This window comes from Bifidobacterium boum (assembly GCF_000741535.1).
Taxonomy (GTDB): Bacteria; Actinomycetota; Actinomycetes; order Actinomycetales; family Bifidobacteriaceae; genus Bifidobacterium; species Bifidobacterium boum.
Genome location: NZ_JGYQ01000016.1, coordinates 115,344 through 230,686, shown reverse-complemented (window position 1 = coordinate 230,686; position 115,343 = coordinate 115,344). Strand labels below are relative to the sequence as shown.

The window sequence follows — 115,343 nt, the reverse complement described above, 5'->3', positions numbered from 1 at the left end:
GTCATATACCGTTCGCCGCGTTCGTTGAGCAAGGTTGCGCCTTCGCCGCGTACCGCTTCGGAAATCAGGAAGTGCTCACCCACACCGAGCGCGGTGGGGTGGAACTGGTAGAACTCGAGGTCGGCGACTTGGGCTCCGGCACGCCATGCGGCGGCCAGCCCGTCACCGGTGGCGACCTGCGGATTCGTGGTGAACGGGTACAGTCGTCCGGCGCCACCGGTCGCGAGAATCACACGATTGCATGCCAGCGTACGCTGCTCGCCAGTGGCCGTGTCAAACAAGCGAACACCACGAACGGCACTGGTAACGCCAGCCGTTCGCGCCTCGCCAGCCGCGGGGGAGTGCGTATCAATCGGTTCAGTGACCAAATCCACGACGAACGCGTGCTCGATGATATGGATGTTCGGCGTGTCGCGTGCGATGGCACTGACATCAAGCTCGACAATCTTGCCGGTCGCGTCCCCGCCCGCGTGCACGACGCGGCTGCGGCTGTGCGCGGCTTCCAATCCGCGCAGCAACGTGCCGTCCGGGTGCTTGTCGAAGCGCACGCCGGCGCCGATGAGCCTGCGCACCTGTTCGGCGCCTTCGCGGGTGAGAATATCCACGGCCTTCGGTTCGCATAGGCCAGCACCTGCCGCGAGGGTGTCCTTCGCATGCAGTTTCGGGTCGTCGTCGGGGAAGATTGCGGCCGCGATACCGCCTTGGGCGTGGTATGTGTTCGATTCGACCAGATCGGTTTTCGTGATGAGTGTCACGTGTTGACCGGGCAGGCCGGCATCCGGGTAGCCGTTCGCGACGGCGAGCGCGGCGCTCAGTCCGGCGATGCCTGCGCCGATGACGGCGATGGTTGGTTCGCCAGGTGTGCCGGTCGTGCTGGATGTCTCCTTGGCAGGCGTGGTTGTGGTGTTGTCTTGGGTCAGTGAGGTCATGATTGCCTACGATTCGTGTATTCCCGTATCAGTTTCGGGCATCGACGGCCCGGCCGGCAGGCAATGGGACGCATATGCGATCCCGCCGCTCCTGTCGGCCAAGCCGGAAAGAGGTGAGTCAGCCGTGCCGCCGCAAGGTCACGGGTGGACGCGCAGCATGCGGTCGAGCGCGATTTTCGCTTCACTTGCGGTCTGCGGGTCCACGACGATCTTGTTGACGACCTTGCCGTCCACGAGATTCTCCAGCGCCCATGCAAGATACGCGGGGTGGATGCGGTACATCGTGGAGCACGGGCAGACGACCGGGTCGAGGCAGAACACGGTTTTGTCCGGGTGCTGGGCGGCGAGCCGGTTGACGAGGTTGATTTCGGTGCCCACGGCGATGGCGCTGCCGGCGGGCGCGTTCTCGATTTCCTTGACGATGTAGGCGGTTGAGCCGGTGCCGTCGGCGGCGTTGACCACGTCCATTGAGCATTCGGGGTGGACGATGACCTTGACACCGGGGTAGGCTTTGCGTGCGCGCTCGATCTGCTCGACGGTGAAACGCTGGTGGACGGAGCAGAAGCCCTTCCACAGAATCATCTTCGCATTCGCATACTGCTCGGGCGTGGCCCCGCCGTTCGCCTTGAACGGGTCCCACAGCGGCATCTGGTCGAGGCTCATACCCATGGCGAGCGCCGTGTTGCGGCCCAGGTGCTGGTCGGGGAAGAACAGGACGCGCTTGCCGCGTTCGAACGCCCATTCAAGCACCGCGCGCGCGTTCGAGCTGGTGCACACGATGCCGCCGTTTCGACCGCAGAACGCTTTGAGTGCGGCCGAGGAGTTCATATACGTGACGGGGATGATCTGCTGCTTGCCGTCGGTGTCCGGGGTGTTTCCGCAGATGTCGGTCAGCTGTTCCCAGCAGTCGGTCACCTGGTCGATGTTGGCCATGTCGGCCATCGAGCAGCCTGCGGACATATTCGGCAGGATCACGTTCTGACGTGGGGTGGAGAGGATATCAGCGGTTTCGGCCATGAAGTGGACGCCGCAGAAGACGATGTTGTCGGCTTCCGGTCGGGTTGCGGCGTTCTTGGACAGCTGGAACGAGTCGCCCACATAGTCGGCGTGCACGATGATCTCGTCACGCTGGTAGAAGTGGCCGAGGATCAGCAGCTTGCTGCCCAGTTTGTGTTTCGCATCGATGATGCGTTCCTGGAGCTCCTCGTCGCTTGCTTCCGTGTACTCTTTGCCGAGCGGCTGCTGGCGCGGAGCGTTGCGGGGAATCAGGTCGAGCGCGCTGGCTCCTGGGCCGTAGGACGGTTTGGTGGTGTCGAAGGCCCACGGGTCTTTGGTCAGGCCGGCGTCACAGGTGCGGGTTGCTCCGAGTCGTTCGATGATCGCGTCTACGGATGTCATGGTGTTCCTTTCGGTTGTCGCGGGTGGAGTATCGCGTGTCATCCGCGAGTGAAACGGGTTGGTTGAAATGTTGTGCTGGATTGGGGTTACTGGCGGGCTGTTGCGTTTTGGGGTTTACTCGTCCCCGGATGCGCGGCGTATCGGTACAGGGATGCGGGCCGATGCGCGCCACGGGCGAGTTTCTCACCGGTCGGTTCGACCATGCCGGTCGAGAGCATCCGGCGACGGAAATTCGGCGGGTCAAGCTTCCTGCCATAGATCGCCTCGTACACGTTGCGTAGCTGGCTGAGCGTGAATTCGCTGCCGACCAATCGGGTTGCAATATCCGAATACTCGATTTTGTTGCGCACGCGGGTCAGTGCGTAATCGATGATGTCCTTGTGGTCGAACGCGAGCGGCGGCAACTGATTCACAGGGAACCAGCGAACGTTCTGTGCTTCGTGGAAATCTTTCGCCTCGGTTTCGCCGATGAGCGCCCAATACACGATGGACACCATCGGCAGGCCACCATGCGAGCGGCTCGGGTCGCCGAAAGTATACAGCTGTTCGAGATATTGCGGGTGCAGGCTGGTGGTGGAGTGCAACGCTTGTTCGGCGGCGAATTCGAGGGACCGGCCGCCTTGCAGATCGCCGCCCGGCAGGGCCCAATCGCCAAGGAAGGGTTGGCGGATGCGACACACAAGGGGGATACGCAAGGTCGGAATCGTATCGTTACCGGAAGCATCGGCGCCGGCTGGCGCGGAAAGCGATCCGTGGGCGTCCATGTCGGAAGGGCCGAGCGCGAGAATCACGACGGACACGCCGATATTCGGCGGTTCTTTGGCGCGCTCGCTGACATTGGCTGAGATGCGCATCGCCTGCTCCTTTCGCCGTATGTTCGTCGGTAGCCACTACGCTACGACTTATAGTCAACATGACTATAAGGGGGTGTGGCGTTTGCGTGCTGCCGCCGTTCCAAGGAAAGCGGCATGACAATAAGTCACTTTGACCATAAGTACTTCGGAAGAGGGAATGCACGATATGCGCAACACCCGTAATGCGACACTCTCATGCCCGTTCCGTGGTGCGCAATCGTGATACGCACTCCATACGGTGGATTTCCGATGTCGATATTGCTGGTGTGGAGCGCTTCCAAGCGCCGCGCGTGTCGCCCTTGGCGGCAGACGGTGGCGGGATTGGCGGAATGTCAACGTTTCGGGATTGACATCTCGCCCCTAGATGCCGCCAAACTTTCGGTATCCTTTCCGCACCATCGGAATCGATGCTCGACATCGTTCTTGCGACATCGTGCTGAATTATGTCCTGCCCGCCGATCGAACACAGGCCAGGGCATAATGGGCGATGCGACATCAACCACAGAGGCAGGCGAAACGACATGAGCAATCAGCCACACGCTCCTAGCGGCACCAAACACACCACCCGACACCGCCGCCCCACCCATCCGGACCGCTATGAGCGTGGCACCAGAAGCTACACGATGTCACACATCCGCGGCAAAGACACGACAATCGAGGTGCTTGTCCGCAAATACCTCTTCGCGCGGGGTCTGCGATTTCGCAAAAACGACAAACGCTACCCGGGACACCCCGACGTGGTCTTGCCCAAATGGCGCACCATCGTGTTCATCAACGGCTGCTTCTGGCATGCCCACCAACACTGTGAGGCCTTTTCCCGTCCCAAATCCAATGTCGAATTCTGGACGGCGAAACTGCTGCGCAACCGCGAACGCGACGAACGGCAGCATGCCCAGCTGGTCGCCGACGGATGGCGGGTGATCGTCGTGTGGGAATGCGAGTTGGCCAAACCGGTACGCGAGGAGCGCCTGGCCAAGTTGTATCGCCAGATTACGGCGACGCCGGCCAGACAGCCCGGCGTCATCGACGACACGATTCCCACTGAGTAACAAGGGTGATTCGGTCGAGGCGGCGGCGGTGGGACGTCGCCGTGTGAGGATTCGCTTACATACTGGCAGGTTGGGTGGCTGGATTCGGCAGTTTGGACGGGTGGGATGCCAGTTGTGTGAGGATTCGCTCACATACTCACCCGGCTGACGATTCTTGACAAGCTCACGGATTGCGAGCCGACTGCCCGCAGAAGCGTCGCCGCCCATCCGCGGCGTCCCCCGCATTTGTCGCATTGCGCCGATAGAACCGAACCATGCAGGAAAACTCAGCACAGCACACCGCTACAACCCAGCCGGCACACGCCCTGCCGCCACTGTCCAAGCGAGCGCAGGAATCCAACCCGTTCAGGGCTATGGCCATCGGCGAAGAAGCCGACCGGATGATCGCCAAAGGCATCGATGTCGTCAAACTCAGCCTCGGCGAACCGGATTTCGGCGCCCCGCAAGCCGTCCGCGATGCCATGCGCGAGCAGTGCGACGGACGTCCGCTCCCATACACTGCGGCGCTCGGCATCCCCGAGCTGCGTGAGGCGATCGCACGGTTCTACGAGCAGCGCCATCACGTCCAGCTCGACCCCAAGCGTGTGGCCATCACCGAAGGCGGTTCCGCGGCCCTCCTGCTCGCCCTCGCCCTGACCGTCAACGAAGGCGACGATGTGATCTGCGCCGACCCGTCCTACCCGTGCAACCGCGAGTTGGTGCGCACCTTCGGCGGCAACATCATCGACGTACCCACAACTGCCGCCACCCGCTTCCATCTCAACGCCGACCTGCTCAACGCGTATTGGACTCCACGCACCCGTGCTGTCATGGTCACTTCGCCGTCAAACCCCGCCGGCACGAGCATCGCCTTCGAAGCGCTTCAAGGCGTGTGTGACACGGCCCGCGCGCGCAACGCCTGGCGAATCGTGGACGAAACCTATCTTGATCTGGCCGACGCGGAACCCGACGGCAGTGATGTGCGCAGCGTCCTGTCCGCCGACTCGGACGCCATTGTGGTCAGCAGTTTCTCGAAATACTGGGGTATGACCGGCTGGCGTCTCGGTTGGGCTGTACTGCCGGAAGCAATCCTGCACGAGGCGGACAATCTCGCCACGAACTACTTCCTGTGTGCGCACACCCCGACCCAGCATGCCGCGCTGGCCTGTTTCACGCCGCAGACGCTGGAAGAGTGCGAACGCCGTCGCCAAGAATTGCTGGTGCGCCGCGGCTTGGCGCTCGACGGGCTCGCCGGTATCGGCCTGCCGGTCGAAGTTGAACCGAATGGTGCGTTCTACGCGTATTTCAACGTGTCGTCCACAGGACTTGACGCGTGGGACTTCTGTGAGCGGGCGTTGCGTGAGGCGCATGTCGCGTTGACTCCTGGCGCTGATTTCGGTCCGGCGACGGCGCACACCCATGTGCGCTTGTCGTATGCGGCCTCCCGCGAGGCGATCAGCGAGGGCATCGCACGCGTCGGCCAGTTCCTCAAGACGCTGTGATGAGAGGGGTGCACGATGCGAGCGACGGAAGGCACGCTGATTCACTGACAGTCTGATTAGCGGGACTGGCGGGACTTGCTGAGGCGTCGCCGATTCACGGTCGATGTGCAGGTCTGCGACAAACGAGCGTTCGCTCCCCGTCATATCCCCGTGTGTCCTCGCCACCAGGGGTATGCGAGGACACGACTGTTGAATGGGGCCCGTCTGGGGCTCCCATTGGCCGTTCGTCGATGCGCCGACGCCGGCGCAACTTACTTGGCGGGTTCGTTGATGACCTGCGCGTAGCGTCGTGCGGTGGCGGCAAGCGTGTCGTCGTCAATGCCCGCGCCGACTCCGTACACCACGAACGGCGGCAGATAGCGCGCACCCACGTAGTCAGTCATGGTTGCGAACGGTTTGAGCAGCTCCTCCATAGTCGCATGGTGCGAGCCATCATGCTGATAGTCCGCTTCGCCACTGCCGGCGGAAACGGCGAGCATGATTTCCTTGCCTTCGAACGCGTGCCCGGTCGAGCCGTACGCCCAGCCGTATTCGAGCACCTTGTCCTCCCATAGCTTGAGCAGCGAGGGGGAGCTGTACCAGTAGAAGGGGAACTGCAGGACGATCCGGTCCGAGTCCTCGACGAGACGCTGTTCGGCGGCGACGTCGATGCGACCGTCGGGATACGTGGCGTATTCGTCGCGCACGGTCACGTCATGATTGGGGTCGTTGAGCACGGCTTGCGCGAGTTCCTTGTTGACCCGTGAGGTCTCAAGATTCGGGTGGAACACCAATACTGTGGTTTTCATACCAACTTCCTTACCGCTATTGCTGTGTTTCCTGCATGCGACACTTTGGCCGGCCGCGTGCATGGGTTCGCGCACGCAATGTGTGCCATGCCCGTAGCCGGTCGTGTAGTTGCGTATCTTACGCCGTGCTCTGCCAAGACGCCGCAGTGTAGCGGACGCGATTTGAACGCTGCGATGCGCTGACGGTCCGTTACGCCTGCCTGTCGGTTTGTGGATGCGACCAATCGACAACCGCCTCAATATTGTTGCCGTCCGGGTCGAGCACAAACGCCGCGTAATACCCCGGATGGTACGCGCGCGGTCCCGGGGCTCCGTTGTCGCGTCCACCGGCTGCCAGCGCCGCATCATAAAACGCCTTGACGGTCTGCTCGCTATCCGCGCGGAACGCGATATGGGTCGGTGCTGGAGTCGTCCCGGGCTGTGTGGGGGAGATGTAGAAATCGCTGCGCGGCGTGCCATCATCCACCCCGAAACCGATAGTCGGCTCGTGATGGGCTTTGGGAAGGTACCCGAGTGGTGCCAGCGCTTTCGTGTAAAACTCAATGGAACGGTTGGCATCGTTGACATGCAAGGTCATATGGTCAATCATGACTCCCACTATAGGAGGGGCTTCGGCGCGCTCTGCGCAGGCGCTCTCTGTAAGCGTTCGCAGGTGCATTGATCCGGGTCTCGCAAACACGGTGACAACGGGTGCGCACAGCTGGTGGGCGGTTGTGTGTACAATATCATCTGTTGCCCGGGTAGCTCAGTGGATAGAGCACCGCTCTCCTAAAGCGGGTGTCGCGCGTTCGAATCGCGTTCCGGGCACGATTCCTTGTCGGCAAGTAGTGTCTTCCGTTCGCCATGGTGCGGCGAGTTTGCCGCATCTGCCCGCAGTGTGCGTCGCGTCGGCATTTCACATCTTGACCATTCATGCCCGGCCGCCCCTGAACCGCCTATGATGCCCAGTACGCCTGATGTGTAGGCGAAAAAGGGGTAAACGAACATATGGAAAAAGTGAAGCAAGCTGCCTCCTGGCTCACGAAATGGTTCACATTGATTGTCATTGTGTGGGCTGCGATCAATTACTTTGTGCCTGCGATTAGCGTGTGGGCGAAAGGATACACGGGTTACCTGCTGGGGATCGTTCTGTTCGGCATGGGTTTGACCTTGTCGGTCGATGATTTCGCACGGATCATCAAGCAACCGTTGATGGTGATCGTCGGTACGGTCGCCCACTACGTGATCATGCCGTTGATTGCCGTCTTGCTGTGCTGGATTTTCCATCTTGATGGCGCTATCGCCGTGGGTGTGATTCTGGTGGGTTGCTGCCCGTCGGGTACGTCGTCGAATGTGATGAGCTTCCTGTCGCGCGGCGATGTCGCGCTTGATGTGTCGATCGGTCTGCTGTCCACGCTGCTTGCGCCGTTCATGATTCCGCTGTTGATGCAGCTGCTCGCTTCCCGCTACGTGGCGATTCCGTGGCAGTCGCTGTTCCTCAGCGCGTTGACCATTGTGCTGGTGCCGGTTGCGCTTGGTGTCACGTGCCATATGATTTTCAAGGAGAAGATTGAAAAGGTCACGCCTGTGCTGCCGATTGTCTCGCAGGTCGCGATTCTGTTGATCATCGGCGTGGTCGTGTCTGCGAACGCGTCCAAGCTGTTCAGCTCCGAAACGCTGCTGGCGATTCCTGTTGTGATTCTGCATAACCTGTGCGGCTATGCGCTTGGTTTTGGCTTCTCGAAGCTCATGTACAAGATGTATCCGAAGGGCTTCCGCTATGCGCAGCAGAAGGCCATCACCTTCGAAGTCGGTATGCAGGATTCCGGCCTTGGCGCCACGCTCGCGTTGACATCGTTTGCATCGACGCCGATCACCGCGATCCCGTCCACGTTCTTCAGCGTGTGGCACAACATCTCCGGTTCGGTGCTCTCCGCCTGGTGGCGCCGCCATGATGACAAGTACGGCATTCCGCGTGATTCCGTCGATGGCAAGCCGACCAAGCAGCCTGCTGCCGCAACCGCCGCTCCCGTTGCTGCAGCGACTGATTGAACCGCTGCCTTTTGTTTTGGCCCCGCCTGTGCACAAAGCAGGCGGGGCTTCATTGTTGATGTGACGAGTTGCGTATGTTTGGGCATGTTCAACATGACGGAAGTTCATCGGCTGTCGTGATTTCGGATTCGGCGTATTACGTATGTCTGAGGATGCGTGTCCTTGGGCAAATCCGTCGGCGGCTGGGTTGCTTGGTGGGATGTGGCACGTTGCGTATGTCGTGGCATGCGTGGCGAGAGGGAATATTTCGGATGGCGGTTATATCTGGTGGCATCTGCCGGGTTGTGTATATCCGAGAATGCGTAGCCCAGCTTTGTGCCAGAAACACTATTAACAGATGGATGTGTTTCGGCTTGCCGACCCGCCGGATTGAGGCCAATGACCGTACCGATTGATTACCCCACGAGACACTTAAGCCTGAGCAGCAACTAGCTGGATAATAAGCACCGCGTTATTCTCATACACAGAAATTTCTATGCGTGGATCGCCCATTCCGGGGCTTCCCGCGGGGGTTATTGCGGGGGTATCTCGGGGCGGTTTTCGGCGTGTTTCAGCCAGAGTTTGGATTGTGCGGCTGATATTATGTGACCAATCGTCGTCACACGTTCCGTATGCAGGGTATGAGTGGAACGCTGAGAGAAGGAGACTTCCGATGGTGGATTTTGATTTTTCTGGTGTCCAACGGGCTTTCGAATCCGGTCTGTCTGCCGCCGCGGGGGCGGGGAAGCAAGTGTCGCGTGGCATCGGTGACGGTGCCGCCGCGGTCGCCCGAGCGGGGCAGGAAGTCGCGCACAATGTCGGCAATGGGGCGGCCAGTGTAGTTGATGCTGGAAAGAAAGCAATCGGAAAGACCCAAGAAGCGTTGTCTTCCGACCAGATAGTGGAGATTCTCGACACGTGCTATGGAAAAGCGATGGATGGTATTCCCCATGTGAGCGAATCAGTGGAAGACATGGTAAAGGATTACACATCCCGTTACTCAACTCCGCGTAAGGCCGCGGAGGCCCTGATTAATACGCAGATTCTTAAGTGCACCACCTCTGGGTTTCTGACGAGCCTGGGTGGTTTGATTACACTTCCTGTGGCTGTGCCAGCAAACTTGGGTACAGTCTGGTACTGTCAACTTCGCATGATTGCTGCTGTCGCGCAGATTGGTGGCTTTGATCCGCGAACAGATCAAGTGCAGACCATGACATACGTCTGCATGACGGGACAAGCCATGAGCGACGTGCTGAAAGATGTTGGCATTCAGTTCGGCGGCAAGCTTGCTACAAGCGCCGTGAAGAAAGTTCCGGGCAAGGCGTTGACGAAAATCAATCAGGCAGTTGGCTTCCGCCTGGTCACCAAATTCGGACAAAAGGGTGTTATCAACATAGGAGAACTCATCCCGGTCGTCGGCGGAGTAATCGGAGGTGGCGTCGATCTGGTCACCACCAAGGTCATCGCGGATAACGCGATGAAGATGTTCATCAACGAGCAGCAGTAACCGGGCTTCCCGGGAGAAATCGAGAACATGCCGAGGACATCTCGGGAACTGCCGAGAACGCGCCGGGAACACGCCGCATCGGGTTCCCGTTTGTGTGCATGCCCGCTACCATGGCATGTGGCGTTCCCGCCCGAGTCGCACAGGTCAAGGAACGCCCGAGTTCCGAGACAATACTGTGTGCGGCCATGAGGGACAGGAGAATCCCATGGGCAACTCTGCTCGCAATCAGGCCGATCTGGCCAAATCCACATATCCATCTTCCCAAGGCAACGGCACTGTGATTGCTGCGCATCCGGTTACGTTGCGCTGGACCACTGCCGATATCGCCGTCGGCGCCGCGCTCGGCGTCGCATGCGGGCTTGTGTTCTGGGGATTCAACTTCGCGTATCAGGCGATTTCGCCGGTGCTGGGCGCACTGCTGCCGGGCATCGCGAGTGTGCTGCATGCATTCTGGTATTTTTCCGGTCCTCTTGCATTGCTGATTATCCGCAAGCCTGGCGCTGCCGTGTATGTGAATCTGGTGGGTGCGGTCGCCGAGATGGTGTTCGGCAATAGTTTCGCGTTCAGTTTCGTGTTTATTTCCGCCGCACTGCAAGGCGTGTTCGCGGAGATTCCGTTCGCGCTGGCACGGTACCGCAAGTACAATCTGCCGCTGAGTATCGCTTCTGGATTGTGCGTGGCGCTTGAATACGGCTTCTATCTGCTGTTCTTCCGGTATCAGGGTGTCGCGTTGTTGAGCCCGCGCGGCATTGTCCATCTGATCAGTGAAGTGGTTGGCGGCGTGGTGTTCGCCGGCGTTATGAGCTGGTTCCTGTATTTGGCTATCGCGCGTACCGGCGCGCTTGACCGGTTCGCTTCGGGGCGTGCTATTCGCGGTCTGGCGGACTGATCCGCCTGTTGTTGGGGCGACCGGCTGATCGCACGATATCAAATCCTGTGATTTGGGGATCCCAAGCAATCCGCGCGATATCCGCATCTGTTTCTCGGAGCTCCGGATGCGGCGCGTGCGGTCAGGGGATTTGCTATATTGGATAAGTTGGTTTGCTCCAACGTGGGGCCTTAGCTCAGTCGGTTAGAGCATCGGACTCATAATCCGCTGGTCCACGGTTCAAGCCCGTGAGGCCCCACTTTTCTTGTGGTTTCGACGGTTAAGCTGACGGCATGTTTGGCGTGTCGTCGCCTGTGGCGCGTACAATACTCGAGGTTCCGGTTCACGCCCGCCATAGGGGCTGGCGACCCGGGTCCCCCGAATTCCATAGGAGACATACCATGAAGCAGGGCATTCATCCCGATTATCATGCCGTGCAGGTCACCTGCTCGTGCGGCAACACGTTTGTCACCCGTACCACCGCCCCTGGCGATCATATGACGGTTGACGTGTGCTCGAACTGCCACCCGTTCTACACCGGTAAGCAGAAGATTCTGGATACCGGCGGCCGCGTGGCTCGTTTCGAGAAGCGTTACGGCAAGCGCAGCAAGTAAGGCTTCTATCAACGCCAGTCTTCGGACTGGCGTTGTTGTTTTTCCGGCGTTTCGCGGCAATGGCGGCTCGCCGGTATTCGCATGCCGTGAGGTATCTCGCCGCGGTGTGACGGTTCGGTCACACGCCTGCGAGATAGCTCATGGTTTTCGTCATCTGGCCTCGGTATCGGTCTGTCGTGTGACGGTTCGGTCACACGACACCGTGATGTCGGAGGATTCTTGCTGTCCATGCGGGGTATCACCGTGCTATGCATCGATTCAGTCGCACACCTGCGAGATATCAGCGAGTTCTTCCCGGTTGTCGGCGGTATCGCCGTGCGGTGCGATGCTTCAGTCGCACGGCACCTGACTGGCATCCTGCAGTCCCGGTTACAACCACGCGAATACGTACCTTGGCTAAGCGTGACTATATGATAGTGAAGTTGAGCAAGATGAAGCGTGGTCACCGATGCGCGGCTGACCGTCGTCGTGGCGCTTATGGCACAGGGCTTGGCCGGGACGGTTGGAACCCGCGCGAACACGTATAACGGTAACGAGGAATAGTTATGGCACAGGATCCACAGGATCAGTTCCCCGCGGCGAAAACCGCAGTGGAGGAATATCACGACATCGAACGGCAGATGGCGCAGCCTGAGGTCGCGTCCGACCCCGACAAAATCCGTAAGCTTGGTCGCCGCCATGCTGAACTCGGTTCGATCGTTGCCGCGTACACCAAGTACCGTCAGATCAGTGACGATCTTGAGGCTGCCAGAGAGATGGCCTCGGAGGATGAGGATTTCGCCGCTGAGGCCAAGCGGCTTGAAGCTGAGCTGCCGAAGGCCGAGGAGGCGTTGCGCACCGCGCTGATCCCGCGCGACCCGGATGACGCCCGTGATGTGATCATGGAAATCAAGGCCGGTACCGGCGGCGAGGAGGCTGCACTGTTCGCCGGCGACCTGTTGCGCATGTACTTGAGGTATGCGGAAAAACGCGGCTGGTCCACCACCATCCAAAGCGAGAACACCACTGAGCTTGGCGGCGTCAAGGACGTCCAGCTCGCCATCCGCGCGAAAGGCACGCCCGCCCCGGAGGATGGTGTGTGGGCGAGCCTCAAATACGAGGGCGGCGTGCATCGCGTGCAGCGTATCCCTGTCACTGAATCGCAGGGGCGTATCCAGACGTCGGCCGCCGGCGTGATCGTTTTCCCCGAAGCGGATGACGATGATGATGAGATTGAAATCGACCCCAAAGATTTGAAGATTGATATTTTCATGAGTTCCGGTCCCGGCGGCCAGTCCGTGAACACCACGTATTCTGCGGTGCGCATGACCCACATTCCCACCGGCATCGTGGTGAGCATGCAGGATGAGAAGTCGCAGATCCAGAACCGTCAATCCGCGTTGCGCGTCCTGAAATCCCGCCTGCTGGCCATGAAGCATGAGCAGGAGGCGGCGGAGGCGGCGGATATGCGCCATTCCCAGGTCCGTTCGCTGGATCGTTCCGAACGCATCCGCACCTATAATTTCCCGGAAAACCGTATTGTCGACCATCGTACGAATTACAAGGCGTACAACCTTGACCAGGTGCTTGACGGCGACTTGCAGGCGGTGATTGACAGCGACATCCAGGCGGATGAGGCGGCGCGTCTCGAACAGCAGAAGCTTCATGGTGCTGACGCGTCCTGACCGGTAAGCTGCTTTCGGCAGCGGCGTCAACGGCTGCTGCCGAACTGTCAGGCATTCGCCGGCGTACAACATCGGCGGCACGGAACACATATACCGGAAGGGAGTTTTATCGCGCATGGGCATTGAATCACTCAGACACATGCTGGCCGAAGCGACCGGGAGGCTTAAGGACGCGGGTATCGAAACCGCCCGGTATGATGCCCGTCTGCTGTTCGCTGAAGCTTGTGGTATCAGCCCTCGCGATATCGATAAAGCTTTGGTCATGAGTGACAGTATCGATGTCACTGACGAGCAGCTTGCCGTGTTTCGTTCGATGATGGACCGTCGTGCTTCGCGTGAACCGTTACAGTATATTGTCGGCCATGTTCCTTTCCGTTATCTTGATGTGCAAGTCGGGCCGGGCGTGTTCATTCCCCGGCAGGAAACCGAAATCGTGGTGCAAGCTGGTATCGACTGGCTGACGCGTGAAGGCCTGTACGCCCCGAAGGTTGTGGATTTGTGTGCGGGCAGTGGCGCTATTGGCTTGTCCATTGTCACCGAAGTGCGTGGGGCTGAAGTATGGGCGGTGGAAAAATACCAGCAAACGCTTGAATGGACGAAACGCAATGCCAAACGTGTGGCGGACAAGGATCCGGCGGCAGGCTACAACTATCATCTCGAGGCGGGGGATGCCACGGATACCACAACGCTCGCGGCATTGAACGGCTCCATCGATTTGGTGGTCACGAATCCGCCGTACGTGCCGATGTCCCAGCCGCCGACCCAGCCTGAAGTGCGTGATTATGATCCGCAAGCCGCGTTGTATGGCGGTTCCGCTGACGGCACGCTGATTCCGGAGCGTATTATTCGTCGCGCTTTCGCCTTGTTGCGTGATGGCGGCGTATTGGTGCTTGAGCATGACATCACGCAGGCCGACCGTCTGCTCACGTACGCGTTGGCGAACGGTTTTTCGCAGGCGCGCACCGGGGCGGATTACACGTCACGTCCACGCTATCTGTTCGCTGTGAAGTAAACGGCATGACCGCGATGATTGCGGTCGGTCGCGTCAGACACGTCTGGACACGATGGTGCAATAGTGACGGAACAATCGGAGGTGTTATGGGCGAGGTTTGTACGGTCAACGAGGAGTCCATTGCGCGGGCGGCGCGAATTATCAAGCAGGGTGGCGTTGTCGTCATCCCCACGGATACGGTTTACGGTATTGCCTGTGACCCGTTCAACCAGCAGGCCATCGACCGTATTTACGCGTTGAAGCAGCGGCCGCGGTATAAGGCATTGCAGGTCATCATGGCTGATGTTGACGCGTTGGATGATTTGGGATTGTATCTTCCGGCGCCGTTGAACCGTTTGGCGGCCGCATTCCTGCCTGGGGCGTTCTCGCCGATCGCCATCGCCCAGGATGATTGCCGGTTGAAGACGATTCGCCGTGAATCCGATGGTCGTGCGACGCAAGGCATCCGTGTGCCTAACTCCGTGTTGACGCTGCGTATTTTGCGCGCGACAGGGCCTGTTGCGGCATCCAGCGCGAACCGTTCCGGCGATGAGAGCGCCCAGAGTATCGACGAAGCTGTCGCCGCGTTCGGCGATCAGGTGGATTTGTATCTTGACGGCGGCCCGACCCAGGGGCATGTCGCCAGTACGGTGGTTGCCGCTGATTCAACGGAGCGTGACGGCATCAGCATTCTGCGTGAGGGAGTGATCCCGCAAGCCGTTGTTCGCGAGGCATTGCATATCAACGGCGGGGGACTTGGCGCATGAGGGTATACCTGTTCATTGCCGCGGTCGCTGGTGGTGCCACGTGGCTGGTTACTCCGCTGATCCGTCATCTTGCTATCCGTATCGGAGCGGTCGGCAAGGTGCGTGCACGTGACGTGCACACCATCCCTACTCCGCGTATGGGCGGCCTCGGCATGCTGGTCGGCTTCGTGGTCGCTATGCTGTTCGCCAGCCATATTCCGTTTATTTCCGGCTTGTTTACCGCCAATCAGCAGGCTTGGGTGGTGTTGGCGGGCGCCGTGATGATTTGTCTGCTGGGTATGGCCGATGATTTGTGGGATCTTGACTGGATGCTGAAAATGGCGGGCCAGCTGCTGATTTCCGTATTCGTGGCCTGGGGCGGCTTGCAGATTATTTCGCTGCCGTTGGGGTCGTTGGTGACGGCTTCGCCGACATTGTCCATGGCGATTACCGCGTTTTTGATTGTCGCGTCGATTAACGCGGTGAATTTTGTGGACGGCTTGGACGGGCTTGCCGCCGGTATCGTCGCTATCGGCGGTATCGCGTTTGGTTTGTATTCGTATGTGCTTGCCCGTTCTTCGCCGAGTTATGCGTCTATGGCCACGCTGATTGACGTGGCGTTGGTTGGTATTTGTGTGGGTTTCCTGTTGCATAATTGGCATCCGGCGAAACTGTTCATGGGGGATTCCGGGTCGATGCTGCTCGGGTATCTTATTACGTGCGCATCTATTGTCATGACCGGTCATCTTGATCCTGCTTCGATTCACACGAGCGTGTACGTGCCGGTGTTCATGCCGATTTTGCTGCCGATTCTCGTGCTGTTCCTGCCGGTGCTCGACATGTGTTTGGCGATTGTCCGCCGCTTAAGCAAAGGACAGTCGCCGATGCACCCTGACCGTATGCACTTGCACCACCGGATGCTGAAGATCGGCCATTCCGTCCAAGGAGCGGTCTTGATTTTGTGGGGGTGGGCGGCGCTTATCTCTTTCGGGTCGATTATGATCCTGTTCTTCGATGTGCGGTATGTCGTCATTGGTTTCCTGTGTGCTGCGGCGGTGTTGACTGTGCTTACCATGCTGCCGTACCTGCGCCATCGTATCCCTGAGATTATCGAGGAGGATGCGGTGTACGACAAACATCATGCCGCGCAGCATGTCAGTCCCGCGCAGGGCGGCAGTCGGGTGGAAGGCCAAGATGACAGCGCCGTCGCCTCCGACTCTTCGCGCGTGGCGGACCATCAGGATGTCGCTGTGGAGCGTCCGATATCTGAACCTCCGGCACCCCCAGTGCAACACACCGCGAAACGCGCATAATTCCGCGGCTTTCCCGTATTGCGTGTTGCCGATGGTGGCGTGGGGGGTAATCTGGCTTGGTCTCATATGGCTGTGTTCGCGTGTCGCAAGTCAGGTCACGACCTTATAGTGTGGATATGGCTTCAAATTTTGATACGCAAGCGCAAGCATATGCTCCTGTCCCTCCTATCTTCGCCAAGCTCGGCCTCGCGTATGACGATGTGCTCCTGCTTCCGAACGCGACGGATGTGATTCCGTCCGAAGTCGATACCACCACCCATCTCACTCGTGAGATCACCATGAAGACCCCGGCGATTTCCGCGGCCATGGATACTGTCACCGAATCCGATATGGCCATCGCCATGGCGCGTAACGGTGGCATCGGCGTGCTTCACCGTAACCTGTCCATTGACGACCAGGCCGCTCAGGTCGATATCGTCAAGCGCAGCGAATCCGGCATGATCACCGACCCGTTGACCGTGAACCCGGAAGTCTCACTCGCCGATCTTGACAAGCTGTGCGGCAAGTTCCACATTTCCGGCCTGCCGGTTGTGGACAAGGACAACAAGCTCGTCGGCATCATCACCAACCGTGATATGCGGTTCATTCCCTCCGAGGATTATGACCGTCTCGAAGTCAAGGACGTGATGACCAAGGATCACCTGATCACCGGTCCGTCCAACATTTCCAAGGAAGACGCGCATCATCTGCTCGCCAAGTACAAGGTCGAGAAGCTGCCGCTCGTGGACAACGAGGGCCATCTGACCGGTCTGATCACCGTCAAGGACTTCGTGAAGACCGAGCAGTATCCGGATGCCACGAAGGACGACCAGGGCCGTCTGCGTGTGGCTGCCGGCATCGGCTTCTTCGGTGACGCCTGGCAGCGTGCCTCCGCGCTGATGGAAGCCGGTGTCGACGTGCTCGTCGTGGACACCGCCAACGGTGAAGCCCGTCTGGCGCTTGATATGATCCGTCGTCTCAAGGCCGACAAGGCGTTCAACGGCGTGCAGATCATCGGCGGCAATATCGCGACCCGTGAAGGTGCCCAGGCTATGATCGATGCCGGTGCGGACGCGGTCAAGGTCGGCGTCGGCCCGGGCTCCATCTGCACCACCCGCGTGGTCGCCGGTGTCGGTGTCCCGCAGCTGACCGCCGTCTACGAGGCCGCCCAGGCGTGCAAGGCCGCGGGCGTGCCGTGCATCGCTGACGGTGGCATCCACTATTCGGGCGATATCGCCAAGGCGCTGGTGGCCGGCGCGAGCACTGTCATGCTTGGCGGCGTGCTCGCAGGCTGCGAGGAAGCCCCGGGCGAGAAGGTTCTGCTGCACGGCAAGCAGTACAAGCTGTACCGCGGCATGGGCTCGCTGGGCGCCATGGCTCCGCGAGGCAAGAAGTCCTACTCCAAGGATCGTTACTTCCAAGCTGATGTCACCAGCAACGACAAGGTCGTGCCGGAAGGCGTCGAAGGCGAAGTCCCGTATCGTGGCCCGCTCAACGCCGTCCTCTACCAGCTGATCGGCGGCCTGCACCAGTCGATGTTCTACGTCGGTGCGCACAACATCAAGGAGCTGCAGGAGCGTGGCCGTTTCATCCGCATCACCGACGCGGGTCTGCGTGAATCCCATCCGCATGACATCGTCATGACTGCGGAAGCGCCGAACTACTCCGGCTTCCACAACAACTGATGTCCTGACAGCCCTCGGGTGTGATTCCGCGGCTGTTGCTGGATTGCAAGGCGGCCGCCCTGTTGCCATGCGCATCAGAGCGGCCGCCTTCTTGGTACTGAGACCAACGAAAGAGACCAGCGAAAGGCGTCTGTCCGCTTTGTGCTTCCTGCCCGGCAGTGGTTGACGCCGTCGTCATGATTGAGAGAAGAAGGTTATGGTCGCCAAAGACTTTTGGGTATTGTTCGCCATGGTGCTGTATTTCGCCGCCATGCTGTCCATCGGGTTTGCTTATTCGAAACGTTCGAACTCCTCGGCGAAACAGTATTTCGCGGGTGGTCGCGGGGTCGGCCCGTGGCTGACGGCGTTGAGCGCCGAGGCTTCCGATATGAGCGGTTGGCTGCTCATGGGCTTGCCGGGTCTCGCGTATTTCACGGGCGCGGCCGACGCCATGTGGACGGCGATCGGTCTGGCCATCGGTACGTATCTTAACTGGAAGCTTGTGGCGCGTCGTCTTCGCCGGTATTCCGTGGTGGCGGGCGACGCCATCACCGTGCCGGATTTCTTCTCCAAACGTTTCCACGACAAGAAGAACGTTATTTCCACGATTGCGGCCATCATCATCCTTATCTTCTTCTGCGTGTACGTGGGTAGCTGCTTCGTGACGGTCGGCAAGCTGTTTTCCACGCTGTTCGGCTGGGATTACCATCTGACCATGGTGATCGGCGCCGCCGTCGTGTTCGCCTACACGCTGATCGGCGGCTACCTGTCCGTTGTGGTCACCGACTTCATCCAAGGCATGCTCATGTTCTTCGCGCTTGCCGTCGTGTTCATCGGCTCGGTCGCCTCGGTCGGTGGCGTGGACAATACCGTCACCTTCCTGCGCGGTATTCCTGGCTTCCTCGACGGGACACATCTGGCGACGCCGGTGCTCAATGCCATGGGCGAACAAATCGTGCGTGATGGCAAGGCGGTATTCGGCGCCCCGACGGATTACGGCATCATCACCATCATCTCCATGCTCGCTTGGGGTCTGGGATACTTCGGCATGCCGCAAGTGCTGGTGCGGTTCCTGTCGATCCGCAGCTCCGAGGAGATCCGCAAATCCCGGATCATCGCCACCACGTGGTGCGTGATTTCGCTTGCGTGCGGCGTGTGCATCGGTCTTGCGGGACGCGCGATGATGCCCACCCAGTTCGGCACCCAGGCTGCCGCCGAGAACATTTTCATCGTGATCGCCCAAGCGCTGCTGCCGAGTTTCCTGTGCGGCATTGTGGTGTCCGGCATTTTCGCCGCATCCATGAGTTCCTCCTCGTCCTATCTCATCATCGGTGCAAGTGCGGTGGGTGAGAACATCTACCGTGGTGTCATCAACCGCAAGGCGACGGACAAGCAGGTGATGATGGTGGCACGCGCCACGCTGCTGGTCATGTTCCTCTTCGGTATTTTCGTGGCGTTCGATCAGAATTCCTCGATCTTCCAGGTTGTCTCCTACGCGTGGGCCGGTTTGGGCGCTTCCTTCGGCCCGTTGATGCTGCTGTCCTTGTACTGGCGTCGCACCAACAAATACGGTGCGATCGCCGGCATGCTCGGCGGTACGGCCATGGTGCTCATTTGGCATAACCTCATCAAGCCGTTGGGCGGAGTGTTCGCCATCTACGAGCTGCTGCCCGCGTTCATCGTCTCCCTGCTGCTCATCGTCATCGTCTCGCTGCTCACCCCGGCCCCCGAAGCCGCCGTACTGCACGAGTTCGACCACTATCTTGACGATCCCGCCGACCGTAAGGTCGATGACGATCTGGTCGCGGCCGAGATCCACGCCGCCGAAGAACGATCGAATATCTGATACCACCGGTATCTCCTGCCCCCGCGGTAACCTGAGAGGTCCTGTCCGCGGGGGCATCGCATACGCCCCGGCGGGGACGTGACCGCAACCACGCAAAGAAAGAGGCACGCAAATGGTAGATGCACATGATGCGGAAACCTATACCGCACAAGGCTCACGCATGATCTGGATTGACTGCGAAATGACCGGACTGGATATTTTCCATGACGAGCTGTGCGAGGTATCCGTCGTCCCCACCGATTTCGATCTCAATGTGCTCGACGAAGGTGTGGATTATGTCATCAAGCCGTCCGACGCTGCCGTCGCTCACATGAATGATTTCGTGCGCGCCATGCACACCCGTTCCGGCCTGATCAACGAATGGGAGCATGGCCTGAGCCTTGAAGAGGCCGAGCGCAAGGTGACCGAGTATGTCGCACGGTTCACCCCGGACGGAGTCAAGCCGCTGCTTGCCGGCAACTCCGTCGGCTCCGACAAGAAATTCCTCGACCGGTACATGCCCGCCCTCATGGAGCATCTGCATTACCGGGTCATTGATGTGAGCACCATCAAGGAACTCACCCGACGCTGGTACCCGGACGTCTACCGCAACCGTCCGGCGAAGAACGGCGGCCACCGTGCGCTTGCCGATATCATCGAATCCATCGACGAGCTGCGTTATTACCGCGATATGCTGTTCGTCCCGACCCCAGGCCCGGACGCCGAAGCGGCACAGGTGGGTGCTCGCCATATCGAAGCAACCAGTCTGCTGCGTACCTACGAGAAGAACGGCAACGCTCTCGAGTAACGAGCGAGCAACAGTGGCGAGGAATCCTGTCCGGCAGCCATCGGACACGTTGCCGGCATGCATCGGCCGCATTGCAATCGGCCATACCACAATGTGAAAGGACCAAGCATGAGCGCGACGCGATGGACCGCATCCACACCACTTCCTGCTGATATCGCCATGGTTGTCGCCGATATGGACGGCACACTGCTTGACGGCGACGGCCGTATCCCGGAGGGATTCTGGCCGCTACTGGAGCGCATGCAACGTGCGGGCATTGAATTCGTGCCGGCGAGTGGACGGCAGATTTTCACTTTGCGTGACATGTTCGGCGACGCCATGCCATCCGGTTCGTTCATCGCGGAAAACGGTAATCTTGTGGTGGCGAACGGGCGGACGGTCAGCGTGACCGCGCTTCCTGCGGATGCGGTGGTACGGATGATCGATCTGCTTGCCGGTGCCAGCCTGCCTCACGGCCATGACGTTGGCATGGTGATTTGCGGGGAGCGCAGCGCGTACATCAATCGCAAGGATGCACCTTTCGTGGATGAATGCCGCAAGTATTATCACCGTCTTACCTTCCTTGACGACCTGCACGGGGCGGTGAGCGGCCCTGACGCCGACCGGATCCTCAAAGTGGCGGTCTTCGATTTCGGCGATGTGCGCGTACCGTCAGACCGCCTGTTCGCCCCGCTGCGCGATCAATACCAAGTGGTTGTCTCGGGCGCGCATTGGGTGGATATCATGGATGCGCATACCGACAAACGTCGTGGAGTGGTCGCGTTGCAAGAACAGTTGGGCATCACACCCGCACAGACCATGGTGTTCGGTGATTATCTCAACGACTTGCAGATGCTTGGGGCAGGGGAGTGGTCCTTCGCCATGGCCAACGCCTACCCTGATCTGCTTCAGGAGGCACGATTCATCGCCCCCGCGAACACGGACCACGGCGTCCTGCACGTCATCGAAACGATGCTTGCTGCCCGGGAGCGACAGGAAAGGCCATCACATGCGGCAAACTGACGCGCTACGAATCCTCAACGCGGGAGCCAACGTGTTCCTCACCGGCGCCCCGGGGGCTGGCAAAACCTACGTGCTCAACCAATTCGTCAAGCAAGCAAGACAGCGTGGGGCGTCCGTCGCGGTCACCGCGTCCACTGGTATCGCGGCCACACATCTGAACGGGCAGACCATCCACTCCTGGAGCGGTGTCGGTGTCGCACAAGTCATGACCGATACGCTGCTCAAACAAATCAAAACGCGACGCGGCAAACGCATCCGTGCCACCGATATCCTCGTCATTGACGAAATCTCCATGATGCACGCCTGGCTGTTCGACATGGTCGACCAGGCGTGCCGCGCCGTACGCCGCAGCTCGGAACCTTTCGGCGGGCTCCAAGTGGTCATGTCCGGCGACCTGTTCCAACTGCCCCCAGTGTCCAACACCCGGCGTGACCGCGAGCTTGTCGCTCCGCCGCCCGAACTGGTCGCCATGCGCGAGCGTTACGCGAAAGCTGGACGCAACCCGAACGGATTCGTCACCGAATCCCTGATTTGGCCCGAACTCAATCCCGTCGTATGCTACCTGACCGAACAGCATCGCCAAGACACCGGCCAACTGCTTGACGTGCTCACCGATATTCGGCAAGGAACCGTCACCGACACCGACCGTCAGGCGCTCGACACCCGGATCGGCGTGGAACCCGCCGGGGACGATGTCGCCATCAGCCTGTACCCCAACAACCGGCAAGCCGACGCGCTGAATGACAGCAAACTCGCCCAAATCAACGAGCCGGAACACCGTTTCGAAGCCGAATCGTCAGGACAAGTGTCTCTCATCAAACGCCTCAAAAGCACCATGCTCGCGCCTGAAATGCTCAGCCTCAAAGTCGGAGCCGCGGTTATGGCCCTACGCAACGACACCAACCAGCAGTACGTCAACGGGTCGCTTGGCACCGTGGTGGATTTCGTATCCACCACAGAAGGCGAATACCCCATGGTCGACTTCGAAAACGGACACACTGTCATCATGCAACCTGCGGCATGGGAGATGATGGACGGAGAAACCGTGCTCGCATCCGTCAAACAAGTCCCATTACGTTGTGCGTGGGCGATCACCATCCACAAATCGCAAGGCATGACCCTCGACCGAGCCCGCATGGACCTGCGCCGCACCTTCGCCCCAGGCATGGGATACGTGGCGCTCTCCCGCGTCGAATCCATGGACGGGCTATACCTAGACGGCATCAACGAACGCGCGTTCCTTGTTTCGCCTGAAGCTGTCAGGCTGGACGGTATTCTGCGCGAGCGCTCGCAGATGGCTGAGCGGGAGCTTGCCGAACATGGCGACGAGGCATTCAGCCGCACAGCATTGCGGCAAGAGGAGGATGAATTCGCCCAAGGCGACCTGTTCTGACATCATGCGCACGTCGCTACCGGCATTCCGAGATGGTGTGACTACACTGGAAGGTATCGCAACGCCCGATTCACTGACGAGCCGGGCGGTATCGCAAGGAGGTTTGCCATGAAGAAGTCAACCGTGGTATCCGTCGCCGGGCTGCTGGTCATGTTCGTCGCCTTTGTCCTCTTCCAGACGAGGCCGATTGTACTGTTCGGCACGCTCAAACTCACTGATGTGCTTACCATCGCGGGCGGGCTTATGTTCATCATCCCCGTGTATCGTGATTCTGTGCAACGCAAAAGCGCTGACAACGCCCCGAATCCGACTCTCTGGTCGACTTTGCCGCCGATTGGTATGGCCGTGGTGGTTGCCGGCATCCTACTGCCGAACAGCGTGACCTTCTTTCACCTGTTCTCGCTGCCGGACCTGTTCTATCTGGTCGGGTGCCTCATGATGCTGCCGATTTTCCTGTACCCGATGAACGGGTTGGAACGTGCCGGCCTTGAGGAAACCGTCGAGGAAGAGGTCGACGAGGCGGCGAGCAGCCCTGCGACAGGCGACACGAAGCAACCCAGATAATACGCAACACCTTCTGCCGACGCTGAGAGCGATGTCAGCGTCGGCAGAAGGTAGAATGAGTTACCGGTTTGGGTCACCAGATGGTGCTGAGCGTGTTCACCTTGCACGCGGTGACATTGCCCTGGGCCTCGAGCTTCATCCGCACCTGCGGCTCACCGGCCTGGAACAGCATGGTTCCCGCTGCCTCGCCGTCATTGAGGAACACTTCGGCGACCTGATGGTCGAAGAACACCTCGATGTGGCGCACATCGTGAATCCCGCTGTCATAGGTGTTCTTGTCGAAATCACCTTGCCCACTCGTCGCCAGACGGGTCACTCCGTCACGACGCACCAAGCGCAGGCTTTCCGGCGTGCTGCCGTTGGTGTTGCGGTTCTCGGCGATCGTCAGAGTGAAGTCGGCGTCGTCATTCAGCGTGATATCCGCGTAATACGAGTCGTTCGGGCATGTCGCAGACCACTGCTTGACATTCGATGTGGTGCTGTTGGCGGTGTCGATCTGGATTGGGGTGCCGACCAGCTGATCGTACACTTCCTTGATCGGCTTGCCGACCAGACGGTCGTTGACGACGTGGAGTTCGCGCGGCAGCGACATGATGCCGTTGGCGCGGCAGGGTCCTTCCCGACGGACGCCGGCATGGTCGACGATCCATGCGATGACGATACGGCGGTCGTGGTCATCGCGGAAGCTTTGTGTCGCATAGTATCCAAGACCGAAGTCGATCCAATCGCTGGATGTTACGGTCAGACGCGGTGCCTTCCCGTCATCGTTGAGATCGCCCACATACCAACGGACCGGCTGGAAACCGCCCTCTGCGGTGCGGTAGTGCATCAGCGCTCCGCAGGCGACTGTGCGGTTGTCAAGCGCGAACATATCCGGGCACTCGTAGGTACGGGAGACCTGATGACCGAAATCAGCGAGGACCGGTCCCTCATACTGCCACACAGAGTTGCGGTGCAGCGGCAGGGCGGTGGAGAACAGCGTCATGACAGGCACGGTCGTCTGGTTTTCCTGCGCTTCACCCGGCTTGCCCATCGGGTAGGTGGCGAACCAGCCGGCGGTGGATGCGCGGCTGATGCCGGCATCGGCATTCTGGTCGAATTCGTCGACCGGCTGGTTGGTGGCGGTCACAATCCATGCGCGTCCGTTGTGCGTTGCGTTCAGCGGCAGGTTGGTTTCGATCTTCGGATCGCGGAAATCCAGCCCGGTCGTCGGCGTCGGCCGGGTGATCCATGGCGTTTCCACCTCGAAGTGAATGCCGTCATGGCTCAGGCAGGTCGTCTGGTATTCTTCGACGGAATGCTCATCGCCGCGGGTTTCAGTGTGGCGAGTGAGTACAAAGCGGATGGCATCGGCATCTTCACCCTTGCACGGGTAGCCGTCGTTGTTCACGGTGATGGCTGAGCCGGAGAACGCGCCGCCGGTCAGTGTATGGTCTGTGGCGAACTCAGGCTGCGGTTCCAGTACGATCGGCATATGCGTCCAATGCACCAGGTCCCGGCTCACCGCGTGCCCCCAGTGCATGCAGTCCCAGCCCCATCCGTACGGGTTGAACTGGAAGAACAGGTGGTAGCGGCCCTTGAATTCGCACAAGCCGTTCGGATCGTTCATCCAGCGTGCGATCGGCTCGAAATGCGATCCAGTGCGTTCCGGCTGACGGTAGATGGCCGCCGTGGTGGGCAGCGTATCCCATTGTGCGAAATCCGGATCGAGATTGACGTACTGAATGCCCTTGTCGAGATCATCGTCGCTTTCGCTCAGATAGCCGAAACGGCAGACCGCTTGATTGATACTGATGTCGAGGTCAGTGCCGGCGGGCACGTCGAACTGGAAATGGTGACGGTTTTCGTTCTTCGGCATGACCGCGTATGCAATGGTGGCTCCATCGCTGGGGCGGGACAAGCTGATTGATGCCAGCTCGTCCGTGCGTTCGACGAACAGGTCGAGATGGGTGTAGTCGCCGGTGGCGATACGCGCGCTGGCGGTGTTGGTAGGGGGAAGCATGATGCTCCTTTGCAATGGTGGTTGTTGGTTGAAAATTGGTGGGTTGCCGCGGGCATGGCCGGTTATGGGCGGATGCCACGACGTGCGGCGGTGGCCTCGACGATGGGCTTATACAGCTCGTCCGGTTTGCTTGGGCTGGTTCCGGTCAGTGCTTTTGGTCTGCCGTCACTCGTTCCCGTGAGCTGCGTGTTGGACGGAGTCCCGCTCGATGATTGAACCATGCATTGTCGTGAATGTATCGTCGGTGTCGAAGGATGAGCGAAACATCTGGTCGGGCTTGATGTCCGGCTTGTCTCGCTGTTCGATCATCGCCACGAGCTGGCAGACCGCTTCGAAGCCCATCTCATAATGCGGCAATTCGATGGTGGTCAGTCCTGGGCGTAACGCGTCGGTGATATTCGGCAGGTTGTCGACGCTGACGATCGAGATGTCTTTGCCGATCGTCATGCCCAATTCATTCGCCGCGGCGTAGATGGACGAAGCTCGGACGTCATTGAAGCAGAACACACCGTCAGGTGCGGCGACTTTCAGCAAGTCGACGGCCCGTTCATCGGCGTTCTGGTGTTCCGTCGCTCTCACAATCAGCTGCGGATCATCGTTCATACCGGCATCGTGCAGCGCCTTGCGATACCCTGCCAGGCGCTGCGGCTGGGCGATGATTCCTGATTCTGAGCCGAAATACGCAATCCTTCGGCAACCCGCCTTGATGAGCCGGTTGGTCGCGTCATAGCCGATGCCGAATTCATCAGGGTAGATCGACGGCAAATCATGGTTCGCATCCTCGGCATCGACCACAACGGTCGGCATGGAACGCAGGGCCGAAGGAACGTCCACGACGCGATGGTACATGAACGCGTATAGGAAGCCATCGGCGTGGTAACGCTTGAGTGTCGCGATTTCCTGCCGTTCCAGCGACTTGTCGTTGTTCGTGTTCATGGAGATGAGGATGTAGCCCAGTTTGCGGGCGGCTTCCTGCGCTCCGAGCATGATACGCACTGCGAAAGGCGTGGTGATGATCTCGTCGGTGACGAAGCCCAAGGTGTGCGACTTGTTGGTTTTCAGCGTCCGTGCGAGCATATTCGGCTCATAGTGGAGTGATGCCGCGGTTTCACGGATATGCTCAGCAGTGGTGTCACTCACGCGATTCTTGTACTTGCCGTTGAGGACGAGGGATACAGCGCAGACGGAGACACCTGCCTGTTTGGCGATATCTTTGAGAGATACCATACGTGCTCCTTACTTGTCTGCGGTGCCGGTCGTCTGCAAGCGCAGACGGGGCTTGTCGTCTTCGGTCGGCCTGGCCATGCCCGGTACTTTGCCGAATTTGCCGACAATCATCATGACGAAGAACACTGGCAATGCTACTCCGAATGCGGGGACGAGTCCTGGCCATGTCATCCATGCGCATACTGTGAGGATGACCAGGACGGTCAGGCACAGGCTGCACAGCGGACGCGCGATGACCATCTGGAGGGTCATGCGGACAATCCACCAACCGGATTCATTGAAGTTGGCTCTTACCGCCCATGACAGGCTGCAGAACAGGCCGTAGAACACCATGCCGATCAGCAAGACGCCTGCACTGGCGTATCCGAGTGTTCCGGCGTCATGGAAGTTCACCACCCAGTAGTCGAACATCAGCAACAGCCACAACAGCGCTTGAGGCCAGCCGAACCGGTTCGCGCCGGCGAGCTCGTCCTTCCACGCGCGGTGGAAGACGGTCCAGGTTTGGCGGATGCTCCAGCTGTGGTCTTCGTCAAGCCACCAGGTGCGGTATGTCGTATAGGTTGCCGAAATCGAGGGAAACAGACCGATGACGACCACGCCCATCAGGGTGTGGACGAGGAACGCCACGTGGGTGACCGCAATCATGAGTACGACGCGGCAGAAGCGTTCGTATCCTACGGCGAATGAACGTAACATGACTCTCCTTCAAGTCAAGTCGTGTGCGGGTGACGGCGGGACCGGTGCACCCGCGGTGCGAGAAATCGCCGGGATGCCGCAAAGGGGATAACGACATCCCGGCAAGTGCGTTGTGGGCTCAGCCCTTGACCGCTCCGAGCATGACGCCCTTGTTGAAGTACTTCTGCAGGAACGGGTAGATGACCATGAGCGGCAGCGTCGAAACGATGATGATGCCGAACTTGATCTGGTCTGCGGCCTGTTGCTGGGCTGCGGCATCGACGTTGGTCGCGGTGCCTTGCGCAACGAGCAGCAGCTGCTGAAGCACGACTTGCAATGGCTGCTTCTCGTCATCGGTGATGAAGATCAAGCCTGTCATGAAGTCGTTCCAGTGGCCGACGAAGTAGTACAGGCCGATGACGGCGAGAATCGCGGAGCTCAGCGGGATCACGATCCTGAAGAAGTAGCCGAGGTAGCTTTCACCATCCAGCTGGGCAGCTTCGAACAGCTCTTCAGGGATTGAGGTTTCGAAGAAGGAACGCGCCACGATGACGTTGTACACGCTGACCGCTCCCGGGAGAATGAAGACCCACATGGAGTTGAGCAGGCCGAGCTGCTTGTACAGCAAGTAGTTCGGAATCAGGCCGCCGGCGATGAACATCGTGACGGTGAACAGGAACAGGATGACGCGACGCGGCTTGAATTCCTTGCGGGACAGCGCGAATGCACAGGGGATGGTGACCGCGAGGTTCACCGCGGTGCCGACCACCGAGTAGATGATGGTGTTGAGGTAGCCGCGCCAGATGCGGGCGTTCGCGAACACCTTGGCGTATCCGACGAAGGTGACGCCCTTCGGCAGAAGGAACACGTCGCCGGCGGCGACCTTGTTCGGGTTGGAGAAGGACGCGATGACCACGAACCAGAGCGGGTACAGGACCGCGATCACCGCCAAGGTGATCAGGCCGTAGATGATGATCGAGGCCACCCAGTCACCTGGGGTCAGATGCTGGCGCTGATGCTTGTTCCAGGGGATTTCATCGCCCGAGGTTTTCGGGGCTGGCGTAACTGTTGTTGTTGACATGGTTGGCTCCTAGAAAATGCTGGTTTCAGAGATCTTCTTGGAGATCGCGTTCGCCGTGATCAAGAAGACGAAGTTGACGACCGTATTGAACAGGCCGATTGCGGTGGAATACGAGAACTGGCTGTTGAGAATACCGATTTTGTAGGTGTAGGTCGAGATGACCTCGGTGGCGGGCAGGTTCAGCGAGTTCTGCATCAGGAAGATCTTGTCGAAGCCGACGTTCAAGACGCTGCCCATGCTCAGGATCAGCAGGATGCCGGCGGTCGGCATGATCGCTGGGATATCGACCGTGCGGATCAGCTGCCAGCGTCCTGCGCCATCGATTTTGGCCGCTTCATACAGGGACGTGTCGACGCCGGCGAGTGCGGCGAGATAGATGATGGAGTTCCATCCGCAATGCTGCCAGACTTCAGAGATCCAGTAGACGGAAGTGATCGCCTTCGGGTTGCCCATGACGCTTTCAGGGCCGAGGAAACGGCCGATGATGCCGCTGCCGGGGGTCAGGAAGATGTTGAGCATCGAGACGATGACCACGACGGAGATGAAGTGCGGCATGTAGGTGACGGTCTGGACGAAGCCCTTGACCTTGGTGGAGTGAATCTGATTGATGAGCAGTGCGAGGATGATCGGGAAGATGAAGCTCATGACCAGGGTCCACAGGCTGATGCGGATGGTGTTGGTCATGATTTCGCCGAACAACGGGGAGTGGAAGAACTGCTTGAAGTAGTAGAATCCAACCCAATCGCCGCCGGTCAGGCCCTTATCCGGGTCGAACTTACGGAAGGCCAGCTGGATGCCCCACATCGGCACGTAGGCGAAGATCGCCACGAAGATCAGTGCGGGGGCGCTGAGCAGCCACAGTTCCCAATAGCGACGGAAATGCTGGGCGATTCGTTTGAAAATATTGGGCTTCTTTGTCGTGCCTGATGCAACGCTGGATGGCCGCCGGCTGTCCTGTGCAGGCGCGGCAGGCGTTGCGCTGAGAGATTGCGTAGCCATGTTAGCTCCAATGGTTGGTTGTTCTATGTGCTCACCGGGCCGGTGAAGTGCGTTGGCTACTGTCTGGAGCCTGGTATGCGATCATCGGCATGGGAAAAAGAGGAGGGGTGGAGGGGAGTGACCCCTCCACCGTTCAAGGATTCAAGGGCAAGTGTTGTCGTGGTCTGGGCCCGGGGTGGAACAGGCTGTGCTTGTACACCCCGGGCGCGATGCCGGTTCAGTTATGTGAGTGTGTCAGGATGTGGCGTCAGGCCTGCTTGTCGTAGTACTTCTGCCAGATCTTGATGTTGGTGTCGAGGCCGAGTGTCGGTTCCTTGACTTTCTTGAGGTAGTCGCTCCACTCGCTGTCGATGCCGCCCTTCTGCACCCACTTGGCCAGCTGGTTGTCGGTGTAGTTGAAGATTGCGGTGTTGTTGTTCGACAGGGTGTCCATGTCTTCGCTGCTCGGGTGCACCCAGATCGGGATGACGTCCTTGACCGGGTCGACGTTCTTCTTGATGGTTTCACGCACGGCCTGATCGCTGGCGGTGACCTGCTCGGCGTTGGTGTCGTTGACGATCGTCGCGTCATCGGGGATCCAGCCGGCGAAGCGATCCTGGAGTGCGACGGCACGGGTGTCCGGATACTCGGCGTAGGCCTTGGCCTTGTCGATGGTGTACTTGTGGTTGCCGTTGTCGGTCACGATATCCGGGATGGAGCCGTAGAAGCCGGAGACGGAGAGCTTTTCGCTGTACATCGCGTTGATGAGCTTGAGCGCTGCGTCCTTGTTCGCGGTCTTCGGGCTGAGGCTGAGCACGTAGGCATATTCAGCTGCAGGCTGCGAGTAATCCCACTTGACCTTGGAATCCGGGTCGGAGGCCTTCTGCTTGAGCGGAGGAAGGGTGATGTACTGATCGGCGAGCTTGTCACCGAACTCCGAGTAGTTGGACCAGCCGAAGGTGACGCCGCTGATGGCGGTCTTGCCGTCGCTGATGGTCTGCGAGTTGTACTTGGAGGCGTCGCGGGTCAGCGCGTCCTTCGGGATCAGCCCTTCGGCCATCAGTGAATGCAGGTAGCTGATGGTGTCCTTGAGCTCATTGGAGGTCAGGTAGCTGGCGACCTTGCCGTTCTTGACATAGTAGCCTTGGCTGGATGCGGAGGCGCCCATGAAGCTTGTGGTCAGGCCGGTGGAGTTCATCAGCGTCAGCGGGCTCCACAGACCGAAGCCGAGGCCGCGGATGTTCATCGGGACTTCATCGGCCTTGCCGTTGCCGTTCGGATCCTTGGTCTTGAAGGCCTCAAGCGTGGTCTTCAGCTCGCCCCAAGTGGTCGGGACCGGCAGGCCGAGCTTGTCAAGCCAGGTCTTGTTGATGAACATATGCGTGGCGGAGACGCGGTAGCCTTTGCCGCGGTCGGAGGGGAGCAGATACAGGTGGCCGTTGTCTTCTGCGAACTTCTTGGCGTCAGGCTGCGCCTTGAAGAACTTCTGGACGTTCGGCAACTTGGACAGGTCCTTGGACATGTCTTCGAACTGTGAGGAATACTTGGTGACGTCGGTGGAGTCGTACAACGCCAGGCCGATGTCGGGGAAGTCGCCGGCAGCCATCTTGGCGGACTTCTGCTGGCCCCATGCGTTATCGCTGATTTCCTGCCAGTTGATCGTGCAGTCGCAGGCGGCTTCGAGATCCTTGGAGAATTGGGTTTTCTTCATCGGGTTGTCGGTGACGTTGCGCCTGACTTGGATGGTGACGATCGGTTTGCCGTTGGCATCGGTGGTCGCCTTGCCGCTTCCGCCGCATGCGGCGAGCGGGATGAGCATGGATGCCGTTGCGATGGCCGCGATGGCCATCCGTACACTTCTTCGTGCCTTTTCTCTGTCCTTCATTCATTTTTGATGGTTATGGTGTCGTGGAATCGGCTCCTGCGTTCCGGTTTTTCGTGCGTCGCCATTGGCGGCTTGTCGGGACGTCGGTGTCGGTCTCCTTCGACAAGATGGATAGTAAAACATTAAACGTTTAACGTCAAGCGTTCATCGTTGTACGCGTGTCGTTTTCAGTGGTAACGATGCCATCGTTGACGTAGCCTCAAACGCGTCGATGCCGTGTGGCGGCACTCAAAAGAAAGCCGTGTCAGACAAGTTTCCATCGGACTCGTCTGCACCACCGCTTCAATGTCCCATAACGCGAATACCTTGGGATTCATGAGTTCCAAAGCACTTCGTATGTCTACGCTGTTCCTGCGCACGCTGCGCGAGGATCCTGCCGATGCGGATGTCGATTCCGCGAAACTGCTGCAACGCGCCGGATACATCCGCAAAGCCGCCCCCGGCATCTGGACTTGGCTGCCGCTCGGTCTGCGCGTTCTCGACAAGATCGAAGGAATCATCCGTGAGGAAATCAACGGCATCGGCGCCCAGGAAGTGCATTTCCCGGCGCTGCTGCCCCGTGAACCGTACGAGGCGACCCACCGCTGGGAAGAGTACGGCGAGAACATCTTCCGTTTGAAGGACCGTCATGGTGCGGATTACCTGCTCGCCCCGACGCATGAGGAGATGTTCACCCTTCTGGTCAAGGACATGTACTCCTCGTACAAGGACCTGCCGGTGACCCTCTACCAGATCCAGACCAAGTACCGTGACGAGTTCCGCCCACGCGCCGGCTTGATCCGCGGCCGCGAGTTCATCATGAAGGACGCCTACTCCTTCACCGTTGACGAGGAAGGCATGCGCAAGGCCTATATGGACGAGCGGGGCGCCTACGAGCGCATCTTCACCCGTCTTGACCTGAAGTATGTCCCGGTGTTCGCGATGTCCGGCCCGATGGGCGGCTCCGCGTCCGAGGAGTTCCTCGCTCCGATGCCGATCGGCGAGGACACCTTCGCCCTCGCTCCGTCCGGCAAGGCGTGGAATGTCGAGGCGCTGACCACGCCGGAACCGCCGGTCGAAGACTATTCCGACACCCCGGCCGCCGAGAAGGTGCCGACCCCCGACGCGATGAGCATCGACAACATGGTCGAGCGCGCCAACGCCGACCATCCGCGTGCGGACGGCCGTCCATGGCAGGCAAGCGACATCCTCAAGAACGTGGTGATCGCCGTCAAACATCCCGAGGATGACGAGCACGACCAGCCGTGGCGTGAACTCGTAGTTGTGGGCGTGCCCGGCGACCGCGTGGTCGACATGAAGCGTCTGGAAGCCCAGTTCACCCCCGCCGAGATCGAGGAGGCAACCGAGGATGACCTGAAAGCGCATCCTGAACTGGTTCGCGGCTACATCGGTCCGATGGCGCTTGGCCCGCAGGCGGCAGCCCGCGGTACCGAACACCCGATTCGTTACTTTGTGGATGCGCATATCGCCCACGGTTCCGCATGGTTCACGGGTGCCGATGAACCCGAGATGGATTACTACAACCTCGTGTACGGCCGTGATTTCACCGCCGACGGCACGGTTGAGGCCGTCGAGGTCCGCCATGGCGATATGAGCCCGGACGGCTCCGGTCCGCTGAGTTTCGAGCGTGGCGTGGAAATCGGCCAGGTCTTCCAGCTCGGCCTCAAGTATTCGAACGCGCTCGGCTTGAAAGTCCTCGACCAGAATGGCAAGACCGTCCCGGTATGGATGGGCTGCTACGGCATCGGCGTCAGCCGCGTGCTCGCCTGCGTTGCTGAAACCCATCATGACGACAAAGGTCTGGCCTGGCCTGCGGTCATCGCCCCGGCCCAAGTGCATGTGCTCGCCACCGGCAAGAACGCCGAGGCGTTCGACGCCGCCGAGAAGCTGGTCGCCGAGCTCGAAGACCGTGGAATCGAAGTGCTCTACGATGACCGCAAGAAGGTCTCCCCGGGCGTCAAATTCAAGGATGCCGAGCTGATCGGTGTGCCGCTGGTCGCCGTCGTCGGCCGTGACACGGTCAACAACGGCACTATCGAGGTGCGTGACCGTGACGGTTCGAACTCCGAGGCCGTCGCCGCCGATACGGCTGCGCAGACCATCGCCGACCGTCTGGCCGCCTTGTTGGGCAAGTAACGCAAACACCCGCTTCGTTCCCGGCGGGCATGGTGCAGGGAACACGCGATGGACGGGCGTCACCTCAGGTTTGGTGACGCCCGTCCATCGTATACGGAGCTGTGTGTTTGAGCTAGCGTACAACGCTGTGCTTCTGCCGACACTCACCGGTCACTCAGCGTCGGCAGAAGCAAAAAGCAAAGTTATCCACAAGGAACGATACTGCCGAAATGTCTGGAATTCCAAGCTTTTCCGTGTCTGACGCGTCTTCTGACCACAATTGCGATTCAGCTGGCATACCGTTATGCGTTTTCGGCACAATGGGAAGTACCGCAGGCGTGGTGGAAGAACCGCTGACAGCGTGACGATACATGCTCCGCCTCTTTACTCCGTTGCGTGGCAGATGTTCACCGCCTCGCCTGCAGTCCACAATCGGTATCAATGAAGGGGAACGCAATGGTGCAACAAGGACTGATCACCATCAACGGCTATGTCGGTTCTGAACCGGCGAGTTATGGCAAGGACGCGCCCGCCTGCTCATTCAGGATAGGGTGTACGCGCCGCTATTTCGACAATGCGACAAAACAGTGGAAGGACCGTCCGACCATCTGGATTACCGTCAAAGCATTCCGCGTCTTGGCACAGAACGTGCTGAAAAGCGTTCACAAAGGCGACCCGGTTGTGGTGGCGGGCTCACTGGCCAACGAGCAGTGGGAACGTGACGGCGAAACGCATTCGAGAACAGTAATCGAGGCTGCCGCAATCGGCCACGACCTGGGCTTGGGGACCTCACAATTCACGCGGCAGAAAAGCGCTACCGCTGACGCCGCCTCGCGCGACGCGCAACAAACGGTGCCTCAGGGAGCTGCGCCTGCCGGCTCCGCGCCATCAGCGCAAGCGCTCCCAGCAGATCCATACGCGGCACAGGCGGCCGCCGGTGTGCAAGGCGGCCAACAGCCACAACAGTTCGGCAATACCAACAGTGCCGAAACCTATCCTGCCCAAGAGGAGGAGTTCGCCGATGCCGAGATATGACAGTCAGGTGATTCCTCGCAACAGCATCGGCACGGTGATACTGCACTGGTGGGGTGCCGCCCGAAGCGTTCACCCCACCAGTACATACGGCGACGGGCCACCCATGGGAGCCTCATGTCGCAGTCTGCCGTGGTGTCACAGGCGGGCGGCTACCAGATGCGCACCCGCTGGTCGTGGTCGAGCCACATCGCGTCCGTAGGCTTGACATCGAACGCGGCATAGAACAAATCGACGTTGCGCACAATGCCGTTGGTGCGGAATTCCGCGGGGGAGTGCGGGTCAATTTGCAAATACTGTTCGGCCAGCTCGTCACGCTGCTTGGTGCGCCAGATTGATGCGTAACTCAGGAAGAACCGCTGCAACCCGGTGAACCCGTCAATATCAGGCGCAGCGTCAAGAGCAGCTCGAATCGCTTCAGGTGAGCCGTCCTCCGGTTTGCCTGAAGCGGCGTCGAGCGCGAAAGCGTACGCTTTGAGCGCAATATTCACGCCACCCAAGTCGCCGATATTCTCGCCGATGGTCAACGCGCCATTGACGTGGGGGGCTTTCTGGGGGTCATCAGCGTACTTTTCGGTAAGCTGGCGGGGGATAAAACCGTTGTACTGTTCGATCAGCGCTTTCGTACGTTGTTCGAAACGTGCACGATCTTCATCCGTCCACCAGTTGTTGAGCTTGCCGTCACCGTCATACTGGCTGCCCTGATCGTCGAAACCATGACCGATCTCGTGGCCGATAACCGCGCCGATACCACCATAATTGGCCGCATCGTCAGCCTCGGGATTGAAGAACGGCGGCTGCAAAATCGCCGCAGGGAAGACAATCACGTTGAGCGAGGGCTCATAGTAGGCGTTCACTGTCTGCGGGTTCATCAACCATTCGTCACGATCCACCGGCTGGCCGGCTTTGGACAGCTGATAACCGTTTTCATACAGGGATGCGGCCCGCATATTATCCACAAGCCCGGCGTCATCGCGCACGTCAAGCGCCGCGTAATCGCGCCAATGATTCGTGTATCCGACTTTTGCGGTGAACTTCGACAGCTTCTCCAGCGCCTTGGTCTTGGTCGCTTCACCCAGCCAGTCGCTGGTGCTGATTGACACACGATAGGCGTCAATCAAGTTGCCGACCAGCTGCTCCATACGCTGCTTGGAGCTTTCAGGGAAATGACGCTTGACATACTCGCGGCCCACATCCTCGCCGCATACGCCGTTGACCAGTGAAACGCCGCGTTTCCAACGGTCGCGCTGCTGTTTCGCACCGGACAGCACCTTGCCGTAGAACGCGAAGTTCGTTTCATCGAACTCGCGGCTGAGCATACCCGCCCACCCGGTGATTGTGTGGACGCGAGCCCACAGTTTCAGATCGTCAAGCTCACTCGCCGCCCAGAATGCGTCAAGACCGGCCAGGAAGCTCGGCTCATGCACGATCGTATGCTGCATGATCGCCTTGAGATCAAGCGATTGCGCTGTGCCGGCAGCAGTAGCATCATACGCGGCCTGCCATGCGCCGATCCACGCGGCAAGATCGAAATGGGCGAGTGTCTCGCTCAACGCGGTGAAATCCGTGGGATTATACGTTTTCTGCGAATCCCGGGTGGCTACATTATCCCAATGATGCGAAGCGATGCGCGTCTCCACCTCAAGGAAACGATGAGCCTGCTCCTCGGTCTGCAGCTCGTCACCGTACCCGGCTTGGCGCAGCTGCTTGGCGACCATCGCCACATACTGTTCGCGTACCGGAGCGTAATGATCTTCACGGTAATACGCTTCATCCGGCAAACCGATGCCGGCTTGTTCAATATGCACAATATTGTGCTCAGGGTCGCCAGGGTCGCCGTACACCGCCATGGCGAACAGGTCGGGGCCGCCGGTCGGGTTGAGCGAGCCGAGCACACGCGTCAGACTTGTTTTGTCCGCTGCCTGATCAATGGCGTCAAGATCAGCACGAATCGGCGTAATGCCGGCCTGATTGATGGTGTCGGTATCGCAGAACGCCTGGTAGAGCGCACGGGATTTCACCGCAGGGCAATCATCATCTTCCAGAATGTCACGGATCTGGTTTTCCGCATCCTCGGCGAGTTTGTCGAAAGAACCATACCGGGAACGGTCATCAGGAAGACGATACGTGTCAATCCACGGACCGTTCACATACCGGAACAAATCATCGACAGGCTTGATCACAGAAGAGAAAGAGGCCGGGTCAAGGCCTGAAATCAAAGCGTTACTCATAACTTCACCCTAGCCAGATTCGGTGACAATACCCGCGGATTGCGCCGACGGCGGCATCCTCTCAGCGCATAGGTGCCGGGTGTGCGTAAAACCAGACAATATCGCGCATGTTGTTCCCCCATTTCGCGATCGACCCTGCCTACAATCACCGTGTAGGCACAACTTCGGTACCTGTAAGGAAAGGAGTAGCCATGACTGATCAGAATATGAATCAGAATCCTTATGGCCCGTATGCCAACAACCCGAATCCCAACGCCGGGCAGAATCCAGACCTGCAAGGACAGAACCCTTACTCGTTCAACCCGTTCCGGCTTGTCGAAGAAATGCTGCCCCAGCGGGCGAAAAACACCATCCGCGGAGCGTACGGACTGATCGGTATCGTCGCCCTCATCCTCGGTATCGCGCTGCTGGTTTGGCCGGGCAAGACCTTGGTCGTCGCCGCCATCGCACTGGGCGTGTTCTTCGTCATCTCCGGTGTCATCCGCATCGTCAGCGCCATTGTTGAACTCGGTTTGCCCGCCGGGTGGCGAGTGTTGGATATCATCGTCGGTCTGCTGCTCACCGTAGGCGGCATCGTCATGTTCAAATACACGGCCTTGTCCGCACAAACGCTGCTCATCGTCATCACGCTGACCGTCGGCATCTGCTGGATTGTCGAAGGCATTATGGCGTTGACGGAATCCTGGATGCTGCCGAATCAGGGATGGGCGATTTTCTACGCCATCATCTCGATCATCGCCGGCATTGCGATTCTGTTCTGGCCGGGTCCGTCGGCGCTCACCTTGATGGTGTTCGGCGGTATCACGCTCATCGTGCTCGGCATTAGCGCGATTGTGCGCGCGTTCACTTTTGGTAAACCCAGTAAACACTGAAGACCGCTGAACGTTGACTGCATGCGGGCCGCTTGCCACAATCGGCAAGCGGCCCGTCGCTTATCCGCGCTGTCGCACGAAAGCTTGCATTGTAAGCCGCACGAAGTAGGGTTACAACTATGATCGAACTGAAAACACCTCAGGAAATCGAAGCAATGAAGCCTGCCGGCCATTTTGTCGGCAGCATTCTCAAGGAACTGCGCGCCCACACCGGCGTCGGTACCAATCTGCTTGACATCGACGATTACGTCCGCCGCCGCATCGAAAGCCGCAAAGGCGCAGAATCCTGCTACGTGGATTACGCCCCGGACTTCGGCACCGGCCCGTTCAAACACTACATCTGCATTTCCGTCAACGATGCCGTACTGCACGGCGTCCCCTACGACTACGACCTGAAAGACGGCGATTTGGTCAGTCTCGACCTCGCCATCAACGTCGACGGCTGGGTCGGAGACTCCGCCATCAGCTTCGTCGTCGGTAAGAACAAGGATCCGGAGGACCTGCGCCTGATCAAATGCACCGAAGACGCGCTTGCTGCCGGCATCGCCCAAGCGCAACCGGGCAACCGTCTCGGCGATATTTCCGCCGCTATCGGCGATGTCGCACACGAGCAGGGCTACACCGTGAACCTCGAGTTCGGCGGCCACGGTGTAGGGCATATCATGCACGGCGATCCGCATGTCGCCAACGATGGCAAGGCGCATCATGGTTATAAGCTGCGTCCGGGCCTGGTCATCGCAATTGAACCGTGGTTCATGAAGACCACGGATGAAATCTACCAGGATCCGAAGGACGGCTGGACGCTGCGTTCCGCTGACGGTTCGCGTGGCGCGCACAGTGAACACACCATCGCCATCACCGAAAATGGTCCGGTGATTCTCACCGCCCGCGACGAGTGATCGAATCGACGCGTCGCACCCACGTGCGTATCGGACAGTCGGACAGGGGCGGGCGGTTTTTCGTTCCGCCCCTATCGCTTGGTTACGGTAATTCAGTCCACGACAACAACAGACGACCATTGTGCAAGACGCTTCCATCGCGCCTGTGACGCGGTCTGTTATGATGAACACACTCCAAACACGTATACGCGACCGTCGTCGCATCCACGGCATGTGATGCCATGCGACTGACAGGCAACCGGGTATCGAAACGAAAGGGGAGCTGATGGCGACAGCCGAGCTGAAAGTCGATTCCGAACAGTATGACCTTCCACTGGTCAAAGCGACCTCGGGGCCGGACGGCATCGTCGTGTCCAGCCTGCGCAACGACGGCTGGGTCACGCTCGACCCGGGCTTCCTGACAACCGCACAATGCGAATCCAAAATCACATTCATCGACGGCAATAACTCGATTCTGCGGTATCGTGGTTACCCGATCGAGCAACTGTGCGAACAATCCGATTTTCTTGAAGTCGCGTGGTTGCTGCGCCATGGCGAACTGCCCACCCGCCAGCAATACGACAAGTTCTGCTCCGACATCAACCACCGCACCATGGTGGGTGAGGATTTCCGTACCTTCATGGGGTCATTCCCGCGCTCCTCACACCCGATGAGCGTGCTCGCATCCGCCGTCAACGCGCTCGCGGCGTTCTATCCGGACACCACGGATGTCAACGATTCCGATCAGCTTGACGAGGCCGCCGAAATCATCATGGCGAAGGCACGCACCATCGTCAGCTACATCTTCCGGCGCCGTCGCGATGAGCCGATGCTCTACCCGGATGTCTCACGCGGCTATGTCGATGATTTCCTGCGCATGTGCTTCGCCGTGCCGTACGAGCCGTTCGAATCCGATCAGCTGTACGTGCATGCGCTGGGTCGGCTGCTCATTATTCACGCCGACCATGAGCAGAACTGCTCAACTTCCGTAGTGCGTATCGCAGGCAGCGCGCATGCGAACCTGTATTCCGCGGTCGCCGCCGGCATCAACGCGCTGTCCGGTCCGCTGCATGGCGGCGCGAACGAGGCGGTGCTGCGTCAGCTCAAAGCCATCCGCGATTCCGGCAAGACCGTCAAGGAATTCGTCGAATGGTCCAAGGACAACGGCAAGCGTATCGCCGGCCTCGGCCATCGCGTCTACAAGTCGTATGATCCGCGTGCGGCCATCGCCAAGACCTACCTGACCAAGATCATGGAACATGAAGCTACGTCGAAGCTGCCGCAGGATGAGCGCGCCCTGTTCGACGTGGCCACTGAACTCGAACAGATCGCGCTGAGCGATGACTATTTCGTCTCGCGCCACCTGTACCCGAACGTCGACTTCTATACTGGCCTGATTTACCGCGCCATCGGTTTCGACCCGGCCATGTTCACCACGCTGTTCGCGCTCGGCCGCATCCCCGGCTGGATCGCGCAGTACCGCGAGATGCTGGATGATCCGATGACTAAGATCGGCCGTCCCCGTCAGGTCTACACCGGAGAGCCTAAGCGCGACTACGTGCCCATGGACCAGCGGTGAGCTGACAGTTCAGCGCTGCTGGCGGCGGGTGTGATCGGCCCCCGTTCGCGCTCGCCATGGTCGACAACGACCGGCAATCCCTGATCTCGCTGCGAAGCCTGGTGCACGATCTTGTGCCTGAGCAACGATGGTGTGGGCGGTCGACGACGGCTTGCAAGCGATTCGTGCGGCATGCGGCGAAGACCGCCAGCTCGCGGTTCCGGACGTCCTCATGGCCGATATGTCCATGGAGCTGATTCCCGGGAAAACCGTCATCAGGCGGATACGCCGCGTCGACGACACAATGGCGCTGCTCGCCATGACCTCATTCAGCCGCGATGCGTTCGGCGATATCGCCGCGCAAGCCGGCGCCCAAGGCATCGTCGACAAGAACGACGAACGCGATATTGCCACAGGGCTACGTTGTGTAGCGGATGGCGGCATGTATGGCCCGTACGGATTCGAATCGGCGAACTTGGCAGGCTTCCGTATCGCCTCCAGCCGATTGACATGGGACGAGACGGTGTCCGATCGGGAACTGCAGGTCATGGATCTCGTTGCGGAGGGGCTTACCGACGACGCTATCGCCCGACGGCTGGCGATAACGCCCGCCACGGTTCGCAAGCATATGCAGAGCGCGATGCGCAAGCTCCACTTCGACAATCGTGTCCAGGCAGTGTTGCGATGGAGGGGACTCGACATTGGACAATGGTGAATCGCATGCCAGCGAGCATATCGACGGGAAAGCTACCAGACAAACCAACGCTACCGTGCATACACGCCGTCCATCATGGTATCGAATCATCCTGGCTTGCCTTGCGCTCGCAGCCATACTCCTGACGTGTTCGCAACTCGTGGGCACACAGAGCGACACGGCAGGATACGCCTATTGCGTCGGCTTGCAGCTCCTGCTGATGCTGCTTGTTCCTATCTGGCCGGTGCCCTGCAGCGTCGCCCTGATATGTTGCAACGGCGTATTCATGGCCGTCGGCGTGTTTACAGGCGCATGGCAATGGGGCGGGTTGCTTGCCATTGCGACGTTGGGAACATCCCGCAGCTGTTGGGGATCATGTTGGAAACCGTCGCCTGGGCGGCTCTTGGCGGAGCGCTGTCCGCCGGGATTTTACTGGTGTATTGCGCGCGTTATTGCGCGCGTTGGGGATTGTCTGATACTGCAGCGTTGTGGCTCGCGGCGATCCGCTCTCCTGGCTCCGCGGTGTTCGGCGCAGTGTCTGCCGCGCTGATTGCCGGGGCGACGATACGCGAATCACAGCTGTTCCGGTATTTCAAGGACCGATAGCCGTATGACGAAGGCCCCCCGATCAGGCTGCGGCCATCGCCATACGGCTGTACCTTACAGTCCGAACACCAGTACGAGCACCAGCGCGATGATCGCCAGTCCGCCTTGCTTGAGAATGATCCAGGGGCTGCTAGTGAAGCTGCCGTACGCGGCGACCGCGATGATCATGCCCAGCAGCCAGGCGACCGCCGCCGTCGAATGGTAGGCGAAGAGTGCAACCAGCAGCAGCACGCCGATCAGCAGGTTATAGACGCCCTGGTTACGGAACAGCGTGGTCACCGAGTCGCGGGACAACTCCTCGGTGGTCATACCGAACACGCGCGCCGTGGATGATGATGTGGTCGCGATGGTTTCCAGATAGAAAATGTAGACGAATTCGAGGGCGACAGCGGTCACCAGCACGGTATTGACGATATGCATATCAGTGGCTCCTTTTGGGGTAGAAACGTGAGCGGGGCGGGAGACGTGTTGTTACGCCGTTTGCCCCGCCCCGCTTGCTTGCGAGTGTGATTAGTTCTTGTGCAGCTTCTCGTTGAGCGCGATACCGACCTTGCGGTAGCGTGCCTCGATGCGGCCGCTGACCGAGTTGCGGATGAACAGGATATTGTTTTTGCCGCTCAAATCTGAACCTTTGACCACGTCGAGCGGTTCACCGGCGGCGACCTTCGCCTTGTCGTACACGGTCACCTTCGTGCCGGCGGTTACGTACAGGCCGGCCTCGACTACGCAGTTGTCGCCCAAGGAGATGCCGATGCCCGCGTTCGCACCGAGCAGTGAATGCTCGCCGATCGAGTTACGCAGCTTGCCGCCGCCGGACAGCGTGCCCATGATGGAGGCGCCGCCGCCGATGTCCGAGCCGTTGCCGACCACGACACCCTGTGAGATGCGGCCTTCGACCATCGAGACACCGAGTGTACCCGCGTTGAAGTTGACAAAGCCCTCATGCATAACGGTCGTACCCTCGGACAGGTAGGCGCCGAGACGCACACGGTCGGCGTTGCCGATACGCACGCCCGTGGGAACCACGTAGTCGACCATACGCGGCATCTTGTCGACGAGCATGACCTCGACGTTGGCGGCGGGAGCCCCATTGACCGCGTTGTTCGCGGCGGCCTGCACATCCATCTTGCGTAAAGCAAAATCTTCGATGGCGAACGGTCCGTAATTGGTCCATACGACGTTGGCAAGCACGCCGAAAATGCCCTCGAGGTTCAGCGTGTTCGGCTTGGCCAAGCGCATGCTCAGCAGGTGCAGACGCAGGTAGGCGTCGGCGGCGTCCGCAGGCGCGGCATCGAGGTCGCTGACGGTGAAGACGGGGACGCGTCGTACTCCGCGTGCGTCGGCCTCGTTGTGCACAAGGGCGTCGAAGCCGTGTGCTGGACGATCCGCTTCGGATGGTGCCGGTCCGATGGTGAGCTTGGGGTACCACACGTCGAGCGTGGTGCCGGCTGCGTCAATGCTTGCCAATCCCCATCCCCATGCGGTGCGTTGATCTGCCATGATGTTCTCCTGCCGTTGCTGTCTGTGGTGCGCGGTTTTGTGTTGTGATTGCGCGCTTCATCGTTGAGTATATTACGGACGGGATGATGTCGCCGGCTGTGGTCCGCGTCATTCAGGGTGCTTTGGGTGATGGCGTTGTGGTTGCGGCTGCAGCTTGCAGGTTACCGCGAGCGGTTGCGACGTCGGTTTTTCGGATAGGCGGGGCGCGGATTGTGTCTGTGGAGCGTGCGGCCGCACGTGCTGATGGCGGCGTGTCGGGGTTGTTTCGTTTTCCGAGCGGTTCCCGTGGGGTGTATCGGTTTGTTTCGTTTTCGAGTGTGCGCATGAGGCGTACGGTCGTGTGTGCGCCTGTGGCAGTGTTGCAGATCTTAGTCTTTCTCATGCTGATTGTGAGTGGCGACTCACCGCGTCGGGGCTATCCGCGCGCGTCAGGCCGTTTGGGGGACATATTGCGTTGCTGGTTGTGAGTGATGACCATCAAGCAATGCGGCGTCAAGCGTTTGCGAATCCGTCTGCGGCTTGATTGCTGGCTGGTTGTGAGTGGTGGCTCACAATGGCGGAGATATTGGGTGAAACTGTGCCGCTTCCTTCTCAATCATGGTCCTGATTGTGAGTGGCGACTCACAGCATTGGGGGTATCGAACGTAAGTCATGCCGTTTGCCGTTGAATCGCCATTCTGGTTGTGAGCAACGACTCACAGTGTCAGGGTATTGAGTGCGAAATCTGCCATCGATGGCTTCATCCTGGTATTGGTTGTGAGCGGATACGCACTGTGATGGAAGGTATTGGATATGAACCTGATTGCTTGCTTCGTATGATGTCGCTGGTTGTGAGCTGCGACTCGCAACCGTGTCAACCGTTTCGGCAGGACACGAGGGTTTGCGAGCACCTTGAGATTCCGCGACCCCGTTGTGAGCGATGACTCACAATCAGCCTGTGGATTGAATCGTCAGCCAGGCTGCGGAGGAGGTGACTATACCGTGATGTGAGTGGCCGCTCGCAATCAATGGCACGGAGCTTGACGCCGATAATCCTATTTGCTAGGCGATAGTCAGACGTTGGTGCGCCGTCGTCACATCAATCTGCAACTTCTGACCACATTCTCTCTTTCTGCTATGTCTCACCATGACAAGCCCGATAGGCTCGCCCCCATGAATACCATATACCGCAACAAATCCGGACTCTTAGAACAGGCGAATGGCCGGCGGGTTGAGACAACCCCGGTCAGACTGCTGCGCATCCAAGCCGAGACGCTGGTCCGCTGCCGTGAATTGCAGGCGCGGGTCGCGTCACCATTGGTTTTCGCGTTGAGTACTGCGCTGAAACTGCTGTGCATCGATGTGCCGAGTGAGCTCGATCACGAGGAGCTGGTCGTCGTCGCAAGTTCACAGAAAACGCGCCGCCGTATTGCGGGAGTTCGATGCGTGTATTGGAGTTATCCGATGCGGCGGATGCAGCTGGGCAACATCACGTGCGTAGCGCCTGACATCACATGGCTGATGTATGCGCGGAAGTCGGGACTGCGGACTCTGGTGCTGCTTGGTGACGCTCTGATGCGGAGGGATGCGGCTCAACGATGGATGGCACTTCGTGAGTTGCGTGATTTGTGCCACGAGACGCATGAAGCTATTCGAGCTGAGCGTCGTCGGATGCCGCGCGGAACCGCGGATTGCCGCCGTGCGATGACACTCATGCGTGAGAACACGGATTCGTTCCGCGAAAGCGAATTGCGTTTGATATTGATGTCGCATGGACTTCCCGCACCTCAAGTCAATCCTGCCGTCGAGGTTCCCGATGCCGCAACTGCAAGCGGTACGGCCAAACGGCGTTTTTTCCTTGATCTTGCATATCCTCAAGCGAAAATCGCTGTTGAATATGATGGTAAACATCATGCTGGTACTTGGGAATATGATGTGCAGCGTCGTAAGTTGCTTGAGGATGCCGAATGGTCGTGTATCAACGCTACTTGGCAAGATGTAAAGGATGCCGCTTCCAGAATGTCGTTTGTTCGCAGTGTTGCTGCACGCTTGTCCAAGCGGATCGGAAAGGATGTCCAAGTGCATCAGCCGATGACGCTTCGTCGCCTGGCGTCGCGACTGGCGCGACAAGCGAGAGCCGCCGCGCAACACGAAGGAATCGCTTCGGTAGAAGGGTCGATGCTTCTGTCTGCTGGATGAGATGTGGTTTTCTGCTGTGAATCGTATGCGATGAACGCAGTATTTGCCGCGGATGGGGGGAAGATTCAGCTGACGTCGGCGATATTCCGGTGTGCAATGCGTCCTGTTTTCGAATTGATTGCGAGTGGTTGCTGGCAGTTATCAAAATCCATGCCGCGATGGCGGGGTCGAACAAGGGGATTTATTACTTGTTGTGAGTGGTTGCTGGCAGTTAGCACAAGGATGATGACGCAATAAGCGCACATTGCGTGGCGTCTATCAGCTGGTTGTGAGTCGCCGCTCACAACCGAGAGGAGAGTTGTCGGCTGTGATGATGCCGATTGTGTATCGCTGTTGTTGGTTGTAGTCGCTGCTTGCTGTCAGTGGAATCGACATTGCCAATGAGCGCCGATTGCAGAGTTGCTGAGTTGGTTGTGAGTGGCCACTCACAACGAGTAGGGGGGCAGCGGGATGAATTCGCGTGTCGATGCACCTATCGGCTGGTTGTGAGCCGCTGCTTCCGGTCCACGAGATGAGCGCATGACAATTGTCGATATGTCGCGGCACCTGCCGGCTGATTGTGAGTGGCCGTTCACAACCATTGGGAAAAGCGATGCCGAAACGATGCTGACTCGGTTGGAATGCCGGCTGGTTGTGAGCGGCTATGCACAGTCGCTGAGAAAAGCGGCGCTGCAACAGCGCCGATCGGGTACAGTGTCAGCTGGCTTTGAGCCGCCGCTCACAATCAGCGAGGGAGAGGGCCGCAACATGGGTCAATCTGGGATGGACATCGGCTGGTTGTGAATCGGCATTCACAACCGATGGGGGAAGAGAGATGGCCCGCGACCGGTCCCAGCGCATTGCGCTCGCCAGCACTCACAACCGATGGGGGAAGAGAGGCCATTGCAATAGTGCTGATGGGGTTTGCGACAAGATGATAGTGAATAAGCACTCACAACCGACGGGAAGAATCGTCATTGTCTCGCATCGATCTGGCGGATGGTCGAGCATGTGGCTGAGTGCTAGCGAGTCGCCACTCACAATCAGCGATAAACACAAGGGAGTGAACCAGCTGCGGTCGTGTCCTGAGCGGAATCGTAGGAACGGGAATAAGATCGGGACCCGACCGGGGAATGGCTCCACCCATGACGCGCGTTGCCGTCCCGTCAAGGAAATCCCACAAGAACCAGAATCGCGCGCCGTGTGAACGTTCCATTCAGCCGGGAGTTGATTTCCGCCTGTACCTGTAAGGTGGATAGATGTGGCAGACTATGACTTTACTCAGGATTTGAACGAGACCAAGGCGAAATTCGACATGATTGCCAAGGCCGTCGATATGGACGCTTTGGCTGCGTCGATTAAGGATCTCGAGGCGGAGGCCAGCGCGCCGGGCCTGTGGGACGATCAGGAAAACGCCCAGCGCGTCACGAGCAAGCTTTCGGCCGCGCAGTCTCAGTTGAAGCGTCTGAAGGACGCGCAGCGTCGTATTGACGATGTTGAAACATTGTATGAACTCGGCTCTGAAGAAGAAGACAAAGAGTCCATGGATGAGGCTGTCAACAATTTGAAGCAGCTTGACCAGGATCTGGTCGACATGGAGGTTCAGACCCTCATGGACGGCGAGTATGATGCGCGTTCTGCCGTCGTCACGATTCGTTCCGGCGCCGGCGGCGTTGATGCCGCCGATTTCGCCCAGATGCTGCTGCGTATGTATCTGCGTTGGGCTGAGCGGCATGATTTCAAAACCAAGATGATGGATACGTCGTACGCTGAAGAGGCTGGTATCAAATCCGCGACATTCCAAGTGGATGCCCCATATGCGTATGGCCGCCTGTCGGTTGAGGGTGGCACGCATCGTCTGGTGCGTATCTCGCCGTTCGATAATCAGGGTCGTCGCCAGACGTCGTTCGCCGCGGTTGAGGTGATTCCGCTTGTGGAATCCACTGATCATATCGATATCCCGGATTCCGATATTCGTGTCGACACCTTCCAAGCGTCCGGCCCGGGCGGTCAGGGCGTGAATACCACGTATTCCGCGGTCCGCATCACCCACTTGCCTACGGGTTTGGTGGTTTCCATGCAGGATGAACGCAGCCAGATCCAGAATCGTGCGGCCGCCATGGCGGTGTTGCAGTCCCGACTGCTGGTGTTGCGCCATGAGGAAGAAGCCAAGAAGAAGAAGGAGCTTGCCGGCGATATCAAGGCCAGCTGGGGTGATCAGATGCGTTCGTACGTGTTGCATCCGTACCAGATGGTCAAGGATTTGCGCACGGGGTATGAGACCTCGCAGACCCAGGCGGTGTTCGACGGCGATATTGATGGCTTCATTGAGGCCGGTATCCGCTGGCGTCACGACCAGCGCAAGCAGGCCGCTGAGGAAGCCGCACAAGACAACAACTGATATTTCAACGTGCATGCCTTGCGATGATATGCCGCCTTGCTTCCGCATCGGGGTGCGGACGGCGGGCGGCACACCATCGCAACGATACGGAAGACAGGAATCATGTCGCTTATTTCGCTTGATGATGTGACGAAGATTTACCCGAAGGGTACGCGACCGGCGCTGGACGATATCACGCTGCACATCGACCGCGGCGATTTCGTCTTTCTTGTCGGCGCGTCCGGTTCAGGCAAGACGACGCTGCTGAGTCTGCTGCTGCGTGAGGAGGAGGCGACGGACGGGGAGATTCGCGTCGCGGGCAACGATTTGCGGCGTCTGACGAACAGGCAGGTGCCGCAGTATCGGCGTTCTATCGGTTTCGTGTTCCAGGATTACAAGCTGCTGAACAATAAGACGGTTTGGCAGAATGTCGCATTCGCTCTTGAGGTGATCGGTACGAGTCGTTCGACCATCAAAACGCTTGTCCCTAAGGTACTTCAAACGGTTGGGCTTTCCGGCAAGGAGAAGAATTATCCGCATGAGCTGTCCGGCGGCGAACAACAGCGTGTCGCTATCGCACGCGCGTACGTGAATCACCCGCAGATTCTGCTTGCTGATGAGCCTACAGGCAATTTGGATCCGACGACATCGCTCGGCATTATGGAGGTGCTTGACGCGATTAATCGCACGGGTACGACTATCGTCATGGCCACGCATAATGAGGAAATCGTCAATTCGATGCGCAAACGCGTCGTCGAGTTGCATAATGGCAAGATTGTGCGTGACGAACAGCACGGGTCATACGATTCCGCATTGTATTTTCCCGACCGTGATGTGGAGTCCAAGGCGTCTACTGCGCTGGTTGGCACTGCCGGCGCTTCCGGAGTTGCTGGAACCGGCAACGACCGGTCTGCACTGCCAGGGGGCGATGACCGGAACGCGAAGTATCGTCCTGCGACGAGTGCAACTGGCACGGCGGATTCGACGAATAGCGTACGCGCCGCAACACAGGCGTCTGACCAGCCTCAAGCGCGTGATATCGCCCAGTCGCTTCTGGCGTCGCAGAACGGTGATGAGGGTATCGCCCGTCTCGCCCATTCAGTGCATTCGGGGCGTACCGGTCGTTATGGTGAGGTGTTCCAGTCCGTGGAAACCACGATGACTTGGGGTAAAGGGTTGAGCGCAGAGGATATCGCGGCCAAGCGTGAGCATGAGGAAGCCTACGCCAAGCAACACGGTACGAATGTTGACGCGTCGCGCACGCAAGACAAGCAGGTGGCACCTCCCGCCCCGCCGTCGCCGCCCGCCCCTCCGGCTCCGCCGGCGGCAGACGACAAAGCATCAGCACAACATGACGGGAAGGACGGTCAACAGTCATGAGATTACGGTTCATTCTTTCCGAAACCTGGACGAGTCTTCGCCGTAACGTGCCGATGATTCTGTCGGTGATGCTGGTCACGTTCATTTCGTTCCTGTTCATCGGGGCTTCAGTGCTGATGCAGGCGCAAATCACCAAAGCGAAAGGTGATTGGTACGACAAGGTCGAGGTCGTGGTCTGGCTGTGCCCGGATGGGACAAGCCAGTCTGCGAACTGTTCGTCCGGCAAGGCGCCGACCGACAATGAAATCGTGGATATCGAGGATAAAATCCAGGATGAACTTGGTTCCGTGGTGTCCAAAGTCACGTATGTCAGCCGCGAGCAATTCTATAAGAACACGTTCCTCAAACAATACCCCAACGGCGTATACCAGGGGCGGACATTGACCGCTGCGGACATGCAGGCCTCGTTGCGGCTTAAACTCACCAATCCGACCAAATATCAGCAGGTCTCCGAGGTGCTGTCGGGGGTCACCGGTGTTGAGGAAGTTCAAGATCAGCGGCAGATTTTCGATCCGGTGTTCAACGTGTTGAATAAGGCGACCGTGGTGACGGTGGTGTTGGCAGGCGTGATGATTGTGGTCGCTGTGTTGTTGACCGGCACGACGATTCGTATGAGTGCCGCTTCGCGAAAAAACGAGACTGAAATCATGCGTCTGGTCGGTGCTTCGAATTGGACTATCAGACTGCCGTTCATTCTTGAAGGCATGACCGCGTCGATGATTGGTTCGCTGCTTGCCGCGGGAGCGTTGAGCGCAATCGTCCAGGTGTTTATCACTGATGGGATTGCGCAGACTGTCCGCTGGATGCCGTTCATCACGCAGCAGACGGTGTGGCTGGTCGCGCCCGGTTTGGTCATCGGCGCGATGGCGTTGTCTGCGCTGTCGTCCGCGGTATCGTTGCGTCGCTATCTGAAGGTGTGATGCGCGACTGGCTGCCTCGTACCCCCGCCGCTGATGCTCGGCAGGGGATTCTCATTGAACATTGAGCATCAGCAGGTACAATGTCGGTAAACCATATGAAAGGCTGTGATATGAAGCGCACGAAGAAGATCAACGCCATTGCCGGTGTCCTGGTCGCATCGCTCACTCTTATCGCCGCGGGTACTGCGAATCTTGCCGCTGTGCAACCGGCGCAGGCTGTCACCATGCAGCAGTACAAGGCAAAGCTGCAAAGCCAGAGTGACCTGAAAGCCAAGCTTGCGGGCGTCAGTTCGCAACTGGCTGATCAGATTCTCGAACTCAATGATCTCAACCAGAATCAGATTCCCGCAGCCCAGCAGGCGTTGCAGGATGCTCAGAATTCCGCCGAACAGGCGCAAGCGCAAGCTCAAGCGGCGTCGGAACGGCTTGATGCCGCCAAGCAGGACAAAGCTGACCTTGAAGAGCAAATCAAGCAAACAGGCGCCGACTATGACGATGCGAAAGCCGCTGTCGCACAGATGGCGCGAGACAGTTTCCACGGCACGACCGCGTCCGAAGTCATGAACGTGGTGACGAATTCAAGTACGACTGAGGATTTTGTCAACAAGATGCAGGCGGACGCGGCGGTCAGCCGCACGGAAAGCAATGCGGCAAACGATGCTGCGACGCAGCTGAGCACGGCAAAGAATCGTGAGCAGCGTCTCGCCGCAATTGAGGATGAGATTACCGCACTCAAGCAGAAGGCCGATGCGCAGGCCGCCGCTGCACAACGGGCGGTGGAAACCGCTCAAGACAAGCAGAGCGAGCTCAACGACCTGCTGGCCAAGGGGAATGCCGCACGTGAATCCTTGGAAAGCCAGAAGAGCCAGTTGACTTCGCAGTCAGCGAAAGAAGCCGCTGAAATTGTCGCGATGGAATCGGAAATCAACTCGTGGTCAAGCAATTATGCGAATCAGCAGGCGTTGCCGTCGAGCGGCGGTTCCCAAGCGGCAAGTGGACGGCCATCGAACGCCGGAGCGAACAATTCAGGTTCGTCTGGTTCCCACAATTCGAATACGTCCAGGCCGAGCCGGCCGAGCACTCCGAGCCAGCCGAGCCGTCCAAGCAATTCGGGGTCTTCCTCCAGCTCTAATTCCGGCGTTTCGGGCATGAACTACAGCGTGCCGGGTAATTGCCCGGCGGGGTCATCGTTCTGCTACGGGCATAGCACCGGTAATGTCGGCAATGCGTATCCGGCACGTCAGTGCACGTGGTGGGCGTATATTCGCCGTCAACAGCTGGGATTGCCGGTCGGATCATACCTTGGTAATGGTGCTCAGTGGGCGAGCAAGGCACGCGCGTTGGGATACTTGGTCAATAACACGCCCCACGTTGGCGCGGCCATGGTGTTCGCGCCCGGACAGCGCGTGACCAACTGGTATGCAAACGCGGCCTATGGTCATGTTGCTATTGTCGAGCGTGTGAATTCTGACGGGTCCGTGCTGATTTCCGAGGGTGGCACCAAGTGCCCGTACATCCCGTATTCGGAGGTCGTGTACAACGCGAGTAGCTTCCAGTATGTGCACTACTGATGTGCTGCCCATGCGTAACTGATATGCGGTTGCGCTGCATCGTCGGGGTCATGCTGCCGGAACAGGGTGGCATGACCCCGACGCTATTGCTAGAGGTCCTGTGGCGGCAAGGGGAGCAAAGTGCGGGAACAATGTGTGCCACGGCTGTTGTCGTTGCCGGAATGCTGCTGATGGCACCGATGTGTAAGCCCGTTGGTTTGAGAAGGGTGGTGTGTGCTGGTCGGCAAGGAAAAGCCCTGAGTGGTTGAGTGGTTGATGTGTTGAGTGGTTGAAGTGCTGATGTGTCGAGAAGTTGATTGTGAGCGGCGGGTCACAATCAGCCTTCTTGATCGGTTGCGGGGCTTGCCTGGAGGAGTGATGATTGCTTGGTTGTGAGTGACGGCTCTCAACCGACTTGTTCGGTTGGCTGAGGGGCTGGAGAGGCGAGCCGTCAAGCAGCTGGTTGTGAGTGACGACTCACAATCGATGTGTGCTGTGATGGTCGGGGATTGATGGTTGGTGCAATCGGCGGTTGGTTGCGAGTAACGGTGCGCAATCTATCGCTTGACGGTGCCATGCCTGAGGTATGCAATCCTACCTTTGTCATGATTGTGAGTGGCTGTTCACAATCATCAAGCAGTGCCAGCGAGATCGCTACTCTCGGGTACCGTCGTTTGAGCGTTGATTGTGAGTGGGGGCTTACTATCATGTGGGCGGATACGTATTTGATGGTGTGATTGACCACCTTACGTTATCGCTTGTGGACCGCGGTTCACAACCAAGAGGGTCTGGCTGTCTCGTTGTCGGTAATTCCGTCAAATCGCAACTGATTGTGAGGTATGGCTCACAGGCAGGACGGTGCGAGTGGCTTCTTGCCGCTTTCCTTTGTTCCAGTGCCGCTGGTTGTGGGGGATATTCACAACCAGGGGATACCACTGTTGAGGTTATTATGTGCGCGTCATCGCCGTCGAGCTGATTGTGAGTGGTGGCGCACAGCCAATGTGGTTGGGGCGGTTATGCGGCTAATAGGAGGTGTGTCTGACTATTGATTGTGAGTGGCGGTTCACAATCAACCGGTTTGGTGGCTATTGGCGGGCCAGCGGTCAAGTGGACAGCCGCTGGTTGTGAGTGGTCGTCCGCAATTGAGGGATACAGAGGCAGAGATTGGTGTGGAGTCGGCATCTGGATGGCGCCGGTTGTGAGCGGTGACTCACAATCAACTCGTTCGTGGCGCTGGAAGGACTGGAAGATGGGGGGAATTATTATTTGGCTGTCAGCGGCAGCTCGCAATCAAGCTGAGGGAATAGTGCGGGGATGGTCCGTGTAGCTTGACGTGCGGCTGGTTGTGAGTGGTGACTCACAATCAACTGGTTCGACTGGTTGAAAGCGGCTGAAGATGGGGTGGCGGGCGGCTGGTTGTGAGTGGTGACTCACAATCGATGCTGGGCAGGTGGGGGCGGAGCCTGAGACGGTTATGCCCATAGAGTCGACGATGGATTGATGCTGGGCAGGTGGATCGGGCAGGTGGATCAGACAGACGGATCGGGCATGTGGGGTGCGAACCACGTCGGTAGCGAGGAACGCTGTAGAACGGTGCAGGTGAGGCGCGGGCAGGTGGGACGCCGGGCAAGCGAAGCGCTGACGGTCGAGCGTGGATTCGTGTACAATGATTGGTTCGACAGGCAGCATGAGGGGCGCGCACTTGCAGTCGCGTCCGCAGCGATGCGATAGTGAGGGAAACGATAAGGAACACGCGTCGCAAAACCCTTTACGCGCGAGGAACGAGGATGGATATGGCGAAGGAACAGGGGACCGTGATGATTGCGCAGAATCGCAAGGCGCGTCACGATTACAGCATCGAGGACACGTACGAGGCAGGACTGGTGCTCACCGGCACCGAGGTCAAATCATTGCGTGAGGGACGCGCTTCGCTTGCTGAAGCGTTCGTCAGTATCGACCGTCGTGGTGAGATGTGGCTTGAATCGGCGAATATTCCGGAATACCTCAACGGCACGTGGAATAATCATGCGCCCAAGCGCAAGCGCAAGTTGCTGTTGCATGCCGCGCAAATCGAGAAGCTGCAACGTCAGACCCAAGCAAAAGGCTATACGATTATCCCGTTGAGCTTGTATTTCAAGGATGGGCGTGTCAAGGCGCAGATCGCACTGGCTCGTGGCAAGAAGGAGTATGACAAGCGTCAGGCGTTGCGCGAGGAGCAGGACAAGCGTGAGGCATTGCGGATTATGCGCTACAAGAACAAGCAGGTGATTTGAGCGTCGCTGCTTCTCAATCCGCGCCACTGGGCTTGACGGCGGGCGGTGTCTGCTCGTGCCGGTTTCCGCGCGATTAGCATGGTGTCGCCGGTGCCATGGCGGTGGATGCTGTCGGCGCGGGGCCGAACCTCGTGATTGCGGTGGGGGAGGGGAGCCTCAGTTGCGGTGATGTTGCCGGATGCCGACATTGGCGATGTCATCTTGATGATCGGACGCGTCGCTGTTGGTTGTGTGCCGGTCGGGCGGCGGCTGGCTGCGTGTCGATTGTGCCGCCGCCGTCCGTGCTGTCGTCTGTGGCTGCCCTGCCCGTATGCTGGAATCGTGCGATGCTGAGCGATTCCTGCGCGTTACGGTGAAGCGTAACGTCGCTGTAGCATGGTGGGCTTATTCTGCCGCTATCGGCGAGGACGGGGCATCCGTCGGGTGCTTACGCCGTCAAGACGCCGGATTTCGGCGTCCTGGACATAGAGAGAGGGTTCAGCCATGTTAGTCTCGATTCCCAAGAGTCTGAAGCGCTTCGGAGCGGCTGTCTGTTGTGCCGCCGTGCTGGCTGGTGCTGCGGCGTGCGGCACGAGCGATGCGACGGACGCGAAGTCCGGTTCAGGCTCGGGTGCTTCTGCGAGCTCGTCCACGTCCGGTTATGATGTTTCCGGCGTGAAGAAGGATGCGTCGATTGCGGCGCTGTTGCCGGATTCGGTGACTAAGGATGGCAAGTTTACGGTTGGTATGGATACGTCGTACGCTCCTGCGGAGTTTCTTGCCGAGGATGGCAAGACTCCGGTCGGTTATGATGTTGACTTGGTCAAGGCGATGGCGAATATCTTCGGGTTGAAGGCTGACCCGGTGACTGCGAACTTCGATTCGATCATCCCGTCGGTCGGCAGCAAGTATGATATCGGCGTGTCGTCGTTTACGGTGACGAATGAGCGTCTTGATTCCGTTGATTTCGTGACCTTCTACAAGGCTGGTTCCACGTGGGTGACGAAGAAAGGCAATCCTGAGAAGGTGGATACCTCTGACTTGTGCGGCAAGAAGATCGCCGTGCAGACCGGTACCACGCAGGAGGAAGCTGTCGCGAAGATTTCCAAGCAGTGCAAGGCTGACGGTAAGCAGCCGGTGGATGTGCTGTCCAGTAAGTTGCAGACCGATGTGACGACGAATGTGGTGACCGGCAAGGCGGTCGCGTTCTATGCGGATACCCCGGTGGCCGGCTATGCGATTTCGCAGACCGGCGACCAGTTGGCCACGCTCGGTGACGATGAGGGTGTCGCCCCGGAGGGGGCGGCCATCAAGAAGGGTGATTCCGCCACCGACGAGGCGGTGCAGAAGGCCCTGCAGAAGCTGATGGACGACGGCACGTACGAGAAGATTCTCAAGCATTGGGGTGCTGAAGGCGGCGCCGTGACCAAGGCGGAGATCAATCCGAAGGTCGAGGACTGAGGTCGCGCCCTCGCCGGGTGCCTGTAACATGCTGTAATATGCCGGTCGTATTGTGAATCGGGCGTCTGCCTGTGCACGATGCGACCGGCGTGTCTTTTCGTCTGGCAGTCGGCATCATAGTATATTATGCGAAGCAATGCATACATATGCACTCCAGGTCGGCAAACAGCCCGACCGTGATGCATGAAGAGAGGAACACATGTCATTCAAGGCTTTCAAAACCGCGCTCGCCTGCACGCTGAGCGCTGCGATGTTGTTGGGCGCCGCTGCATGCGGCACCAAGGATGAAGCGCCGTCCGGCTCCGGCTCGGGCTCCTCATCGAGCTCGTCCACCACCGGCTATGATGTCTCCGGCATCAAGAAGGATGCGTCCATCGCCGCCATGCTGCCGAAATCCGTAACCAAGGACGGCAAGCTCACCGTCGGTATGGAGCTCACGTACGCTCCGGCGGAATTCCTCAAGGAAGACGGCAAGACCCCGGTCGGTTATGATGTCGACCTGTCCAACGCGCTGGGCAAGGTGTTCGGTCTGGACACCCAAATCGTGTCCGCATCCTTCGATTCGATCATCCCGTCGGTTGGCAGCAAGTATGATCTCGGCATCACTTCGCTGACAATCACCAAGGAACGTATGGACGCGGTCAACTTCGTCAGCTACTACAAGGCGGGCGCCACGTGGGTGGTCAAGAAGGGCAACCCGCAGAAGGTCGATACCTCTGACCTGTGTGGCAAGAAGATCGCCGTGCAGACCGGCACGGTCGAAGAGGAAGACGCCAACAAGGCCGCCAAGCAGTGCAAGGCGGACGGCAAGAAGGCCATCGACGTGCTTTCCAGCAAGTTGCAGACTGATGCTGCGACCAACGTGGTGACCGGCAAGGCCGATGTGTTCTATGCTGATTCCCCGGTGGCGGGCTACGCGATTTCGCAGACCGACGGTCAGCTCGAACCGCTCGGCAAGGACGAGGGCTCGGTCAAGCAGGGCATCGCCATCGCGAAGAACGACGACCAGACCACCAAAGCGGTGCAGAAGGCCGTGCAGAAGCTGATGGATGACGGCACCTACATGAAGATCCTCAAGCATTGGGGTGTGCAGTCCGGAGCACTGAGCGAGGCGGAGATCAACCCGACCGATCTGAGCTGACCAACATGGTTGTGATGGTGCGCCCGCCGGCATAGGGGTTCCTGCAACGCCGGCGGGCGCACTTGTGTTGGGGGGCGATTCGCAAGCATCCGTGGAAGCTGGGGGCGTGTCGGATCGACATCGTGATATTGGGATATGGACGATATCTTGACTGTGTCGTCGGGCGTGGCGACAATGAAATTCACAAGGTGTTCACGCTGAGGGTGTGAACTGGGCAACGAACCGACAATAGGAGATGGCGCAAACCATGGCGAAGAAACAAGTCGACGGCGAAGGTCTGGACATTCCCGACCGTATCCACGCGTTGCCTGTAAGGCGTACCGGTCCGGTAGTGGCCGGGATTATTGTGGCTCTTTTGGCGGCTATGCTCATACAGGGGCTGATCACCAACCCGCGGTTCGAGTGGAATATCGTCTGGAAGTATTTGTTCAACGAGAACGTGCTGGAGGGCATCGGCTACACGCTGCTGCTCACGGTGATTTCCATGGTTGTCGCCATCATTCTGTCGGTGATCCTGGCGATCATGCGCAAGTCCATCAATCCGGTGCTGCGCGGGGTCAGCTGGTTCTTCATCTGGTTCTTCCGCGGCACCCCTGTCTACACACAGCTTGTGTTCTGGGGCTTGTTCTCCGTGCTGGTACCCAAGTTGTCGCTCGGCATCCCGTTCACCTCGGTGACGTTCTGGAGCATCGATTCATCCGTCATCATCACCGCGTTCAACGCCGCATGGGTCGGCTTGGCTCTTAACGAGGCGGCTTATCTCTCCGAAATCGTGCGTGCAGGCCTTGAGGCGGTGGACCCAGGGCAGACCGAGGCGGCGAAAGCGCTCGGCATGAAGCGTTCGCTGATCATGCGGCGTATCATTCTGCCGCAGGCCATGCGCATCATCATCCCGCCGACCGGCAATGAAACCATCGGCATGCTCAAAACCACGTCGTTGGTGCTCGCCGTGCCGTTCACACTGGAACTGCAGTTCGCCACCAACGCGATCGCCAACCGTATCTACAAGCCGATTCCGTTGCTGCTGGTCGCGTGCATCTGGTACCTGTTCATCACCTCCATCCTGATGATCATCCAGTCCCGGCTCGAGAAGCATTTCGGCAAGGGGTTCGAAGCGCGGTCCATCGTCGCTGAAGACGACGGCGATCAGCTGGACGGCCCGGTCGCTGTCAGCGAAACGAAGAAGGATCGCATCGTCCGCGGCAACGATGTGAAGATGATCGGGCTCAACGCGTGAGCGTGAGGAAGGAAAAATATGAGCGACCAAACAGCAACTGATACCGCGTTCCGGACGCAGGATGCCTCCTCAAGCCAGCAAGACGAGCTGCATGCACGCGCCGCCACGCCGGCAGTTGAGGCGATCGGAGTGCACAAAGCCTTCGGACGCCTCCACGTGCTCAAGGGCATCGACATGACGGTCATGCCGGGCACGGTCACCGTGATTCTCGGACCGTCCGGTTCCGGCAAGTCGACGTTCCTGCGACTTATCAACCAGCTGGAAACCTTGACCGGCGGCGAAATCCGTGTGGATGGCGAAATGATCGGCTTCAAGAAGGTCGAACACAAAGGCCAGGAAGTGCTCCAGACGTTGAACGACAAGGAAATCGCCGCCCAGCGGTCCAAACTGGGTATGGTCTTCCAGCGGTTCAACCTGTTCCCGCATATGACGGCGCTGGAGAATGTCATGGAAGCGCCCGTCCATGTGAAGCATATGGGCAAGAGTGAAGCGCGTGAGCTGGCGGTTGCCGAGTTGCAGCGTGTGGGGCTTGGGCAGCGGCTTGACTATTACCCGTCTCAGTTGTCCGGCGGTCAGCAGCAGCGTGTCGCCATCGCACGAGCGCTCGCGATGAAGCCCGAGATCATGCTGTTCGACGAGCCGACATCCGCGCTTGACCCGGAATTGGTAGGCGAGGTGCTGAGCGTCATGCGTCAGCTTGCCGACGAGGGCATGACCATGATCGTGGTCACCCATGAAATCGGGTTCGCCCGCGAAGTCGCCGACCAGGTGGTGTTCATGGACGGCGGTGTGGTGGTTGAGCATGGCGGTCCCGACATCATCGACCATCCGAGCGAGCCGCGTTTCAAGGATTTCCTGCAGCACGTGCTGTGAGGTGAGTTTGGTAAGAGGGGATGCAGGTCATGTGAATCGCGTATGCCAATGATGCATGGCGTCATGGCAGTCGTACCGCTTGGCGGTGTATCTTGCAATCGCCATCGGTGTTTGCGGACTGTCCACCGGGGGCACCGGTGCCCGGTATGATGATGCGCTTGCGACGCCGGCTCCCGCAAGTATCAGCATCCTGTTGGGCACCTGCCCCAAGTGGTTGCCATAGTGCATTGCCTGACATGACGGCCTTGAGCGTTCAGGCGCAGTAGCGTTACCCCGCCTGAACCTCGGGGTGCAAGGGGATGCGCGCGTAGAGCGTCCACGTGTTATCCTCGCTGTTGAAGCGCAGCTCGCCGCCGAGCGATTCGATGATGCCGCGGTGGAGCAGCAGTCCGCTCTGCGATCGCGGCAGAGCGCCGTCATGGCTGGCTGAGGCCTGAGCAACCTTCGGCGACTGCTGGTCTGTGCCTCGCCCACGTGTGCCCTTGTGTGCCAGTGCGTTCGTCTGCATGAGTGACATATTGTCGTCATCGTAGGTGATGGTGAGCATCGGCGCGCTGTCCGGGGATGCGTGCCGCAGCAGATTCGTGAAGATCTCTCCGATGAGCGTCACTGCTTCGTCGCCGGACTGTACGCAGACGGGCGACGATATTTGCCCTGAAATGTGTACATCGACATGCATACGGTGCGGAGTCAACAGATGCTGTCCTTGTTCGATGGCGATGCCGATGCGCGACGGCAGTGGAAGGTCATGCGAATCGTCAGTTTGGTCGTTGCGAGGCTGTTCATCCGCGGAGTTCATGGTTCTGATTACCGAGCGGATACTCGCCAGAGCGCTTTCGCTGAGTTGCCTGACCGTTCGCCAGTCCTCTTCAGACGCGGAGGCGGCATTACTGGCAATCTTGGCAGCGGCATCATCGGTAGCGCCGTAGGTAGCGCCAGCGGCAGAGCTAATCACGCCGGTTGCGCCTACCGCATCGATAGCATCAATATGCTGCTGCGCGAGCAAGAAGATACTCGACAGATTCGCGGTGACCGCATCATGCGTCATCTGCGCGAACTTGGTGACTTCATGCTGATGCGCCTGTTGCGTTCGCAGGAGTTCCAGCTCGGCATCGCGGTGCCGTTGCCGATCGTCGATGGCGATGGTGCGGATGGATGCGCAACTTGCGTATGTGACGATATACAGCACGAGAAATACGAATAAGGAAAGTGCTTCTCCTTGTGACAGCGCGTGGCGGAAGTCGAAGGCCAACAGCAGGGTGATGATTGAAGCGACAAGACTCCAGATTGACCATCGGGTGGGTGTCGAATACGCGAGCGTACCTATGGCCAGCGGCGTAAGCATATGAATGATCGAACCGGCATCCGAGAGTGATATTCCGGGAGTGAACATCAGCAGTAGTACCACGGCGAATGAGACGATGGACATCGGTACCGGTGCGAAGGCGATGCCCAGCGGGCAGCAGCAGGCGATGATACAAGCCACCCATTGCACCGGGGTCTTCGCAGGGAAGAACGCCAGCACTGCAATCATGAGTATCGTGGTCACCAAGCAAAGGGCGACGTGCAGTTTATGGTGGCGCAATCGTTGCGGAATGACGGTTGTGATGGTGTTGCTTGATTACAGTCCGATGGTTTTCGTCCATAACGCCACCGCCTCCCGTTTGCTGGCCACGCCCATCTTGCGCGACGCGCGTGTGATGTAGGTGTTGATGGTCGACGGGCTAACGTCGAGCACCTGCGCGATATCGGCGTTGCTATATCCGTGCGAACACATGGTGAGCACCTGCTTTTCCTGCTGACTCAGCGAGAGGATGTACGGCAGGCCTTCCTGCCGGATGCGCAGATGCGCCCGCCCCGGTGCCTCGAAGGGCGGTCGGACGGCGAGAGCGCCGGTGTCCGCGACCTCCATGATGATGCTTTTGAGGGCCGACAGCTCGTTCTTGCCGATAACCGCCTGCATGCCGGCGTCGGCGGCATCATGGTAGAACTGGGTCGGCTCGTATGAAGTGATGCCGAGTATCGGCATCGTGCCGTTGGTGTAGCGGATGGCTCGGCTCATATCGACGCCCGACAGGCCGCGCATCGAGATGTCGGTGATGAACAGGTCCGGCAGATCGCGGATGCCGGATTCGCATTGTCGGTAGTGGTCGAAGGCGTCCGAGCCGTTATATTCGGTCCAGGTGATGGCGACGCGGGGCCATCCGGACATGATCTCGCACAGCATATTCAAGGCAAGGATGTCGTTATCGACGAGCACGACCTGCACGGTGCCCGACGTCTGGTCGCTGCCGGTCGCGGATGGTGTCTGCTGTTGGCTCATAGTGGTGCCTGGCTCCATGCTCGTTCGAATAGGGGATTTCATACACCAGCATAGCGCTGTGTCGGCGCCGCCGGATTGGCGTCAAACGATGGCCGGCGCGGAAGTCGCTCCGAGGGGTATTTCAAAAATGTCGCCAATATGTGAGACGCGCAGTCATGCTTTCCAAGCGTGGGGGAATGCCGTATTCGGCGACAATCCAACGAAAACAGCATGGCTATGCCACAAGGCGTCCGAGTCGTCATAGATGCCGGCAGCGCAATCGTGTAGGTATTTGCACGACAAGGATTTGCCTGCGGATTCCTCCCCACCGATAATGACAACGTTTCGATTCTGCACGAAGGAGCACAGAATGCGGCTGCATCACCAGAAAACCGGTACAAACCGGAACGCTGGCCGCAACACTGTGTCCGTCTCCGTGACTGTCCTGCTCGCGCTCGTCATGCTGGCGGCCGGCGTGTGCGGCGGGTTCCTGCTCACCCGTGAGCCCGAACCCGCCGCGTTCGAGTCGACTACGCGCGTGGGCACACTCGCCGTGCAATCGGAACTATATGATGACGAGCGTTCCGTCACCGTCACGGTGGAACGCAGTGAATCCGGTTCCGTAGCCGCTCCGGTTGGGGGAGTGGTTACGGAGTTGAGACAGTGCGCGGCCGGAAACAATATTGAATCAGGCTCCGCGTTCATTGCCATTGACGGACAACCCCAACTCGCCCTGTATCTCAGGACTCCACCGTATCGGACGATGACCAGCGGCATGAAGGGCGGTGATATCGCGGCGCTCAATGCGGAACTCAGACGGCTCGGATATGCGGCCCCGGATTCGGACGTGATGACGTGGAATACGGTGAAAGCCTTCAATGCGCTTGCCACAACCGCCGGGACGCAGGGTACCACGCAGGAGCGCCAGTGGAGCATCGATACGTCGTTGTTTGCATGGTTGCCCCAACAGCAGGTGACTGTCAAGGAGTGCCAGGCCCGATATGGCGGGCACGTCGAGCAGGGAGCCGATGTGCTGACGACTACCAGCCAACCGGTCCGTGCGACGTTCCGGCGCAATGATTCCTCGATGCTGCAAGGCGATCGGGTCATGGAAGTCAACGGGACGACGTTCACCATCACTGATCAGACAGCGGACAGCGCTGACGCCTCCCTGCTCTCAGCCATCGGTGCGAGTAACGAATACCGTGCCGCCCAACAGCCGGCAGCCTCCGGGCAGGCTTCCGATACCGGAGGGGCCCAAAGCGACACGGGACAAGACACCGCTCCGAACACCATCAACGTTACATATCGCTGGAAGCTCGCCAAAGCGCTGAACGTGGTCTTGGTGCCGCCGGCGGCGATGTACGATGTCTCTGCGGATTCGGCATGCGTGGTTTCGCGCGGCAAGCCGGTCGCCGTTCATGTGGTCGCCTCCCAGCTTGGCAAATCGATGGTCAGCGTGCAATCCGGCGCATCCCTGACTTCCGTCGATGTTCCCGCCAGCACAGGTAAGGCGTGCCGATGAGCGGGCAAGACCGGCTCGAGTCCATACGACCCGCGGTTGCAGGATTGGCGGGAACCAGTACAGTTCAGGACAATTCCGGTGATGAGCAGTCTGCCCATGTCAAGCTCGACGATGTCGGGCACAGCTTCGACGGGGACGACTGGCTGTTCAGGCATATCACCATGACGCTGTATCCCCGGCGCGTTTATGCGCTGGTCGGTCCTTCCGGCTCGGGCAAATCCACGCTATTGTCCATTGTCGCAGGCTGGCAGCAGCCAGCGCAGGGCAAGGTCATACGCGTCTCATGCGGTCGGGTGTGCTGGGTATTGCAGAATCCTCATGGAGTAGCGCGTAGGAAAGTCATCGACCATGTGGCACTGCCCTATATTTCTCGCGGGGAACGCAGGAACGAAGCCGAAGAGCACGCTTTGTCACTGTTACGCGTGTTCGGGCTTGACCATCTTGCCGCCAAACAGTTCCGTGACCTGTCCGGTGGCGAGGCTCAGCGGCTGATGCTTGCGCGCGCGGTCGCCTCCCACGCGGGACTGCTTCTTGTGGATGAGCCGACAGCACAACTTGATTTGGCGACTGCGGCGAGCGTGAACCGAACCTTGCACGGGTTGTCGATATCAGGGGCGATTGTCGTGGTCGCCACACATGATCCGCGCACCCGCGACGCGTGCACGGACATCATCGATTTGAGGGACTACCAGTGAGCCGGGAACAAGATACCGTTGCGCCTGCCATTGACCGGGATACGGCTGCGACAGGGCGTATGCGTCTGCGTGGTGTCGTGGACGAAGCATGGCGGGATATCGTGTCCGGAACCTCGCATGCGTTCATGCTTATGTTGATTCTCGCCGCGTTGGTCGGCGGGTTGTCTGCTGCCGACCTGTTCAGCATTCGGTCAATAGCGCAGCAGGTTGACCGGTATATCGCATCGGGCGCGTCGACGTACGTCATCGAGTTCAAAGGCAGGATTAGCGGTGAAGCATGCGAACGGTTGTCCAGTGTGGACGGGGTGCTCGCATCCGGCGCGTTACGGTCGAAGAACGACAAGGTCACATCCGCCGTCTTGCCATCTGCGAGTATTCCTTCGCTCGATGCCACGACCGGGGCGCTAGATGTCTTTGCTTCTTCGACCCGTTCCGGCACCGTTACGTTGTCTACCCGGGATTACGATGGCATCTGGCTCTCCTCCCAGGCAGCGCAGTCTGTGAACGCTTCCGCCGGAAGCCAACTCGCATTGCATGCCGGTGGCAGTGTACGAATCGCCGGCGTATTCCAGTATCCGGACGACGGTAGGTCATCCAATTACCAATATGTGGCGCTCAGCCAGGTTCCGGTTGATGCAAACGATTTCGATCAGTGCGTGGTGAAGACCTGGCCGGTTCCGGATGCCCTGCAGGCGTTGTTGCAATCCACGGTATCCTCATGGCCTTCGGATGCTTCGCAGCAACCAACGATCAGCCAATTGAATGCGACGCAAGGCTCGAAGTTGGATGCCGTCAAGGCGTTCCGGGAGAGACAGAGTGCACTGGCTCCACTCGTGATGCTGGTCATTGCGTTCTTCATCGGATTCGCCGTTGTCCGTGTCAGGCGGCTCGAACTTGCATCCGCCATGCATTGCGGCGAACCCAAGACCGCGCTCTGGCTGCAGATGCTGCTCGAGGCGTTGGTCTGGTGCTGTTCGGCGATACTGGTGACGCTGCCATTGACGATCTGGGCGATTACCCATATGGATACGGGGATCATCATTGCCTCACCGACGCTTGTTGGTATTCTTTCCAGAGTTCCAGCGGCGGCCCTTGCGGGTGTGTTGGCCGGTGTCACGCTTGCGATGCTGGTCACTCGCGAACGTGACCTGTTCAGATATTTTAAGAATCGATGACCGGAAGCTGGGATTTGTAGTGTTTTTCACGACAAGGATTTGCATCGTGCGATGAAGTGCGAAACAATGCAATCGTGATGTCAACGAGGCGTCGCCTACGAGGCACAAGGTAGAAAAGGGGGTTCAACGATGAGAATGATGACAATGATGCAAGGGCATTGGTATGCGTATGAGTGATTGGTCCGGGATGTTGACTCATACCGTTGCTCGTATTCGAAATGTGTTTTTGATTTTCGGCGTCATCGTGGCATGCCTCTTGTGCATCGCCTGCGGCTCGGGACATCAGAACGCGACCCCAGCCCCATCGCAAAGCACTGCGAAGGCCGAGAATGGACATGTGTTCAAAGGTCCATACGCTCGAAAATTCGCAGACACGTACAACAGCCTTCAGACCGGTTTTGCCCGGGGACTCATAGAGGATGGCAAGATCAGCGAGAAGGACATCAATGCTTTGGAATTCAAAGTCGAGGGTTGCGTAGATGCCCAAGCTCAAAGCGAAGATGATTTCATCACCTTCATTTGGGAGGAAGGCACGACGACACCGACTCCATACCATGGTGCGAATGCGAAGAGGATGAACAAGATTGCGAAGCAATGCATGGAACGTTACGACGGGTATAAGATCAACGATCTGTCCCACTACGTATACGTCCATGAACATCCCGATGATAACGATCAATCCAAATGATAAATAACCGCGAAGGCGGGCTTGCGCTACGGGACTCGCGGCACAAGCCCACCTTCCGACTCTGCGAAACGAAAGAATCACCACTCCGAGAAGTGAAATCATGAAAAAGACCAACAATAGGGGGAACCGTCACACCGCTGTGACAGTCATGGTATGCGCCATGGCGTGCTGTGCAACATTGCTTTCGGGCTGTGCGGGCGGAGGACATACCGCTCCGTCCACTGGCACCGCGACAAGTGCATCGAGTAGCGCCACTGCGAAGGACGGCACCGTCTTCACCGGATACTACGCGCAACAAATCAAACGCACCTACGATGATGCACACCAGTCCCTGACCAAGAAGATACTGAAGGACAGCAAAATCACCGACGAAGAGTTCAACGAACTCAGCGAGCATTTCAGCGATTGCGCGAAACAGCAAGGCGTCGATGTCACTTTTGACTCGCAAGGCGGCATGCAAACCACGTATCCCGCCGGAATGAGCCAAAGCGATGGCGATTCCGCTGTCGCCCAATGCGACGAGGACAATGATTTCACCAGCATGAGCATTCTGCACGACAGCATGAAAAGCAATCCCAAGAACGAGGATCCAGCGGTACCGTTGCTCCAATGCCTGAAGAAAAACGGGCTCGCCGAACAATCCATGACGGTGGATGATTACAAGGCGATCGTCAGCGACGAGAACAAGGACAAGGACGTATTCGGCAAGTATTTCGACGAATCCGCCCCAGGGTATGATGCCGCGAAGGCGAAACTGTACGAAGCGTGCCAAACGAATTCGTGATGTGCATTCCAAGCGCCGATTGGCCGGTTATGTGAAAGTGACTTTCGCCATCGGCGCTTGACATAATCGTCCGATACACTGGTGTGCTATGTGCGGAATCGTAGGATATGCAGGCGGCATGACCGCATGCGGCAAACCATTGGAAGTATGCATGCAAGGCCTGGGCAGGCTGGAATACCGTGGATATGATTCCGCGGGCGTCGCACTTGCCGCACCTGGCATGAATCTCGTAGCCGTTCGCAAGAAGGCAGGTCGCCTGGACAATCTCAAAGCCGACCTCAAGCGTTCGCCTCTTCCGGACGCAACGGTCGGCATCGGACATACGCGGTGGGCCACGAACGGCGAGCCCAGCGACACCAACGCGCATCCGCATGTGAGCGCGGACGGGAAAATCGCCATCATCCACAATGGCATCATCGAAAACGCATCACAGCTGAAAATGGACCTGCAATCCGAAGGCTACGTGTTCTCCTCCGGCACCGATACCGAAGTCGCGGCGAAACTGCTCGGCAAGGTTGCCAACATCATCATCAAGGAAACCGGCAAGCCGGACCTGTTCAAAGCGCTCCGTCGCGTCGCGCGTATGCTGACGGGTGCGTTCACCATCCTTGCCGTCGACTGCCGTCAGCCGGATATCGTCGTCGGCGCGCGCCATGATTCTCCGCTGGTCGTCGGGCTCGGCGAGGGCGAGAACTTCCTCGGATCCGACGTCGCCGCATTCGTCGCCTACACGAAGAACGCCATGGAAATCGGGCAGGACCAGGCGGTATGCATCAGCGGTACGAGCGTGACCGTCACCGACTTCAATGGCAATCCGGTGGACGACACCAAGCGATTCACCGTGGATTGGGACGCGTCCGCGGCGGAAAAAGGCGGCTGGCCGTCCTTCATGGACAAGGAGATCCATGAGGATCCCGAAGCGGTGGCCAATACGCTGCTCGGCCGCTTCGACGAGCAGGGCGATATCGTGCTCGACGAAGTGCATATCGGGCTGGACGTGTTCCGCCAGATTGACAAAATCATCGTCGTGGCATGCGGCACGGCAAGCTACGCGGGCATGGTCGCCAAGTACGCGATCGAGCATTGGGTGCGCATTCCGGTCGAAGTCGAGCTCGCGCATGAATTCCGTTACCGCGACCCGATTCTGACCCCGCGCACGCTGGTCGTCGCGATTTCGCAGTCCGGCGAGACCATGGACACGCTGATGGCCTTGCGCCACGCCCGTGAACAGGGGTCGCGCGTGCTGGCGATTTGCAACACGCAAGGCGCGAGCATCCCACGCGAATCCGACGCCGTGCTCTACACGCACGCGGGCCCGGAGATTGCGGTCGCCTCCACCAAGGCCTTCGTCGCGCAGATCGTCGCCGCCTATCTGCTGGGCTTGTATCTGGCGCAGGTGAAGGGCACGATGTACCGCGACGAGATCAGGCACATCCTGGAACAGCTCAAGGGCATGCCCGAAAAAATCCAGTGGGTGCTGGACAACCAGGCGGGCAATGTCGAGCAGGCCGCCAAGCAGATGGTTAACGCGCATTCCTTCCTGTTCCTCGGCCGTCATGTGGGCTACCCGGTCGCGCTGGAAGGCGCGCTGAAACTCAAGGAAATCGCCTACACCTTCACCGAGGGCTTCGCCGCGGGCGAGCTCAAACACGGCCCGATCGCGCTGGTGGACGCGGGCGAGCCGGTCGTCGTGATCGTACCGTCGGCACGCGGGCGCAACATTCTGCACAACAAGGTGATTTCCGGCATCGAGGAAGTCAAGGCGCGTGGCGCGTACACCATCGCTGTTGCAGAACTGGGTGACCCGGATGTCGAACAGTACGCGGATGTCGTCTTCTGGCGGCCGGTATGTCCCACGCTGCTCAGCCCGCTCGTGGACGTGGTGCCATTGCAGCTATTCGCGATGGATATGGCGCAGCTCAAGGGCTATGACGTTGACAAGCCGCGTAATCTCGCGAAATCCGTGACCGTCGAGTGATGTCGCACATACCCGCGGCGACTCGCAGCGCCGGGGCGTCCAGCATGGCTTCACTGCCTGAGGGGCGTTCCGACGCGCAATCCGGCTCCGGTGAAGACAGACGGCATACGCCGCAAGCCAGGCGTCACCGCTGGGTGACCAATGAGCCTGAAATCCCGTTCCGGTGCCGCGTACTGTACGAGGACGAGCGGATCATCGTCGTCGACAAGCCGCATTTCGTGCCGACCACGCCGCGCGGCATGTGGTATCGACAGTCCGCGCTCATCAGACTGCGCGAGCACTACGGAGAACCGCAGATCACGCCGGCGCACCGGCTGGACCGGCTGACCGCCGGCATCGTGGTCTTCGTGCGTGACCCGGCCTGTCGTGGCGCCTACCAGATGTTGTTCCAGAACCATGAGGCGCGCAAGACCTACGAATGCCTGGCCCCGGCGGCACCGGTCACACGCCCGCATACCGGCACGATTACGCGGCTCAACGCCCCGGCGGTGTTTCCGCTCCTGCGCTGCTCGCATATCGTCAAGGACCGCGGACGCCTGCAAGCCTACGAGATACCGGGGGAACCGAACGCGCGGACGGTCATCGAGCTGCCCGATGCGTGCGGCATGACCGCCGATACTCCGGACGCCACGGCACTGCCCGTCGGCCTCCGCCGGTATGTGTTGCACCCGGTGACCGGCAAAACCCACCAATTACGCGTCCACATGAGTTCGCTCGGCCTGCCGATCATGGGCGACCCGTTCTACCCAACGCTCAAACCTTATGGGCCGGATGATTTCAGCACGCCCTTGCAGCTGGTCGCACGCCGCCTTGAATTCACCGATCCGATCAGCGGTCGGGACATGTGTTGTATATCCTCAATCCCGTTGTCACGATGACGCCGTGCCGATTGCCGGCATGCCTGGTCTGTCCCTTTCCGCGATGAAACGGTTGAGAAGCGGCGCGACAACGGTTCCGGCGGTTGCGTATCACCGGATGACGCGTATGGCGAGAACGGCGGCGCCGGTTTCGGTGCAATCGCCTATACTTGCACGATAGTATGCGCAAGGAAGGGGAACATATGAACCGGAATCGTACTGTCTCCATGCAGGATGTCGCCAAAGTGGCGGGTGTTTCTCCCCAGACCGTTTCGCGCGTCGCCAATGGCAGCACCGCGGTTCGCCCCGAAACCAGGCGGCGTGTCGAACATGCCATGGATGAGCTGGGATACCGTCCCAATTATGCGGCACGCGCGTTGAAGCACGGCCGATTCAACGATATCGGCGTGGTGATGTTCAGCCTGTACGATTACGGGGATTCGCGTATTCTTGACGGGATTGTCGCCGCGGCTGTCGATGAGGGGTATGCCGTCACCGTCCACACCATGGGTGTCGACAAGGAGCGTACCTTGCAGGCGGCGGTCAGCCGTATGGAACAGCTTCCCGTCGACGGGATCATCGTGATTTTGCAGCAGGACGTGCCTGATTTCATGTCATTTGTCCCGCCCAAAGAACTGCCGGTTGTGCTGGTATGCGAAGATGCCTCACAATCGTGCCCCACCATTGACGTGGACCAGTATGGCTGCTCCACCACGGTGGTTGATTATCTGCTTGGACAAGGTCACCGCACCGTTCATCATATTGCCGGACCGTCGCATTCGCGTGCGGCGCGCAGTCGCATGCAAGGCTGGCGTGACGAGCTTGAACGCCACGGTATTCACGCTCCGGAAGCGCAAATCGGCGATTGGGGAGCCGACAGCGGGTATCGCGCCGGACTCGAGCTCGCACAGGATCCGGAGTGTACTGCAATTTACGCGGCGAACGACCAGATGGCGTACGGCGCCATGTTGGGCTTGCAAGATGGAGGCCGCCGAGTGCCCGAAGATGTGAGCATTGTCGGTGTGGATGATTCACTCCGGAGCATCGTGCCCCGCCTCGATTTGACCACGATGCGCATGCATTTCGATGTCATCGGCAGACAGGCGTTCACCATGCTGCGGCGACAATGCGAGGGGGAGTATGTGCAAACCGGAGTGAAAACCGTGATTCCGGCGACACTCATCGAACGCGGCTCAGCCAAACCGTTTATCGCATGACGGCAAACAATCCTGTCACCGGCGCTGGAATGCACCGTTCCAACGCCATACAGGAGTCGATGCTATGGTTATCATCGGTAACCGAAGACACGGATATGGAGCGTCATGACACAACGCAGAACACACCGCTGGCCGAAGCCAATGGGCCAAGCTGCTCGGCGTATCTGGTACGGCGGGGACTACAACCCGGAACAATGGCCCGAATCCGTATGGGATGAAGACATCGAACTGATGACCCGGGCAGGGGTCAATATCGTCTCACTCGGCATTTTCGGCTGGTCCGCCATCGAGCCGGAAGACGGCGTCTACGATTTCGCTTGGCTCGACCGGATCATCGACAAATTGTACAAGGCCGGTATCGCAGTGGACCTTGCATCCGCGACCGCCACACCGCCAATGTGGCTGACCCAGGAGCATCCCGAAGTCTTGTGGAAGGATGAACGCGGGGACGCTTGCTGGCCGGGGGCACGCCAGCATTGGCGGCCCACCAGTCCGATTTTCCGTGAATACGCGTTGCGGCTGTGCCGCGCCATGGCCGAACATTACCGGGATAATCCCGCCATCGTGGCATGGCACGTCAGCAACGAATACGGCTGCCATAACCGCTTCGACTATTCCGATGACGCGATGCGCGCATTCCAACACTGGTGCAAAGAACGCTACCATACCATCGAAGCGGTCAACGACGCGTGGGGCACCGCATTCTGGTCACAGCGCATGACCGACTTCACCCAGATCATCCCGCCACGGTATATCGGCGAAGGCAACTTCATGAATCCGGGCAAGCTTCTCGATTTCAAGCGATTCAGTTCCGACGCGCTCAAGGAATTCTTCAAAGCGGAACGCGACACGCTCGCCGAAATCACGCCGAACATCCCGCTGACCACGAATTTCATGGTCAGCGCTCCCGGCAACGCCCTCGACTATGACGATTGGGGCGCGGAAGTGGACTTCGTGTCCAACGACCACTATTTCACCGCCGGACGCCGCCACTTGGACGAACTGGCATACTCATCCTCCCTGGTCGATGGCATCAGCCGCAAACACCCGTGGTTCCTGATGGAACATTCAACCAGCGCCGTCAACTGGCGAGGCATCAACTATCGGAAAGAACCCGGACAGTTGGAACGCGACGCGATGGCACACCTCGCCATGGGCGCCGACGCGATCTGCTACTTCCAATGGCGCCAGTCGCAAGCTGGTGCGGAGAAATTCCACAGCGGCATGGTGCCGCACGCCGGTGCAGACAGCCAAGTCTACCGCGACGTGTGCTCGCTCGGCGAGGATTTGCATACGCTGTCACAGGCGGGATTGCCCGGGACAACGCTCAGCACATCGCGTATCGCGGTCGTCTACGATTACGCCAGCGAATGGGCGACCGAACATTCGGCGACCCCCACCCAATCGGTACGGCATTGGACCGAACCGCTGGACTGGTTCACCGCGCTCGCCGACTGCGGTCTGACCGCCGACGTGGTACCCTTGGCAGGTGATTGGGATCATTACGATATGGTCGTTCTGCCCAGTGTGTACCTGCTCAGCGAGACGGACGCACGCCGCGTACGCGAGTATGTCGCAGGCGGCGGCAACCTGTTCGCCACGTATTACACGGGCATCAGCGATGAACACGATCATGTATGGTTGGGCGGCTATCCCGGAGCGATTCGCGACGTTGTCGGCGTACGATCCGAAGAATTCGCGCCGATGGGCGAAGGTGACGGCACCCTTGATCATCTTGACCTGAGCAACGGCACCGTGGCGCACGATATCGCAGATGTCATTACTTCCACCGCTGATTCCGCACGCGTGCTCGCCACCTATCAGGCTGACCCATGGACCGGTATAGACGGGGTTCCCGCCATCACCGTCAATACGTACGGCGAAGGCCGTGCAGCCTACGTGGGTTGCCGTTTGGGGGCGGACGGACTCGCCGCAAGCCTACCAGCCATATTCGAAGCCATGGGTGTGACCTTGCCGGTATGGCAGGGTTCCGGCGATGTCTTGCGTATCGAACGCGAGGGACACGATGACGGCGACCATCCGGCGCCACGCTTCATCTTCCAGTTCAACCGTACCCACCATCCGGTCACGGTTGACGCGTCCGGCACGATACTCGTCGCGTCCCTCGCCGCGGATCTGGGCGATGGCACCGCCACCATCAGCCCCAACGGCGTTCTCGTCACCAAACAGTGACCCCACAACGACAATCATCAGTGAGGAGCAGCATGACCACCAGTAGTCGCCCGCGCCGCCAACCATCCCGAATATCGCGGATGTGTGCGGCCGTGATGGCTTTCATCATGCTGCTCACCGTCACCGCATGCGCGAGGCAAGACCCACGCACCGCCATCACCGTGTGGTCGTGGGAGCCGAGCATGGGCAAACTCGCCCAAGCCTTCGAAGCCGCCAACCCGGATATCCACGTCATCGTGAAAGATACCAGCGGCTACGAAAACCTCAATACCGCCATCCAAGACGGGTATGGTCTGCCGGACGTCGCGCAAATCGAATATTACGCGTTGCCGCAATACGCGGTGAGCGGGCAGCTGCGTGACCTGACCAGCACAGTGGAATCTTACGGGAATTTCTACACGGCAGGAACATGGTCATCCATCCAATTAGGCGGCCGCATGTACGGCCTGCCCATGGATTCCGGCCCCATGGCGTTCTTCTACAACGACAGCGTGTTCCGGCAGGCCGGCGTTGACCCGACCACCATCCGCACATGGGAAGACTATTATCGGGCTGCGAAAAAACTCAAGAACATCGGCGTGTATATCGCGGCGGACGCTGGCGACGCAAGCTTCTTCGACGCGATGATCTGGCTGGCCGGCGGCCGACCGTTCCACACCTCATCCGACGGCAAAACCGTCACCGTGGACCTCAAAGGGGACGCAGGGGTACGCACGTTCATCGAATACTGGCAGAAAATGATGGACGAGGGGCTCATCAACACCCGGCTGCCCACATGGTCAAACGGATGGAAACGTGCGCTCGGCAGCGGCAGTGTCGCCTCCGTGCTGTCCGGCGCGTGGATGCCGTCGATGCTGCTTTCAGACGTGCCCGGGGCAGCCGGACAATGGCGGGTCGGTACCATGCCGACCGTCGATGGCAGCGTGACAAACGCGGAAATCGGCGGATCGGCATTGACCATACTCAACACCACGCGCAAACCCGAAGCCGCCTACCGGTTCATCAACTACGTATGCCACGACGCCGAAGGTATTGCGACACGCGTCGATGGAGGCGCATTCCCCGCAGACACCACAACCCTGCAATCCGCGGCATTCCTCGACAAAACAACCATCCGTGATTCGCGGGGCATTCAAATCCCGTATTTCGGCGGACAACAGTTCAACAAAGTCTTAGCCAAAGCGGCGGGCAACGTGTCACCGGACTACCAGTATCTGCCGTTCGAAGTATACGCGCGCGGCGATTTCCGTGCGACCATGGGCAAAGCCTACAAGTGGGAATCCGCCAACCAGCGGCGCATCATCGCCAAGAAACGCTACAAAGCCGGTATGACCGACGACGACGGCAATCCCGTCACTGTGCCCGCCGATCCGGGGCCGAAAGTCTCCCTCGCCGGGGCGCTCGCCAGCTGGCAGAAAGACATCAAGGCGTACGGCGCCAATCAGGGCTTCACCATTCAATGAGCCTTGCCGGTGGCGAACAGCACAGTCAGTTGTGCGGCTTATACTGGCGGCAGCGCTGACGGCAACCGCCGCAGCGACAACACAAGCCTGCCGCAACAGCGCGGCAATCGGGAGGTCGTATGGCTTCAACCCATATCATGCTCGGTGTCACCGGCAGCATCGCGGTGTTCAAAGCCTGTCAGCTGGTCAGCGATTGGGGCAAACGCGGATATGAGACGCGTGTCGCCATGACCGTCGCCGCGCAACGGTTCGTCACCCCACTTTCGTTCGCGTCATTGGCGCATACGCCCGTGCGTACAGCCATGTTCCCCGATACCACGGATTCCCAGGATGCGCTGGACGCGCAGCGGCTCGGCATCAGCCATATCGACGACGCGAAATGGGCTGACGTGCTGGTCATCGCGCCCGCGACCGCGGATATCATCGCGAAAATCGCCCATGGTATCGCCGACGATTACCTCACCTCGATGACGCTTGCCTATCAGGGGCCGAAAATCCTGTGCCCGGCAATGAACACGCGCATGTACGACAATCCCGTCACCCAGCGAAACCTTGCGACATGCCGCGAATTCGGGTGGACCATCGTGGAACCGGCAACCGGGCGGCTCGCATGCCAAGATACCGGCAAAGGCAAGCTCGCCGACCTAGGGGATATCGAAGCGGCGGTCGAAACGGCCGTTGGGAGGGCGGTTGTTGGCGAACGCAGCACGACGGCGGAAACCGGACGGCTGGCGGATGGCGAATTGGCTGGATTGCACGTGCTGGTCACCGCCGGACCCACCCAGGAGCCGCTCGACCCGGTACGGTACCTGACCAACCATTCGACCGGGAAAATGGGGTACGCCCTCGCCCAGGCGGCACAGTTCATGGGAGCTGAGGTCACGCTCGTATCCGGACCGGTCGCGCTCGACGAGCCGCAAGGCGTGCACACCATCCGGGTGCAGACCGCGCAGGAGATGTTCGACGCGGTTCGTGAACATTTCAGCCAAGCGGATTTGACCGTCATGGCCGCCGCGGTCGGCGATTTCCGCCCCGAGCATCGCAGCGAGCAGAAAATCAAGAAAACCGGGGGAGCCATGCCTCCGATCGTGTTGGTGCAGAATCCGGACATCCTCGCGTGGGCGGGTGAACACAAGCGTGCGGACGGCTCGCAAGTTGTGTGCGGGTTCGCCATGGAGACCCAGGATTTGCTCGCCAACGCACAATCCAAGCTGCAACGCAAACATTGCGACATGCTCGTTGCCAATGATCTCAACGAGCCGGGCGCCGGTTTCGCCCATGACACCAATCGCGTCGTGATCTTGACGCCGCAGGCCGCAGACACGTCTGACGGCGGTGCGTCCACGCCGCGTGTACGCGTTGAGCCGCTGCCGCTGATGGACAAGCGCGATCTTGCCGCACGTATCGTCAGCCGACTCGCGAGTATACGGCAGGAACGATTGGCGGACAACGAGCCGCGATTGGCGTAAAGGCGTCATCGGACGGGAATCCGGGGCACCGGGAAAGAAAGGATGCGACATGCTGCTGGCAGTGGACATCGGCAATACGAATATCGTGCTCGGCTTCCTTGACGGGGAGCGTGGGGAACGGATCACCGGCACGTACCGGATCACCACGAAAGCGAACCACACGTCGGACGAATACGGGTTGATGATCACCCAATTCCTTGCGATGAGCGGGTACCGCCCAAGCGATGTACAGGATGTGATCATCGTGTCCGTCGTGCCGAAAGTCATGCATTCGTTCCGAGCAAGTATCGTAAAATTCTTCGATATCGACCCGATGATTGTCGGGCCGGGTATCAAAACCGGCATCAATGTGGTCATGGACAATCCCAAGACCATGGGCGCGGATTGTCTCGCCGATTGTGTGGGCGCGTACTTCACGTACGGCGGGCCGGCGCTGGTCGCGGATTTCGGGACGGCCACGACCTTCAACTATGTGGACGGCAAAGGCAGTATTCGCAGCGGTTTGATCACCACCGGCATCCGTACCGCGGCGGCAGCCTTGTGGAACGAGACCGCTCAGCTGCCGGAAGTCGAAATCACACGGCCCAAGTCGATTCTCGCGACGAACACGAAGGACGCGATGCAGGCCGGGCTGTACTACAACTTCCTCGGCGGCATCGAACGCACCATCCGCCAGTTCCAGCAGGAGATCGACGGGGAGTTCCGCGTCATCGCCACCGGCGGGCTCGGGCGCATGTTCAAGGACGATACCGAGCTGATTGACGTATATGACCCTGATTTGATCTTCAAGGGGCTCGCCCATATTTACGCGCGTAACACGCGTTGAACGCCGGATGGTGCGGAAGGTTACGCAGTACTGTGCATACCAATCCGCCTGCGTGCGTATGATGGGACACGGTGATCGACCCGCACGGGCGGTCAACCGGTTCAACACATAAGCAGGCTGCAAGGCCGAACAGAGGAGTACCCATGGTCCAGTCCAATGGTGCGCACGGCGAATCCGACGCAACCGAAGCAGACACCACCATTCAGGCAGGCGCCGCATCCGGCGCCAGCACGGACGCCAGCTTGAACGCACGCGTCAAACAACCCGACAGCGGACATCACAAGCCCGTGATATGGATGATCGCGGCATTGATCGTCGTTGCGCTCATCGCATGCATCGTCGTCGTGAACTCACGCTCACGCAAGACGGCCACCCCAACCCAATCAGACAGTGTCGCCATCGGCATCAAACTCGCGCCCGTGAGCCTCGACATCCGCAACCAGTCCGGTTCCGCACTCGAACAGCTGCTCATCGGCAACGTGTATGAGGCGCTCGTCTCACGCAACTCCAACAACGAGGTCGAACCCGGTCTCGCGAAAAGCTGGACCATCAGCAACGACGGACTGACGTACACCTTCAAGCTCAACGAGCATATGAACTTCTCCAACGGCGACACGCTTGACGCCACCGATGTCGCTTGGTCCATCAACCAGCTCAAATCCAAGCAGTACTACAATAGCGACCAGGTCGAGAACCTCAAGCAAGCCAGTGCATCAGACGCGACCACGGTGAAACTCACGCTGAGCCGTCCCGACGCGAATATGCTGTGGTACCTCTCCGGCCGCCCCGGACTGGTGTTCGACAAGGACGCGCATTATGACGCGAAAACCACGGCGGTCGGCTCCGGGCCGTACATGGTTAAGTCGTTTGATTCCAGCAGCAAGCTTGTCCTGCAAGCGAACCCGAAGTATTGGGGCAGTGCGCACAAGGCCCGCACAACCACCGTCACCGTGCGCTTCCTGCCGGACGACAACGCGGCGCTCAACGCGCTGACCAGCGGGGACGTGCAAGTCCTGTCCCCGGTCAACGCGAATATGACCGGCAAGCTCAAGAGCAGCGGGAAATACACCGTCAAGGCGACCGAAGGCAGCGACAAGTTCGTGCTCGCGTTCAACTGCACGGGAGCGAAAACCGCTGACAAGCGCGTACGGCAGGCGATCCGCTACGCCATCAACCACAAGGAAATCATCGCCTCGCGCGGGGGAGTGGACGCGGCGCTCGGCGGGCCGATCCCATCCGTCGACCCCGGCTACGAGGACCTGACCGGCCTGTACCCGTACAATCCCGCCAAAGCCAAGAGCCTCATGCAGCAAGCCGGATACTCTACCAATCATCCGCTCAAGCTGACACTCACGTACGCGAACGTGTACGGTTCAGAACTCGGCGAGCAGCTGCGCAGCCAGTTGAGCCATATCGGCATCGACCTCAACGTCAACACCGTGGAATTCTCCACCTGGCTCCAGGACGTGCACACCAACGGCGATTACGACCTCTCGCTCGTCGACCATGCGGAAAGTCACGACTTCTACAAGTGGACGCAGCCTGATTACTACTACCATTACGATAATGCGCAAGTCCAGGCGTTGTACGCGAAAGCGCTCGCCGCAACGGATGAGCAGGACAGTGCGCAGTATCTCAAGCAGGCGGCGAGGATCGTCAGCGAGGATGCGCCGGCAGACTGGCTGTTCGCTTACCGGGTGAGCGTCGCACAAGCCAAAGGCGTCACCGGATTCCCGAGCCGGCTGACCCAAAGCGTATTGCCGCTGTGGAAGGTCGCCTATACGCCGGCCAAGGCATAAACGCTACTGACATACTCAATCGGGCGAGGAGCATACCGCGATGAGATATCTGATCTGGCGACTCATATGGTTCGCCGTAGCCCTATTGGGCCTGTCCCTGCTCGTCTTCGCCGCGCTGCGCATTCTGCCGGGAGACGTGGCGTCCGTGATGGCGGGTACGAACGCCACACCGGCACGTGTCGCAGCAATCCGCTCACGTATGGGGCTGGACCGCTCATATCCGCAGCAGTATGCGGATTGGTTGGGCGGTTTGCTGCATGGGAATATGGGTGTGTCCGCAATCAGTGGGCGGACGGTCGCCTCACAAATCGGTTCGCATGCGGCGATCACCTTGCCGCTGATTGTATTGAGCCTGCTGGTGGCGCTCAGCATCGGTATCCCGATGGGTTGCCAAGCAGCGCTTGCCGGCAGTCCGCGAGTGCGTAGCGTATTGCACACAATCGCTATTGTCGGCGGCGCGGTACCGGCATTGTGGGGCGGCCTGTTGCTCATTATGCTGTTCGGTCGGGGTGTAGGGCTTATCGGCATCCTGCCGTCGCAAGGATTCCCGGACGCAGGCTGGCATGCTCCCCGAGCGGCGTTGATATCGCTCATTCTGCCGGCGATTACCACCGGACTGGTGGCGGGGGCCGGCATCATGCGGTATACGCGTGCCTGCCTGATATCCATGGAAGACAGTGACACCGTGGCGATGGCCATGGCGTGTGGCATGACCCGGCGTCAGGCGATGTTACGCGTGGGATTGCGCTTGTCCGCAGCCCAGCTGGTTTCAGTGGCGGGATTGACTTTCGCCCAGATGATCACGGGCGTGATGGTTGTTGAAAGTCTGTTCAACCTGCCCGGATTGGGGGCGATGCTGATCAACGATGTCGGCAACCGTGACCTGATTGCCGTACAAAGCGAACTGTTCCTGCTGGCGGCGTTCTTCCTGCTGCTTGGTCTGCTGGTCGATCTTATGCATCACGCGCTCGACCCGCGGCTGGGAGAGCGGACGCAACATGTTGGGGGAGAGGAGCACGCATGACCGCGGTATCCGATGATGGTAAGCGTTTCAAGCGTTCCGGACGCGATAGACACGCGACCGGCAACGTGCCGCTGCGTATGAGATTCGGCGTGATCATGCGTAGCATGTGGCAGCAGTCTGGCGGTCGGTTCGCGTTGATTGTCATGGCATGCTGGATTGCGGTTTCGCTGCTTTCCTTGTTCTGGACGCCATACCCGTTGCTGCAAACGGATGGCGGTCACGCGTGGGCTTCACCGTCAGCGGCGCACCCACTGGGCACGGATGGTGTCGGAGCGGATGTCCTCAGCTGGCTGATGGCCGGTTCACGCACGAATCTGGTGATCGCACTGCTCACGATGCTGGTGAGTGCGATGATCGGGCTGGCATGTACTGCGGTCATGGTCAGCGGCAGGCGGGCGCTCGCCTCGGCGGGCGTCGTGGTTGTGGACGCTCTGATCGCCATTCCCACCGTGTTGCTCGCCCTGCTGTTCGCCGTGCCGTTCGGCGCATCCATCGCGGTGATTGTCGCCGCCTGCGGGATGACGTACGGGCTGAATATGGCGCGGATTGTCAAGCCTTCCGCGAGCCTGGCGGCCCGGAGCGCTTACGTACAGGCCGCCCGCGCCATGGGAGTGAGCGCGTGGCGCGTGTTCTTCACCCATATCGTGCCCTCGACCTTCCCGGTGCTCGCCGTGCAATTGTCGATGAGCGCCGGCACATCCATTCTTGCGGAAGCGGGACTGACGTACTTGGGTGTCGGCGTGCCATCAGGCGTGCCAAGCTGGGGGCATACGCTCACCACCTCCGTACGATTAATTAGCGTATATCCCTTGACTGTGTTGTGGCCGGGTTTGACGGTGACGCTTGTGGTGACAGCGCTCTACCTGCTCGGGGACGCGATCCGCGATTGCGCCGACCCGTTGGCCAACGTGGAGTTGCGCAAGCTTGCGGCGACTGTCAGCCGGCAAACTCACAACACGGGAGTGGACGCATGAACCGGACGGATATGAAAGACGCCATGGCACAAGATGTTGATGTCGCGACACGCCCGCAACTTGCCACAAGCGGCGAGATACTGCGCGTGCGCGATCTGAGCGTGCAGATTGCGGACAAGACGGTGCTGGACGATGTCACGCTTGATATCGGTGCCAGCGAGCGTGTCGGATTGATTGGAGCCTCCGGATCAGGCAAGTCGATGCTGGTCAAGGCCATCACCGGGCTGCTGCCACGCGCCGCCCGCGTGGGCGGTGATATCACTATGGGCGGCACGCGGCTCCAAGCTGGCGACGACGCGGCGTTCGCTGCTTTGCGAGGACGCTATGTGGGCTTGGTGTTCCAGAATCCGGGGGCTGCGCTCAACCCCGTGCTGAGCGTCGAGCAGCAAGTGTGCCTGCCGTTGCGCCTGCATTATGATCTTGATGCGGGCGAACGCCGTGACCGGGTGATGACCATGCTTGAACGGGTCGGATTGCCGGCTTCGCTTGCCGGATCCTACCCGCATGAGCTTTCCGGCGGACAGCAGCAGCGTGTCGGTATCGCGACAGCGTTGATCACTTCACCGCGGCTGATTATTGCGGACGAGCCGACTACGGCGCTTGACGCCATTGTGCAGCGTTCGATCATTGATCTGCTGGTCTCACTGGTGGAATCCGCGGGGGCGTCCATGCTGTTCATCACCCATGATTTCGCGGTGTTGTCACGGGCGACCACCCGGTGCATGGTGATTGACCGTGGTCGTATCATCGAGACCGGTGATACGGCGGCATTGCTGCACGACCCGCGGCAACCGCAGACGCGGTTGCTGGTGAACGCTGCGAAAACATTGACATTGAACGTGAATCCGGAGCATCATCATGCGTGAAACGAATGAGCAGACGGCAATGCGGAAGCATGAGTCGGCCGAACCGTCAAACGGGACGGTACTGCTCGCCGCTCGTGGAATCTGCAAATTCTTCGGCACGCGCACGCACCGCATCCAAGCGTTGCATGACGTGGATATGGACGTGCGGGAAGGCGAGTGCGTGGCTGTGATCGGCGGCTCGGGGTGTGGCAAAACCACGTTGACACGCATCATGTTCGGTCTGGATACGGCGGATGCCGGAACAGTCAGGTATCGGGGTGGGCTGCTTGCCGGTCCGCGTTCCGCGGCGATGCGACAGTTGCGTGTGGAATCCGGGATCGTATTCCAAAACCCGTTCACTTCGCTCGACCCACGCTGGAGTGCGGGGCGTTCGATTGCGGAAGGGCTGGTTGTGCGCGCTGCTCGCAGCGGGCGTCGGCGGCATAGTGCAGGCGATGGGGAAGCCATCGATGCGGCGGTTCGTGGGGCGCTGGCCATGGTTGGGCTTGACCCCGACGATTTCATCGGACGGTATCCGCTCGATATGTCAGGCGGACAAGCGCAGCGGGTCGCCATCGCGCGGGCGATGGTCGCACAACCCCGAATCATGCTTGCCGATGAGCCGATGAGCGCGGTCGACGTGTCGGGTCGTGTCCAAATCTTGGACGCGCTGACGGAAATCCGGCGGCGTCAGCCGCATATGGCGATGGTCATCGTGTCTCACGATTTGGGTGTTGTACAGCAGCTCGCCGATCGGATTGTCGTGCTGCACGACGGACGCATCGAAGAAACGGGTGCCACCGGCGACCTGCTCGCGAATCCGCAATCCGCCTATACCAAGCAACTCATCGCTGCCGCCGCGTGGTGATACGGGGGGAACAGATACCGAGCGCTATGATAGCCCACAAGCCGCTCGCCATAGACTCCTGCTTCTGCCGACACTGGTGTGATGCTCAGTGTCGGCAGAAGCTGAGTATGATCAAGCAGGTTGATTGCGACGGATGATTGTTGTTGCCAGCTGACTATTGGATCGCTTGACTATTTGACGACCGCGTTGAAATCGCCGCCTGCCGCGAACGAGGCGACCGACTGGAACACTTGGCGCGTCAGGTTGTGGTACGCTTCTTCGTTACGCCAGGCGACATGCGGAGTCAGGATGATGCCCGGCACTTGGCGCAACGGGTCGTCTTGGGCAAGCGGCTCGTGCTCGAACACATCCAACGCGGCCTTCACATCCCCGCGAGCCAGTCGCTTGGCGAGCGCCCCCTGTTCGATGACTTCGGCGCGCGCGGTGTTGATGAACAGCGTGCCGGGCTTGATATGCTCCAGCGATTGCGCGGTGACGATGCCTTTGGTTGCAGCGAGCAGCGGCATATGCAGGGAGATGATGTCGGATTGTTCGAACATGTCGCTCATATCGTCGACCGGCGTGACCCCGAGCCGTGCGACGGCGTCCTGGTCAAGATGCGAGTTCCATACGAGCACGTTCATGCCGAAGCCTTGGAGCATGCGCGCGAACACCTGGCCGATGCCGCCGAATCCCACCAATCCGACCGTCTTGCCGTGCAAAGCGTATCCGTCGGCGCCTTCCCAGCTGCCGGCGTGTACCTGACGGTTGAGATCGCCGACGTGCCGGGCGAGTTCCATCAGCAGCGCGAAAGTGTGCTCGGCGACCGCATGATCGCCGTAGCGCACGACGTTGCACACGCGCACCCCGCGTTCGCGGGCGGATTGCAGGTTGATGTAGCTGGCGACGCCGGTGCCGCCGAACGCGAAGCAGCGTACGTGGGCATCTTGGGTCAGGCGGTCGAATATCGCGTCGGTGACATGGAATCCGATAACCATGACGGCGTCGGCGTCCTGGCAACGGCTGACGATGGTGTTTTCGTCGAGTGTGAAATCGCCGTACATGCGTAGTCGGACCACGTCGTGCAACAGGCTGATGTTCTCCTTGAAATACGGGATCATTGAATCCACAACCACTGGCATGACAGCCAACGGCAGGTCGGTGCGTTCGGGTTGGGTTTCGATGATTGGCCGGATGTCTGCTGTGGCTGATGTTGGTGTTTCGCTCATGCTTCCACCTTAGACGCACGCGTGCCGGCAGTGTTGCGAGCGCATTTCGGTGTGCGTTGGTGTTGGCGTTGGGGTTGAGGATGTAGTGACATCCCTAGCCCCTTACCTGATTGTGAGTGGCCGCTCACAATCAATGAGTCGTTCGTGCGACAATGTGTGTCGACTACCCCGCACTGTAGTTGATTGTGAGTCGTCACTCACAACCAGCGGTCAAGTGTTTACGATTCGAGGCCGATTCGCGGATTCTCTTGTTTCGTTGTGAGTGGTGACTCACAATCAACGTGAGGGTTAGTCATTGCGGGAGCGGCTGGTAAGTCAACGTCCGTTGGTTGTGAGTGGTCGCTCACAATCGGTGAGTCGGCAATGCGGCTGGGCGGATACAGTGTGGTCACCTGCATTGATTGTGAGTCGGTGCTCACAATCGGCAGACGACTCGTGTGGCGGCGCTCGGAGTTTCAGCCGTTCAACCACTGGTTGTGAGTGGCGACTCACAATCAAGAGTGGGAGTAAGCATTGCAGGTATGGTTGGGGTGGTTGTGACTGCTGATTGTGAGTGACGACTCACAATTGGTTGGTGGTTTGGGCGAGGTCGGCATGATTTTCGCGACTTGAGTTCTTCGTTGTGAATGGTGACTCACAATCAACGAACTATTTGTGTGGAAGCATGTGCCGGTCGCTCTGCGTTCGAGCTGGTTGTGGACGGTCGCTCACAACCAACGGGGCAGTGAGCCGTTGCGGGGGTGGTTCGTGAGCTGATGTCTCTTCGTTGTGAATGGTGACTCACAGCCAACGGGAGAGTGCGGTGTTCCGATGCGAATCTGCAGACGTTGATGCGTCGTTGTGAGTGGCTGCTCACAATCAGCATGAGCAATTGCCTGTTGCAGGTGCGGTTGGTGCATGAAAGTTCTTTGATTGTGAGTGGTGACTCACAATTGGAAGATGAGTCGGAGCATGCACGGTCTGGATAGTTTGACCGAGTGGATTCGTTGTGAGTGGTGACTCACAATCAAAGAAATGAGGCAGAGGGCGTGGGCTGATGATGCTGTCTGTTGTTGGTTGACTGTGCTTAACGCATGTTGTTTAACGCATGTTGTCTATCGTCTAACGAATATCGCCTGATGGATGAGTCAATAGGCGCCGCATCTCGCTCGCAACCATTCTAATGGGGACTGGTCGCGAACAGATCGCAGTAAAACCCGCAGCGGCAGACGCGCTCAGCGCGTGAACACTCCCTGCAGCCACGCGTATAGCGCAGGATTCGAGACGTTCCAAGCTTCGAATCGTCCGGTCGTCATCAGCCAAAGCGCCTGCAACACGAGTCCGAACACCAAGAAAGCCACAATCGTGATGGTCAGCCAGCGATGTCCCTTCTTGCGGCTTGCCGCCTCCATCGGCATCAGCAGACACATGGTTCCGATGACCGCCAGCCACGCCATATCACACATATATCGCGCGTTGACGCCTGCAGGACTGTCGATACACGCGATAACACCGACAAGAAGCAGACACGTGATGCCGATTGCGCATGACCTTGACGTTCTTTGCCACGTTCCTTTTGACGACTTCTCTGACTGCATTCCGGATGACGTCACCGTCGGCATCCCTGTCATCCCGGCTGCTTCCGTCCGTTTGCGTGAGACGCGTGAGACAATGAACCAGATGACCGCCGGAAGCGCGAGCAGGCAGATTGGCGACAGAGCGACGATACCGCCCACGGTCGGCTCCGCGATGACGTTTCTGTTGCGGATCAGGAACGCCCAAGGATTCGTGGCGTCCGCGGCGAAGACATCCGCGGTGAACGGAAACTCGCGCATGAACCTGATTGGGGCGAACAATAGCAGGGCCGCGCCGAACAGCCGGGCTTGCGGGCTGACATACCGTTGTGTCATATCAAAACCCGTCAGATTGTATGTAGCGCCAAAGTCAAACGGATTGTCGAATCTGGCGGCGTTGTACCACATCATCGCGCCTCCGGCGAGAAGGAACGGCACGATTGCCGCGAGACTGGCTTGAATCGCGTGGCGTGACCGAACGGAGAGCATCTCGCGTGATCTGATGTGCGGCCACAACAAGATAAGACCGAAGACCGCCGTCAGTATGAATGTCGGTCTGCATGTGATGGTGAGCGCGACAAGTGTTGATCCCGCCGCGACCATACCGGTTCGGGGAGCGGAGCCGACATCATCAGCGGAACGCGCCCAGAATGCGATTCCCGCGGGTGCGAGCGCCAACGAGGCGAGCATCGGAATCGAGTAGAACCAAGGGACGAGGACCAGGTAGGACAGGCCTGATGCTGCGATGATTGCGGTGCATGTCAGTACGGCGAACCAACGCGGCGTCCCCTTCCAGAATCGTTTCCACAGGGTCTGCACGAGGAACGTCAGTGATGCGCATGCTGCGATAGCCAGGATTGCGCACGCGGCTGCGGTCGGCAGGTCTGTTCCTGTCAGTGCTTTTGTATGGTGCGAACAACACGATTGCCGGGAGCGGCCCGAAATAGCAGTAATAGCGGCCGTGATAGAACGCCCAATCCCACAGTGACGGGTCGCCGCTGGCTGCTCCCAAGGCGCCTCTGGCCTGCGAGTCGTACGGGTTGCCCATGGTGGCGAGCCAGTCGGGTACATGGGTGTCGATCCATGTGTGGCCGTGGAGGAACGCGTCTGCGAGCCGCTGATACTGCGCCTGGTCCACGAGGAATGTTCCGCCGGCGTAGTGCATTGGGTATGTGCTGTCGGCCGGATGGGTTGAGATGGTGAGCAGTACGATGACGACTGACGCCACGACCCACAGGATGGCGAACGGCAGCCAGTCCGGTCGCAGGCATCGGAAGATGCGGTGCCGGGTGTGGGGCTTGGAGCGTTCGAGGGTTGCCGTGGCGGCGTTCTGTCGGTTGGCGGCGGTGCTGTCGTTTGCGGGCTCCGGAGCGTTGTCTGGGTCGGTGTCGGTGCTGTGCATGATTCCACTGTAACTCAGAATCTCAGGATTTCAGGGGTTCGAGGGCGCTCAAGGTGATGTATTCGCAGCATCGGGGGATCACGCCGCTGCATGTGTCTTGTCAGCTGTCTTACGATGTGAGACGCCGAGACACGCCGTTGTCAAGGGTCGTGCTACCGTAAAAGCCATGATGTATTTCTCATGTTGTTGTTGTCGCTAACCGACGCCCCTTGGCGAGCGGTTGACAACGCACAACTTGAGATAGGATTCCGGCAGACCACATGGAAGGGCATGCGGATCTGCGCATCATCACAGTGAGACGAACGATGAATAACGCAGACGTTGGATGATGACGCAATCACGATGAGTCGACACGATACTGTCGGGCATCGACCCAAATCAGTGTGGTCGGAACAGCCGGTACCTGTTCCGGAATCCGTTTCTTGTGCAATCAACCGATGGCCAGGCACCAAGCCCATGAACCCATCCATCAACCAGCTGACAAGCAGCCCAAGCATAGAGCCCAAGCACAGAAACGAGATATCATGAACATCCACGATTCGCTCACCGACCTCATCGGCAACACCCCGCTCGTCCGTTTGCACCACGTCACTGACGACGTGAAAGCGGATATCGTCGTCAAAGTCGAGTACTTCAACCCGGGCGGCTCGTCCAAGGATCGCATCGCCGAGCGCATCATCAGCGCGGCGGAGGAGTCCGGCCAACTCAAGCCCGGCGGTGTGATTGTGGAGCCGACCAGCGGCAACACGGGTGTCGGCCTCGCCCTGGTCGCCCAGCAGCGCGGCTATCGTACGATTTTCGTCGTGCCCGACAAGGTGTCCGAATCCAAGCGAGCGGTGTTGCGGGCGTATGGCGCCGAAGTCGTCGTCACCCCGACCGATGTCGCACCTGACGACCCGCGTTCCTACTACAACGTGTCCGACCGTCTTGCCGCCACCATCCCCGGCGCGTTCAAGCCGAACCAGTACAGCAACCCGAACGGTCCGCGCAGCCACTATGAGACCACCGGCCCGGAAATCTGGGAGGCGACCGACCACAAGGTCACGCATTTTGTCGCCGGCATCGGCACGGGAGGTACGATTTCCGGCACCGGCCGCTACCTCAAGGAAGTCTCCAACGGGGCCGTGAAGGTCATTGGTGCCGATCCGGAAGGCTCCATCTACTCCAATCCGAATGACGTCCACCAGTACAATATCGAGGGTGTTGGCGAGGACTTCTACCCCGAGGCCTTCGATCGCAACATCACCGACGACATCAAGCAGGTCACCGACGCCGAGGCCTTCGAGATGACCCGCCGCCTGGCCAAGGAGGAAGGCCTGCTGGTCGGCGGTTCCTCCGGCATGGCGGTCGCCGGAGCACTCAAATACGCGCGTGAGAACAATCTGGACGAACATCAGCTGGTCGTCGTGCTGCTGCCGGATTCCGGACGCAGCTATTTGGAGAAGATTTTCAACGACGACTGGATGCGAGCCAACGGCTACGGCGACGTTGTCGACCGTACCAGCAGCCCGTCCATTGCCGAGCAGTACCTGTGATTCCGCTCGCACGTCAGCGATCCGGCAATCAACCGCATATCCGATATCAACCCGTCATCACCAAAACCGATACCGACACGCGGGACAAACCCCGTACAACCATCTAGGCTCATAAGCATCAACCGAAAGGAACCCATCATGTCCGTCGCCTCATTCGAACAGTCCGCCAAGGATTTCGCTGCAACCAAGCTCGCCACACGCGCCATCCACGCCGGCCAGGAGCCCGACCCGATCACCGGTGCTGTCGTCACGCCGATCTACATGACCTCCACCTTCAAGCAGGATGGTGTTGGCGGCCTGCGCAACGGCTATGATTACAGCCGTTCCATCAACCCGACGCGTGACTCTTTCGACGCCCAGCTCGCGGCCATCGAAGGCGCCAAATATGCGCTCGCCTTCTCGTCAGGCCTCGCCGCGATTGACGTGCTGCTGCGTTCCACTTTGAAGCCCGGCGACAGCGTCCTGCTCGGCAACGACGTGTACGGCGGCACCTACCGCCTGCTGTCTAAGGTGTTCGTGCCGTGGGGCGTGAACCTTGACGTGGTCGACATCACCGACACCGCGGCGGTGAGCGCGGCCCTCGAATCCAAGCACTACGAGTGGATCTGGGTGGAGACGCCGAGCAACCCGCTGCTCAACATCACCGATATCGCGGCGACCACCGCGGTCGCGCACGCGCATGGTACGAAGGTTGCCGTCGACAACACCTTCGCGTCCCCGGTGCTGCAGCACCCACTCGATGACGGTGCCGACGTGGTGGTCTACTCGACGACCAAGTACATCGGCGGCCATTCGGATGTGGTCGGCGGTGCGGTCGTACTCAATGACGAGGAGCTGCGCGACAAGGTCGCGTTCCTGCAGAATTCCGCGGGCGCCGTACCGTCGCCGTTCGACTCCTGGCTGGACATCCGTGGCCTGAAGACTTTGGATTTGCGTGTCAAGCAGCATAGCCGCAACGCGCTGAAGATCGCCGAATGGTTCGAGGACCAGCCGCAGATCGAACGTGTCTGGTATCCGGGTCTTGAATCGCATCCGGGTCATGAAATCGCGGCACGCCAGATGCACGGTGGTTTCGGCGGCATGATTTCCGTCCAGTTCAAGGGCGGTCTCGAGGCGGCCAAGCGGTTCGCCGCAGCCACGAAGATCTTCACGCTCGCTGAATCGCTGGGCGGCGTGGAATCCCTGATTGAGCTGCCGGCGGCCATGACCCACGCTTCGGTGTCCGGTACGACGCTTGAGGTTCCGGCGAACCTGGTGCGTCTGTCCGTGGGTATCGAGGATGCCGATGACTTGATCGCCGATCTTGACCAGGCGCTTGACCAAGCCTGATTGCGCTGAGGGTTGCACGACGCCGACGTGTGGCGTCAGGAGAAGCTGACCGGCGGCGATGATTGATGCCGGATGGGGGAGACGCAAGCGGTGGGCGTCCGGATGATACCAGTATCGTTCGGACGCCCACCGTTGTTGTATCGGCGAGGTCGTACAAGTGACGGGTGAACGCACCCGAGCAGGAGGTATCGGGGGGGGGCGTGTGACCATCTCGTCGCATCACACGCCGATACCACCGGAATGCTGACATTATTCCGTGCTATCGGCTTGCCGTGTGGCGTCCCCGGTCGCATCGCCGGCAGATACCGCGGACCATCCCAGGCTGGCACCGTCCAATCGACTTGGCGTGCGACCGTTTCGTCACAGGACAGGCGGAAAGCTTGCCTGTTCCGTGACGCACGGTAGACTCGGAGACTATGACGGCAGGCAATTCGACGACGGGTACGGCAACTCATCCGCATGACGACACGGGGGATGGGATTGCGCCGCCGGCATCGGCACTCGCCGCGCTGAAACAGTATTTCGGCTACGATTCGTTCCGTCCCGGCCAATCCGGACTCGTCAGCGCAATCCTCCAAGGGCGGGACGTGCTCGGCGTCATGCCCACCGGTGCGGGCAAATCCATCTGCTACCAGATCCCCGCCACCCTGCTGCCCGGCCTGACCATCGTCGTCTCCCCGCTGATTTCGCTGATGCGCGACCAGGTGGATGCGCTCCAAGACGCGGGCATTCCCGCAGCGTACGTGAACACCACACAAAGCCCCGACGAGCAGGAAGTCGTACTTTCCCGAGCCGCCCAAGGCTATATCCGTATGCTGTATGTCGCACCGGAACGTTTGGAAACCGGGAGATTCCGCGATTTCGCCACACATACGCGCATTTCATTGGTCACTGTGGATGAGGCGCATTGTGTCTCCCAGTGGGGGCAGGATTTCCGCTCCTCATACTTGGGTATCGGCGAATTCATTGACACGCTGCCGGTCCGTCCGGTTGTCGCCGCGTTCACCGCGACCGCGACCGGCAAAGTCCGCCGCGATATCGTATCGCTGATCCACTTGCACAACCCGCTGGTCACGGTCACCGGATTCGACAGGCCGAACCTGTATTTCGACGTCATTCGCATGGAAACCAAACGCAAGACCGCTTGGATTGCGCACTACGTGGCCATGCACCCCGGCGAATCCGGCATCGTCTACTGCGCTACGCGCAAGGAGACCGAAACGGTGGCAGCTACGCTCAACCAAGCGGTCCCGAACCTGATGGCGGCAGCCGGGGCGCAAACCGGCGCGGATTCCCCGGCAGGCTTGCCGGACGGCCCGATCGCGGCGGCCTACCATGGTGGTATGGCGCCGGAAGACCGGTCGCGCACCCAACGCGATTTCGTCACCGACCGCATGCCGGTTGTCGTGGCCACAAACGCGTTCGGCATGGGCATCGATAAATCCGATGTGCGGTACGTCATCCACCACAATATGCCCGAAAGCATCGAAGCATACTACCAGGAGGCGGGACGCGCCGGGCGTGACGGTGAACCCAGCCGGTGCACGCTCCTGTGGAACGACAGTGATATCGTCACCCGCCGGCGATTACTCGATATGGGCGGCGACAACGAACGCCTCGACCCGGAGGAGCAGCAGGTCGTCCGCGTCTCGAAACGCCGCCTGCTGGACGGGATGATCGGCTACTGCCGCACCACACACTGTTTGCATGACTATATGGTCAGGTATTTCGCCGATTCCGAGGATAGGCAGAACGGCGGCGGATTGGCACGACAAGACGATTCAGGCCGCGCATGCGGGAACTGCTCGAATTGTGATGGCAGTTTCGAAACACTCGACGTCTCCGATATCGCCCGTGCAATCAGCCGGTGCGTCCACGATTTGGGGCAAAGCTACGGTATGGGCAAAATCGTGGCGGTTTTACGCGGGTCCAAAGCTCGGGACCTGCTGGACCGCGGCCTCGACCGCGTTCCCAGTTACGGCATGCTGGGCAATGTTCCCGAAGCGCGCATCCGCGATGTGCTCAACCAGATGAGTGTCGACGGCTTCCTTTCCATCACCGAAGGCCGCCTGCCGATTGTCCAGTTCGGGCCGCTTGCCGCGCAGACGGTATCCCCGGACTTCCACTATGAAATCAAACACGCGCAACGGCATGCTGCCGGACACGCTCGCAGCGTGAACATGGGAGCGACGGACAGTGAATCCGGCCAAAGCGCGGTCCAAGCGCTGCAAGCGCAGGATGCCGCCGAATTCACCGAGGCTGATGAACAGCTGTTCCAGCGGTTGCGCGCACTGCGTCGCAGCATCGCCCAGAAGATCGGCAAGCCGCCGTATATCGTGTTCTCCGACCGTTCGCTACGCGACATGGTCCGACTCAGACCCACCAATGACGAGGAGTTCCTCGAAGTCAGCGGTGTGGGGGAGAGCAAGCTTCGCCAGTATGGCGAGAAGTTCATGGAGGCGATCGCGCAAGATCGGTCATGACCGGCGTGACACGCCGGCGAGCCTCCTACGCCCAGTGGCATGACGGCGATAGCATAGGCGGTGTCGTCACTGAAGACGGCACTTGGAACAAGGCAAGGAGGCTGACATGATGGACAGGCATCTGAAGGAACTGCTCAACGACCAGTTCAACAAGGAGCTGTATTCCGCCTATCTGTACATGGATTTCGCGGATTATTATCACGCCCGTGGCCTGCATGGCTTCGGCAACTGGTACGACGTGCAGGTGCAGGAGGAACGCGACCATGCGATGCTTATGCGCGCATGGATGCTCAAGCGCGGCGAAACCATTGAGCTGCTGCCGATCGCCAAACCCGACAAAACCATTACAGACGATGACGATCCGCTGCACTTCGCGCTCGCTCATGAACAGTATGTCACCGGGCTGATCCATACGCTCCACGATGCCGCAGAGGCGGCCGGGGACACAGACAGCGCGAAGTTCCTCGACTGGTTCGTCAAAGAGCAGGTCGAGGAAGAGGAGAACGCGACCTCGATGATCGAGCGGTACGACAAGGCTGTCGCCGACGGGACGCTCGAAGCGCTGGACACCGAGCTGAAAGGCCGTCGTTGGAAGGCCCCATCACTGCACGTGGACATCTTCTGACCGGTTTGAGCAGCGCAGCGCCTTTCGTCGAGCCGGCTGCTGCCAGCAAAAATCCGCCGCCGAAGCGCATGCGCCCGCGCCACGCTAGCCGGGCATAGCTTTTTCCTATGCCCTATACGCTCTCGCCCGCGGCGGCATACATCCGGGCGGGCTAGACTAGGCATCGGAAAGCGGGTGGTCCGCGTGTGCAACGCAGGCCACCCCGGCATCGAGGAGGTACTATGAGCGATGAATCCAAGCCCACGCAGGACGACAAGCCGGTTGTCGAAAGCTTCCAGCTTGACCACACGAAGGTGAAGGCGCCGTACGTGCGCTACATCGACACCGAAACCGGCCCGAACGGCGATGTGATCTCGAATTACGACCTACGGCTGGTCCAGCCCAACGAGAACGCCATTCCGACCGCCGGCCTGCACACCATCGAGCACACCATCGCGGTGCTGCTGCGCGAACGCATCCCGGGGTATATCGACTGCTCGCCGTTCGGCTGCCGTACCGGATTCCATCTGCTGACCTGGGGCACGCACAGCACGGAGGATGTTGCGCGTGCGCTCAAGGAATCCTTGGAATTCATCGCTTACAAGGCAACTTGGGACGATGTGCCGGCGACCACAATCGAAAGCTGCGGCAACTACCGCGACCACAGCCTGTTCACTGCCAAGGAATGGTGCAAGGACATCCTGGCGAAGGGCATCAGCTCTGATCCGTTCGAACGCAAGGTGGTCTGAGCGGAGGTGTTGCGTGCCGGTATGCTTATCGGCATTCGCGTGAGATAACGGCGGGATGTGTCATCAAGCGGTGACACATCCCGCCGTTGCGATCTCGGCTGGGGATGTTGGATTCGTTTGCTGTGCGTTGCGTGCGCCACGTCACAGATGCCGTGTTATATGCCGTGGTAGGGTTGAGCAGGTTTTATCTACGGCTAGGAGACAGACAATATGGTTGCACGGCGATTCCGGCACGCCACCATGCGCGATTTTCCGGTGATGGAGCAGAACTACGAGCGCGCCCGTGAACTGATGGCCCGCAACGGGAACCCCACCCAATGGGGGCATACCTTCCCGAAACCGGAAGTCGTGCAGGATGATATCATGCGTCATCGCAGCATCCTGTTGGTTGACGGAAGCGGCGCCAATGAGCGGATTCTCGCGCAATTTGCGGCGTGCACAGGTGAGGATCCGACGTACCAAAGCATCGACGGGCATTGGCTGGATGACGACGCGTATGTGACCATCCACCGCATCGCATCGTCGGGATTGATCCGGCATGCGGCTCGCGAATGCTTGGAATGGGCGCTCAAACAGTACGGCAATGTCCGCGCCGACACCCATCCGAACAACAAGGCCATGCAACATGTGCTGGAAGGCTGCGGATTCACTCGGTGCGGGCTGATCCAGCTCATCGATCGGCCGACTGACACCACGCGTATCGCCTATCAGCGTCACGAATGGTGAATCGCCGGCAGGCAGTCTGATGTGGCTGCGGCGCACGCTCCGCGTACCCGGCAGCTGAATCCGACATGCTGGAATGACACCTTGGTGCCATCTGTTGCCTTGATAAGCTTCTGTCGACGCTGAGGGCATGCTCAGCGTCGACAGAAGCTGGATTCAGGTCGCCGATCGCACCTGGCGCTACCGGCGACCTCGGGGATATGCCGCTGACGTCAGGGGTGTTCAGGATTCGAAGGCCACCAGGCTGTCGGATGTATCGCCGGCACTGGTGCCGGCATGATCGCCCGTCTGCGCGCCTGAATCGGCACCGTCAGCTGCGCCGAGTCTCGAATGCTTGCGTCCGTAAGTGAAATACACCAGCAGACCAAGCGCAAACCAGACCACGAACCGCACCCAGGTCTCCCAGTTGAGGCCGGCGATGAGCACGCAGCAGAACACAATCGCCAGAATCGGCGTGACCGGTACGCCCGGGGCACGGAAACCGCGATGGGCGTCCGGCTGGGTTTTGCGCATCCACAGCACGCCCGCCGACACGATGATGAACGCAGACAGCGTACCGATATTCACCAGTTCGAACAGGATATTGATATTGATGAATCCACCCGCGATCGCCGTCAGGATGCCGAAGAACCACGTGCCCTTGAACGGCGTGTGATACTTCTTGTTGACCTCGCCGAAGAACTTCGGGAACAGGCCGTCACGGCTCATCGCATAGCAGATGCGCGACTGGCCGTACAGCTGAACGAGCATCACTGTGGTCATGCCGATCAGCGCGCCGAGATTGACGACGAAGGCCAGCCAGTTGAGCCCGGTGGCGAGGATCACGCCGGCGACCGGGGCGTCCACGAACTTCGCGAACTCCGGGTACTTGACGATACCGGTCATGATGAGCGTCATAATGACATACAGCACGGTCGAGATGATGAGCGAATACAGGATGCCGCGCGGCAGTGTCTTATTCGGCTCGACCGTCTCCTCAGCGGACGAGGATACCGCGTCGAAACCGATGAAACTGAAGAACACAATCGAAGCCGCCGGGATGATACCCATCGGTTTGGTCGACCCCGGTTGGAACGTATACCAGCCGTACGGGGAGAACGGCTTCCAATTCGCCGGGTTCACGTACCACACCGTGCATACGATGAACAGCACGATAATCGCAAGCTTGATCATCACCATGATGTCGTTTGTACGTTTCGTCTGATTGATGCCAATCGACAGCACCCACGTGATGAGCAGCACAATCACGAAACCGGGAAGGTTGAAATACGTGGTGACGCCGGGCGTCGTACCGTACGCCGCGGTCAGCTGAACCGGCAGATGGATGCCGAAACCCTCCAACAGCTTGTTGAAATACCCGCTCCATCCGGCGGACACGGTCGCCGCCTGCAACGCATATTCAAGAATCAGATCCCAGCCGATCATAAAAGCGATGATTTCACCGAACGCCACATAGGCGTACGAATACGCGGAACCGCTGACCGGCACCATCGACGCGAATTCCGCGTAGCACAAGCCGGCGAACCCGCAGCACACCGCCGCAAGCAGGAACGACACGCACAACGCGGGGCCGGCGGTCAACGCGCCCTTGCCAGTGAGCACGAAGATACCGGTGCCGATAATCGCGCCGATACCGAGCATCGTCAGATCGAAGGTCTTCAATGTCCGCTTGAGCGGCGTGGCCTGCGCCACCATGCTTTCAACGGATTTCTTGCGTAACAGATTCATGGTTTCTCTTCCGATAACGCGACGGGATGCGCGTCGCAACGAATGCGGGGAATACGGCGGAACGGCTGAACCAGACCGTCATATCCGGGATTCACATGTTCTCCATCTTTTATAACCGTTCCGCCCGACGCGTCAGAGCGCTGATGCGAACGCTTCCACGATGTGGACAAACGGCCGCCGGGTGAGAAACGCCGGTCGTGAATGTTACCTCCCCGCGCGACAATGGGGACATGACGTTAAGTGCAGTTCCAGCATGGCAGTTTTCCTCGGCGCAAGGCGAAGCGAATTACAAGGCCGCGTTGCGTCAATATCCGGCACAGGCGATTGTCGACCTCGCCGCGATGCGTGACAATATGCGGCATTTGGTGTCTGTGGTCGGCGGACCACAGTCAGGTACAGCCGTCATGGGTGTCGTCAAGGCGGACGCCTACGGCCACGGCCTGATCCCATCCGCCCTCGCAGCGCTTGCGGGAGGCGCCACGTGGCTTGGCACCGCGCAATCGCATGAGGCGCTGCTGTTGCGCAAAGCCGGTATCGGTCCAGATCGCTGCCGCATTCTTACATGGGTCTATAACGGCACGCAAGTCCCGTTCGACGAGCTGATCGCCAACGACATCGACATTTCCGTCGGCTCGCTCGCCGGCATCGACGCGCTCGCCGCTGCCGCGCGCAAGGTAGGCCGTCCGGCGCGCGTCCACGTGAAAGTCGATTCCGGATTCGGCCGTAACGGCTTCACCCCGCAGGGCTTCGGCGCGGCACTGGACAAGCTGGTACCGCTCGCCAAGGAAGGCGTGCTTGAGATTGTCGGCCAGTGGAGTCATCTGGCGGTCGCCGATTCGCCGGATGTACCGGAATTCGTGGACGCGACCGACCAACAGGTCGCCACGTTCAACGAGTTCACCGAGCGGATGCGCCAGGCGGGCATCGCCCCGAAAATCAGGCATCTGGCCAATACCGCGGCCACGCTTGACCGTCCTCAGATCCATTTCGAACTCACCCGGCCGGGCGTCGGTCTGTACGGCTACGAGCCCGATCCGGCGATGGGCACGCCGCAAACCTATCGTCTGAAACCGGCCATGACCCTGCAAGCGCAGCTCGGCACCGTCAAGGATGTGGAATCCGGTCACGGCATCTCCTACGGACGCACATACCTGACCCCGCAATCCACCAGCACCGCGATCGTACCGGTCGGCTACGCGGACGGCATCCACCGTTCCGCCTCCGGATTCGATATGCAGGGCGCCAAGCATGTCACCAAGCTTGGCGGTCCGGTGCGCGTTATGACCGAACAGGGGCCGAAGCTCCTGCGCGTCTCCGGACGCGTGTGCATGGACCAGTTCATCCTCGACTTGCATGGCAGCGCGGCCGAAATGGGCGTCCATGAGGGCGATACCGTCGAACTGTTCGGCCCGGGCAGGGGAGAGGACTACGCTGAGCCGACTGCGGACGACTGGGCGCGCGCGGCGGACACCATCAGCTACGAGATCTTCACCTGCCTGCGCAACCGCATCCCGCGCCTGTACCTGCACGCGCCCGAGGTGCTGCCGCCTGAGGATTTGGCGAAACTCGATCCAGCGAGCATTCTGTAGCCTTGATACGCCGGCCGTGTGCGGATGGCATACCATCATCCGCACACGGTGTAACCAGCAGCGGGGTGATAAGAAAGGACGAGCATGACGACCACCACCGACGGCGAGCGCGTCCTCGCCGCCGAAGGATATACTGCGGCGGATGAAGAGCGTTGGGTCGCCGAACCGCCGAAATCCCCGTCGCGCACGGCGTTCCAGCGGGATCGGGCGCGCCTGATCCATTCGTCGGCCTTGCGTCGTCTGGGCGGCAAAAGCCAGATCCTTGTCGCCGGAACCGATGATTTCGCCCGCACACGGTTGACCCACACGCTGGAGGTCGCCCAGATCGGCCGGCAAATCGGTGCTCTGCTCGGCTGCGATCCCGATGTGGTGGATTGCGCGTGTCTGGCGCACGATCTGGGACATCCGCCATTCGGGCACAATGGTGAACGCGCGCTGGCGGCGATCGCACAAGACATCGGTGGGTTCGAAGGCAACGCGCAAACCTTGAGACTGTTGACGCGACTCGAGCCGAAAGTGTTTCACCCTGACGGCCGGTCCGCCGGCGTCAATCTGACACGTGCGGCATTGGACGCTGCGGTGAAATACCCGTGGACGCTTCGCGAGGCGGCCGCACACCCCAAGGGGGAGCGCAGCGTGAAATTCGGCGTCTACCCGGATGACGAACCGGTGTTCCGCTGGCTCAAACAAGGGACGCCCGAGGTGTCGTCCTTGTTGCGCACGCCGATGGAATGCCAGGTCATGGACTTGTCGGATGACATCGCGTACAGCGTGCACGATATCGAGGATGCGATTGCGACGGGCACGTTGAATCCGGTGGCGCTCGCGGACAATCGGGTGATTGATCAGGTGGTCGAATCGGCGCGCGCTTGGTATGGGCGGCAGTGGGACCCTGACCTGCTGCTGGCAGCGGTGCTCAGGCTGCGTGACGGGAAACTGTTGCCGGGGCGGTTTGACGGGTCTCGTCAGGCGTTGGCGCAGTTGAAGAACATGACTAGCGCGTTGATCGGGCGGTTTGCTGATTCAGTGGAATCGGCGACACGGCAGCGGTACGGTACCGGTCCGTTGACCCGATATGCGGCGCAGGTGGTGGTGCCTGACCGGACTTGCTACGAGATTTTGGCGCTCAAAGGGATGTCTGTGTATTTTGTCATGGCGCCACGCGAGCGTGAGCCGTTCCATGAGCAGGAGCAGCGGATCGTCACCGATCTGGTGGACGTGTTGATGGCGGATTCGCCGAAACCGAGCGATGCGTTGGAAACGGTGTTCCTTGATGATTGGCGGCAGGCGTCTAATGATGGGGAGCGGCTGCGCGTGGCCATCGATCAGGTGGCGAGCCTGACGGATGGCTCGGCGGCGACCTTGCACTCGATCCTGTGCTGAGTGCCGACTCGGACACGCGGGAACAATGTATCGGTGCGTGCTGTGACGGTTTGGCCGCATGGCTGGCTGGTATCGGTCGGTGGCCGGCGTAGATCGGCGGTATCCGAGTGCGGTGTGACTGGTTGATCACACAAGGGGCATATAACTCGGGCTGCAGTAGTGGTTTGGCGGGTATCTGTCTGCGGTGTGACTATGCAGTCGCATGGCGGTTAGATTGTTGTCCTATGGAGGATCTGGATGGAGATATCCGCCTGCGGTGCGACTGTTGAGTTGCATAGCGGGCTGGTATCGAGCGATTGAGTGGCGTGAGTCGTCAGTATCGGCCTGCGGTGCGACATCATCATCGCATGGCACGCTGTTTTCTGTCGGCGCACGCCGCTGAACAGTCCTCGGGTTAGCATGGAACCTATGCCCGGGATGATCAAGAAAGAAGACGTAGAGAAGGTGCGCGCCGCCGCGGACCTGTACGATATCGTATCCGCTTCCGTCACGCTCAAGCCCTCGGGCACCGGCACCTATGTCGGCCTATGCCCCTTTCATGACGAGAAGACCCCGAGTTTCAACGTCCGCCCGTCCTTGGGCGTCTGGCACTGCTTCGGCTGCGGTCTGGGCGGCGACGTGTTCGGTTTCGTGGAGCAGCAGGAGAACATCGACTTCCGTGAAGCGGTCGAACTGCTCGCCGACAAATACCACATCGAACTGCACTACGACCAAGGCTCACGCCAAGGCGAACATGCCGGGTCGAAACGCGCGCGTCTGCTCGAAGCAAACGAGGAAGCCCAACGGTTCTTCACCTCGCAGATCATGAGCAAGGAGGCGCTCGCCGCACGTAAACTGCTCGGCGGACGCAATTTCAGCCAAGCCGATTGCGAACGTTTCGGCTGCGGCTACGCCCCGCAAGGCTGGGACAATCTCGTGCGTCACCTGGCGGACAAAGGCTTCACCCAACAGGAGATGCTGGATGCCGGCCTCGCTCGCCGTGGCCAGCATGGTATTTATGACTATTTCCGCGGCCGGGCCACATGGCCGATCCGCGATTCGACCGGCCGTACGCTCGGCTTCGGTGCGCGCAAACTGTATGACGACGACACCATCGCAGCGAAGTACATCAACACCCCAGACACCCAGCTATACCGTAAAACACAAGTGCTCTACGGCATCGACCTGGCGAAATCGTCGATTGTCAAGCATCGCCAGGCGGTGATCGTCGAAGGGTATACGGATGTCATGGCCTGTCATCTGGCAGGTATCGACACGGCGGTCGCCACATGCGGCACCGCGTTCGGTGCGGATCACGCGAAAATCATCCGCCGTCTGATCGCGGATGATTCGCTTGGCGCAGTCCAACTGGTCGGGCCGCTCAAGGTCGAAGGACAGTCGCTCAGCTCGCGTGTCGTGTTCACGTTTGACGGGGACGCTGCAGGCCAGAAGGCCGCGCTGCATGCGTTCGGATTGGATTCCGCGTTCCTGTCGCAGACTTTCGTCGCCGTCGCCGATGACAATCTCGACCCGTGCGATCTGCGCATCCAGCGCGGCAACGAGGCGGTGCGCGCGCTGATTGACAGTGCCCGCCCGCTGTACGATTTCGTCATCGACACGGCGATTGACCGTTTCGACACCCAGTACGCCACCGGGCAGATGGGTGCAGTGAAAGCCGCAGCGCCGCTGATCGCGCAGATTCGTGACCGTTCGCTGCTGGACCTCTACACCCGCAAGGCGACCCGCCGTATCGGCGTTGACCTTGATATCATGCAGCGTGAAGTCAAGCAGGCCAGACGGCAGTATAACGTGCGCGACGAGGATGTGTACGCGCCCCGTCGGCGTCAGCAGGTGCGTGTCGAGGAGCGGTCGGACCGCGAGAATCCGTATGCGAATCCGGCCCGCAGGCGGGAACTTGAACACCGCGATGCGGCCAGTCAAACGTATTTCCACATTGACGACGCGGTATTCATCTGCGAGCAGCAGTTCATGGCGACGCTCATCCAGATTCCGCGGGCCATCGACCGCGAATGGTTCGCCCAACTGACTTTGGCGAATTTCATGACCCCCGTATTCCGCACGCTGTTCCAAGCGATCGCCGCGGCAGGTGGATTGCCGACGGATGACACCCCGCAGGGCTTGTGGATACACAACCTGACCAAGGCGGGCGGGCCGATGCTCCAATCGGTGATTGACGAGCTCGCCGTGATGCCCTTGCCGTTGCCGACACCGCCGAACCAGCAGTCAGCACCCGGGACAGGTGACAGTCAAGGTGCTGGCGCTGCCGGGACTCCCGGAGTCGCCGACGTCCAGCTGCGGGAGCCGACCCAGGGGGAGCGCCAGTATGCGTCCGAACTGTTGGCCCGTCTGCTTGATATCGGTTACATGCGCAGAATCGGCGCGGCCAGACGCCGTATGGCCCAGCTGCCGGACGGCGAGGAGAAAATCGTGCTGCTCGGCAGCATCACCACGCTTGAAACCGCGCGCAAGGACCTTCAGGCGCAGGTGTACAACAACACGGTCGGGTAGCCTGGGGCAGAACGACGCTCCTTACGCGTCGTATTCCCCGCTCGGCCCGATTGTCAGTGCGTCATCATGCGTGCGCCCGCTGTGGATGGCCTCGTTCATCGCACGGATTTCGTCCATATCCACCGCATATGCTTTGCCGTCCAGCTCCTTGACCGGAACCACCCAGCCGCCGTGCGTCATATACAACGCGTCCGCATCCCGCAGCTCGTCAACCGGCAGCTTGCAGTACGCGGTCCGCTTGCCTTCCTCAAGTGCCCACGCGAACAGTTCGCGTTGCGATGTGCCGTTGAGGATACCGATGCGCGGGTCGGGCGTGACGTACGTATCCCCGTATCGTGCGACGATGCTGCTGTTGGGACATTCCAACGTATACCCGTCGGTTGTGGTGGTGACCGCGTCGCCGACCCCGCGGCGGTCGCATTCCCGGTGCATCGCCTGATTAACCGCATAACTCAGGGTTTTCGCGCCGTTGAGCAGCCACGGCGCTTTCGACGTGATATCCGACGGATATCCGCGGGTGAGCGTCGCCATGGTAATCGGCTCAATGCTGTGCCCGGTGCCCAAGCCGTCAAGGAAAATCCACACGCTCGGCAGCAATGGGCCGTTGCCTGAACGTTCCGCTTCAACCCCGATGCCCGTGGTCGGGTCTAGCCCGCGCGAGACGAGAATGCGCAGCATCGGCGCTTCTTCGGCCCCGTCGTAGGCGTCGATTACCCCTTGACAGGCGTCGGTGAACGCGTCGACATCAGGTTCGGGCATATCAACCAGTGCGGCGGAATGGGCGAGCCGTTTGAGATGGTTTTCCAAGGATACGGGGAATCCGTCGTAGACCGTGGTCGCCTCGAAGATCCCGTCGCCGCGCAATACGCTCAAATCAAAGGCCGAAGCGCAATCATCATGCGCGTCAATGATGGTGACCGCGTCCCCGCCGCCGTTATCCAACCCCTTGAACAATACCGATGCGTTTCCTACCCCGAGTACGACTGCGCTCATGGAATGACTCCTCTCGTGTTTGCTTGCCGTGATGGCCTTGGTGGTCTCGCGGCCCTGCCGCCGGTGTGCCCCGCGGCCGACGCGTCGTGGCTGAGCCACCGCGTCGTCGAACGAGCCTCACGTTATTCCGCGCGTATTTCACGGATCGCACGGGCGGGGCATGCCCGTAATCCGCCGGTCACAAGTTGGTGATCTTCCTCGTTGTTGCGTGAAATCAGGGTTTAACGCGCCGAACTTAGCGTGTGGACGAAAGGGAGGTTCCTATGGGTTCGTTGATGTCCGGCGTTGCACCGGTTGAACACAATACGCAAGGTATTGCGCCCGTACTGGACGCGAATACGACGCCACAAGAGGCGCGTGAGGCGTTCCGACGCGGCGTGGTGCGCCCGACCTGCGGTATCGCACGCGGTTTCGCCCAGGCGAATATGATCGCGTTGCCGCGTGAATACGCGTTTGATTTCCTGCTGTTCACCCAACGCAACCCCAAGCCCTGCCCGATTCTTGAAGTCCTTGATCCCGGCAATCCCAAGCCTTCCATCGCCGCCGGTAGCGACATCCGTACGGATATTCCGCTGTACCGCGTCTGGGAGCACGGCGAGCTGGTGGACACGTGCAGCGATATCACCGATATCTGGGCACGGCATGATGATCTGGTCACGTTTCTGATCGGATGCAGTTTCACCTTCGAATTCCCGTTGATGGAGGCCGGTATTCCGGTGCATCATATCGAGGCGGGACGTAACGTGCCGATGTATGACACGTCAATCGCCTGCAAACCTGCAGGACGGTTCAGTTCGACGATGGTGGTGTCGATGCGCGGCATCCAACCGGACCGGATTGCGGACGCCGTGCGGATCTCTGGCTACTATCCGAGCGTTCACGGGGCGCCCGTATGGGTGGGCGAGCCCGAAGGCATCGGGATTCCGGATTTGCAGCACCCCGATTATGGGGACCCGCCGATTATGAAGGACGGTGACATCCCCGTGTTCTGGGCGTGCGGGGTGACCCCGCAGGCGGCGGTGATGGCGTCGCAACCGTCGTTCGCAATCACGCACGCGCCCGGGCACATGTTCCTCACGGATATTCCCGACCGCAGTTTCATGGTGTGACTCGCGTCGGTGCAAATACATCAATACCGATGGCGTGCGATGCGGAAGATATGAGATATCGAAAAGCAGAAAACAGCGGGAGCGGGGAACAACAATGACGGGAATAGACCTCAACAGCGATATGGGCGAAAGCTTCGGCCGGTGGACGCTCGGCGACGACACGGCGCTGCTCGGCGTGGTATCGAGCGCGAATGTGGCGTGCGGCTTCCATGCGGGCGACCCGGCTGGAATGCTGCGCACGGTCGGCTACGCGGCGGCGCACGGCGTAACGGTCGGTGCGCATGTGGCGTACCGCGATCTTGCCGGGTTCGGCCGGCGGTATGTCGATGAGACGCCTGAAGATCTCGCCGCCGACGTCATCTACCAGATTGGCGCGTTGGAAGGGATCGCGGCGGCAGCTGGAACACAAGTGAAGTATGTCAAACCGCATGGGGCGCTGTACAACCGGATTGCGATTGACGAACGGCATGCCGCAGCCGTGGTCGAGGCAATCAAGGCCGTTGATCCGTCGCTCGCCTTGCTCACCCTGCCCGGTTCGGTGGTCGGCCGGCTTGCCGAGGATGCGGGACTTCGCGTATTCCGTGAGGCGTTTGCCGACCGCGCCTACACGCCGGACGGTCATCTGGTCTCACGACGTGAGCCGGGCGCGGTCATCACCGACCCGGAACAGGTGACCGCGCGGGTGCTGCGCATGGTCGAGGACGGTACGGTGACGGCGATTGACGGCAGCATTGTCCGCCTGCATGCGGATTCGGTGTGCGTGCACGGCGATTCGCCGGGGGCGGTGGCCATGGCGACGGCGGTGCGCAAGGCGTTGGAACATGCCGGGATTGCAGTACGCTCGTTTGCGGCGTGTGACGGCTCATCGCCATCAGTGTCCACGGAAGCCGCGAAATCATGAGACGGATATTGCCGGCAGGCCAGGACGCGTTGCTTGTGGAGACCGGGGATTTGCACTATGCGCTCGGCCTGTATCACGCCATCGGCGAAGCCGTGGCGGACGCCGCATCGTTAGGCGTACCGTCCAAGGTGTTCGCTGCGATTACCGAACTCGTTCCAGCCGCGCAGACCGTGCTCGTGCGGTTCAATCCGCGCAGGATCCGTGCAGCTTCGCTTGCCGAAGCGATCATGGCACTGCCTGATACCCCCGATCAGGCTCAAGAGCATCGGACGGTGACCGTGCCCGTCATCTACGACGGCGAGGATCTTGAGGCCGTGGCGCAGCTGCTTGGTATCGGCGCCGACGAGGTGGTCGCCCGGCATACCGGCACCGCGTGGACGGCCGCATTCGGCGGATTCGCCCCCGGATTCACATATCTGGTGGATGGCGACCCGATATTCGACGTGCCGCGCCGCGCAACGCCACGGTTGAGTGTGCCTTCCGGCGCGGTCGGTCTTGCCGGGCGGTTCAGCGGCGTCTACCCGCGCGAAAGCTCCGGCGGATGGCAGCTGATCGGGCACACGGCCATGCCGATGTGGGATGCACACGCCGACCCGCCCGCGGCCATCATGCCCGGCGACCGTGTGATGTTCCACGCCGAGCGCGATCAGACGGTCATGACTGATATTGCGCGCCAACGCCGGATGCTGTCGGACCGCGATATCCGGGCGAATGCCGGGAACTCCGGTAGCGGTTTGGGGCCAATGACATGTGACCACGGCCTGCGTGTCATCCGCCCCGGCCTGCTCGCGCTGTTCGAAGACCAGGGCAGGCGCGCCTCGGCCATGGGCGTCGCCGGATCGGGGGCGTGCGATATGCCCGCCTACCGCCTGGCCAATATGCTTGTCGGTAATCCGCCGGACGCGCTCGCCATCGAACTGACCGCAGGCGATGCCGCGTTCACCGCGATAGGGAATGTGGTGGTCGCCGTTACGGGAGCCCCAGTCGATTTGTGTATCACCGGAAATGCCACGTCAGGTGCCGATCCGGGCCACACGACCATCCGGCAAAGCCTGCACCGGCAGGAAGCCATCATCCTCCACGACGGCGAAACCCTGACCATAGGCATGCCGCACGCGGGATTACGTGATTATCTCGCCATTCGAGGCGGATTCATAGCCCCGATGACACTCGGCAGCGCTTCGCGGGACACTATGTCCGGCATCGGACCGGCCCCCTTGGCCGCAGGCGACACGCTCATCGCCGGAACCCCGGATTCGTTACGAAGCGTAGGGCGGCCGTGCAAATGGAACGGGCACCTGCCAACCAGCACCATGCACCATGCCGGTCCGGAGGCGATCGGCAGCGCCAATCATCCAATCTGGCTCGATGTCATGCTCGGCCCGCATGACGACTGGTTCACGCCGGCCGCCATCGGCACGCTGTTCGACACCACATGGCAGGTCACCGCACAATCCAACCGTACCGGGCTGAGGCTCAACGGCCCGCAGCCCCTGGAACGCGAAGATACGCGGGAACTGCCCAGCGAAGGCATGGTCCCCGGCTCGCTCGAAGTGCCCGGAAACGGGCAGCCCGTGCTGTTTCTGCGCGATCAGCCGGTCACCGGCGGCTATCCGATCATCGCCGTACTGACACTTGATGCGCTCGCGTTAGCGGCGCAACTGCCGCCGGGCGCGTCCATCCGGTTCCGCAAAGCCGAGGAGAGTGCAATGGCGGCACCGGAAAGCCAAGACGTATCCCACGCTGATGAACACGATGGAAAGGAGTCCCGATGAAGCGCATCCTGGTCGCCAATCGCGGGGAAATCGCCGTACGAATCATCCACGCCTGCCATGATCTGGGATTGGAAGCGGTCGCCGTCTACGCGGACGATGACGCCGACGCGCTGTTCGTCCAGCTCGCCGATGAGGCCATCGCCCTGCACGGGGCGACACCGGCGGAAACCTACCTGAACATCCCGGCACTGCTCAAGGCAGCGGCAAGCGGACACGCGGACGCCGTTCATCCGGGGTACGGATTCCTATCAGAGAACGCAGATTTCGCGCAGGCGGTCCAGGATGCCGGGTTGACATGGATCGGCCCATCACCGCAGACCATCCGCAGGCTCGGAGACAAAGTCCAGGCGCGTGCCGTCGCCGCGAAAGTCGGCGCACCCATGGCCCCCGGCACCACGCAACCGGTCAAGGACGCGCAGGAAGCCGCCGCATTCGCGCGTCAACACGGTCTGCCGATTGTCATCAAAGCGGTGCACGGCGGGGGAGGCCGCGGCATGAAAGTCGTGCGCGACCTCGATAGCGTCGAACCTGCCTTCGATTCCGCCGTCCACGAGGCCGAAGTCGCGTTCGGCAACGGGGAGTGCTTCATCGAAAGGTTCCTCGACCATCCGCGTCACGTCGAAGTTCAGGTACTCGGCGACACGTATGGCGGGGTCATCGCCGTCGGTACCAGGGACTGCTCGCTTCAGCGGCGCAACCAGAAGCTTATCGAGGAGGCTCCGGCGCCCTTCCTGACCGGCAGCATCACGCAACGGCTTGAGGATGCGGCCGTGGCGATCTGCTCCGAAGTCGGGTATGTGGGTGCCGGAACCGTGGAATTCCTCGTTGCTCCGGACGGCACGCTCTCGTTCATGGAAGTCAACACGCGCATCCAGGTCGAGCACCCGGTCACCGAAATGACCAGCGGCATCGACCTCGTGGCATGGCAACTGCGTATCGCCGCGGGCGCGTCAATCGCTGCGCTCAAACCGGCGCACGACGGGCACGCGATGGAATTCCGCCTCAACGCGGAAGACCCGTCGCTCGGATTCGCGCCATTCCCCGGGCGTATCACTGCGCTGAGGGCGCCCAGCGGGCCGGGCATACGCTTCGACACCGGCGTGCAAACCGGTTCGATTGTCTCCGATCATTTCGATTCCATGCTCGCCAAACTCATCGTGCACGCCACCACGCGCGAGGAATGTCTGCAACGGGCGCGGCGGGCGCTCGCCGAACTGCGCATCGACGGCGTGCCCACGGTCGTGCCCTTCGACCGGGCCGTGCTCGCGGACCCTGATTTCACAGCGGAACATGGGTTCCACATCTACACGCGGTGGATCGAGGAGGTGCTGCTCAAGCGGCTTGACCCCGAACAGCTCAAGCCCGATGGTGCATCGGTACGTTTCGACGACGCCGATACCGGATTGCATCGTACGTGGATCGAATGGGATGGCCGCCGTGTGGAGGTCGGATTGCCGGCCGGTCTGGTCTCCTCGCTTGGGGCGGCGGGGGCGGCCGGCGATGAAACATCGCACGATGGCGGCGTGGGGGAGACAGCCGCGCATGATGCCGGGGATATCCTCGCCTCGATTACCGGCACGGTGGCGCGTTGGCTGGTCGATGACGGCGCTGAAGTCGGCGCGGGCACGCCGGTTGTCGTGCTGGAAGCCATGAAGATGGAAATCCAGGTTACGGCCCCGATTGGCGGTGTGGTCCATATTGCCGCGCAGCCGGGCGACAGCGCGAGATCCGGAAGCGTGCTGGGGCATATCGAATCGTGAGACAAGACATGAGACAAATACGTGAAACAGTCGTGATACGCGGCATCCGGCCGATTTAACCGGCCGGGCGCTGATAGGAGAGGAGTGGATATGACGGAAACGATGCAATACAACCAAGCAGGACATGTCAATCGGCAATCGGATACGTTCCATACCGGCCGTGGCAGTGCGGCACACCATGGCGGCATCGGCCCTGCCGCCCGCATCGCAAGCTGGCGGTGGAAACCTCGCGTCGCGCACATCCAGAATGCCGCTGCGGCGGATGTGGGCCGGGGCAGCGAAACCATGATGACCTTCGCGCGCGGTGACCTGTTCCATGCCGCCCGGTGGCTCAAATCCGGCGGCCACAAGGCCATGGTCGTCACCGGGTTCTACATTCCGCAGGCCGAGCGTCCCGCCGCCGAATCGGATGGCCCCGCCGGGGCGGTCGAACTGTGCGAGGCGCTGCGGGCCATCGGTTCGGACGCCTGGCTGGTCAGCGATGAGCCGTGCGAGCCGGTCATCCGCGCAGGGGCCTCGTCGCGCTTGCCCGAAGACCATGTGGCCATCGCACCGGCGGATGCGCAACACTTCGAGCGGTGGATTGACGCGATGCGCGGGCTTGTCAACCATCACGGTATCGACACCGTCATCTATATCGAGCGCGTGGGCCCTGCGCGCGACGGAAACCCGCGCAATATGCGGGGTTTTGATATCGACCGGTGGACCGCCCCGCTCAGCCGGCTCACCGGGCTGGGTTTGCATGTGATCGGCATCGGCGACGGCGGCAACGAGATCGGCATGGGCAGGCTGGATTCCATCGTCATCGAGGATGTCGTCGAGCATGGCGAGCGTATCGCCTGCACGGTTCCCGCGGACGAGCTGATCGTCTCCGGCACGTCGAACTGGGGCGGCCACGCGCTGGTGTGTGCGATGTACGCGATGGGCTGCCGGCGGGCGGCGCCGCTGCTTGACATCGCATGGCATCGGGCTGTGCTCGCGGATGTCGCGCGCGCCGGCGGGCTTGACGGGGTCACGATGCGCAACACCCCGACGGTCGACGGCTTGAGCGAGGAACGCTACTACCGCCAGATCCGTATGATGTCTGACATCGCCCGAGGTCGGCGTTAGAGGCGCTTGTTGCAGCAGATGCGGGGTTTCGGCTGCAAACGGTTGCACAATCCACGATGATGATCTGCTGCTGAATGCTGCGGCATTCCGGTATGGCGGGCGCGACACCTTGTGCAGAAACCATCGGCGGCGGTTGTTGTGCGGTTATGCTGGTGTGAACAGGCGGGCGGGCTCGCTGCCCATCAAGGTCGAGTTCGTGATAGGGGGCAAGTGATGTTCGAGCCGGATTATGAGTGGCTGGATGATACGCCTGTGTTGGCTGAGACGATTGCCGGTTTGTTGTGCATCGAGTTCTTCCGTTCCATCGACGGGGGGTTCTTGGTGGGCAACTATGTGAAGGTGGTCGGCGGGTCGGGGCCGGTGCTTGTCCAGATTCCGATGCGTTCGTTCGGTATCCCCGCCGACGAGGTGTCCGCGCGTACGTTGGGCATGGCGATGGAGAGCATCCTGGAATTCGACCGGTCCCATGTCGGGGTCACTGCCAGCCGGGTTTCCAAGAGGGCGTGGAAACAGGTGTCCATGCGCGTGACCGGGAAGCCCGAGTCGCAATGGAAGAGATGTTGTGTGACGTTCAATCCCCATAGCGGGTGGACGGCGAGATCCGACGTGGTTTCTCTTCGTTGGAGTGGTGATGTGGATTCGAGGTTGAATGATGTGGGGACGGTGGTGTGTCCGTGTGGTGCCGGTGTTGGGGAGCTTGGGGGGATGGTGTTGGAGTCGTATGCGCGGGTTGATGCGTGGTGTGCGCGTAATGGGCGGAACCCGTATACGGGGATGCCGTGTCCGTTGCGTGAGGATTTGGGTGGTGATGGGGTGTTGGTGTTGACGCCGCCGGCGTATTTCCAGGAGGATTACGCGCCGGGTCCGGGGGTGGTGCGTGGGTACTACCATCATGTGGATGCGATGGAGTTGCCGCAGGAGCCTGGTTCCCGGTGGTACGGGGATTGGGTGCGTGGTTTGGATGCGTGGTTGTGTTGGCGTGTGGTGCCGGCCGGTGGTGTGGATGGCCTGCTGGGGGCGTGGCAGGCCGCGCATGGCCGTGCGGTGGAGGTGTCTTGTGTGGGGTGTGAGGGGGAGCCGGGCGCGGGGTGCTTTTCGTCGCGTGGTGTGGTGTCGAATCGGTCGTGGGCGTCGTATTGGTTTCGTCGGGAGCTGGCGTCCGGCAGCGTGCTGGAGCTGGTGTTGGATGTCAAACAGCCCGGCCGCCGCAAGCGCCTGGCCGGTAAGGCGGTCAGGATGTGGGAGCGCTGCGCCCGCCACACCCAGCTCCTCCCACCGGACAGCGCCGCGAGAACACAGGCATGATGCCAGCGGGTGCGGGCCGTACGGTGGCTGCCGTGTTCCCGCCGCGCTGCCGAAATGCATGTTCGTCGCCAGTTCGCCGCGCGGGTACACGAGCGGAACCGGACGGATGCGACACGCGCTCGCCGATTCGCCCTGCGCTACCGGGAAAATCGTCTCATTTCGCCTACGATAGGAACCATGGTCACGGTAATGGTGGGTTCAGCGTCGCATCCGGTCAGCGACCGGCTGTATGGTGCGTTTCTTGAGGACATCAACATGTCGGTCGATGGTGGCCTGAATGCGAACGTGGTCAATAATTACAGCTTCGATGGCGTCTATCTCAAGCACCGCAGTATGCGTGCGCACGGAACGGACCGGTGGCGCACTCAAGTCGATTCGTTGCGTTTCTGGCAGTTCCATGGGGTTTCGGCGACGAGCTATGGCACTGAGACTCGCGGCGAGCACGGGCAGCGTATTGAAACATCCTGCCCGGCGCTTCCGCTGCACCCCAACAGCAGATACGTGCGTGTGACCCTGCCTGCGGGGCGGCGTGGCGCGAATATTGAAAACCTTGGATACAACGGCGGCGGCAAGCATGCCGGGGAGTGCGCGATTGCCATCAGCCAGGGGCATCGTTACGATTTCAGTGTCTATGTGCGTCCGGTAGCCGGTGTGGTGACGCTCGCGGTGAGTGTCGTCAACGCTTCGGGAGCGGCGTTGACCGATTGCGTGGAACTGTCGTGCGGCGGCCCCGGTGATGCGGATGCGTCAAGCGCAAGTACCGTCGCGGCGAGGGCGTGTGATACGGATGACACTGCCCACTCCAACGGATGGGTTCGTCTGACATGCACGCTATCGGGTATGGCCTCGGGCCTGGGCAAGCTGCATATCGGCTTGGTTCCGGGCAATGGGCACCTTGGTGATTGCGGGTACGCCGGCGGTGGGGCAGATGCCGGCGAACAACGTGCCGACGGGGCGCGTGCCGGCAGGGACGGGATGCATGCAGACGGGGTGCGTGCCGACGGGGTGCGCGCAGACGGGCATCATGCAGGGCGTGTGGCAACTGCGCCGACCGCTGTATCGATCGCTGCGCCGTCCATCTCGCAATCCGCCGCGCAATCCGCCGCGCAACTCGCCGCGCCGGCCGCCTTGTCAGACACCGTTATCGATCTCGACTGCGTCAGCCTCATGGATGCGGACACCTGGGGGGCGGGCGACCCCAAATGGCGGTATGGCAGGTTCCGCCGCGACCTGGTCGAAGCTATCGCGGCGCTCAAACCCGCGTTCCTGCGGTTCCCAGGCGGCTGCATCACCGAAGGCGTCACGCCGGGCAACGAGTACCGTTGGAAGGACACGGTCGGCGCTTTGTATGCGCGTCGTCAGCAATACAATATGTGGGCCTTCCGCATGCCGGACGGCTCAAGCTATTCGCAAAGCTACCAGATCGGCCTCTACGAGTATTTCTGCCTGTGCGAGGATCTGGGCGCCAAGCCGTTGCCGACATTGTTCGCGGGCATGACCTGCCAGTCGCCGTACCGCGACCCGCAGTCCATTCCTGTGAACAGCGAGTATTTCCGTGATGTGGTCATTCAGGATTATCTCGATCTCATCGAATTCGCCAACGGTGATCCAGATACCAGCCAGTGGGCGCGGGTTCGTCGCGATATGGGCCATCCGGCGCCGTTTGGCCTCGACATGATTGGTATCGGCAACGAGAATTACGGCGAAGGGTATATGGAACGGTTCGATGCCATCGCCAAGGCGATTCACGAATGTTATCCGTCGATTTTGTGTGTGATGAGCGCCGGACTGTTCCCGTATCATCTGTCGATGCGTCGGGCGTGGAATCATGCGCGCGACATCGCCGCCGGGCGTGGCGAGATGCTGTTGGCGTGCGACCCGCCGCTTGCGGGCAGCAGAGTCATCGTGGACGAGCACTCCTACCACACGCCCGAATGGTTCGCTTCACAAGCCCGCCGCTATGACGGCTATCCGCGTGATTCCGCCGGTGTGATGGTCGGGGAGTATTCGGCGAACGGCTATCTCGCGGGGCGCAAGCAGGACAACGCGCACGCCAACACGTGGGCTTCCGCGCTCGGCGAAGCGGCGTTCCTCACGGGGTGCGAGCGCAACAGCGACGTGGTGCGCATGACATCGTATGCGCCGCTGCTTGCGCGCGTGCCAGGCAAGGGATGGATGCAGAACCTCATCGAATTCGACGCGCGCACGGTTATGCCGACGCTCAACGCCGAAGTAGAGCAGCTGTTCGCCACGCATATCGGTCCGATGGCCTACGAGTGCGAATTGGGCGATGCCGGGCATACCCGTGCCGGTAAGGCGGCTGCGGGTCGGTTGTTCGCAAGCGCCACCGGCGATGAGTCGACCAGATTCATCAAGCTGGTCAATACCGGCGGCGACCGTATCGATGTCACGCTTGATATCTCCTTTGGCTTGCGGTCACTGGGCGCGCGGTCCCGCCGCGATTCGTGCCGATTGCGCGTGGTGCGTCTGTGTGCCGCGCCCGAGGCACGCAATGTGCTCGGGGCCGAGGGCGTGTCGCATCGGGCGGTGGAACGTCGTGAGGATACTTTCGCGATGGCCGGTCCGCCGGTGCGGTTCGCGTTGGGGCTGCCAGCGTATTCGGTCACGATGGTGACGGTGACGTTGTGACACGCGCGTGACGCGTGATGTTCCGGTCCGGCGGTGGCTGTCCGGTGGGCGCTGTCCGGTGTCTGTGCGAATCGTTGTGACACGCGCGTGACGCGTGCCGCCCTCCGCGTCGTTCTCTACCGACCGGTCGGCTTCGTTCGGGCGCGCGATTGGCGGCATTTCGGCAATACTGGCGTATTTGCCGCCGACATTTTCGACGATGGTCGGAGCAATCCGCGCGAACACGCCGTCTTTGGCTTCAGCCTGCCGTATTTCCCCGCTAAGATTGGGCATGTCGCGGGTGCGGCATGTTGAATTCACCTAGGGTTCAACTCAAATTCACGGAGGACTGGATGCGACGTTGGTTGCTTGAAGTAGTCAAGAGTGAGACGATTCTCATCGTCGCTACGGTCCTTGCAATCATATCCTGTTTCGTGGTGCCTCCGGATGGCGAGTATCGCAGCTATGTGCATACCAAGACGATCGCCCAGCTGGTGTGTCTGATGCTGGTGGTGTGCGGATTCCAGCGCATCGGCGTGTTCCGCATGGTCGGCTCGCGTCTGCTGCGCATGGTGCGCACCCAGCGCGGTGTGGTGCTGGTACTGGTGTCGCTCACGTATTTTTCCTCGATGCTGATCACCAATGATGTCGCGCTGGTCACCTTCATCCCGTTCGCGATTTCTGTGCTCACGATGGCGGGTATGGAGGTGTCGGCCGTGCTGGTGGCGACACTGATGACCGTGGGGGCGAATGTCGGCAGCATGCTCACCCCGGTGGGCAATGCGCATAATCTGTATCTCAAAGCGTTGTCCGGCATACCGACCGGAAAGTTCCTCGGCATCATGGCCCCGTATTCGTTTGTCGCTGCGGTATTGCTGATTGTGGTGATTTCGGTGGCCTTCGGCGGCAAGAAAGTAAGCCGGTTCGCCGATCTTGACGGGGAAGATATCGAACGCGGGGTGCTTGCTCCGCAGCCCGACCAGCCGCAGCCTGACGAAATCCGCTTGACCGGCTATGGTGCCGGCCATGGCGGCTGGCGCGTGTGGGTGTATGCGGTGTTGTTCCTGCTGTGCCTGCTGGTGGTCAGCGACCTGGTGCCGATCTGGGTGATGTGCGTCGTGGTCTTCGGCGTGTTCCTGTTCGCCGATCGCAAGGCGTTCCGGAAGGTCGATTGGGGGTTGCCGCTGACCTTCATCATGTTCTTCATTTTCATCGGCAATATGAAGCGCGTGCCAGCGTTCTACTCGCTGGCGGCGTCCTTGGTGGGCGGCCATCCGCTTGAAGTGGCGGTCGTTTCCAGCCAGATCATGAGCAATGTGCCGACGACGATTCTGCTGTCGGGCTTCTGCGATGATTGGACGCATCTGATCATCGGTACGAATTTGGGCGGCATGGGTACGCTGATCGCGTCGATGGCGTCCTTGGTGTCCTACAAGAACGTGACGCGGCGGTATCCGGATAGGAAAGGCCGGTATTTGGCGGTGTACAGCGCGGTTAACGTGCTGTTCTTGGTGGTGTTGGTCGGCTTGTCGTGGATCATCGACTGACCTGCGTACTCGACTGACCTGCGCGCGCCCTTCCCAAACTGTCTACGCTCACAGCTGTCTGAGCGTAGACAGTTTTTTTGGGGGGGGGGGTGAAAACATGGGATAGCGGCGTTGCACGAGGTGGTTGCGTGCGAGACCGCGATGACGGTTTGTGCAACGAAACGGTCGTGACGACCTTGATGGAAAAGTGACCCCGGTCGGATTCGAACCGACGACCTTGAAATTAGAAGTTTCCTGCTCTATCCAACTGAGCTACGGGGCCGTAAGACAACGTGTGCCATTATAGCAGCATCAGGGACGTGCGCCCGCCGCCCGCCATACGGCATGCCGGCGGTATCGGCAGGTGGCGTATGGGGGTGTTCAGACATATACTCGGATGAATACTTGAAGTGATGAATGCGGCACCGCTGTGTTGAGGGGCCGTGAGATGAGAAGGGACGCCTATGGCTTGGCTCGCGTCGCCGCCACCTACGGCCAATACGGATGCATCGATTGCATCGGATGCGTCGGCAGTACCAGATGCCTCGGGCGCGCTCGCAACCCCGGCTCCTCGGACCGCACGGCACAACGGCACGCATCCCGCCTCAGAACGCCCGATGATCGAAGTACGCAACCTGCGCAAGGAATACGTCATGGGCACCGAGCGCGTCATCGCCCTCGACCGGATCAACCTCGATATCGCGCGCGGCCAGATCTGCTGCATCTACGGTGAATCCGGTTCAGGCAAATCCACGCTGCTCAACCAGCTTGCCGGTATGGAACGCCCGACGCGCGGAGGCGTGCGGATCGGCGGCATCGTCGTCTCGCGGCTCGACGAGCGCGAACTCGCCGAATTCAGGCAGAAGCACATCGGTTTCGTTTTCCAGTCCTACAATCTGCTCCCCGGGCTCAACGCCGTCGAAAACGTCGCGATGCCGCTCATGTTCCGCGGGGTGCCACGCGAGGAGCGCGAAGCCCGGGCGCGGGCGATGCTCAGACGCGTCGGGCTCGGCAAAAGTCTGAACCATTACCCCTCGCAGATGTCCGGCGGCCAGCAGCAGCGTGTTGGTATCGCCCGCGCGTTCGTCACCCGCCCGCAAGTCGTGTTTGCCGACGAGCCGACTGGCAATCTTGATTCGAAGACGAAAGTCGACATCATGGATATGATTCGCGATTTCGCCCGCGAGAACGGCCAGACCATCGTGCTGGTCACGCATGACGACCATATGGCCGCGTATGCGGATCGTATCGTCACCTTGTTGGACGGGCGTATCGTCCATGACACCGAGCAGGACAGATAGCCTTCTAACTTGCGCAACCGGGCGTTCCCACGTCAATTGCACAGCAACATTTCTCAACAGCAAGCTTTTCGAAAACCAGAGAGAAAGACCACCATGAACCGTCCCCGAACTATCGCCGTCAAGCCGATTATCACGCTCATCGTGCTCGTTGCCCTGATTGTGGCCTGCGTGTCTGCACCCGTCTGCGCGATGGCGTCCGGCCAAGCCGCCGCGGCGGCAACCGATACCATCGTCGCCGGGGATGCCGGCACCCGGCGCGCCACACCCGTTGACGACATCGACCAGTCCGCCGGTGATTCCGGGCAGAGCGCAGCCCCCATCGCCGGCCCGGTGCCGAATGTCATCATCACGAATTTCACCTACGGCGACGGTTCCGTTCCGGCCGGTGGCAAGTTCGACCTCGGATTCTCCTTCCAGAACAAGGGGTCGGTGGCTGTCCAGAATATGGTCATCAGTGTGGACGGTGGTGACGGGCTGACCATCGCCGGCGGCACGAACACCTTCTACGTGCCCCAGCTGGCCGCGGGCGCCACACAAAGCCAGACCGTGCCAATGCAGGCCCTGATCGACGCGAAAAGCGGTGCACAGGCAGTGGTCGTCAGCTTCCGTTACGAATACGTGGATGCCGGCCAGCGCAGCTCCAACAGTGTGGACGAGAAGATCTCCGTGCCGGTCAGCCAGCCCGACCGCTTCCAAATCAACGACCCCGTCATTCCCGATGACGCACAGAACGGCCAGGAAAGCACCATCACCCTCGCCTATGTGAACAAAGGCAAAGGCGACATTTCGAACGTCGAAGCAACGATGGACGGCAAGGGCTTCGACACCGTATCAAAGACGCAGTACCTCGGCAACGTCGCTTCCGGCGGCAGTGGAACCATCGCCTACGCGTTCACACCCACGGACAGTGGGGATTTGGACGCGAAGATCACTGTTACGTATGAAGATTCCGACGGTCAGCAGAAAACCAAGGAATTCCCGGTCAAACTCACGGTCGCCGACCCCGCTCCCGCCATGGACGACACTGCGGCGGACGTACAGGACGAACAGCCGGGCACACCTGTCTGGCTGCTGCCCACGGTCGCTGCCGTTGCGATTGTGGCGATTGTCGTGATTGTGGTGCTGGTGAAGCGTCACCGCAAGAAGAAGCGTTCGGCGATGGACGAGCAGTGGGACGCCTGGCAGGATGACCAGGACGGCAGCGACAAGCCGGAAGCGCAGGGGCACACCGCCGAACAGCCCGCCGCGGATGATGCCGACCGACAGGCTCCCACCGAGGTGATCGCCCCGCAGCCGGGGGAACGCTCATGAGATTCTCCGACCTCGT

The 115,343-nt window shown here is 60.1% G+C and carries 92 protein-coding genes and 3 tRNA genes (2 of these 95 cut by a window edge); 73 read left to right on the top strand and 22 right to left on the bottom strand.

Annotated features, from left to right (window positions below; all coding sequences use genetic code 11):
- The 3 genes from nadB to BBOU_RS06815 all read right to left on the bottom strand — a co-directional run.
- Positions 1-929: the 5' portion of an L-aspartate oxidase gene (gene nadB, locus BBOU_RS06825; protein WP_238552129.1), read on the bottom strand. The gene continues 946 nt to the left of window position 1, outside the view; 929 of the gene's 1,875 nt are visible here — the first part of the coding sequence; the start codon lies at positions 927-929; its stop codon lies beyond the left edge, outside the window.
- A gap of 138 nt (positions 930-1,067) precedes the next feature.
- Complete coding sequence (gene nadA, locus BBOU_RS06820; protein WP_026502307.1) at positions 1,068-2,327, bottom strand: quinolinate synthase NadA; 1,260 nt, start codon at positions 2,325-2,327, stop codon at positions 1,068-1,070.
- Positions 2,328-2,413: 86 nt separating this feature from the next.
- Positions 2,414-3,181, bottom strand: coding sequence for an NUDIX hydrolase (locus BBOU_RS06815; RefSeq protein ID WP_051616586.1), 768 nt, complete (start codon positions 3,179-3,181; stop codon positions 2,414-2,416).
- A gap of 521 nt (positions 3,182-3,702) precedes the next feature.
- On the opposite strand from BBOU_RS06815, the gene BBOU_RS06810 reads away from it, so the two are divergent.
- Together BBOU_RS06810 and BBOU_RS06805 are read left to right on the top strand one after the other, a co-directional pair.
- Positions 3,703-4,230, top strand: coding sequence for a very short patch repair endonuclease (locus BBOU_RS06810; RefSeq protein ID WP_081815436.1), 528 nt, complete (start codon positions 3,703-3,705; stop codon positions 4,228-4,230).
- 254 nt (positions 4,231-4,484) lie between these two features.
- Positions 4,485-5,711 (top strand): aminotransferase class I/II-fold pyridoxal phosphate-dependent enzyme, encoded by a 1,227-nt coding sequence (locus tag BBOU_RS06805; protein ID WP_051616585.1) that lies wholly within the window; start codon positions 4,485-4,487, stop codon positions 5,709-5,711.
- 251 nt (positions 5,712-5,962) lie between these two features.
- Here the strand turns inward: BBOU_RS06805 and BBOU_RS06800 are convergent, their stop codons facing one another.
- Both BBOU_RS06800 and BBOU_RS06795 read right to left on the bottom strand, forming a co-directional pair.
- Entirely contained in the window at positions 5,963-6,499 is a 537-nt protein-coding gene (locus tag BBOU_RS06800) for an NAD(P)H-dependent oxidoreductase (protein ID WP_026502305.1), read from the bottom strand.
- Between the two features lie 190 nt (positions 6,500-6,689).
- The gene (locus BBOU_RS06795; protein ID WP_026502304.1) at positions 6,690-7,088 is read right to left on the bottom strand and encodes a VOC family protein; all 399 of its coding nucleotides are present in this window, start codon (positions 7,086-7,088) and stop codon (positions 6,690-6,692) included.
- 145 nt (positions 7,089-7,233) lie between these two features.
- Between BBOU_RS06795 and BBOU_RS06790 the strand changes: the two genes are divergently transcribed.
- From BBOU_RS06790 to BBOU_RS06715, 16 genes are all read left to right on the top strand, one after another.
- Positions 7,234-7,306, top strand: a tRNA-Arg gene (locus tag BBOU_RS06790).
- Positions 7,307-7,486: 180 nt separating this feature from the next.
- Entirely contained in the window at positions 7,487-8,530 is a 1,044-nt protein-coding gene (locus BBOU_RS06785) for a bile acid:sodium symporter family protein (RefSeq protein WP_026502303.1), read from the top strand.
- Between the two features lie 652 nt (positions 8,531-9,182).
- Entirely contained in the window at positions 9,183-10,016 is an 834-nt protein-coding gene (locus BBOU_RS06780; protein WP_081815435.1) for an EcsC family protein, read from the top strand.
- Between the two features lie 205 nt (positions 10,017-10,221).
- On the top strand, positions 10,222-10,905 hold the full coding sequence (locus tag BBOU_RS06775; protein WP_238552127.1) for an ECF transporter S component: 684 nt from the start codon (positions 10,222-10,224) through the stop codon (positions 10,903-10,905).
- Positions 10,906-11,069: 164 nt separating this feature from the next.
- Positions 11,070-11,143 (top strand) — tRNA-Ile (locus BBOU_RS06770).
- A 142-nt stretch (positions 11,144-11,285) separates the two neighbouring features.
- Positions 11,286-11,498 carry a 50S ribosomal protein L31 gene (gene rpmE / locus BBOU_RS06765; protein ID WP_026502301.1) on the top strand — a complete coding sequence of 71 codons (213 nt, stop codon included), beginning with the start codon at positions 11,286-11,288 and terminating at the stop codon, positions 11,496-11,498.
- A 545-nt stretch (positions 11,499-12,043) separates the two neighbouring features.
- A complete protein-coding gene (prfA, locus tag BBOU_RS06760) occupies positions 12,044-13,162 on the top strand; it encodes a peptide chain release factor 1 (RefSeq protein WP_026502300.1) in 1,119 nt (372 codons plus the stop codon).
- Between the two features lie 115 nt (positions 13,163-13,277).
- The gene (gene prmC, locus BBOU_RS06755) at positions 13,278-14,174 is read left to right on the top strand and encodes a peptide chain release factor N(5)-glutamine methyltransferase (RefSeq protein WP_051616584.1); all 897 of its coding nucleotides are present in this window, start codon (positions 13,278-13,280) and stop codon (positions 14,172-14,174) included.
- 86 nt (positions 14,175-14,260) lie between these two features.
- Positions 14,261-14,920 carry an L-threonylcarbamoyladenylate synthase gene (locus BBOU_RS06750; protein ID WP_026502298.1) on the top strand — a complete coding sequence of 220 codons (660 nt, stop codon included), beginning with the start codon at positions 14,261-14,263 and terminating at the stop codon, positions 14,918-14,920.
- The gene (locus BBOU_RS06745) at positions 14,917-16,212 is read left to right on the top strand and encodes an MraY family glycosyltransferase (protein WP_238552125.1); all 1,296 of its coding nucleotides are present in this window, start codon (positions 14,917-14,919) and stop codon (positions 16,210-16,212) included. Before BBOU_RS06750 ends, BBOU_RS06745 begins: the two co-directional genes overlap by 4 nt.
- Positions 16,213-16,328: 116 nt before the next feature.
- Positions 16,329-17,876, top strand: coding sequence for an IMP dehydrogenase (guaB, locus tag BBOU_RS06740; protein ID WP_026502297.1), 1,548 nt, complete (start codon positions 16,329-16,331; stop codon positions 17,874-17,876).
- 196 nt (positions 17,877-18,072) lie between these two features.
- On the top strand, positions 18,073-19,701 hold the full coding sequence (locus BBOU_RS06735; RefSeq protein ID WP_026502296.1) for a sodium/proline symporter: 1,629 nt from the start codon (positions 18,073-18,075) through the stop codon (positions 19,699-19,701).
- 112 nt (positions 19,702-19,813) lie between these two features.
- Positions 19,814-20,488 carry an oligoribonuclease gene (gene orn / locus BBOU_RS06730; RefSeq protein WP_026502295.1) on the top strand — a complete coding sequence of 225 codons (675 nt, stop codon included), beginning with the start codon at positions 19,814-19,816 and terminating at the stop codon, positions 20,486-20,488.
- 108 nt (positions 20,489-20,596) lie between these two features.
- Positions 20,597-21,490, top strand: coding sequence for a Cof-type HAD-IIB family hydrolase (locus BBOU_RS06725; protein WP_026502294.1), 894 nt, complete (start codon positions 20,597-20,599; stop codon positions 21,488-21,490).
- A complete protein-coding gene (locus BBOU_RS06720) occupies positions 21,477-22,883 on the top strand; it encodes a PIF1 family DEAD/DEAH box helicase (protein WP_026502293.1) in 1,407 nt (468 codons plus the stop codon). Before BBOU_RS06725 ends, BBOU_RS06720 begins: the two co-directional genes overlap by 14 nt.
- A gap of 108 nt (positions 22,884-22,991) precedes the next feature.
- Complete coding sequence (locus tag BBOU_RS06715) at positions 22,992-23,447, top strand: hypothetical protein (protein ID WP_051616583.1); 456 nt, start codon at positions 22,992-22,994, stop codon at positions 23,445-23,447.
- A 73-nt stretch (positions 23,448-23,520) separates the two neighbouring features.
- Here BBOU_RS06715 and BBOU_RS06710 read toward each other — a convergent pair whose 3' ends face one another.
- The 6 genes from BBOU_RS06710 to BBOU_RS06685 form a co-directional block, all read right to left on the bottom strand.
- A complete protein-coding gene (locus tag BBOU_RS06710) occupies positions 23,521-25,449 on the bottom strand; it encodes a GH32 C-terminal domain-containing protein (RefSeq protein ID WP_026502292.1) in 1,929 nt (642 codons plus the stop codon).
- Between the two features lie 165 nt (positions 25,450-25,614).
- Complete coding sequence (locus tag BBOU_RS06705; RefSeq protein ID WP_033490318.1) at positions 25,615-26,676, bottom strand: LacI family DNA-binding transcriptional regulator; 1,062 nt, start codon at positions 26,674-26,676, stop codon at positions 25,615-25,617.
- A 9-nt stretch (positions 26,677-26,685) separates the two neighbouring features.
- Positions 26,686-27,372: a YesL family protein gene (locus BBOU_RS06700; protein ID WP_026502291.1), complete on the bottom strand. Its 687-nt coding sequence runs from the start codon at positions 27,370-27,372 to the stop codon at positions 26,686-26,688.
- Between the two features lie 118 nt (positions 27,373-27,490).
- Positions 27,491-28,432 (bottom strand): carbohydrate ABC transporter permease, encoded by a 942-nt coding sequence (locus BBOU_RS06695; protein ID WP_026502290.1) that lies wholly within the window; start codon positions 28,430-28,432, stop codon positions 27,491-27,493.
- Positions 28,433-28,441: 9 nt separating this feature from the next.
- A complete protein-coding gene (locus tag BBOU_RS06690; RefSeq protein ID WP_026502289.1) occupies positions 28,442-29,431 on the bottom strand; it encodes an ABC transporter permease in 990 nt (329 codons plus the stop codon).
- Positions 29,432-29,678: 247 nt separating this feature from the next.
- The gene (locus tag BBOU_RS06685) at positions 29,679-31,295 is read right to left on the bottom strand and encodes a type 2 periplasmic-binding domain-containing protein (RefSeq protein WP_033490317.1); all 1,617 of its coding nucleotides are present in this window, start codon (positions 31,293-31,295) and stop codon (positions 29,679-29,681) included.
- A 315-nt stretch (positions 31,296-31,610) separates the two neighbouring features.
- Between BBOU_RS06685 and BBOU_RS06680 the strand changes: the two genes are divergently transcribed.
- Both BBOU_RS06680 and BBOU_RS08915 read left to right on the top strand, forming a co-directional pair.
- Positions 31,611-33,431, top strand: a complete 1,821-nt coding sequence (locus tag BBOU_RS06680) for a proline--tRNA ligase (protein WP_026502287.1) — start codon at positions 31,611-31,613, stop codon at positions 33,429-33,431.
- Positions 33,432-33,866: 435 nt separating this feature from the next.
- Entirely contained in the window at positions 33,867-34,445 is a 579-nt protein-coding gene (locus BBOU_RS08915; RefSeq protein WP_051616582.1) for a single-stranded DNA-binding protein, read from the top strand.
- Positions 34,446-34,594: 149 nt separating this feature from the next.
- Here BBOU_RS08915 and BBOU_RS06670 read toward each other — a convergent pair whose 3' ends face one another.
- A complete protein-coding gene (locus BBOU_RS06670; protein ID WP_026502286.1) occupies positions 34,595-36,673 on the bottom strand; it encodes a M13 family metallopeptidase in 2,079 nt (692 codons plus the stop codon).
- Positions 36,674-36,879: 206 nt separating this feature from the next.
- Between BBOU_RS06670 and BBOU_RS06665 the strand changes: the two genes are divergently transcribed.
- The 5 genes from BBOU_RS06665 to BBOU_RS06645 all read left to right on the top strand — a co-directional run bounded on the left by BBOU_RS06665 (position 36,880) and on the right by BBOU_RS06645 (position 41,281).
- Positions 36,880-37,545: an HdeD family acid-resistance protein gene (locus BBOU_RS06665; RefSeq protein ID WP_051616612.1), complete on the top strand. Its 666-nt coding sequence runs from the start codon at positions 36,880-36,882 to the stop codon at positions 37,543-37,545.
- Between the two features lie 119 nt (positions 37,546-37,664).
- Complete coding sequence (gene map / locus BBOU_RS06660; RefSeq protein WP_026502284.1) at positions 37,665-38,444, top strand: type I methionyl aminopeptidase; 780 nt, start codon at positions 37,665-37,667, stop codon at positions 38,442-38,444.
- A gap of 265 nt (positions 38,445-38,709) precedes the next feature.
- Positions 38,710-40,002, top strand: coding sequence for a citrate synthase (locus BBOU_RS06655; protein WP_026502283.1), 1,293 nt, complete (start codon positions 38,710-38,712; stop codon positions 40,000-40,002).
- 127 nt (positions 40,003-40,129) lie between these two features.
- Positions 40,130-40,696 carry a response regulator transcription factor gene (locus tag BBOU_RS06650; RefSeq protein ID WP_051616581.1) on the top strand — a complete coding sequence of 189 codons (567 nt, stop codon included), beginning with the start codon at positions 40,130-40,132 and terminating at the stop codon, positions 40,694-40,696.
- A 297-nt stretch (positions 40,697-40,993) separates the two neighbouring features.
- The gene (locus tag BBOU_RS06645; RefSeq protein ID WP_026502282.1) at positions 40,994-41,281 is read left to right on the top strand and encodes a hypothetical protein; all 288 of its coding nucleotides are present in this window, start codon (positions 40,994-40,996) and stop codon (positions 41,279-41,281) included.
- A gap of 54 nt (positions 41,282-41,335) precedes the next feature.
- Here BBOU_RS06645 and BBOU_RS06640 read toward each other — a convergent pair whose 3' ends face one another.
- Positions 41,336-41,701 carry a DUF1304 domain-containing protein gene (locus BBOU_RS06640; protein ID WP_026502281.1) on the bottom strand — a complete coding sequence of 122 codons (366 nt, stop codon included), beginning with the start codon at positions 41,699-41,701 and terminating at the stop codon, positions 41,336-41,338.
- A gap of 90 nt (positions 41,702-41,791) precedes the next feature.
- Positions 41,792-42,781 carry a 2,3,4,5-tetrahydropyridine-2,6-dicarboxylate N-succinyltransferase gene (gene dapD, locus BBOU_RS06635; RefSeq protein WP_026502280.1) on the bottom strand — a complete coding sequence of 330 codons (990 nt, stop codon included), beginning with the start codon at positions 42,779-42,781 and terminating at the stop codon, positions 41,792-41,794.
- A 1,062-nt stretch (positions 42,782-43,843) separates the two neighbouring features.
- Here dapD and BBOU_RS06630 point away from each other — a divergent pair.
- The 11 genes from BBOU_RS06630 (at position 43,844) to BBOU_RS06575 (ending at position 58,132) form a co-directional block, all read left to right on the top strand.
- The gene (locus BBOU_RS06630) at positions 43,844-44,959 is read left to right on the top strand and encodes a DUF559 domain-containing protein (protein ID WP_238552163.1); all 1,116 of its coding nucleotides are present in this window, start codon (positions 43,844-43,846) and stop codon (positions 44,957-44,959) included.
- A gap of 519 nt (positions 44,960-45,478) precedes the next feature.
- Positions 45,479-45,742 carry a hypothetical protein gene (locus tag BBOU_RS06625; protein WP_026502278.1) on the top strand — a complete coding sequence of 88 codons (264 nt, stop codon included), beginning with the start codon at positions 45,479-45,481 and terminating at the stop codon, positions 45,740-45,742.
- A 457-nt stretch (positions 45,743-46,199) separates the two neighbouring features.
- Complete coding sequence (prfB, locus tag BBOU_RS06620; protein WP_026502277.1) at positions 46,200-47,339, top strand: peptide chain release factor 2; 1,140 nt, start codon at positions 46,200-46,202, stop codon at positions 47,337-47,339.
- Positions 47,340-47,441: 102 nt separating this feature from the next.
- Positions 47,442-48,698 carry a cell division ATP-binding protein FtsE gene (ftsE, locus tag BBOU_RS06615; RefSeq protein WP_026502276.1) on the top strand — a complete coding sequence of 419 codons (1,257 nt, stop codon included), beginning with the start codon at positions 47,442-47,444 and terminating at the stop codon, positions 48,696-48,698.
- Positions 48,695-49,618, top strand: a complete 924-nt coding sequence (ftsX, locus tag BBOU_RS06610) for a permease-like cell division protein FtsX (RefSeq protein WP_026502275.1) — start codon at positions 48,695-48,697, stop codon at positions 49,616-49,618. Before ftsE ends, ftsX begins: the two co-directional genes overlap by 4 nt.
- A gap of 95 nt (positions 49,619-49,713) precedes the next feature.
- Entirely contained in the window at positions 49,714-51,189 is a 1,476-nt protein-coding gene (locus BBOU_RS06605; RefSeq protein WP_238552120.1) for a CHAP domain-containing protein, read from the top strand.
- Positions 51,190-52,961: 1,772 nt separating this feature from the next.
- A complete protein-coding gene (gene smpB, locus BBOU_RS06595; protein ID WP_026502272.1) occupies positions 52,962-53,441 on the top strand; it encodes an SsrA-binding protein SmpB in 480 nt (159 codons plus the stop codon).
- Positions 53,442-53,924: 483 nt separating this feature from the next.
- Positions 53,925-54,881, top strand: coding sequence for an ABC transporter substrate-binding protein (locus tag BBOU_RS06590; protein WP_033490316.1), 957 nt, complete (start codon positions 53,925-53,927; stop codon positions 54,879-54,881).
- A 199-nt stretch (positions 54,882-55,080) separates the two neighbouring features.
- Entirely contained in the window at positions 55,081-56,022 is a 942-nt protein-coding gene (locus BBOU_RS06585) for an ABC transporter substrate-binding protein (protein ID WP_026502270.1), read from the top strand.
- Positions 56,023-56,269: 247 nt separating this feature from the next.
- A complete protein-coding gene (locus BBOU_RS06580) occupies positions 56,270-57,259 on the top strand; it encodes an amino acid ABC transporter permease (RefSeq protein ID WP_026502269.1) in 990 nt (329 codons plus the stop codon).
- Positions 57,260-57,277: 18 nt separating this feature from the next.
- Positions 57,278-58,132 carry an amino acid ABC transporter ATP-binding protein gene (locus tag BBOU_RS06575; RefSeq protein WP_026502268.1) on the top strand — a complete coding sequence of 285 codons (855 nt, stop codon included), beginning with the start codon at positions 57,278-57,280 and terminating at the stop codon, positions 58,130-58,132.
- 268 nt (positions 58,133-58,400) lie between these two features.
- On the opposite strand, the gene BBOU_RS06570 is transcribed toward BBOU_RS06575, so the two are convergent.
- Positions 58,401-59,666: a sensor histidine kinase gene (locus BBOU_RS06570; protein ID WP_238552118.1), complete on the bottom strand. Its 1,266-nt coding sequence runs from the start codon at positions 59,664-59,666 to the stop codon at positions 58,401-58,403.
- Between the two features lie 87 nt (positions 59,667-59,753).
- Positions 59,754-60,455, bottom strand: a complete 702-nt coding sequence (locus tag BBOU_RS06565) for a response regulator transcription factor (RefSeq protein ID WP_238552116.1) — start codon at positions 60,453-60,455, stop codon at positions 59,754-59,756.
- Between the two features lie 349 nt (positions 60,456-60,804).
- Here BBOU_RS06565 and BBOU_RS06560 point away from each other — a divergent pair, with 349 nt between their 5' ends.
- The 17 genes from BBOU_RS06560 (at position 60,805) to BBOU_RS06480 (ending at position 80,814) form a co-directional block, all read left to right on the top strand.
- Positions 60,805-61,959 (top strand): hypothetical protein, encoded by a 1,155-nt coding sequence (locus BBOU_RS06560; RefSeq protein WP_026502265.1) that lies wholly within the window; start codon positions 60,805-60,807, stop codon positions 61,957-61,959.
- The gene (locus BBOU_RS06555) at positions 61,956-62,654 is read left to right on the top strand and encodes an ATP-binding cassette domain-containing protein (RefSeq protein WP_026502264.1); all 699 of its coding nucleotides are present in this window, start codon (positions 61,956-61,958) and stop codon (positions 62,652-62,654) included. Before BBOU_RS06560 ends, BBOU_RS06555 begins: the two co-directional genes overlap by 4 nt.
- Positions 62,651-63,829, top strand: a complete 1,179-nt coding sequence (locus BBOU_RS06550) for a hypothetical protein (RefSeq protein WP_026502263.1) — start codon at positions 62,651-62,653, stop codon at positions 63,827-63,829. The genes BBOU_RS06555 and BBOU_RS06550 overlap by 4 nt, the downstream gene beginning before the upstream one ends.
- A 169-nt stretch (positions 63,830-63,998) precedes the next feature.
- Positions 63,999-64,517 (top strand): hypothetical protein, encoded by a 519-nt coding sequence (locus BBOU_RS06545; protein ID WP_238552114.1) that lies wholly within the window; start codon positions 63,999-64,001, stop codon positions 64,515-64,517.
- 100 nt (positions 64,518-64,617) lie between these two features.
- On the top strand, positions 64,618-65,301 hold the full coding sequence (locus BBOU_RS06540; RefSeq protein WP_231485424.1) for a hypothetical protein: 684 nt from the start codon (positions 64,618-64,620) through the stop codon (positions 65,299-65,301).
- Between the two features lie 88 nt (positions 65,302-65,389).
- Positions 65,390-67,279 (top strand): glutamine--fructose-6-phosphate transaminase (isomerizing), encoded by a 1,890-nt coding sequence (gene glmS / locus BBOU_RS06535; protein WP_026502261.1) that lies wholly within the window; start codon positions 65,390-65,392, stop codon positions 67,277-67,279.
- Positions 67,280-67,413: 134 nt separating this feature from the next.
- Positions 67,414-68,157 carry a pseudouridine synthase gene (locus BBOU_RS06530; protein WP_026502260.1) on the top strand — a complete coding sequence of 248 codons (744 nt, stop codon included), beginning with the start codon at positions 67,414-67,416 and terminating at the stop codon, positions 68,155-68,157.
- Between the two features lie 206 nt (positions 68,158-68,363).
- Entirely contained in the window at positions 68,364-69,353 is a 990-nt protein-coding gene (locus tag BBOU_RS06525) for a LacI family DNA-binding transcriptional regulator (RefSeq protein WP_026502259.1), read from the top strand.
- 105 nt (positions 69,354-69,458) lie between these two features.
- Positions 69,459-71,546: a beta-galactosidase gene (locus tag BBOU_RS06520; RefSeq protein ID WP_026502258.1), complete on the top strand. Its 2,088-nt coding sequence runs from the start codon at positions 69,459-69,461 to the stop codon at positions 71,544-71,546.
- Positions 71,547-71,578: 32 nt separating this feature from the next.
- Positions 71,579-73,009, top strand: a complete 1,431-nt coding sequence (locus BBOU_RS06515; RefSeq protein WP_033490314.1) for an ABC transporter substrate-binding protein — start codon at positions 71,579-71,581, stop codon at positions 73,007-73,009.
- A 119-nt stretch (positions 73,010-73,128) separates the two neighbouring features.
- The gene (gene coaBC, locus BBOU_RS06510) at positions 73,129-74,478 is read left to right on the top strand and encodes a bifunctional phosphopantothenoylcysteine decarboxylase/phosphopantothenate--cysteine ligase CoaBC (protein ID WP_026502256.1); all 1,350 of its coding nucleotides are present in this window, start codon (positions 73,129-73,131) and stop codon (positions 74,476-74,478) included.
- 49 nt (positions 74,479-74,527) lie between these two features.
- Positions 74,528-75,304, top strand: a complete 777-nt coding sequence (locus BBOU_RS06505) for a type III pantothenate kinase (RefSeq protein ID WP_026502255.1) — start codon at positions 74,528-74,530, stop codon at positions 75,302-75,304.
- Positions 75,305-75,447: 143 nt separating this feature from the next.
- A complete protein-coding gene (locus tag BBOU_RS06500) occupies positions 75,448-77,103 on the top strand; it encodes an ABC transporter substrate-binding protein (protein ID WP_026502254.1) in 1,656 nt (551 codons plus the stop codon).
- A gap of 40 nt (positions 77,104-77,143) precedes the next feature.
- Entirely contained in the window at positions 77,144-78,127 is a 984-nt protein-coding gene (locus BBOU_RS06495; protein ID WP_026502253.1) for an ABC transporter permease, read from the top strand.
- Positions 78,128-78,204: 77 nt separating this feature from the next.
- Positions 78,205-79,101 carry an ABC transporter permease gene (locus tag BBOU_RS06490; protein WP_051616610.1) on the top strand — a complete coding sequence of 299 codons (897 nt, stop codon included), beginning with the start codon at positions 78,205-78,207 and terminating at the stop codon, positions 79,099-79,101.
- A 23-nt stretch (positions 79,102-79,124) separates the two neighbouring features.
- Positions 79,125-79,967 (top strand): ABC transporter ATP-binding protein, encoded by an 843-nt coding sequence (locus BBOU_RS06485; RefSeq protein WP_051616609.1) that lies wholly within the window; start codon positions 79,125-79,127, stop codon positions 79,965-79,967.
- Positions 79,968-79,986: 19 nt separating this feature from the next.
- Positions 79,987-80,814: an ABC transporter ATP-binding protein gene (locus BBOU_RS06480; RefSeq protein ID WP_051616608.1), complete on the top strand. Its 828-nt coding sequence runs from the start codon at positions 79,987-79,989 to the stop codon at positions 80,812-80,814.
- A 170-nt stretch (positions 80,815-80,984) separates the two neighbouring features.
- On the opposite strand, the gene BBOU_RS06475 is transcribed toward BBOU_RS06480, so the two are convergent.
- The 3 genes from BBOU_RS06475 to BBOU_RS09455 form a co-directional block, all read right to left on the bottom strand.
- Positions 80,985-82,022 (bottom strand): D-2-hydroxyacid dehydrogenase family protein, encoded by a 1,038-nt coding sequence (locus tag BBOU_RS06475; RefSeq protein ID WP_051616579.1) that lies wholly within the window; start codon positions 82,020-82,022, stop codon positions 80,985-80,987.
- Between the two features lie 1,214 nt (positions 82,023-83,236).
- Positions 83,237-84,265: a hypothetical protein gene (locus BBOU_RS09460; protein ID WP_238552112.1), complete on the bottom strand. Its 1,029-nt coding sequence runs from the start codon at positions 84,263-84,265 to the stop codon at positions 83,237-83,239.
- A complete protein-coding gene (locus tag BBOU_RS09455; protein WP_238552110.1) occupies positions 84,207-84,977 on the bottom strand; it encodes a hypothetical protein in 771 nt (256 codons plus the stop codon). Before BBOU_RS09455 ends, BBOU_RS09460 begins: the two co-directional genes overlap by 59 nt.
- A 524-nt stretch (positions 84,978-85,501) precedes the next feature.
- On the opposite strand from BBOU_RS09455, the gene BBOU_RS06465 reads away from it, so the two are divergent.
- The 6 genes from BBOU_RS06465 to BBOU_RS06440 all read left to right on the top strand — a co-directional run bounded on the left by BBOU_RS06465 (position 85,502) and on the right by BBOU_RS06440 (position 92,403).
- Positions 85,502-86,512, top strand: coding sequence for a cystathionine beta-synthase (locus BBOU_RS06465; RefSeq protein WP_026502249.1), 1,011 nt, complete (start codon positions 85,502-85,504; stop codon positions 86,510-86,512).
- A gap of 138 nt (positions 86,513-86,650) precedes the next feature.
- Entirely contained in the window at positions 86,651-87,841 is a 1,191-nt protein-coding gene (locus tag BBOU_RS06460) for a cystathionine gamma-synthase (protein ID WP_026502248.1), read from the top strand.
- A gap of 416 nt (positions 87,842-88,257) precedes the next feature.
- Positions 88,258-90,324, top strand: a complete 2,067-nt coding sequence (locus BBOU_RS06455; protein ID WP_081815430.1) for a RecQ family ATP-dependent DNA helicase — start codon at positions 88,258-88,260, stop codon at positions 90,322-90,324.
- Between the two features lie 106 nt (positions 90,325-90,430).
- Positions 90,431-90,949, top strand: a complete 519-nt coding sequence (locus tag BBOU_RS06450; RefSeq protein ID WP_026502246.1) for a ferritin — start codon at positions 90,431-90,433, stop codon at positions 90,947-90,949.
- Between the two features lie 221 nt (positions 90,950-91,170).
- Positions 91,171-91,677 carry an S-ribosylhomocysteine lyase gene (locus BBOU_RS06445; RefSeq protein WP_026502245.1) on the top strand — a complete coding sequence of 169 codons (507 nt, stop codon included), beginning with the start codon at positions 91,171-91,173 and terminating at the stop codon, positions 91,675-91,677.
- Between the two features lie 210 nt (positions 91,678-91,887).
- Entirely contained in the window at positions 91,888-92,403 is a 516-nt protein-coding gene (locus BBOU_RS06440) for a GNAT family N-acetyltransferase (protein WP_026502244.1), read from the top strand.
- A 219-nt stretch (positions 92,404-92,622) separates the two neighbouring features.
- On the opposite strand, the gene BBOU_RS06435 is transcribed toward BBOU_RS06440, so the two are convergent.
- Positions 92,623-94,128: an APC family permease gene (locus BBOU_RS06435; RefSeq protein WP_026502243.1), complete on the bottom strand. Its 1,506-nt coding sequence runs from the start codon at positions 94,126-94,128 to the stop codon at positions 92,623-92,625.
- Positions 94,129-94,358: 230 nt separating this feature from the next.
- Between BBOU_RS06435 and alr the strand changes: the two genes are divergently transcribed.
- The 3 genes from alr to dnaG all read left to right on the top strand — a co-directional run bounded on the left by alr (position 94,359) and on the right by dnaG (position 99,608).
- Positions 94,359-95,717: an alanine racemase gene (alr, locus tag BBOU_RS06430; protein ID WP_026502242.1), complete on the top strand. Its 1,359-nt coding sequence runs from the start codon at positions 94,359-94,361 to the stop codon at positions 95,715-95,717.
- A gap of 84 nt (positions 95,718-95,801) precedes the next feature.
- Positions 95,802-97,100 (top strand): deoxyguanosinetriphosphate triphosphohydrolase, encoded by a 1,299-nt coding sequence (locus BBOU_RS06425; protein WP_026502241.1) that lies wholly within the window; start codon positions 95,802-95,804, stop codon positions 97,098-97,100.
- Positions 97,101-97,508: 408 nt separating this feature from the next.
- The gene (dnaG, locus tag BBOU_RS06420) at positions 97,509-99,608 is read left to right on the top strand and encodes a DNA primase (RefSeq protein WP_026502240.1); all 2,100 of its coding nucleotides are present in this window, start codon (positions 97,509-97,511) and stop codon (positions 99,606-99,608) included.
- Positions 99,609-99,629: 21 nt separating this feature from the next.
- Here dnaG and BBOU_RS06415 read toward each other — a convergent pair whose 3' ends face one another.
- Complete coding sequence (locus BBOU_RS06415) at positions 99,630-100,601, bottom strand: aminodeoxychorismate lyase (RefSeq protein ID WP_015450751.1); 972 nt, start codon at positions 100,599-100,601, stop codon at positions 99,630-99,632.
- A gap of 275 nt (positions 100,602-100,876) precedes the next feature.
- Between BBOU_RS06415 and BBOU_RS06410 the strand changes: the two genes are divergently transcribed.
- The 8 genes from BBOU_RS06410 to BBOU_RS06375 all read left to right on the top strand — a co-directional run bounded on the left by BBOU_RS06410 (position 100,877) and on the right by BBOU_RS06375 (position 112,736).
- Positions 100,877-101,710 carry a putative hydro-lyase gene (locus BBOU_RS06410; protein ID WP_051616606.1) on the top strand — a complete coding sequence of 278 codons (834 nt, stop codon included), beginning with the start codon at positions 100,877-100,879 and terminating at the stop codon, positions 101,708-101,710.
- Between the two features lie 94 nt (positions 101,711-101,804).
- Positions 101,805-102,611: a LamB/YcsF family protein gene (locus BBOU_RS06405; protein WP_026502238.1), complete on the top strand. Its 807-nt coding sequence runs from the start codon at positions 101,805-101,807 to the stop codon at positions 102,609-102,611.
- Positions 102,608-104,386 (top strand): 5-oxoprolinase subunit B/C family protein, encoded by a 1,779-nt coding sequence (locus BBOU_RS06400; RefSeq protein ID WP_026502237.1) that lies wholly within the window; start codon positions 102,608-102,610, stop codon positions 104,384-104,386. The genes BBOU_RS06405 and BBOU_RS06400 overlap by 4 nt, the downstream gene beginning before the upstream one ends.
- Positions 104,383-106,146: an acetyl/propionyl/methylcrotonyl-CoA carboxylase subunit alpha gene (locus BBOU_RS06395; protein ID WP_026502236.1), complete on the top strand. Its 1,764-nt coding sequence runs from the start codon at positions 104,383-104,385 to the stop codon at positions 106,144-106,146. The genes BBOU_RS06400 and BBOU_RS06395 overlap by 4 nt, the downstream gene beginning before the upstream one ends.
- A 90-nt stretch (positions 106,147-106,236) precedes the next feature.
- Positions 106,237-107,256, top strand: a complete 1,020-nt coding sequence (locus BBOU_RS06390; protein ID WP_238552109.1) for a glutamate cyclase domain-containing protein — start codon at positions 106,237-106,239, stop codon at positions 107,254-107,256.
- A 213-nt stretch (positions 107,257-107,469) separates the two neighbouring features.
- Positions 107,470-108,561: a hypothetical protein gene (locus BBOU_RS06385; protein ID WP_026502234.1), complete on the top strand. Its 1,092-nt coding sequence runs from the start codon at positions 107,470-107,472 to the stop codon at positions 108,559-108,561.
- Between the two features lie 177 nt (positions 108,562-108,738).
- Positions 108,739-111,210 (top strand): alpha-L-arabinofuranosidase family protein, encoded by a 2,472-nt coding sequence (locus tag BBOU_RS06380; protein WP_026502233.1) that lies wholly within the window; start codon positions 108,739-108,741, stop codon positions 111,208-111,210.
- Positions 111,211-111,542: 332 nt separating this feature from the next.
- A complete protein-coding gene (locus BBOU_RS06375; protein ID WP_026502232.1) occupies positions 111,543-112,736 on the top strand; it encodes an SLC13 family permease in 1,194 nt (397 codons plus the stop codon).
- Between the two features lie 188 nt (positions 112,737-112,924).
- On the opposite strand, the gene BBOU_RS06370 is transcribed toward BBOU_RS06375, so the two are convergent.
- A tRNA-Arg gene (locus BBOU_RS06370) sits at positions 112,925-112,998 on the bottom strand.
- 334 nt (positions 112,999-113,332) lie between these two features.
- Here BBOU_RS06370 and BBOU_RS06365 point away from each other — a divergent pair.
- The 3 genes from BBOU_RS06365 to BBOU_RS06355 all read left to right on the top strand — a co-directional run.
- Positions 113,333-114,016, top strand: a complete 684-nt coding sequence (locus BBOU_RS06365; RefSeq protein ID WP_026502231.1) for an ABC transporter ATP-binding protein — start codon at positions 113,333-113,335, stop codon at positions 114,014-114,016.
- Between the two features lie 93 nt (positions 114,017-114,109).
- A complete protein-coding gene (locus tag BBOU_RS06360; protein WP_026502230.1) occupies positions 114,110-115,327 on the top strand; it encodes a COG1361 S-layer family protein in 1,218 nt (405 codons plus the stop codon).
- Positions 115,324-115,343: the 5' end (the start) of an ABC transporter permease gene (locus tag BBOU_RS06355; protein WP_026502229.1), read on the top strand. It continues 1,450 nt past the right edge of the window; the window shows 20 of its 1,470 coding nt (coding positions 1-20); the start codon lies at positions 115,324-115,326; the stop codon falls past the right edge of the window. Before BBOU_RS06360 ends, BBOU_RS06355 begins: the two co-directional genes overlap by 4 nt.

Coding starts and splice junctions, on each gene's coding strand:
- BBOU_RS06680 (WP_026502287.1), top strand. CDS start 31,611: ATGAGTTCCAAAGCACTTCGTATGTCTACGCTGTTCCTGCGCACGCTG.
- BBOU_RS06540 (WP_231485424.1), top strand. CDS start 64,618: ATGAAAAAGACCAACAATAGGGGGAACCGTCACACCGCTGTGACAGTC.
- ftsX (WP_026502275.1), top strand. CDS start 48,695: ATGAGATTACGGTTCATTCTTTCCGAAACCTGGACGAGTCTTCGCCGT.
- BBOU_RS06745 (WP_238552125.1), top strand. CDS start 14,917: ATGAGGGTATACCTGTTCATTGCCGCGGTCGCTGGTGGTGCCACGTGG.
- BBOU_RS08915 (WP_051616582.1), top strand. CDS start 33,867: ATGGTGCAACAAGGACTGATCACCATCAACGGCTATGTCGGTTCTGAA.
- BBOU_RS06435 (WP_026502243.1), bottom strand. CDS start 94,128: ATGAATCTGTTACGCAAGAAATCCGTTGAAAGCATGGTGGCGCAGGCC.
- BBOU_RS06775 (WP_238552127.1), top strand. CDS start 10,222: ATGGGCAACTCTGCTCGCAATCAGGCCGATCTGGCCAAATCCACATAT.
- BBOU_RS06585 (WP_026502270.1), top strand. CDS start 55,081: ATGTCATTCAAGGCTTTCAAAACCGCGCTCGCCTGCACGCTGAGCGCT.
- smpB (WP_026502272.1), top strand. CDS start 52,962: ATGGCGAAGGAACAGGGGACCGTGATGATTGCGCAGAATCGCAAGGCG.
- BBOU_RS06400 (WP_026502237.1), top strand. CDS start 102,608: ATGAGACGGATATTGCCGGCAGGCCAGGACGCGTTGCTTGTGGAGACC.
- BBOU_RS06465 (WP_026502249.1), top strand. CDS start 85,502: ATGAACATCCACGATTCGCTCACCGACCTCATCGGCAACACCCCGCTC.
- BBOU_RS06445 (WP_026502245.1), top strand. CDS start 91,171: ATGAGCGATGAATCCAAGCCCACGCAGGACGACAAGCCGGTTGTCGAA.
- BBOU_RS06625 (WP_026502278.1), top strand. CDS start 45,479: ATGACAATTGTCGATATGTCGCGGCACCTGCCGGCTGATTGTGAGTGG.
- BBOU_RS06735 (WP_026502296.1), top strand. CDS start 18,073: ATGGTCGCCAAAGACTTTTGGGTATTGTTCGCCATGGTGCTGTATTTC.
- BBOU_RS06655 (WP_026502283.1), top strand. CDS start 38,710: ATGGCGACAGCCGAGCTGAAAGTCGATTCCGAACAGTATGACCTTCCA.
- BBOU_RS06705 (WP_033490318.1), bottom strand. CDS start 26,676: ATGGTATCTCTCAAAGATATCGCCAAACAGGCAGGTGTCTCCGTCTGC.
- BBOU_RS06500 (WP_026502254.1), top strand. CDS start 75,448: ATGGTCCAGTCCAATGGTGCGCACGGCGAATCCGACGCAACCGAAGCA.
- guaB (WP_026502297.1), top strand. CDS start 16,329: ATGGCTTCAAATTTTGATACGCAAGCGCAAGCATATGCTCCTGTCCCT.
- nadA (WP_026502307.1), bottom strand. CDS start 2,327: ATGACATCCGTAGACGCGATCATCGAACGACTCGGAGCAACCCGCACC.
- BBOU_RS06800 (WP_026502305.1), bottom strand. CDS start 6,499: ATGAAAACCACAGTATTGGTGTTCCACCCGAATCTTGAGACCTCACGG.
- orn (WP_026502295.1), top strand. CDS start 19,814: ATGGTAGATGCACATGATGCGGAAACCTATACCGCACAAGGCTCACGC.
- BBOU_RS06670 (WP_026502286.1), bottom strand. CDS start 36,673: ATGAGTAACGCTTTGATTTCAGGCCTTGACCCGGCCTCTTTCTCTTCT.
- BBOU_RS06640 (WP_026502281.1), bottom strand. CDS start 41,701: ATGCATATCGTCAATACCGTGCTGGTGACCGCTGTCGCCCTCGAATTC.
- BBOU_RS06720 (WP_026502293.1), top strand. CDS start 21,477: ATGCGGCAAACTGACGCGCTACGAATCCTCAACGCGGGAGCCAACGTG.
- BBOU_RS06690 (WP_026502289.1), bottom strand. CDS start 29,431: ATGGCTACGCAATCTCTCAGCGCAACGCCTGCCGCGCCTGCACAGGAC.
- BBOU_RS06405 (WP_026502238.1), top strand. CDS start 101,805: ATGACGGGAATAGACCTCAACAGCGATATGGGCGAAAGCTTCGGCCGG.
- BBOU_RS06650 (WP_051616581.1), top strand. CDS start 40,130: ATGGTGTGGGCGGTCGACGACGGCTTGCAAGCGATTCGTGCGGCATGC.
- ftsE (WP_026502276.1), top strand. CDS start 47,442: ATGTCGCTTATTTCGCTTGATGATGTGACGAAGATTTACCCGAAGGGT.
- BBOU_RS06525 (WP_026502259.1), top strand. CDS start 68,364: ATGCAGGATGTCGCCAAAGTGGCGGGTGTTTCTCCCCAGACCGTTTCG.
- BBOU_RS06570 (WP_238552118.1), bottom strand. CDS start 59,666: ATGATTGCAGTGCTGGCGTTCTTCCCTGCGAAGACCCCGGTGCAATGG.
- BBOU_RS06480 (WP_051616608.1), top strand. CDS start 79,987: ATGCGGAAGCATGAGTCGGCCGAACCGTCAAACGGGACGGTACTGCTC.
- BBOU_RS06365 (WP_026502231.1), top strand. CDS start 113,333: ATGATCGAAGTACGCAACCTGCGCAAGGAATACGTCATGGGCACCGAG.
- BBOU_RS06665 (WP_051616612.1), top strand. CDS start 36,880: ATGAATCAGAATCCTTATGGCCCGTATGCCAACAACCCGAATCCCAAC.
- BBOU_RS06440 (WP_026502244.1), top strand. CDS start 91,888: ATGGTTGCACGGCGATTCCGGCACGCCACCATGCGCGATTTTCCGGTG.
- BBOU_RS06780 (WP_081815435.1), top strand. CDS start 9,183: ATGGTGGATTTTGATTTTTCTGGTGTCCAACGGGCTTTCGAATCCGGT.
- BBOU_RS06785 (WP_026502303.1), top strand. CDS start 7,487: ATGGAAAAAGTGAAGCAAGCTGCCTCCTGGCTCACGAAATGGTTCACA.
- rpmE (WP_026502301.1), top strand. CDS start 11,286: ATGAAGCAGGGCATTCATCCCGATTATCATGCCGTGCAGGTCACCTGC.
- BBOU_RS06495 (WP_026502253.1), top strand. CDS start 77,144: ATGAGATATCTGATCTGGCGACTCATATGGTTCGCCGTAGCCCTATTG.
- BBOU_RS06425 (WP_026502241.1), top strand. CDS start 95,802: ATGACGACCACCACCGACGGCGAGCGCGTCCTCGCCGCCGAAGGATAT.
- BBOU_RS06795 (WP_026502304.1), bottom strand. CDS start 7,088: ATGATTGACCATATGACCTTGCATGTCAACGATGCCAACCGTTCCATT.
- BBOU_RS06390 (WP_238552109.1), top strand. CDS start 106,237: ATGACGGAAACGATGCAATACAACCAAGCAGGACATGTCAATCGGCAA.
- dnaG (WP_026502240.1), top strand. CDS start 97,509: ATGCCCGGGATGATCAAGAAAGAAGACGTAGAGAAGGTGCGCGCCGCC.
- BBOU_RS06575 (WP_026502268.1), top strand. CDS start 57,278: ATGAGCGACCAAACAGCAACTGATACCGCGTTCCGGACGCAGGATGCC.
- BBOU_RS06515 (WP_033490314.1), top strand. CDS start 71,579: ATGACCACCAGTAGTCGCCCGCGCCGCCAACCATCCCGAATATCGCGG.
- BBOU_RS06455 (WP_081815430.1), top strand. CDS start 88,258: ATGACGGCAGGCAATTCGACGACGGGTACGGCAACTCATCCGCATGAC.
- map (WP_026502284.1), top strand. CDS start 37,665: ATGATCGAACTGAAAACACCTCAGGAAATCGAAGCAATGAAGCCTGCC.
- BBOU_RS06805 (WP_051616585.1), top strand. CDS start 4,485: ATGCAGGAAAACTCAGCACAGCACACCGCTACAACCCAGCCGGCACAC.
- coaBC (WP_026502256.1), top strand. CDS start 73,129: ATGGCTTCAACCCATATCATGCTCGGTGTCACCGGCAGCATCGCGGTG.
- BBOU_RS06415 (WP_015450751.1), bottom strand. CDS start 100,601: ATGAGCGCAGTCGTACTCGGGGTAGGAAACGCATCGGTATTGTTCAAG.
- BBOU_RS09460 (WP_238552112.1), bottom strand. CDS start 84,265: ATGCTCGCCTCGTTGGCGCTCGCACCCGCGGGAATCGCATTCTGGGCG.
- BBOU_RS06385 (WP_026502234.1), top strand. CDS start 107,470: ATGTTCGAGCCGGATTATGAGTGGCTGGATGATACGCCTGTGTTGGCT.
- BBOU_RS06545 (WP_238552114.1), top strand. CDS start 63,999: ATGAGTGATTGGTCCGGGATGTTGACTCATACCGTTGCTCGTATTCGA.
- BBOU_RS06560 (WP_026502265.1), top strand. CDS start 60,805: ATGCGGCTGCATCACCAGAAAACCGGTACAAACCGGAACGCTGGCCGC.
- BBOU_RS06520 (WP_026502258.1), top strand. CDS start 69,459: ATGACACAACGCAGAACACACCGCTGGCCGAAGCCAATGGGCCAAGCT.
- BBOU_RS06505 (WP_026502255.1), top strand. CDS start 74,528: ATGCTGCTGGCAGTGGACATCGGCAATACGAATATCGTGCTCGGCTTC.
- BBOU_RS06565 (WP_238552116.1), bottom strand. CDS start 60,455: ATGAGCCAACAGCAGACACCATCCGCGACCGGCAGCGACCAGACGTCG.
- BBOU_RS06360 (WP_026502230.1), top strand. CDS start 114,110: ATGAACCGTCCCCGAACTATCGCCGTCAAGCCGATTATCACGCTCATC.
- BBOU_RS06750 (WP_026502298.1), top strand. CDS start 14,261: ATGGGCGAGGTTTGTACGGTCAACGAGGAGTCCATTGCGCGGGCGGCG.
- BBOU_RS06685 (WP_033490317.1), bottom strand. CDS start 31,295: ATGAAGGACAGAGAAAAGGCACGAAGAAGTGTACGGATGGCCATCGCG.
- BBOU_RS06695 (WP_026502290.1), bottom strand. CDS start 28,432: ATGTCAACAACAACAGTTACGCCAGCCCCGAAAACCTCGGGCGATGAA.
- BBOU_RS06815 (WP_051616586.1), bottom strand. CDS start 3,181: ATGCGCATCTCAGCCAATGTCAGCGAGCGCGCCAAAGAACCGCCGAAT.
- BBOU_RS06810 (WP_081815436.1), top strand. CDS start 3,703: ATGAGCAATCAGCCACACGCTCCTAGCGGCACCAAACACACCACCCGA.
- BBOU_RS06475 (WP_051616579.1), bottom strand. CDS start 82,022: ATGAGCGAAACACCAACATCAGCCACAGCAGACATCCGGCCAATCATC.
- BBOU_RS06700 (WP_026502291.1), bottom strand. CDS start 27,372: ATGTTACGTTCATTCGCCGTAGGATACGAACGCTTCTGCCGCGTCGTA.
- BBOU_RS06485 (WP_051616609.1), top strand. CDS start 79,125: ATGGCACAAGATGTTGATGTCGCGACACGCCCGCAACTTGCCACAAGC.
- BBOU_RS06410 (WP_051616606.1), top strand. CDS start 100,877: ATGTCCGGCGTTGCACCGGTTGAACACAATACGCAAGGTATTGCGCCC.
- BBOU_RS06555 (WP_026502264.1), top strand. CDS start 61,956: ATGAGCGGGCAAGACCGGCTCGAGTCCATACGACCCGCGGTTGCAGGA.
- BBOU_RS06710 (WP_026502292.1), bottom strand. CDS start 25,449: ATGCTTCCCCCTACCAACACCGCCAGCGCGCGTATCGCCACCGGCGAC.
- BBOU_RS06460 (WP_026502248.1), top strand. CDS start 86,651: ATGTCCGTCGCCTCATTCGAACAGTCCGCCAAGGATTTCGCTGCAACC.
- BBOU_RS06490 (WP_051616610.1), top strand. CDS start 78,205: ATGAGATTCGGCGTGATCATGCGTAGCATGTGGCAGCAGTCTGGCGGT.
- prmC (WP_051616584.1), top strand. CDS start 13,278: ATGGGCATTGAATCACTCAGACACATGCTGGCCGAAGCGACCGGGAGG.
- alr (WP_026502242.1), top strand. CDS start 94,359: ATGACGTTAAGTGCAGTTCCAGCATGGCAGTTTTCCTCGGCGCAAGGC.
- dapD (WP_026502280.1), bottom strand. CDS start 42,781: ATGGCAGATCAACGCACCGCATGGGGATGGGGATTGGCAAGCATTGAC.
- BBOU_RS06715 (WP_051616583.1), top strand. CDS start 22,992: ATGAAGAAGTCAACCGTGGTATCCGTCGCCGGGCTGCTGGTCATGTTC.
- BBOU_RS06395 (WP_026502236.1), top strand. CDS start 104,383: ATGAAGCGCATCCTGGTCGCCAATCGCGGGGAAATCGCCGTACGAATC.
- glmS (WP_026502261.1), top strand. CDS start 65,390: ATGTGCGGAATCGTAGGATATGCAGGCGGCATGACCGCATGCGGCAAA.
- BBOU_RS09455 (WP_238552110.1), bottom strand. CDS start 84,977: ATGCACAGCACCGACACCGACCCAGACAACGCTCCGGAGCCCGCAAAC.
- BBOU_RS06450 (WP_026502246.1), top strand. CDS start 90,431: ATGATGGACAGGCATCTGAAGGAACTGCTCAACGACCAGTTCAACAAG.
- prfA (WP_026502300.1), top strand. CDS start 12,044: ATGGCACAGGATCCACAGGATCAGTTCCCCGCGGCGAAAACCGCAGTG.
- BBOU_RS06725 (WP_026502294.1), top strand. CDS start 20,597: ATGAGCGCGACGCGATGGACCGCATCCACACCACTTCCTGCTGATATC.
- BBOU_RS06605 (WP_238552120.1), top strand. CDS start 49,714: ATGAAAGGCTGTGATATGAAGCGCACGAAGAAGATCAACGCCATTGCC.
- BBOU_RS06645 (WP_026502282.1), top strand. CDS start 40,994: ATGGGGCGGGTTGCTTGCCATTGCGACGTTGGGAACATCCCGCAGCTG.
- BBOU_RS06590 (WP_033490316.1), top strand. CDS start 53,925: ATGTTAGTCTCGATTCCCAAGAGTCTGAAGCGCTTCGGAGCGGCTGTC.
- BBOU_RS06380 (WP_026502233.1), top strand. CDS start 108,739: ATGGTCACGGTAATGGTGGGTTCAGCGTCGCATCCGGTCAGCGACCGG.
- BBOU_RS06580 (WP_026502269.1), top strand. CDS start 56,270: ATGGCGAAGAAACAAGTCGACGGCGAAGGTCTGGACATTCCCGACCGT.
- BBOU_RS06375 (WP_026502232.1), top strand. CDS start 111,543: ATGCGACGTTGGTTGCTTGAAGTAGTCAAGAGTGAGACGATTCTCATC.